This window comes from Asticcacaulis sp. W401b, from assembly GCF_046503825.1.
GTDB lineage: Bacteria > Pseudomonadota > Alphaproteobacteria > Caulobacterales > Caulobacteraceae > Asticcacaulis.
Map to the genome: position 1 here is coordinate 1 of NZ_JBKFEE010000007.1, position 115,343 is coordinate 115,343.

The 115,343-nt window shown below is 61.2% G+C and carries 87 protein-coding genes and 1 pseudogene (1 of these 88 running past the window's edge); 51 read left to right on the forward strand and 37 right to left on the reverse strand.

The window, feature by feature from the left end; all coding sequences use genetic code 11:
- Positions 1 to 58 precede the first annotated feature (58 nt).
- The 3 genes from ACK8OE_RS14580 to ACK8OE_RS14590 form a co-directional block, all read right to left on the reverse strand.
- On the reverse strand, positions 59 to 1,162 hold the full coding sequence (locus tag ACK8OE_RS14580; RefSeq protein WP_410273117.1) for a replication initiator protein A: 1,104 nt from the start codon (positions 1,160 to 1,162) through the stop codon (positions 59 to 61).
- Between the two features lie 286 nt (positions 1,163 to 1,448).
- On the reverse strand, positions 1,449 to 2,531 hold the full coding sequence (locus ACK8OE_RS14585) for a ParB/RepB/Spo0J family partition protein (RefSeq protein ID WP_410273118.1): 1,083 nt from the start codon (positions 2,529 to 2,531) through the stop codon (positions 1,449 to 1,451).
- Between the two features lie 9 nt (positions 2,532 to 2,540).
- The gene (locus tag ACK8OE_RS14590) at positions 2,541 to 3,776 is read right to left on the reverse strand and encodes an AAA family ATPase (protein WP_013481011.1); all 1,236 of its coding nucleotides are present in this window, start codon (positions 3,774 to 3,776) and stop codon (positions 2,541 to 2,543) included.
- 292 nt (positions 3,777 to 4,068) lie between these two features.
- Between ACK8OE_RS14590 and ACK8OE_RS14595 the strand changes: the two genes are divergently transcribed.
- From ACK8OE_RS14595 to ACK8OE_RS14615, 5 genes are all read left to right on the forward strand, one after another.
- Positions 4,069 to 5,754 (forward strand): methyl-accepting chemotaxis protein, encoded by a 1,686-nt coding sequence (locus ACK8OE_RS14595; protein ID WP_410273119.1) that lies wholly within the window; start codon positions 4,069 to 4,071, stop codon positions 5,752 to 5,754.
- A gap of 163 nt (positions 5,755 to 5,917) precedes the next feature.
- On the forward strand, positions 5,918 to 6,826 hold the full coding sequence (locus tag ACK8OE_RS14600; protein ID WP_410273120.1) for a LysR family transcriptional regulator: 909 nt from the start codon (positions 5,918 to 5,920) through the stop codon (positions 6,824 to 6,826).
- A 103-nt stretch (positions 6,827 to 6,929) separates the two neighbouring features.
- A complete protein-coding gene (locus ACK8OE_RS14605) occupies positions 6,930 to 7,940 on the forward strand; it encodes a zinc-binding alcohol dehydrogenase family protein (RefSeq protein WP_410273121.1) in 1,011 nt (336 codons plus the stop codon).
- 49 nt (positions 7,941 to 7,989) lie between these two features.
- On the forward strand, positions 7,990 to 8,958 hold the full coding sequence (locus tag ACK8OE_RS14610; RefSeq protein ID WP_410273122.1) for a 2-hydroxyacid dehydrogenase: 969 nt from the start codon (positions 7,990 to 7,992) through the stop codon (positions 8,956 to 8,958).
- Complete coding sequence (locus tag ACK8OE_RS14615) at positions 8,942 to 9,748, forward strand: kinase (RefSeq protein WP_410273123.1); 807 nt, start codon at positions 8,942 to 8,944, stop codon at positions 9,746 to 9,748. Before ACK8OE_RS14610 ends, ACK8OE_RS14615 begins: the two co-directional genes overlap by 17 nt.
- Here the strand turns inward: ACK8OE_RS14615 and ACK8OE_RS14620 are convergent.
- The 4 genes and pseudogenes from ACK8OE_RS14620 to ACK8OE_RS14635 form a co-directional block, all read right to left on the reverse strand.
- Entirely contained in the window at positions 9,737 to 10,123 is a 387-nt protein-coding gene (locus tag ACK8OE_RS14620; protein WP_410273124.1) for a DUF2442 domain-containing protein, read from the reverse strand. The two genes, ACK8OE_RS14615 and ACK8OE_RS14620, sit on opposite strands and share 12 nt — an antisense overlap.
- Positions 10,116 to 10,301: pseudogene (locus ACK8OE_RS14625) on the reverse strand (hypothetical protein); the annotation flags it as partial. The pseudogene ACK8OE_RS14625 and the gene ACK8OE_RS14620, both read right to left, overlap by 8 nt.
- 114 nt (positions 10,302 to 10,415) lie before the next feature.
- Positions 10,416 to 11,249, reverse strand: coding sequence for an alpha/beta fold hydrolase (locus ACK8OE_RS14630; RefSeq protein WP_410273125.1), 834 nt, complete (start codon positions 11,247 to 11,249; stop codon positions 10,416 to 10,418).
- A 292-nt stretch (positions 11,250 to 11,541) separates the two neighbouring features.
- Positions 11,542 to 12,384 carry a fumarylacetoacetate hydrolase family protein gene (locus ACK8OE_RS14635; protein WP_410273126.1) on the reverse strand — a complete coding sequence of 281 codons (843 nt, stop codon included), beginning with the start codon at positions 12,382 to 12,384 and terminating at the stop codon, positions 11,542 to 11,544.
- A gap of 571 nt (positions 12,385 to 12,955) precedes the next feature.
- Here ACK8OE_RS14635 and ACK8OE_RS14640 point away from each other — a divergent pair.
- The 6 genes from ACK8OE_RS14640 (at position 12,956) to ACK8OE_RS14665 (ending at position 20,815) form a co-directional block, all read left to right on the forward strand.
- Positions 12,956 to 13,707 (forward strand): IS5 family transposase gene (locus ACK8OE_RS14640; RefSeq protein ID WP_410271718.1). Its coding sequence is split into 2 segments (ribosomal slippage): positions 12,956 to 13,286 and positions 13,286 to 13,707, totalling 753 coding nucleotides; the frame shifts between segments, so codons are not numbered across the junction.
- Between the two features lie 137 nt (positions 13,708 to 13,844).
- Entirely contained in the window at positions 13,845 to 15,191 is a 1,347-nt protein-coding gene (locus tag ACK8OE_RS14645) for an IS1380 family transposase (RefSeq protein ID WP_410273127.1), read from the forward strand.
- A gap of 362 nt (positions 15,192 to 15,553) precedes the next feature.
- The gene (locus ACK8OE_RS14650; protein WP_410273128.1) at positions 15,554 to 17,716 is read left to right on the forward strand and encodes an exo-alpha-sialidase; all 2,163 of its coding nucleotides are present in this window, start codon (positions 15,554 to 15,556) and stop codon (positions 17,714 to 17,716) included.
- A gap of 349 nt (positions 17,717 to 18,065) precedes the next feature.
- Positions 18,066 to 18,869 carry an IclR family transcriptional regulator gene (locus ACK8OE_RS14655; RefSeq protein WP_410273129.1) on the forward strand — a complete coding sequence of 268 codons (804 nt, stop codon included), beginning with the start codon at positions 18,066 to 18,068 and terminating at the stop codon, positions 18,867 to 18,869.
- A 923-nt stretch (positions 18,870 to 19,792) separates the two neighbouring features.
- Entirely contained in the window at positions 19,793 to 20,104 is a 312-nt protein-coding gene (locus ACK8OE_RS14660) for a hypothetical protein (protein ID WP_410273130.1), read from the forward strand.
- A 144-nt stretch (positions 20,105 to 20,248) separates the two neighbouring features.
- A complete protein-coding gene (locus ACK8OE_RS14665; RefSeq protein ID WP_410273131.1) occupies positions 20,249 to 20,815 on the forward strand; it encodes a hypothetical protein in 567 nt (188 codons plus the stop codon).
- A gap of 377 nt (positions 20,816 to 21,192) precedes the next feature.
- Here the strand turns inward: ACK8OE_RS14665 and ACK8OE_RS14670 are convergent, their stop codons facing one another.
- Both ACK8OE_RS14670 and ACK8OE_RS14675 read right to left on the reverse strand, forming a co-directional pair.
- A complete protein-coding gene (locus ACK8OE_RS14670) occupies positions 21,193 to 24,177 on the reverse strand; it encodes a TonB-dependent receptor plug domain-containing protein (RefSeq protein ID WP_410273132.1) in 2,985 nt (994 codons plus the stop codon).
- Between the two features lie 398 nt (positions 24,178 to 24,575).
- Positions 24,576 to 26,561 (reverse strand): alpha/beta hydrolase family protein, encoded by a 1,986-nt coding sequence (locus tag ACK8OE_RS14675; RefSeq protein ID WP_013480998.1) that lies wholly within the window; start codon positions 26,559 to 26,561, stop codon positions 24,576 to 24,578.
- Between ACK8OE_RS14675 and ACK8OE_RS14680 the strand changes: the two genes are divergently transcribed.
- On the forward strand, positions 26,560 to 26,772 hold the full coding sequence (locus ACK8OE_RS14680) for a hypothetical protein (protein ID WP_410273133.1): 213 nt from the start codon (positions 26,560 to 26,562) through the stop codon (positions 26,770 to 26,772). The genes ACK8OE_RS14675 and ACK8OE_RS14680 overlap by 2 nt on opposite strands.
- Positions 26,773 to 27,237: 465 nt before the next feature.
- Positions 27,238 to 28,449: an energy transducer TonB gene (locus ACK8OE_RS14685; protein WP_410273134.1), complete on the forward strand. Its 1,212-nt coding sequence runs from the start codon at positions 27,238 to 27,240 to the stop codon at positions 28,447 to 28,449.
- Between the two features lie 98 nt (positions 28,450 to 28,547).
- Here the strand turns inward: ACK8OE_RS14685 and ACK8OE_RS14690 are convergent, their stop codons facing one another.
- Both ACK8OE_RS14690 and ACK8OE_RS14695 read right to left on the reverse strand, forming a co-directional pair.
- Positions 28,548 to 29,774 (reverse strand): alginate lyase family protein, encoded by a 1,227-nt coding sequence (locus ACK8OE_RS14690; RefSeq protein WP_410273135.1) that lies wholly within the window; start codon positions 29,772 to 29,774, stop codon positions 28,548 to 28,550.
- Entirely contained in the window at positions 29,767 to 31,089 is a 1,323-nt protein-coding gene (locus tag ACK8OE_RS14695) for an MFS transporter (RefSeq protein WP_410273136.1), read from the reverse strand. Before ACK8OE_RS14695 ends, ACK8OE_RS14690 begins: the two co-directional genes overlap by 8 nt.
- 410 nt (positions 31,090 to 31,499) lie before the next feature.
- Here ACK8OE_RS14695 and kduI point away from each other — a divergent pair, with 410 nt between their 5' ends.
- The 11 genes from kduI to ACK8OE_RS14750 all read left to right on the forward strand — a co-directional run bounded on the left by kduI (position 31,500) and on the right by ACK8OE_RS14750 (position 49,954).
- On the forward strand, positions 31,500 to 32,348 hold the full coding sequence (kduI, locus tag ACK8OE_RS14700) for a 5-dehydro-4-deoxy-D-glucuronate isomerase (protein ID WP_410273137.1): 849 nt from the start codon (positions 31,500 to 31,502) through the stop codon (positions 32,346 to 32,348).
- Positions 32,349 to 32,424: 76 nt separating this feature from the next.
- The gene (locus ACK8OE_RS14705; RefSeq protein WP_410273138.1) at positions 32,425 to 34,515 is read left to right on the forward strand and encodes a glycoside hydrolase family 88 protein; all 2,091 of its coding nucleotides are present in this window, start codon (positions 32,425 to 32,427) and stop codon (positions 34,513 to 34,515) included.
- A 24-nt stretch (positions 34,516 to 34,539) separates the two neighbouring features.
- Entirely contained in the window at positions 34,540 to 35,796 is a 1,257-nt protein-coding gene (locus tag ACK8OE_RS14710; protein ID WP_410273139.1) for a DUF2264 domain-containing protein, read from the forward strand.
- A gap of 523 nt (positions 35,797 to 36,319) precedes the next feature.
- Positions 36,320 to 39,178 (forward strand): TonB-dependent receptor, encoded by a 2,859-nt coding sequence (locus ACK8OE_RS14715; RefSeq protein ID WP_410273140.1) that lies wholly within the window; start codon positions 36,320 to 36,322, stop codon positions 39,176 to 39,178.
- A gap of 90 nt (positions 39,179 to 39,268) precedes the next feature.
- On the forward strand, positions 39,269 to 39,712 hold the full coding sequence (locus ACK8OE_RS14720; RefSeq protein WP_410273141.1) for a heme-binding protein: 444 nt from the start codon (positions 39,269 to 39,271) through the stop codon (positions 39,710 to 39,712).
- 161 nt (positions 39,713 to 39,873) lie between these two features.
- A complete protein-coding gene (locus tag ACK8OE_RS14725) occupies positions 39,874 to 40,467 on the forward strand; it encodes an RNA polymerase sigma factor (RefSeq protein WP_410273142.1) in 594 nt (197 codons plus the stop codon).
- A complete protein-coding gene (locus tag ACK8OE_RS14730; protein WP_410273143.1) occupies positions 40,454 to 41,407 on the forward strand; it encodes a FecR family protein in 954 nt (317 codons plus the stop codon). The genes ACK8OE_RS14725 and ACK8OE_RS14730 overlap by 14 nt, the downstream gene beginning before the upstream one ends.
- Before the next feature lie 83 nt (positions 41,408 to 41,490).
- Complete coding sequence (locus tag ACK8OE_RS14735; RefSeq protein WP_410273144.1) at positions 41,491 to 44,622, forward strand: TonB-dependent receptor; 3,132 nt, start codon at positions 41,491 to 41,493, stop codon at positions 44,620 to 44,622.
- A 143-nt stretch (positions 44,623 to 44,765) separates the two neighbouring features.
- Positions 44,766 to 47,711 (forward strand): TonB-dependent receptor, encoded by a 2,946-nt coding sequence (locus ACK8OE_RS14740; RefSeq protein WP_410273145.1) that lies wholly within the window; start codon positions 44,766 to 44,768, stop codon positions 47,709 to 47,711.
- 70 nt (positions 47,712 to 47,781) lie between these two features.
- Positions 47,782 to 49,098, forward strand: coding sequence for a BNR repeat-containing protein (locus tag ACK8OE_RS14745; RefSeq protein ID WP_410273146.1), 1,317 nt, complete (start codon positions 47,782 to 47,784; stop codon positions 49,096 to 49,098).
- A gap of 19 nt (positions 49,099 to 49,117) precedes the next feature.
- Positions 49,118 to 49,954 carry a DeoR/GlpR family DNA-binding transcription regulator gene (locus tag ACK8OE_RS14750; protein ID WP_410273147.1) on the forward strand — a complete coding sequence of 279 codons (837 nt, stop codon included), beginning with the start codon at positions 49,118 to 49,120 and terminating at the stop codon, positions 49,952 to 49,954.
- A gap of 23 nt (positions 49,955 to 49,977) precedes the next feature.
- On the opposite strand, the gene ACK8OE_RS14755 is transcribed toward ACK8OE_RS14750, so the two are convergent.
- Both ACK8OE_RS14755 and ACK8OE_RS14760 read right to left on the reverse strand, forming a co-directional pair.
- Complete coding sequence (locus tag ACK8OE_RS14755) at positions 49,978 to 50,832, reverse strand: hypothetical protein (RefSeq protein WP_410273148.1); 855 nt, start codon at positions 50,830 to 50,832, stop codon at positions 49,978 to 49,980.
- A 208-nt stretch (positions 50,833 to 51,040) separates the two neighbouring features.
- Positions 51,041 to 51,904, reverse strand: coding sequence for a LysR family transcriptional regulator (locus ACK8OE_RS14760; protein WP_410273149.1), 864 nt, complete (start codon positions 51,902 to 51,904; stop codon positions 51,041 to 51,043).
- 95 nt (positions 51,905 to 51,999) lie between these two features.
- Between ACK8OE_RS14760 and ACK8OE_RS14765 the strand changes: the two genes are divergently transcribed.
- Both ACK8OE_RS14765 and ACK8OE_RS14770 read left to right on the forward strand, forming a co-directional pair.
- The gene (locus ACK8OE_RS14765) at positions 52,000 to 53,466 is read left to right on the forward strand and encodes a proton-conducting transporter membrane subunit (RefSeq protein ID WP_410273150.1); all 1,467 of its coding nucleotides are present in this window, start codon (positions 52,000 to 52,002) and stop codon (positions 53,464 to 53,466) included.
- Positions 53,463 to 55,661 carry a putative inorganic carbon transporter subunit DabA gene (locus tag ACK8OE_RS14770; RefSeq protein ID WP_410273151.1) on the forward strand — a complete coding sequence of 733 codons (2,199 nt, stop codon included), beginning with the start codon at positions 53,463 to 53,465 and terminating at the stop codon, positions 55,659 to 55,661. Before ACK8OE_RS14765 ends, ACK8OE_RS14770 begins: the two co-directional genes overlap by 4 nt.
- Positions 55,662 to 55,663: 2 nt before the next feature.
- Here ACK8OE_RS14770 and ACK8OE_RS14775 read toward each other — a convergent pair whose 3' ends face one another.
- The 4 genes from ACK8OE_RS14775 to ACK8OE_RS14790 all read right to left on the reverse strand — a co-directional run bounded on the left by ACK8OE_RS14775 (position 55,664) and on the right by ACK8OE_RS14790 (position 63,724).
- Positions 55,664 to 57,490, reverse strand: a complete 1,827-nt coding sequence (locus ACK8OE_RS14775) for a methyl-accepting chemotaxis protein (protein ID WP_410273152.1) — start codon at positions 57,488 to 57,490, stop codon at positions 55,664 to 55,666.
- Between the two features lie 239 nt (positions 57,491 to 57,729).
- Complete coding sequence (locus ACK8OE_RS14780; protein ID WP_410273153.1) at positions 57,730 to 59,442, reverse strand: glycosyl hydrolase family 28-related protein; 1,713 nt, start codon at positions 59,440 to 59,442, stop codon at positions 57,730 to 57,732.
- 13 nt (positions 59,443 to 59,455) lie between these two features.
- Positions 59,456 to 60,550 carry a LacI family DNA-binding transcriptional regulator gene (locus ACK8OE_RS14785; protein WP_410273154.1) on the reverse strand — a complete coding sequence of 365 codons (1,095 nt, stop codon included), beginning with the start codon at positions 60,548 to 60,550 and terminating at the stop codon, positions 59,456 to 59,458.
- 15 nt (positions 60,551 to 60,565) lie between these two features.
- A complete protein-coding gene (locus ACK8OE_RS14790) occupies positions 60,566 to 63,724 on the reverse strand; it encodes a TonB-dependent receptor (RefSeq protein WP_410273155.1) in 3,159 nt (1,052 codons plus the stop codon).
- A 255-nt stretch (positions 63,725 to 63,979) separates the two neighbouring features.
- On the opposite strand from ACK8OE_RS14790, the gene ACK8OE_RS14795 reads away from it, so the two are divergent.
- Both ACK8OE_RS14795 and ACK8OE_RS14800 read left to right on the forward strand, forming a co-directional pair.
- Positions 63,980 to 65,977, forward strand: coding sequence for a sialate O-acetylesterase (locus ACK8OE_RS14795; protein ID WP_410273156.1), 1,998 nt, complete (start codon positions 63,980 to 63,982; stop codon positions 65,975 to 65,977).
- Between the two features lie 113 nt (positions 65,978 to 66,090).
- On the forward strand, positions 66,091 to 67,272 hold the full coding sequence (locus ACK8OE_RS14800; protein ID WP_410273157.1) for an MFS transporter: 1,182 nt from the start codon (positions 66,091 to 66,093) through the stop codon (positions 67,270 to 67,272).
- Between the two features lie 6 nt (positions 67,273 to 67,278).
- Here the strand turns inward: ACK8OE_RS14800 and ACK8OE_RS14805 are convergent, their stop codons facing one another.
- From ACK8OE_RS14805 to ACK8OE_RS14820, 4 genes are all read right to left on the reverse strand, one after another.
- Positions 67,279 to 67,689, reverse strand: a complete 411-nt coding sequence (locus ACK8OE_RS14805) for a hypothetical protein (RefSeq protein ID WP_410273158.1) — start codon at positions 67,687 to 67,689, stop codon at positions 67,279 to 67,281.
- Positions 67,690 to 67,776: 87 nt separating this feature from the next.
- Positions 67,777 to 69,036: an aminotransferase class V-fold PLP-dependent enzyme gene (locus ACK8OE_RS14810; protein WP_410273159.1), complete on the reverse strand. Its 1,260-nt coding sequence runs from the start codon at positions 69,034 to 69,036 to the stop codon at positions 67,777 to 67,779.
- A gap of 70 nt (positions 69,037 to 69,106) precedes the next feature.
- Positions 69,107 to 71,521 (reverse strand): TonB-dependent receptor plug domain-containing protein, encoded by a 2,415-nt coding sequence (locus ACK8OE_RS14815; protein WP_410273160.1) that lies wholly within the window; start codon positions 71,519 to 71,521, stop codon positions 69,107 to 69,109.
- Between the two features lie 170 nt (positions 71,522 to 71,691).
- Positions 71,692 to 72,978 (reverse strand): ABC1 kinase family protein, encoded by a 1,287-nt coding sequence (locus ACK8OE_RS14820; RefSeq protein WP_410273161.1) that lies wholly within the window; start codon positions 72,976 to 72,978, stop codon positions 71,692 to 71,694.
- 209 nt (positions 72,979 to 73,187) lie between these two features.
- On the opposite strand from ACK8OE_RS14820, the gene ACK8OE_RS14825 reads away from it, so the two are divergent.
- Positions 73,188 to 74,240, forward strand: a complete 1,053-nt coding sequence (locus ACK8OE_RS14825; protein ID WP_410273162.1) for a pyridoxine 5'-phosphate synthase — start codon at positions 73,188 to 73,190, stop codon at positions 74,238 to 74,240.
- 3 nt (positions 74,241 to 74,243) lie between these two features.
- Here the strand turns inward: ACK8OE_RS14825 and ACK8OE_RS14830 are convergent, their stop codons facing one another.
- From ACK8OE_RS14830 to ACK8OE_RS14840, 3 genes are read right to left on the reverse strand one after another with little or no spacing between them, the layout of a single operon-like run.
- On the reverse strand, positions 74,244 to 74,699 hold the full coding sequence (locus tag ACK8OE_RS14830; RefSeq protein ID WP_410273163.1) for a DUF3429 domain-containing protein: 456 nt from the start codon (positions 74,697 to 74,699) through the stop codon (positions 74,244 to 74,246).
- A gap of 15 nt (positions 74,700 to 74,714) precedes the next feature.
- The gene (locus tag ACK8OE_RS14835) at positions 74,715 to 75,887 is read right to left on the reverse strand and encodes an FAD-binding domain-containing protein (RefSeq protein ID WP_410273164.1); all 1,173 of its coding nucleotides are present in this window, start codon (positions 75,885 to 75,887) and stop codon (positions 74,715 to 74,717) included.
- On the reverse strand, positions 75,877 to 76,821 hold the full coding sequence (locus tag ACK8OE_RS14840; RefSeq protein WP_410273165.1) for an NAD(P)/FAD-dependent oxidoreductase: 945 nt from the start codon (positions 76,819 to 76,821) through the stop codon (positions 75,877 to 75,879). Before ACK8OE_RS14840 ends, ACK8OE_RS14835 begins: the two co-directional genes overlap by 11 nt.
- A gap of 186 nt (positions 76,822 to 77,007) precedes the next feature.
- Here ACK8OE_RS14840 and ACK8OE_RS14845 point away from each other — a divergent pair, with 186 nt between their 5' ends.
- The 4 genes from ACK8OE_RS14845 (at position 77,008) to ACK8OE_RS14860 (ending at position 80,281) form a co-directional block, all read left to right on the forward strand.
- A complete protein-coding gene (locus tag ACK8OE_RS14845; protein ID WP_410273166.1) occupies positions 77,008 to 77,448 on the forward strand; it encodes a hypothetical protein in 441 nt (146 codons plus the stop codon).
- A gap of 3 nt (positions 77,449 to 77,451) precedes the next feature.
- Positions 77,452 to 78,048: a helix-turn-helix domain-containing protein gene (locus ACK8OE_RS14850; protein WP_410273167.1), complete on the forward strand. Its 597-nt coding sequence runs from the start codon at positions 77,452 to 77,454 to the stop codon at positions 78,046 to 78,048.
- Between the two features lie 243 nt (positions 78,049 to 78,291).
- Positions 78,292 to 79,977, forward strand: coding sequence for a methyl-accepting chemotaxis protein (locus ACK8OE_RS14855; protein WP_410273168.1), 1,686 nt, complete (start codon positions 78,292 to 78,294; stop codon positions 79,975 to 79,977).
- A gap of 10 nt (positions 79,978 to 79,987) precedes the next feature.
- Positions 79,988 to 80,281, forward strand: coding sequence for a hypothetical protein (locus tag ACK8OE_RS14860; RefSeq protein WP_410273169.1), 294 nt, complete (start codon positions 79,988 to 79,990; stop codon positions 80,279 to 80,281).
- 4 nt (positions 80,282 to 80,285) lie between these two features.
- Here ACK8OE_RS14860 and ACK8OE_RS14865 read toward each other — a convergent pair whose 3' ends face one another.
- The 4 genes from ACK8OE_RS14865 to ACK8OE_RS14880 form a co-directional block, all read right to left on the reverse strand.
- Complete coding sequence (locus tag ACK8OE_RS14865) at positions 80,286 to 81,704, reverse strand: alkaline phosphatase (protein ID WP_290796688.1); 1,419 nt, start codon at positions 81,702 to 81,704, stop codon at positions 80,286 to 80,288.
- A 144-nt stretch (positions 81,705 to 81,848) separates the two neighbouring features.
- Positions 81,849 to 84,773 carry a TonB-dependent receptor gene (locus tag ACK8OE_RS14870; protein WP_290796685.1) on the reverse strand — a complete coding sequence of 975 codons (2,925 nt, stop codon included), beginning with the start codon at positions 84,771 to 84,773 and terminating at the stop codon, positions 81,849 to 81,851.
- A gap of 129 nt (positions 84,774 to 84,902) precedes the next feature.
- Positions 84,903 to 85,856: a FecR family protein gene (locus tag ACK8OE_RS14875; protein ID WP_290796678.1), complete on the reverse strand. Its 954-nt coding sequence runs from the start codon at positions 85,854 to 85,856 to the stop codon at positions 84,903 to 84,905.
- Entirely contained in the window at positions 85,846 to 86,364 is a 519-nt protein-coding gene (locus ACK8OE_RS14880; protein ID WP_410273170.1) for an RNA polymerase sigma factor, read from the reverse strand. Before ACK8OE_RS14880 ends, ACK8OE_RS14875 begins: the two co-directional genes overlap by 11 nt.
- Positions 86,365 to 86,580: 216 nt before the next feature.
- Here ACK8OE_RS14880 and ACK8OE_RS14885 point away from each other — a divergent pair, with 216 nt between their 5' ends.
- Together ACK8OE_RS14885 and ACK8OE_RS14890 are read left to right on the forward strand one after the other, a co-directional pair.
- Positions 86,581 to 87,693 carry a LacI family DNA-binding transcriptional regulator gene (locus tag ACK8OE_RS14885; protein WP_410273171.1) on the forward strand — a complete coding sequence of 371 codons (1,113 nt, stop codon included), beginning with the start codon at positions 86,581 to 86,583 and terminating at the stop codon, positions 87,691 to 87,693.
- A 94-nt stretch (positions 87,694 to 87,787) separates the two neighbouring features.
- Positions 87,788 to 88,840 carry an alpha/beta hydrolase gene (locus ACK8OE_RS14890; RefSeq protein WP_410273172.1) on the forward strand — a complete coding sequence of 351 codons (1,053 nt, stop codon included), beginning with the start codon at positions 87,788 to 87,790 and terminating at the stop codon, positions 88,838 to 88,840.
- Here the strand turns inward: ACK8OE_RS14890 and ACK8OE_RS14895 are convergent.
- From ACK8OE_RS14895 to ACK8OE_RS14920, 6 genes are read right to left on the reverse strand one after another with little or no spacing between them, the layout of a single operon-like run.
- Complete coding sequence (locus ACK8OE_RS14895; protein WP_410273173.1) at positions 88,837 to 89,469, reverse strand: NrsF family protein; 633 nt, start codon at positions 89,467 to 89,469, stop codon at positions 88,837 to 88,839. The two genes, ACK8OE_RS14890 and ACK8OE_RS14895, sit on opposite strands and share 4 nt — an antisense overlap.
- Positions 89,463 to 90,131, reverse strand: a complete 669-nt coding sequence (locus tag ACK8OE_RS14900; RefSeq protein ID WP_410273174.1) for an NrsF family protein — start codon at positions 90,129 to 90,131, stop codon at positions 89,463 to 89,465. Before ACK8OE_RS14900 ends, ACK8OE_RS14895 begins: the two co-directional genes overlap by 7 nt.
- On the reverse strand, positions 90,124 to 90,684 hold the full coding sequence (locus ACK8OE_RS14905) for a sigma-70 family RNA polymerase sigma factor (protein WP_410273175.1): 561 nt from the start codon (positions 90,682 to 90,684) through the stop codon (positions 90,124 to 90,126). The genes ACK8OE_RS14900 and ACK8OE_RS14905 overlap by 8 nt, the downstream gene beginning before the upstream one ends.
- The gene (locus ACK8OE_RS14910) at positions 90,681 to 91,427 is read right to left on the reverse strand and encodes a putative DNA-binding domain-containing protein (protein WP_410273176.1); all 747 of its coding nucleotides are present in this window, start codon (positions 91,425 to 91,427) and stop codon (positions 90,681 to 90,683) included. The genes ACK8OE_RS14905 and ACK8OE_RS14910 overlap by 4 nt, the downstream gene beginning before the upstream one ends.
- Positions 91,424 to 92,257, reverse strand: coding sequence for a DUF692 domain-containing protein (locus ACK8OE_RS14915; RefSeq protein ID WP_410273177.1), 834 nt, complete (start codon positions 92,255 to 92,257; stop codon positions 91,424 to 91,426). Before ACK8OE_RS14915 ends, ACK8OE_RS14910 begins: the two co-directional genes overlap by 4 nt.
- A 49-nt stretch (positions 92,258 to 92,306) precedes the next feature.
- Positions 92,307 to 92,591, reverse strand: a complete 285-nt coding sequence (locus ACK8OE_RS14920; protein ID WP_013481134.1) for a hypothetical protein — start codon at positions 92,589 to 92,591, stop codon at positions 92,307 to 92,309.
- A gap of 190 nt (positions 92,592 to 92,781) precedes the next feature.
- On the opposite strand from ACK8OE_RS14920, the gene ACK8OE_RS14925 reads away from it, so the two are divergent.
- The 5 genes from ACK8OE_RS14925 to ACK8OE_RS14945 all read left to right on the forward strand — a co-directional run bounded on the left by ACK8OE_RS14925 (position 92,782) and on the right by ACK8OE_RS14945 (position 98,109).
- Entirely contained in the window at positions 92,782 to 93,078 is a 297-nt protein-coding gene (locus ACK8OE_RS14925) for a DUF2282 domain-containing protein (protein WP_126424217.1), read from the forward strand.
- Position 93,079: 1 nt separating this feature from the next.
- Positions 93,080 to 93,910: a DUF692 domain-containing protein gene (locus ACK8OE_RS14930; RefSeq protein WP_410273178.1), complete on the forward strand. Its 831-nt coding sequence runs from the start codon at positions 93,080 to 93,082 to the stop codon at positions 93,908 to 93,910.
- Positions 93,907 to 94,662, forward strand: coding sequence for a putative DNA-binding domain-containing protein (locus ACK8OE_RS14935; protein WP_410273179.1), 756 nt, complete (start codon positions 93,907 to 93,909; stop codon positions 94,660 to 94,662). Before ACK8OE_RS14930 ends, ACK8OE_RS14935 begins: the two co-directional genes overlap by 4 nt.
- On the forward strand, positions 94,659 to 95,099 hold the full coding sequence (locus ACK8OE_RS14940) for a DoxX family protein (protein WP_410273180.1): 441 nt from the start codon (positions 94,659 to 94,661) through the stop codon (positions 95,097 to 95,099). Before ACK8OE_RS14935 ends, ACK8OE_RS14940 begins: the two co-directional genes overlap by 4 nt.
- Before the next feature lie 223 nt (positions 95,100 to 95,322).
- Positions 95,323 to 98,109 carry a TonB-dependent receptor gene (locus tag ACK8OE_RS14945; RefSeq protein ID WP_410273181.1) on the forward strand — a complete coding sequence of 929 codons (2,787 nt, stop codon included), beginning with the start codon at positions 95,323 to 95,325 and terminating at the stop codon, positions 98,107 to 98,109.
- A gap of 77 nt (positions 98,110 to 98,186) precedes the next feature.
- Here the strand turns inward: ACK8OE_RS14945 and ACK8OE_RS14950 are convergent, their stop codons facing one another.
- The gene (locus tag ACK8OE_RS14950; RefSeq protein ID WP_410273182.1) at positions 98,187 to 101,252 is read right to left on the reverse strand and encodes a TonB-dependent receptor; all 3,066 of its coding nucleotides are present in this window, start codon (positions 101,250 to 101,252) and stop codon (positions 98,187 to 98,189) included.
- Between the two features lie 224 nt (positions 101,253 to 101,476).
- Between ACK8OE_RS14950 and ACK8OE_RS14955 the strand changes: the two genes are divergently transcribed.
- From ACK8OE_RS14955 to ACK8OE_RS14975, 5 genes are all read left to right on the forward strand, one after another.
- Positions 101,477 to 102,022 (forward strand): RNA polymerase sigma factor, encoded by a 546-nt coding sequence (locus ACK8OE_RS14955; RefSeq protein WP_410273183.1) that lies wholly within the window; start codon positions 101,477 to 101,479, stop codon positions 102,020 to 102,022.
- Positions 102,007 to 102,930 carry a FecR family protein gene (locus tag ACK8OE_RS14960; protein ID WP_410273184.1) on the forward strand — a complete coding sequence of 308 codons (924 nt, stop codon included), beginning with the start codon at positions 102,007 to 102,009 and terminating at the stop codon, positions 102,928 to 102,930. The genes ACK8OE_RS14955 and ACK8OE_RS14960 overlap by 16 nt, the downstream gene beginning before the upstream one ends.
- A gap of 135 nt (positions 102,931 to 103,065) precedes the next feature.
- The gene (locus ACK8OE_RS14965; protein WP_410273185.1) at positions 103,066 to 103,719 is read left to right on the forward strand and encodes a DUF6766 family protein; all 654 of its coding nucleotides are present in this window, start codon (positions 103,066 to 103,068) and stop codon (positions 103,717 to 103,719) included.
- 21 nt (positions 103,720 to 103,740) lie between these two features.
- A complete protein-coding gene (locus tag ACK8OE_RS14970; RefSeq protein WP_410273186.1) occupies positions 103,741 to 103,926 on the forward strand; it encodes a hypothetical protein in 186 nt (61 codons plus the stop codon).
- Positions 103,927 to 104,029: 103 nt separating this feature from the next.
- Positions 104,030 to 104,551 carry a ferritin-like domain-containing protein gene (locus tag ACK8OE_RS14975; RefSeq protein WP_410273187.1) on the forward strand — a complete coding sequence of 174 codons (522 nt, stop codon included), beginning with the start codon at positions 104,030 to 104,032 and terminating at the stop codon, positions 104,549 to 104,551.
- A gap of 185 nt (positions 104,552 to 104,736) precedes the next feature.
- Here ACK8OE_RS14975 and ACK8OE_RS14980 read toward each other — a convergent pair whose 3' ends face one another.
- Positions 104,737 to 105,900: a glycosidase gene (locus ACK8OE_RS14980; RefSeq protein WP_410273188.1), complete on the reverse strand. Its 1,164-nt coding sequence runs from the start codon at positions 105,898 to 105,900 to the stop codon at positions 104,737 to 104,739.
- Positions 105,901 to 106,074: 174 nt separating this feature from the next.
- Between ACK8OE_RS14980 and ACK8OE_RS14985 the strand changes: the two genes are divergently transcribed.
- The 5 genes from ACK8OE_RS14985 (at position 106,075) to ACK8OE_RS15005 (ending at position 111,434) form a co-directional block, all read left to right on the forward strand.
- Entirely contained in the window at positions 106,075 to 106,821 is a 747-nt protein-coding gene (locus ACK8OE_RS14985; RefSeq protein WP_410273189.1) for an SDR family oxidoreductase, read from the forward strand.
- A complete protein-coding gene (locus tag ACK8OE_RS14990; protein ID WP_410273190.1) occupies positions 106,821 to 108,992 on the forward strand; it encodes a hypothetical protein in 2,172 nt (723 codons plus the stop codon). Before ACK8OE_RS14985 ends, ACK8OE_RS14990 begins: the two co-directional genes overlap by 1 nt.
- Before the next feature lie 81 nt (positions 108,993 to 109,073).
- Entirely contained in the window at positions 109,074 to 109,496 is a 423-nt protein-coding gene (locus ACK8OE_RS14995) for a DUF350 domain-containing protein (protein WP_410273191.1), read from the forward strand.
- Between the two features lie 15 nt (positions 109,497 to 109,511).
- Positions 109,512 to 110,219, forward strand: a complete 708-nt coding sequence (locus ACK8OE_RS15000; protein WP_410273192.1) for a DUF1190 domain-containing protein — start codon at positions 109,512 to 109,514, stop codon at positions 110,217 to 110,219.
- Positions 110,220 to 110,231: 12 nt separating this feature from the next.
- A complete protein-coding gene (locus ACK8OE_RS15005; RefSeq protein ID WP_410273193.1) occupies positions 110,232 to 111,434 on the forward strand; it encodes a glutathionylspermidine synthase family protein in 1,203 nt (400 codons plus the stop codon).
- A gap of 341 nt (positions 111,435 to 111,775) precedes the next feature.
- Here the strand turns inward: ACK8OE_RS15005 and ACK8OE_RS15010 are convergent, their stop codons facing one another.
- On the reverse strand, positions 111,776 to 112,693 hold the full coding sequence (locus ACK8OE_RS15010) for a LysR family transcriptional regulator (RefSeq protein WP_410273194.1): 918 nt from the start codon (positions 112,691 to 112,693) through the stop codon (positions 111,776 to 111,778).
- A 399-nt stretch (positions 112,694 to 113,092) separates the two neighbouring features.
- On the opposite strand from ACK8OE_RS15010, the gene ACK8OE_RS15015 reads away from it, so the two are divergent.
- On the forward strand, positions 113,093 to 115,343 hold the 5' portion of the coding sequence (locus ACK8OE_RS15015) for a TonB-dependent receptor (RefSeq protein ID WP_410273195.1). It continues 521 nt past the right edge of the window; 2,251 of the gene's 2,772 nt are visible here — the first part of the coding sequence; the start codon lies at positions 113,093 to 113,095; its stop codon lies beyond the right edge, outside the window.

The window sequence follows — 115,343 nt, forward strand, 5'->3', positions numbered from 1 at the left end:
TTGTTTTTTGTTGGGGGGGGGGGGTCCTTCCTGCCCCTGCCTCTTCTCTTCACAAAACTCACGCCCGCAACTGATGGCGGTTCTTTTCGTGATAGCGCTTCACGAAGCCAATAAAGGCGCTCTGGTAACGGTCGGGCGCGCGGTCCGCGCTTTCGCTCAGCCAGGCGCGGAAGTCGGCGTGCAGGGCGTGGAAGTCCCAGCCGCGATAGTGTTTGCGCAGGTGCTCCAGCGTGTCCTCGGTGATATAGCCGCGCGGTTCGTCATTGGCGCTGACGGGCTTGGGTTTGGCCGCCGGTTTGATCACTTCGACGGGTGCGGGGCTGACATCGCGGCGGACCATGTGCAGCAGCGGTTCACGCGAGGTGGCGGCTTCGGTCAGGCTGAGGTCGTAGCCCGGCAGGTCGTTGCGGCGCACGATGGCGGCGATTTCGAACTTGAAGCGGCGGTACTGACCTTCGGCACCGGACTTCTCAAACAGCGTCGGCAGGGCGATGGCGAAACCGCCCTCCCCTGCCCCGCCGGCGTGTTTGCGTGCGACCTTGTACAGCCAGCGCTCACGCCCGCCGGTGATGTCGAAATAGGCGCGGTCGATGGACAGGACGCCCCCATTCATCAGCACGCCCTCATAGAACCAGCTCGAGAGTGACAGGCTGAGCCCGCGTGAGCGGTCGGTCTTTTCATCGACCAACTGGCTCCAGTTGTCGAGCCAGGAGAAGGTGGCTTCGCGGCGCAGGTCCGAGCGGATATTGGTCTTGACCGTCGTCGATTGCAGCCGGTCGAGCGCCTGTCCCAATAGATCATAGGAGCGGCCCGAAATAGGACGACCGATGGAGCGCAACAGGTCATAGGGCATGATCTTCAGCGTGCGCGGGATGTCGTTGACGCGACGTTGCTTGAGGTCGTTCAGCACGCTGGCGCAATAGATCAGGATGTCGGCGTCCCAGATGGTCGCCATGCCGTAGTCAGGATTGGCCGAGACGTGCACCCACACCTTGCCGTCGGGCGAGGTGTAGTCGATGGGCTTGAGGCGTTTCGATTTGGCCAGACTGAAGAAGGGCCGCTCCATCATCTCGCGCTGATCGCGCAGGCTCAGATCGGCCAGATAGGGCAGGAAGAGATCAATCTGTTCGGACTTGTCTTCGGCCATGATCCTGTCAGCCATGTCTGCATTTTTGATGAGGAAGGATAGGTGAGACTCCGGGGTTTTCTTAGTGCGCTACCGCTTCGCTGCTTGAGCGCAAGGCCCGGACCCCGGAGAGTTTCTTTGAGGAAACTTTTTCATACGCCGATTCTCTCCAGTCGTTATGGGGTGTGGGGGCTCTTTTGTGCGCTACCGCTTCGCTGCTTGAGCGCCAGGCCCCACAATCTTAGGCGCAACCCTTAAGAAAAAGGACCTGAGGCCACAGGCCCCAAACCCCAAAACGAGAAAGTTTCCTCGAAGAAACTTTTTACCGCAGCCCCTTGCCCTGCTTGTCCAGCGCCTCAAGGGCTTTACGAAACAGCTCGGTCAGTTCGCGCGCCGAGGCGCCAGACCCGGCGTGCAGGCGCAGCGACACACCGTTGCGGTTGGACGACATGACGCTGAGGGCCGGGCGACCGGACGGGGCGGGGAGGGTGAGCAGGCTACGGTCTTCGGCAGCGGCCGGCGCATCGACGCTCATCAACTGACGCACCACCTCGGCGGCGGGAAGGCTGGGGCCACCCCGGAAGCTGGCCTGCAATTTCGCCAGCTCTTCGGCGGCGTATTTCATCAGCGGCAGAAGCTCGGTGTCATTGGCGGCTTCCAGCGACTGAATGCGTTGGGCCAGCGGGTAGCAGGTGGCGAGTTGGATATCAGCGGGGCTGGCGAAGGCCGCGACGGCCCAGTCGGGCAGGGCGCCGACGCTGAGCATTTTCGACAGCCAGCCCTTCGACAGACGCAGGCGTTCGGCCATCCGCACCTGCTTGCCGCCATAGTGCTGATCGAGCGCGGCCAGATAGGTGCGGGCGCGTTCAAAATCCGAGACGTCTTTGCGCGCCCGGTTTTCGATGTCAGAGATGCGGAAGGCGGACTCGTCGTCCAGCGCATAGACCTGCGCCAGGAACATCATGTCCGGATAGTTGTTGGCCCGCAGCCACGAAATCGCCCAGTGGCGACGCGAGCCCGCGATGACTTCGTAATCGTGCGCGGGGTCGTTATCGACGCGGCGAACGATGGCGGGAACCTTTTGGCCACCCTCGGCCAGAATGGCGTCGATCAGCTCGCGGCAATTGGCTTCGGTGAGCGATTCCTGATGCCGCGGATTGCCGGTCCAGATGCGCACACGCGACGGGTCGAGGAGCAACTGCGTGACCTGCTTCACCTCGCCATTGGCGACGCGGGCGAGGGCGGATTCGCGCGCCAGAAGCGTGGTGGCTGAGCGGACACTGGCCGGGGCAGGGGCGGTTGGAACAACCGGAGCCGGACGGGTGGGGGCCACCGGTCCGGGTGTGCTTTCAGACAGGGCGTCGTTGAGCAGGGCGGACAGATAGTCGGACTGACGTTTGGACATAAGACCTCCTTACAAGGCGGCGGCCAGTGCCGCGCCCTTCTCATTATCCACCCGTCCCCAACGTAGGCGGATAAGTTTTTCTATCTGACCCATCGCTTCGTCGATATTGCTGCGGCAGCGTTTGTGCGTTTTCGGTGTCCCCACAGGCTTTTCCAGCTCATAGACGGTCATCATGCGCAGCGCCGCATGACTGATCTCAGCGGACTCAAGTATGGGGATAGGTAGCAGGGCCGGACCGAAAGATTGTTCCATGATGCGCTGGATCATGGCGTGGCTGGGGTCGTTGGAATTGAACTTGGAACAGATCAGGCGGCAGAAGTCGTATTCGACCTGAATGCCGGCCTCCTGAAGCTGGGTGATGACCTGCGACATCATCGACAGGAACTGCACGGTCGAGCAGAAGTCGGGCGTGGTGGCCGCCAGCGGCACCAGCAGGGCATTGGCCGCCTGCATGACGGCCAGCGAAATCGTGCCGAGCGCCGGGGGTGGATCGAGCAGCACCACATCATAATCCTGTGCCAGCTCATTGAGCCCCTGTTTCAGCTTGCGAAAGCGCGAAGCCAGCGTCCCGCCGCCGCCGGAACCGGCCGCCGCCAGCTCGTATTCAACGTCGAACATCTGAAGATTGGAGGGGATCAGATCGACATTGGGCCAGATGGTCGATTTGACCGCATAGTGCAGGCTGTCCTCGGTCGGCTCGATCGACAGATAGGGGTAGAGCGTCTCTTCGCGGCGGATGGCAAAGTGCGGATTGAAGCCGAACAGGGTGGTGGTGGTCGCCTGACTGTCGCAATCGACGACCAGCACGCGATAGCCCTGAACGGCCAGATAGTGGGCCAGATGGGTGGTGACGGTCGATTTGCCGACGCCACCTTTGAAATTTTGTACCGTAATGATGGCGGGCGGGTCTTCGGGTGAGCGTCGCGGCGAGGCCCCCAGCACCTGACGCATATTGAGAAGCGCCGGGATGTCATAGCCCAGACGCCGCCCCGTATCGCTTTCAGGCGGCGGAGGCAGGCGGCCATCCTGCTCTGCCATGCGGATGCGGTTGGTGGAACAGCCCAGCAATTCCGCCGCTTCGGCGATGCCCAGACGCACATTCAGCGCCTTGGTCGCACCGGGCAGGAAGGCGGTGCGGCGCAAGCGCTCAACCATCTGCTCACCAGCCTGCGCCAGTTGGGTGATTCGCTCGGCTTCGGCGAGGTGGGAATGAAACCCCTCATTATTCCAATGATTTGCGTTCATTTTGACGCCTCCGATGGCCGATGAATGAAATTTCGCGGAAATGTACCCGTAAAGCTTCAATGAGGCCAAGCGGTAAATATTTTGTTAACCTTAAAGGACGGTGGCGCGCTGTGGATAAAAGGGATTTTTATGGGGGAAATAAGAATTTAAACGTTTTCAGAAAAGTTTTGCGCGTTAACCCCTAAGCAAGCCTTTCCCCTGAATATCAAATATCAATGATATGTGTATGGTTGCCGCGTTGTTAACCTCAAGCGTCGCTAAGACAAGCGTTAGATCCATAAGGGAGGAATAGATGAAAGGCACGCTTTCACTGAAGGCCATGCTGATCGGCGTTTTGGCCAGTCTCACTCTGCTCATGGTCGGTATCGGTGGCCTAGCCTATGTGCAACTGGGGCAAACCTATCAGAGCGTCAACAATCTCGGGGACAACTGGCTGCCCTCTGTTGATCGCGTCAATGCTATTAACACCAATACCTCTGACCTCCGGATCGCGGAGGGCACGCACGTCATGTCGATCAACGAAAGCGATATGAGCGGGGCCGAGGCGGCCTTTGACGCTACTCTTAAGGAGATGCAGGCCAATCAAGCCATCTACGAGCCGCTGATTTCCTCTGATGAAGAGCGAAAGACATACGAATCGTTCAAAAGCCATTTTGCCGAATATTTGAAACTGCATGATCAGTTGTTCATGTTGTCGCGTGCCAATCGTAATGTTGAGGCGGCCGATTTGTTTCGCGGAGAAATGAAGACACGGTATGATACCTTCTCGAACGAATTGCTCAGCCTGATCGACATTAACCGCAAGGGCGCAGCCCAGAGCCGGCAGTCCGCCGCAGAGGTAAACCAGGAAGCCACGACCCTGCTTATAACCGCTAAACTGGCGGCGCTGGGGCTGGCGGGCGCTGGTGTATGGCTTATACTGGCGCGCGTCACCGCGCCTCTATCGCAGATCACACGCATGATGCAGGTGGTTTCCGAAGGCAAGTTGGATAGTGAAATCCCGCATACTCAAACGCGTAATGAGATCGGTGCGCTGGCGCGCACGCTTCTAATCTTCCGTGACGGCTTAAGAGAAACGCAAAGGATACGCGAAGAGAGCGAGCTTATGCGGGTCCGCAACGAAGAAGAGCGCCGCCGCGCCATGCTGAAACTGGCCGATGATTTCGAAGCCTCGGTCGGTCAGATCGTCTCGATGGTATCATCAGCGGCCACCGAAATGCAGGCCTCGGCGGCGCAACTGACCGCCACGGCTCAGGAAACCGCGGCGCAGTCGGTGGCGGTATCATCTGCCGCCGAAGAGGCGGGCACCAATGTGACCTCCGTGGCCTCCGCGGCCGAAGAAATGGGCGCATCCGTCAGCGAAATCGGCCGTCAGGTGGCCTCATCGGCCCAGACCTCGCGGGCGGCGGTGGCGCAAGCCGACTCGGCGGCCGAAGTGGTCAACGAGCTGAGCGAAGTGGCCGCCTCCATCAACGGTATTGTCGATCTGATCGCGGGCCTGGCTGGGCAAACAAACCTGCTGGCGCTCAATGCCACAATCGAGTCGGCGCGCGCCGGCGAGGCCGGTAAGGGCTTTGCGGTCGTGGCCTCCGAGGTCAAGGCGCTGGCCGGCCAAACGGCCAAGGCCACGACCGACATCTCCGCTCGTATCGGACAGATTCAGGAGGCCACGTCCAAGGCGGCGACCGCCTTCCGCACCATTACCTCGACCATCCAGAATATCGACAACACCAACGCCATGATTTCTGCCGCCGTTGAGCAGCAATCCGCCGCCACGCAGGAGATCATTCAGGCGGTCAATCAGGCCTCTCTGGGCACGCAGGAGGTGACGCTGAACATCACTGGTGTGGCCCAGGCCTCGGGTCAGACGGGCGATGCCGCGGCGCAGGTGCTGAGTTCTTCGGGTGAACTGGCGCAACAGGCCGAGTGCCTGCGTCGGGAAATGGATCAGTTCCTGAGCACGGTACGCGCGGCGTAACCCCCTCTACAGGCTTCAGTCGCGTTGCGTGAGTAGGGCGTGATTGCAGAGAGACGGCGTGGCAGGCCCCCACAGGCTGCGCCGTCTCTTCCTTTTTGGGCGGGCTTGTGTTTCCGGCCGATACCACTAACCTCCATTCATTGTTTCAGATTTGAGGTTATCCGTGGCCGCTTCTATTCAAAATCGACTGGATATGGCGCAAAACCTGTCGTGGGACGATCTGCGGCTGGTGTTGGCCATCCATCGCGAAGGCACGCTGTCGGCGGCGGGTAAGACGCTGAATCTCAGTCAGCCGACCATGGGGCGGCGTCTGGAGGCGGCGGAGGAGGCCTTTGGCGAGCGCCTGTTTCAGCGCACAACGCGCGGTCTGGTGGCGACGGGGCTGGGGCTGGCGGTGGCCGAGCACGCCCGCGCTATGGAGGACGAGGTGCTGGCACTGTCGCGGCGTCTCAGTGGCGCGCAGCAGGCCCTGTCGGGCGTGATCCGCGTGTCGTCTTCCGAGTGGTTTTTCAATCACGTTTTGATGCCGGTGTTTGAAGGTTTCATGGCTGCCCACCCGCAGGTGGTGATCGAGGCCGTGGTGGATACGCGCGCGCTTGATCTCGACCGCAGGGAGGCCGATCTGGTGTTCCGTTTTGGCGGCTTTGCCGAGGGCAATGCCGTGCAGCGTAAGCTGACCCGCATCGATTATGGCCTTTATGCCTCGGCCAGCTATCTCAATCGCCATGGCTTGCCGGAAGCGGGTGAGGGGGGGAATCATCAGTTGATTCTGATGGACGAAGCGCTGGGCCATCTCAGCGATGTCGTTTGGTTACAACGGCTTTTGCCACAGGCGCGACCGGTCTTTCGCTCCAATAGCCGCGATCTTCAGGCCATGGCCGCCGCCGCCGGGCGCGGTCTGGCGGTGCTGCCCACATTGATAGCGCGCCCTTTGGGACTGGTGCCGGTCGATCTGGGCGAAGATGCCCCCGGTCGCGAGGTGTTTGTCGGCTATCATGCCGATCTCAAACCCATGGCACGCCTGCGCGCCCTGATCGACCATGTGACGGAGAGCGTGCCCTCGCATATATGATTCATTCAATTATGAATGAAAATTATACAGAATTGGCCATTCTGTATCTTTGTGAATGGATTAGATAGCGGTCATCGTCCCTTTGCCGAATAAGGAGGCTGTGATGAAGGCCATAGGCTATCGTGAAACCGGACCCGCCAGCGTGCTGGGTGATCTGGACCTGCCCAGACCCATTGCCGGGCCGCGCGATCTGATCGTTAGGGTCGAAGCGGTGTCGGTTAACCCCGCCGACACCAAGTTGAGGCGCTTCGCCACCCCGTCGGACGATCAGCCGCGCGTGCTGGGATTCGATGCGGCGGGGATCGTAGAGTCGGAGGGTTCGGAAGTGACCCTGTTCCGTCCCGGCGATGCGGTCTTTTACGCCGGCGACATCACACGGCCGGGCACAAACGCCCAGTTTCACGCCGTCGATGAGCGTCTTGTCGGCCCCAAACCGCAGACCCTGAGCTCTGCCGAAGCGGCCGCCCTTCCGCTGACGACCATCACGGCCTGGGAGATTTTGTTTGAGCGTTTGAAGGTGTCAGGCGACGCCTCGGCGGCCCCGCAAACCCTGCTGGTCATCGGTGGCGCCGGGGGCGTTGGATCAATATTGATTCAGTTGGCGCGACGCCTGACAAATCTAACTGTGATCGCCACCGCGTCACGCCCTGAAACGGTCCAATGGGTTGAAAATATGGGGGCTAATGCGGTTATCAATCATGGACTCCCGTTGGCCGACGAGCTGCGGCGCATAGGACTCACCGAGGTTGATTTTATTGCCAGTCTGACCGCCAGCGACCGGCATTATGAGGCCCTCAAAACCCTCATCAAACCGCAAGGCCACATTGTGCTGATCGACGATCCGGAGCACTTCGATATCGTACCGTTCAAGCGCAAAAGCGTGACGCTGAGCTGGGAATTTATGTTCACGCGCGCCGCCTTTCAGACGCCGGACATGATCGAACAGCACCAGTTGCTGGCCGCCGTGTCGGCTCTGGTCGATCGCGGTGAGATTCGCACCACAATGACGCAGGATGCCGGACCGATCACGGCGGCCAACCTGATCCGCGTACACGAACAGATAGAGACGGGTTCCAGCATCGGCAAAACCGTCCTGAGCGGTTTTCCCGATTGATTTCAGGGCAGGGGAGGGGGACAAGAGGGACTCCCGCCAAGGAGTCCTCATGCCCCGTCCTCGCATTCTGCTGACCCGTTCATGGCCCGATGGGGCCTTCGCCTATCTGAAAGACCGTTATGAGGTGACGGTCAATGAGACGGGTGTGCCTTTGACGCAGGCGCAACTGATCGCCGCCATGAACGATTACGACGCCCTGTGCCCGACCGTGACGGATAAACTCACCAAAGAGATTTTGCGGCCTAGCACGCGGGTGCGCATGATCGCTAATTTCGGCGCGGGGTTTGAACATATCGACCTTGACGCGGCGAAGGCGGCGGGAATCCGCGTCTCCAACACGCCCGATGTGCTGACCGAAGCGACGGCCGAGATCGCTCTGTTGCTGATGCTGATGACCAGTCGGCGGGCGTCAGAGGCCGAACGCGGTTTGCGTGACGGGCGCTGGAACGGCTGGAAGCCGACGCAGTTTTTGGGGCAGGGCTTAAAGGGCAAGACGCTGGGCCTTGTCGGTTTTGGGCGGATCGGTCAGGCGACGGCCTGTAAGGCGAAAACAGCGTTGGGGATGCAGATTGCCTATCACAGCCGCCAGCGCGTCGCGCCAGAGATCGAGGCACGGCTTGGGGCGCGTTATGTGAACTCGCTTGAGGCTTTGTCCGCCGAAGCCGATGTGCTGTCGTTGCATACGCCGGGCGGTGAGGCGACGCGGCATCTGGTCGATGCGCGCTTGCTGGGCCTGATGAAGCCCTCGGCCATTCTGATCAACACGGCGCGCGGTTCGGTCGTGCATGAGGCCGACCTGGCGGCAGCGCTGAAGGCCGGGACGATCTGGGCCGCCGGGCTGGATGTCTATGAGCGCGAACCGCAGGTGCATCCGGACCTGCTGCCGCTCGATAATGTCGTCCTCTTGCCGCATCTCGGCTCGGCGACGCGCGAAACCCGCGATGAGATGGGTCTGCGGGCCGCCTATAATCTCGATCGCTTCTTTGCCGGGGAGCCGCTGATTGACCCCCTTGCCTGATCTCCCGGCGGCCCGTCTGGTCGTGGACGCTATCGACGGCTGGTGCAGGGAAGGGGTGCGGCTGATCGGCCTGTGCGGGGCGCAGGGCTGTGGAAAATCAACCATTGCCGAGGCGGTGCGCCAAGACTTTACCGAGCGGGGCCTGAGCGTCGCCGTCCTATCGCTGGATGACCTGTATTTGCCGCCAGACAAGCGGCCCGTTTCGGTCCATCCCTTGTTTGCCACGCGCGGTGTGCCGGGTACGCACGATGTGGCTCTGGGGATGTCTGTGCTTGAGGCGCTGAAAGCCGGGGACAGGGCCGCCTTGCCACGCTTTGACAAGGCGACCGATCATCCTGTGCCGCGTCACGACTGGCCGTATATCGCCGCGCCGGATGTTATTTTGTTCGAAGGCTGGTGCGTCGGCGCGCGCCCTCAAAGCGAAAGCGCCTTACACACGCCGGTCAACGCGCTGGAGCGTGACGAAGACCCGGATGGGGTGTGGCGGGCCTATGTGAATCAACAGTTGGGCGGACCCTATGCCGACCTCTTTGCGAGGATAGACCGATTGATCCTGCTGGCCGCGCCCGGTTTCGAGGTGGTGCAAGACTGGCGCACTCAGCAGGAAGACGCCCTCCGCCAAAGATTACAGGCCGAAGGCCGCGACACTTCCGGCCTGATGGACGCGGCGGCGCTGAGGCGCTTTATCGCGCACTATGAACGCCTGACGCGGCATATCCTTGAGGACATGCCGCGTTATGCGAATATGAATATCTGGTTGGATTCAGGCCGAAACGCTCTACAAAGATGAAATGTTCGCCTTGGGTCGGCCGCCCTTGGCACCGTTGGCCCGGCTGGCCGTGGCGCGGCGTTCGGCTCGGCTCATGGTGTGAGAGCCCAGTACATCTAGAAATAGCCGTGACACCGAAATATCGGCATCAAGCGAGGGAATGTGCAGGCCATACCCGCGTCCTTGCACCTCAATGGCGGTCAGGTCCTGTGGCGTGGCGTCCTCAAGTCCTGCAATGGCCCTGAGCGGAAAGCCGACTGAGGCCCCGTTGGTCAGTTGCACGACAAGCTGGGCGCTTTGGGCATCGTAACGCGCACTTTCGGCGCGAAACGTGGTTTGCGGTTTGCGCCGGGTCTGTTCGAATTGTCGCACCGTGACCGGTTTAAACTCAGCCATGAATTTCACTCCACTTCACACAGATCGCTTCGAGATTATGGGCAACCAGGCCGCCGATCTCGTTCAGTTCGCTCAGCTTGAATCCTTCGTGGTCCCAAAGTTCCACAGGACCTTGCGGGCAATTTAGCCGAAACCGCGCCTCCGCCTCATTGCCTTTCAGGGCATGGACACGAGGCGCCGGGTGATCATTCGGTTAGATGGCAATGCGGATGTTCCGCAGGGTGAGCACCGTCGGCATGACTCTGTATAGCACTAACCTAGAATGCAGTCTAGGTTAGTGCTTTCAGGCCGCTTACGCTTCGATAAAGGCCAGCATATCGGCATTCAGCAGGTCGGCATTGATGGTCAGCATACCGTGCGACAGGCCGGGATAGATTTTCAGCGTGCCGTTCTTCACCAGCTTGATGGCTTCGAGCGCCGAGGCCTTGACCGGGACGATCTGGTCGTCGTCGCCGTGCAGGATCAGCACGGGCGCGTCGATGGCCTTCAGGTCTTCGCTGAGGTCGGTTTCCGAAAAGGCCTTGATGCCTTCGTAATGGGCCTTGGCCGAGCCCATCATGCCCTGACGCCACCAGTTGTCGATCACGGCATCAATCGGGGCGACGCCGTCACGGTTGAAGCCATAGAAGGGGATGGGCAGCTCTTTGAAAAACTGCGTGCGGCTGGCGGCTGTCTGGGCGCGCAGACCGTCAAACACCTCAATCGGCAGGCCGCCGGGGAAGGCTTCGGTCTTCAGCATGATCGGTGTAATGGCGCTGACCAGAATGGCTTTGGCGACGCGGCCATTGCCGCCGTAGCGCGCCACATAGCGGGCGACTTCGCCGCCGCCGGTCGAGTGACCGATGTGGATGGCGTTTTTGAGGTCAAGATACTCAGCTACCGCGTGGGCATCGGCGGCATAGGTGTCGATATTGTGCCCTTCGCTGACCTGTTCGGAGCGACCGTGGCCGCGGCGGTCATGGGCCACCACGCGGTAGCCCTTGGCAAGGAAGTAGAGCATCTGCGTATCCCAGTCATCAGACGACAGGGGCCAGCCATGGTGGAAGACGACGGGTTGGGCGGACTTGGGGCCCCAATCCTTGAAGAAGATCTGGGTACCATCGGCGGCGGTGACAAAGTTGGTCATGGTGTAGCTCCGTTCGGGTAAGGCTCCGCCGGTCACGGCAAGAGGCCATTTTCAAAAAAGATCTGAAATTTGAGAGAGTTCGGTTCTGTGCGGGACGCTTACATTCGACGCATGAAGAGATAACGCGATCGCCGTCGTTACAGAAGCCGGAACTTTTGGAATAAAGCGTTGTTAAATACGCAACACTGGGGCGGTGTGGTGACCCGGCGGTATTGTAAACTTTTACGCGAAAAACAAAAGCGCCGATCCGCTAAAGCGGACCGACGCTTCTTCGTTAAATATTGGCTTAGACTCAGGCCGCAATGACCGTCTGCTTTTGGGTGCCGAGGCCTTCGATGCCCAGCTCCATCACGTCACCAACCTCCAGATAGACCGGCGGCTTTTGCCCCAGACCGACGCCCGGCGGCGTACCGGTCGAAATGACATCGCCCGGATGCAGGCTCATGAACTGAGACACATAAGAAACGATAAAGGCTGGCTTGAAGATCATGGTGGCGGTCGAACCGTCCTGATAGGTCTTGCCGTTGACGCTCAGCCACATTTTGAGATTGGTCGGGTCGGCCACCTCGTCGCGCGTCACCAGCCACGGGCCGATGGGGCCGAAGGTGTCGCAGCCCTTGCCCTTGTCCCAGGTGCCGCCGCGTTCCAGTTGAAAGGCGCGCTCAGAGACGTCATTGATGGTGCAGTAGCCGGCGATGCAGGCTTCGGCCTCGGCTTCGGTCGCGTAAGAAGCCGTCTTGCCGATCACGATGCCGAGTTCGACTTCCCAGTCGAGCTTGGTCGAACCGCGCGGTTTCTTCACCTCATCATTGGGCCCGATAATGCACGAGGTCGTCTTGGAAAACAGGACCGGCTCTTCCGGGATGGGCAGGTTCGATTCGGCGGCGTGGTCGGCATAGTTAAGGCCGATGCACAGGAATTTACCCACACCCGCTACGCAAGGGCCATAGCGCACGCCTTCGGCGACCAGCGGCAGGGAGGCCGGATCGATGGCCTTCAGCTTGGCCAACGCCTCATCTGACAAGGTGGCACCGGTGATGTCGGCGACAACGCCGCTCAGGTCGCGGATACGGCCTTCGCTATCCAGTAGGCCGGGCTTTTCCTGACCGGGCTCACCAAAACGCAAAAGTTTCATAGGGTTTCCTTATCTGTTCAGAGGCAATGGGTCAGGGATAGCGGGTTTGCGCTCCCAGGCAAAGAGTGGAAATGCTTTCGCCAGCAGAATTTCTTTCTTATATAAAATTGTCTTGAGGCCCCTACCGCTTATGGGAATCATTTTGAGTTTGGTACGGTGGCTGCGAGATAGATCATAGCCTTGAAGCTGTTGTCGGTTTTGTCTGCTCACATGGCGATGCGTTTGAACTCTTTGAGTTTACAGTAGAAGTCCGCGACGAAGTGTTGCCATTTGTAGATTTCTTTGTCGATCTCCAAAGGCTTTGAACGCCGTGGATGTTGGGAGATGACGATCTTCGCTCCGCGTTCATTGAGAGTATCGATGATCGAGTTGCTGTTAAAAGGGCACGCTGCCAAAACTTAGAGCGAAATGATTTTGAGTGGAATCGTCATTTCACTCTAAGTTTATGTTTTGTCGCGATGTTTTTGCGGAAAACCGCTCACACTTTTGGCTTCGCCGAACTCCGTTTCCGCACATCGCTCTAGGGTTTGTGGGGATTCACAGATGGATCGAATTGTGATTCATACTGTTAATGGACCGCAATATTCTGACAGATGCCCAATGGGCCAAGATCGAACCGCACTGTTTGGGGAAGCGCACTGACCCCGGACGCAGCGGCGGAGATAACCGGCGCTTTATGGAGGCCGTGCTTTGGATTGCTCGTACCGGCAGTCCTTGGCGCGACCTTCCGGCGCATTACGGCAACTGGAGCACAGCGTTTCGCCGCTTCAGTGACTGGCGCAAAGCCGATGTTTTTAAACGGATATTTGATGCCTGCTCGGATGATCCAGATATGGAATACGCGATGGTCGACGCCACGATAGTCAAGGTCCACCGTCATGGCCAGGGCGCTAAAGGGGGACTCAGAGCCAGGCCATAGGCCGCTCAAAGGGCGGCATGACCACTAAAATCCTCGCCTTGACAGATGCCTTTGGCAATCTCGTGCGCTTTGAACTGTTGCCGGGGCATCGGTTCGATACGGTGGGCGTTGAACCGCTTCTGACAGGCATCAGCTTCGGAGCCTTGTTGGCCGACAAGGCTTTTGACAGCAACTCGATCGTCGATAATCTCAATGAACGCGGGGCGAAGATCGTCATTTCCCAACATCCACGGCGTTCAAAGCCTTTGGACATCGACAAAGAAATCTACAAATGGCGACACTTGGTTGAGAACTTCTTTTGCAAACTCAAAGAGTTCAAACGCATCGCCATGAGAGCAGACAAAACCGATAACAGCTTCAAGGCCATGATCTATCTCGCAGCCGCCGTCATAAACTCAAAATGAATCCCCACAAACCCTAGCCTGGATTATTCACAGCGGGCGCAAAAAGGTGCAGCGGGTGTAGCGTAAAGCGTTGTTTTGGAATAGATTCTGGTTACCACACCTGACCTAAACCCAAGACACGCGGAGCCACACCCGCCATGGACCAGGATACCGATCTTCCATTCGATTTGCCAAGCGTTTCCCGCAAGAAAATCACGGCCGCCTTTGATGGCGGACGCATCAGTTCGGACGGCGGCGTGATGCTGTTGTCTGCCGTGGAACGCCGGATCGGGATCATTGATCGGCTTTGGCGGCTGATACCGGATCGACGCAATCCGTTCCTGGTGACGCACTCGGTGGCTTCGATCCTGAAGGCCCGCATCTTCGCCATCGCCTGCGGTTATGAGGATGGCAACGATCTGGCTTTCCTGCGCACCGATCCGGCCTTCAAGCTGGCATGTGGACGACTGCCTGAAGGCGGCAAGGACCTGTGCTCACAACCGACCCTGTCGCGCCTTGAGAATGCGCCGGACCTGCGTAGCTCGATCAGGCTGACCTACGGTCTTATCGACCAGTACTGCGCCAGTTTCGGGTCGGCTGTTCCAATGGCCATAACCCTCGATATCGATGACACGGTCGACGTGGTTTACGGCCGACAACAGTTGTCGCTCTTCAATGCTCATGAAGGGGAATACGTCTTTAAGCCCATCCACGTCTACGACGTGGCCACGGGCCGACCGGTTGTCGTTATCCTGCGGCCAGGCAAAACACCGTCAGGCAAGGAGGTGCGCGGCTGGGTCCGCAGGATGGTGCGCCAGATCCGCAAACACTGGCCCACAACCCACATTACCCTGCGCGGTGACGGCCACTATGCCCGACCCGAAGTCATGGCCTGGGCTGAGCGCAAGGGCGTTGACTATATCTTCGGGCTCGCCGGCTCAAAGCCTTTGCATGCTAAGGCCGAAGCCTTTGCTGACCACATCCGTGTCGTTCGGGCCGAACAGGACGCCGCGGCCGTGCGCGGCTACACCGAAGTCCGTCATGGAGCCAAATCCTGGGGCTGTGAGCGCCGCGTTATCGCCCGCATTGAAGCCACACCGCTCGGCCTCGACAGTCGCTTCGTCGTGACATCCCTGACCGATCCCGATCCGGAAACCCTCTACGCCAAACTCTATTGCGCCAGAGGCCATGCTGAAAATCTGATCAAGCTCCACAAGACCCAGCTTAAAAGCGATCGCACCTCTTGCCGCTGTCCTCTGGCCAACCAGATGCGCCTGATCCTTCACACCGCCGCCTATTGGCTGATGCTGGCTGTCCGCGATCAGATCCCCAGGGCCCATAAGCTGGCGACCGCTGAGTTCAATACCATCCGCTTGCGCCTTCTGAAGATCGGGGCACGGATCAAAGAGACCGCCCATCGCGTAAGGATTGCCTTCGCCGCGGCTTGCCCGGAGGCTTCGCTCTTGCGCCATTTAATGGCGTCCCTCAAACCCGCGCCCGCATGAACGACGGGGCTATGCCCCCGAAACCGCCGCCATCACCATCAACCCCATCGGAGAAAAATCAAACCCAGCGCGTGGCGGAAAACACGACGCCAACAATCGCGTCCGCGAAAAAGCCGACCTAACTGAAAACCCGAACAACGTTACGATGAATGATCCGGGCTAGCTGTACGAAGAGGTCCTCTCTACTGAAGCGGATGAATGCGGCTTCAGCCAGCCCTGCAGAGGGGGGCAAAAATAGAAGCACTATGAAAATCCAAAGCAAAATGATCTGTGCGCCTTGCAAACTCGCTGTCCACCCCTAAGATCGAGTTGAAAAAAATCGCAAAAAGCAGATCGCTGTTATGATCTTAGGGGAGTCCGCATTGAATCGTCGTGAGGTTATGCTTGCTTCTGGAGCGCTGCTCCTAAGCTCCGGACCGGTTTGCGCTGCAGACAGCCGTACCTACAGTTGGTCGACGGTTCCGTTCGGTGGCGGAGGTTATGTCGATGGCTTTTTATATCACCCAAAGGTCCCGGACATCCTCTATGCCCGTACAGACATAGGCGGAATGTACCGCTTTGAGTTTGCCGATAAGAGCTGGGTTCCGTTACTTGACCATCTGGGGCGCGAAGACGCCGACCTCATGGGCGTTCTGAGTATGGCCCTCGACCCCTCTAATCCGGACAAGGTCTATGCTGCCTGTGGGCTTTACCTGGCGGAGTGGGCACGCAAGGGGGCAATTATGGCCTCATCAGACCGCGGGCGCACCTGGCGAAAGACCGAGTTGCCCATCCGTGTCGGCGGGAACGCAGACGGAAGAGGAACCGGGGATCGGCTGGTCGTTGACCCGAAAAACAGCGATGTGTTGTGGTATGGATCAAACCAGGACGGACTTTGGCAGAGCAAGGACGCGGCCGCGTCCTTTGCCAAGGTTGCCGGACCGGGTTCGCACCTGAGCCTCGTCCTGGTTGATCCCTCTTCAGGCGTTCTCTATGTGGGTGTCGGGGATGCCCAGTCGGGCCTCTATGTCAGCCCGGATGCCGGCGCAACTTGGCAACGTGTAGAGGCGACACCGAACCAGGTGCCTCAGCACGCCGCCTTTGCTGCCGATGGGACGCTCTACGTCACCTTCGCGCGGGCAGACACTCCCTCTCAAACGATCAACCCCAGCTTTGCGACCGGGGGAAGCGTCTGGAGACGCGACGTCAAGAGCGGTAAATGGCGGGATATCTCTCCGGTCAAGCCGGAAGGTGGTGCCCGTTTCGGCTTCTCTGGCGTAGATGTCGGGCCTCACGGTCGGGTCGTGGTCTCCACATTGAACCGATGGTGGCCAGGTGACGACATATTCGTGTCAGATGATGAAGGGCAATCCTGGGTCGCGCTGGGCGAAAGATCAAAACATGACGCCACGCCTTACCCCTGGCTTTCAAACTATTTGAGAGGCGAGGACAAGATGGGGCACTGGATCAGCGATCTTAAGATCAATCCATTCAAGCCCGACGAACTCATCTACGGGACGGGATATGGCCTCTGGATGAGCGAGAACCTCACAAAACTGGGTCAAGAACCTGTTCGCTTTGCCTTTAATGTCAAAAACCTCGAAGAGACCGCAACAATCCAGATGACGTCTCCGACGGGGGGGGCCACGCTTCTGGTGGCGATGGGCGATGTCGGAGGGGCCGCCTGGGACGACCTGACCAAAACCCCTAAGAACGGATTGTTCTTGCCCGCAAGCGAGACGAACTGGTCGGTGGACTACGCAGGGCTTGCCCCAGATGTTGTTGTGAGAACGACCAATGGCGGACACTTTGCGATGCTCTCGGAAGAGGGTGGCGCGAGTTGGTCAGCACTCCCGACTACCCCCTACAGACGGCCAGCGGAGGGTCAAGGCTGGAAAGGCCCCGGCACAATCGCCATCTCGGCCAAGGCGACCTCCCTGCTGTGGGTTCCTGAGCGCGAGGGGGCGTATGTCTCTTACGACAGGGGGCAGAGCTGGAAAGAGAGCGAGGGCTGGCCTTCAGGGCGGGACCAGGCGCTCGTACCCATTTCGGATAAGGTGGCTGACGGGGTCTATTATGTCCTTGACCGGTTTAGCGGAAGCATACTGATCAGCGTTGACGGCGGGGCCACATTTAAACCCATTATTCGGGGCTTGCCAAAAATTGAGAGCTGGCAAAGTGCCCAGCTTGCTGTGGTGCCTACGCGTATGCGCGATCTCTGGGTCGCCTTACCAGATGGCCTTTTGCATTCACGCGATGCCGGTAGTTCGATGGCGTCCGTCAGAGGCGTTGAAGCGGCCTGGTGCATTGGGTTCGGGGCCTCCAAGGCTCAGGGTGGTTATCCGGCTGCCTATTTGTGGGGTAAGGTAAAGGGCCGCGAAGGTTTGTGGCGATCAGATGACGAGGGCCTTAATTGGACGCGAATCAATGACGATGCCCATCAATTCGGCGCGTTCCGAGCGATAACGGGTGACCCGCTGGAATGGGGCACGATTTATGTGGCGCCCCATGGCCGAGGCGTCTTGGTGGGTAAGTCCCCTGCCTGAGTAATCCCCGTACCACTCAACTGAAGCACAATTATCTGATTATATTTATATAATTCATAGGGTTGGCTTGGCTCCATTCCCGGAACGGTCCCGTTTTCGTGAAAAATTTCAGGGGTCTTTGTTTTGGGTTTCAAAGAATTGTTACACTTGGATTTGTTGTCATTTTCAGAGAGTTAATGAAAATTTTGCGTTCCGGCTCCAGACCCGACGTACAATCCCTTTGCGTCCCGCTTTGTGAAGCTGCCGTTTCAAAAACGCTTCACAGGAACAGCAATGCCCTTTAGATTACGCTGATGTTTGTCGGTGGCCGGAGATGCCTGAGTTGGCGCGAGTAAAAGCAGTGGAAAATATGGCTTTGGTGGCTGATGTCGAAGACTTGGCCGAAGCGGGCGCCGAAAAGGAAAAGGGAATCGCCGGGGCCCTGACCCTGATGCGTGGTCTGGACGTGCTGGGCCGGGTGGCCAAGGGTGACAACACCCTGCCGAAAATCTCGCGGTCTCTGGGGCTCAACAAATCGACCGTGCACCGTCTGGCCTCGACGCTGGTCGATTACGGCTTCCTGTCGTTTACGCAGCGCGAGGGCTATGCACTGGGGACACGGCTTCTGGAGCTGGGCCATGCGGCGTCGCAGCAGATCACCCTGACCCGCGTGTCACACGATCATCTGGTGAGGTTGGCGGCCGATACGGGCGATACGGTCAATCTGGGGGTGCTCGACGGCCACCAGGTACACTATATCGATAAGATCCCCGGCACCCGCCGCATTGAGGTGCGCTGCGTGATCGGCGAGCGGCAATATCTGCGCCCGACGGGATTGGGTAAGGCGCTGTTGCTCGACGCTGATGAAGACAAGCTGCGCGAGGTCTATAACCGCGAAGCGCGCGAATTTCCTAATTATCGCTACGACCTCAAAGGCTGGCTCGATATCATGAAAGCCTACCGCGAAGGTGGTTATGCGCTCGATATGGATGAGAACGAAGATCGCATCCGGTGCGTCTCCGCGCCCATCCGCGACCTGTCGGGCAAGATTGTCGCTGCCGTCTCTATCTCCAGCGCCGCCCAGTATATGGACGATGGAAGGCTTGAAACTCTAAAGGGCTACGTAAAGGAAGTCACCTTGACGATAAGCCGTGAGTTAGGTTGCAAAGGGTAGCGTATTGCCGCATACGCTGGCGGCCGGTCGGTCCGTCCAGCCTACCTCATGGCTGTCAGGCTCATAACCTGAAGGTCGTCAGTTCAAATCTGGCTCCCGATATTGGGCAAAAAGACAATAATATCAATAGTATAATGAACTTTTTGCGTTTGAACCACAGGGTGCGAGGTTTGCTAGCTTGCGGTGAACCCCGTATTAACCTTTGATCTTATTGCCAAAGAAGTTAAGCACAAATCGCAGCTAAAAACCTGACGGTCGTAGATGTTTCTCGTTCGTCCAACCATGCTGTGGAGTTTGATTGCCATTTCATCATAGCCGACGTTTCTCTTGGGTTTTAGGTCCGCGGTGAACTAGGCGCGGTTCACATTCACACTGACGCTGGACCACCAGATCAAATAGACCGCACTTCCCGCTCCAACAAGTTACAACCCCTACGAAGCAACGGTTTGCAACAGCTGACCACCGCGATTTGCTGCGGGATGCAACAGCTTGCGACACCGCAAATCCGCGAAAATCGAGCATGATTGGTCAGTCCCTGATGGCCCCGGTTCGATGGATTCTCGCATGTCTCTCTTCGCCCACAGAGCTGTTCCAAGCGCCGGCCTGGTCGCCGCGGGGGCCCATTGCGTGTTGGCTGCGTCGCGGGCCTTAAGCCTGCGGTGCTTGTGCGCAAGGCGGCCCGTGACCGGAGCCGCTACCGCGATGCGCAGAGTTATTCATCCTGTGCCGTCCTGATGCGGCCTGACGACCCGCGCGCTCTTCCGACAGGCTGCAAAGCGGACGCCGGTTTACCCCTCCCAGCAAGGATTAAGCCCGACTGACCTGGCCAAGGGGTGCCACACGATTAAAGCGAAATCCTAGAAGACCTTGTGTTGCCTTGAGTTCCTCCTGACGTCTTTTTCCTCCACACAAAGGATAATCCCATGCGTAAAACCCATCTGCTATCGGCATGCGCCCTCTTTACCCTCATGCTGGCCGCTGGCGCCGCCCATGCCCTGCCGCCGGGATACAACCGCAACTTGGCGCGCCAACAATTGGCTAACATGGCGCAGGTTGCCCATGCCAAGAAAGTAGTCACCCTTCAGGAAGCCCAGTCGTTGGGCGTGCGTCTGGCGACCAGCGACCGCTTCGTCGACGACCATGTTAACGAAATGCAGCAAGTCGGCGTGGACCTAGGCACTCCTCTCCTCGGAACAAGCGGAGCCAAGGTTCTGGACGCCATCATCGCAGCGTAGGCCGCTGTCAGCGCAAAACGTGGCGGTGTCTCGACGACCGTAACTCCCGGAGTTACTGGCCCGACCCAACGCGCCGACGCCCAGTCCACGGTGACCGAGGCTCAGAGCACGTTGACTGGGTCTCGCAACGTAAACGCACCTGCCTTGACCTCGGTCACCGAACGGACGCGTACCCCCGGGCGCGACAACTCGATGATTTCCGATGTCGATAATCCCGGCATCTGGGACTGGTTGACGAAGTCCGATGCCGACATGCAGGCCGAATGGGACAAAAAGTATGGCTCTAAGCCGTCTTGCGGCGATGATGGCGACGTCATGTGTGGTTACAGATTCACCGGTGGCGGAGCCAGCCGGCCGAACCCCGAAGGCGACCCGCGCCGGGCGCTGCCGTCCGACTTGAGCGCCAGTGACTTAAAAAATCCGCGCAACGGCAGCCATGTCACGAACCCAGCGCCGGATGATGGTACGGGTGTAACAGGGGGCATGGACCGAACCGCTCCGATCCCGACCCTCCCTGGTGGCGGCCTAGTCAATCCTGGAGGTCCTGAGAATGTTCGCACGCCGATCAAGATCGATGGCAAGGTGCCGGTCATCGACAACACCAATGTCATTAATCCAGACCGCTCAAACGGCAACCCGACCGAACCCGGCCAAGCCGGCGGTGGCGCTCAGGGCAATGTCGGGACTCCGGGCGGCAAAAAGAACGAGTAGGTCGTGAGGGGGTGGCTCACGGTCGGGATGTCTACTATCTCGGCGTGGGTCTTTTACATAGACGGGGAGTTAAGCCGTGTGTGTTCATTTTCGCCTTAGCTTGAGTCTGCATGTTTGCCGCGGAATGACCCAAGCCTACCGTTATCGCGTAACGGGTTTATCTCTCAAATGATGGTCACGGTGAGATGAAAATTTCGATCCTAAAGGGGTCATTTTCTGGCGGAACTCAACACACACTCTATTCAACCTCCCTCAGACTCGTCCGGGAGGATGCCGAGTTCAAGGGGACCGGCGCACCGCATTTCACTCTTGCGCCCATTTTTGACAAAAAAAGAGCGGCAGTTGACTGCCGCTCTCTCTTATCACTCCCGGTGGGATCAGAAGCTCTTGGAGAGCTTGAGATAGAACTGACGCCCCAGGTAGCCTTCGAAATACTGGCTGGACAGGGGGTAGTTACCGAGACGGGTGATCGTGCTGCCGTTGCCTATGACCGTGGGCTTTTCGTCGGTCAGGTTCGAAAACGCCGCGGTCGCGTACCAATCCTTGCCACGATATTGCACGCTCAGATCATGCGTGATGAAGGCCTCGACGTCAGTGCGATATGTGGCGTTGGGGATGATCGATGTCGGGCTGGTCTTACCCTCCTCACCAAAGCGGCCGAGGTTTTCGGTGTCGCCCGTGTAGTTGAGAGTCCACACCATGCGCCAGTCGTCCTTCTTGAACGAGGTCTGGACGTTACCCACCCAAGCCGGCTGACCCGCAATGCCTTGATAGTCGTAGACTACGTCGCCGGGGAAGAGCTGGGAGAGATACTCTTCGGTGTGGGTCGCCTGCAGATCAATCAGGAGGTTGCCGAAATTGAAGTCCTTTTCGTAACTGGCGACGATGTCCACACCCTTGGTTGTTTCCGTCGGGATGTTGCGATAGCTGGCGTCGATGACGTCGATGCCGTCGTCGCTGGCGCGGCGGCTGAACAGAGTACAGAACTTGTTGGTCGCGAAGTCCACGGCGTTGTAGCACGCCCCCACGACGCCCGCACCTGTCGAAGAGATCTGATCGCGGACTTCGATTTTCCAGAAATCGACCGCTAGGCGGAGTCCGGTTTCCGGTGGCGTCAGAACGATTCCGTAGGTCGTCGCCGTCGAGGTTTCAGGCTTCAGGTCAAGCCCGCCACCGGTCTTCACGATCGCCGACGAACCGCCACCGGCAAAATCCGCCGGAAGTCCGGCTGCGGCGCAGTTGGCGCGGACGCGGTCATTACGCACGAAGCCGCCGTCTTCTCCGACCCGACCGTAGTTGATGCACGGATCGACTGAGGCCTGCTGCAGGAAGCCGGTCTGGTCCTTCAGGTACAGTTCGTAAAGCGCCGGTGCGCGGAACGAGGTGCCATGGGTCGCCCGCAGACGCAGAACATCGTTCAGGGCCCAGTTCAGACCCAGCTTATAGGTCGTGTCGTCGCCGACGCTGTCGTAGTTCGAATAGCGACCCGATGCGTTCAGTTTGAGGTCCTTCACGAGGAAGACATTGTTGACCAGAGGCACCTCGAATTCGGCATAGACTTCCGAAAGCGTGTCCGTGCCCTTGGTAACCCCGGCCGTGGTGCGGCCCCAGATATTCTTTGTCAGCGATAGCTCACCCGGCTGATCGTTGATCTTGTCACGACGGAAGCTGACACCGAAGGCGCTGCCGACCGGACCAGCCGGAAGCGTGATAAGGTCGCCCGTGACAGAACCTTCGAGGATAGTCTGCGTGTACTTGGTGGAGCCGTTGTCGCGCGTGAAGTACCAGTCGCGAACCGCTTTCGAATAGTTGCCGTCTTCAAGACCGGCTTTCGAGAAGAGTTCTGTGAACGGGATACAACCCGTCGGTGCACCCGCACCACAGGCATTGCCCGGCATCAGTTCGAGCGTGTCCTGGTTGGTGCCGGTACCCCAGTTCAGGCGATCCAGAATGATCGCATCGTTGGAATAGGTGCCGTTGCTGACAGAGTGCGACAGATAAACGTCCCACGCCCAGCTGTTCCATTCACCGCGAGCCCCGCTCAGTGCACGCAGGGTGCGCACTTCCTGCTCGGAGGATTGACGGTAAAGGCTGATCGGGTTGGCGCCCATGCCGGGATAGCCGAGTTGGGCGAGCGTCGCATTGACCGGAAAGCTGGGAATGATGGAGCGGATAGGCACCGTACCGGTACGGAACGGATTGATGGTGGACTGTTCGTGCACATAGGGGAAGAATTGTGCGTAAGCCACCTGCTCGGAATTACGCAGGGTGAACATAAGTTCGCTGTAAAGTTCGCCTCCGCCCAGCCAGTCCGGACGGTACTCGCCCTGCATGAAGAAGGACAGACGCTTCACCGGCGATATGATCGTGGCGTCGTGCGACTTCGGATCGTTGAAGCTGCGCTCGGCATAGGGGGTAAAGGCCCAGCCGGTGACCCCTTCCGTAGGCGTGCTGCCCGGCGAAATCTTGCGGCTACCCCAGTAGCTGCTCAGACCAAAGGCGTCGAACGGCGCGTAGACGCCAACATAGCCTTCGATGCCGTGCGTATAGCACTTGATATTGCCTGTCGTCGGGTCGATCAGGTCGGCGCGCGAGCCGTCAGCCTTGTAATAGTTATCCTGCGGGCAGAGGAAGGCGTCACGATCACCGATCGTGAGCGCATCCTGCTTGAAGCCTTCGAGCGAAAGGGCCAAGTGCCCCTTGTCGAATGACTTGCCCCAGATGGCGCTGAGGTTAGCGGTGCCGCCACCGCCGTCCTGCGTGCGGTTCGTCTGGGCCTCAAGGGTCAGGCCTTCAAAGTTCGAGCGGGTGATGACGTTGACCACGCCCGCAACGGCATCAGAACCGTAGATCGAGGAGGCCCCGTCTTTCAGGATTTCATAGCGCGAAACGAAGGCGGAAGGGATGGTGTTGAGATCGACCGGACCGACCGTGCCGCCGACACCGGCGGGGGGCATGCGACGACCGTTTATCAGAACCAGCGAGCGCTGGGCACCCAGACCGCGCAGGGAGATGGTGTTGATACCATCACCGCCACCGACGATATAACCTGTGAACGTATTGTTGATCTGACCCGACGAGGCGGCCGTGGTCGAACTTTGCAGAATTTCGGTCGCCGAGATCAGACCGGCGGCCGAGGAGCGTTCCGCCGTGATAACCGTTACCGGCGACGCCGACGTATACTCCTTGCCTTTAATACGCGAGCCGGTGATCACGACTTCGGTCGTTTCGTCGGCCGCAGGCTCATCGGTCTTTGCTGGCTGAGCGTCTTGCGCGTTGGCAGCTGCCACGCCGAACAGAACGCCGGTTAAAACCGTACCAGCCAGAAGCCATTTACGAGTCAGGTGAGAGGGTTTGGTCAATGCCGCCTCCGGGATTTGTATTACGGGGATGCCCTGCGCATATTACGAAAGGCGAATTTACAACAGTCTGACACTAACTCGTCACATTTGAGACGCAATGCAAAAATCGTTGGCGACGTAACAAACCCTGGTCCTGTGGTAAGTTTGCCTCAAATACTTGGGATAACTGACACAAATCATTAAAATACCAACGTTATACATTAAACTTATTTAATACTTCGAAGAATGAAAAAACGTTTTCTGAAAAAGCCAGTCTTAAATTAACGCAGTCTTTTTTTAAAAATCCGCAATAAAACAAAACTTTAAGGCGAGCCCCTATGCGCGCCATGTCGAGTGCGAACACAAAAAAACCCCGCCAAGTATGGCGGGGGAAAGCTAAAGCCCTTTTCAGCGCCGATTTACAGCAACCCGCACTTATCGGACTTAAGGTAGTTTTCGATCAGGGTCAGGCTTTGCGTATGCCACTCCGGACGCCACGGCAGAGTGTGCCACATGTCCTTGATTTCAACATATTGGACATCCTTTCCGGCGGCCTTCATCGCCTTGAAGAACATGCGTGAGTGATCCGTATCGGCCTGACGGTCGCGGTCACCGTGATAGAGCAATATAGGGATATTCGCGTTGCCGACATTTTTCAGGGGATCCATGCCCTTAACCGTGTGCCCCTGAACGTCACGCTGTATGTGGTTGCCGCCCCAGAAACTTCCGAGCCGCTCCAGACTGGAAACCCCGGCACCGGCAATGGCGCAACGATACGGGCTGTTGGGACGCACGCTGGCCGCTATGGCTGCGAAGCCGCCGTAGGAGTAGCCGAAGATCGCCGTTCGCTTGGGATCGGCAACCCCCTTGGTCACCATAAAGGCGGCAGCGTCGTCATTGTCATCTGACATCTTCTGACCCCACTCGCGGTCACCCGCCTTCCACAACTTGTCACCCCACCCTTCAGAGCCCCGGTACTGGGGCTGAATCACTGCGATACCGCGGGTCGCCAGGAATTGCGGCCAGCCCGACCCATCCCAACTCATTTCATCCCGAGCCCACGGGCCGCCATGCGGCAGAACTACCAGCGGCACTGGCCCCTTGGCGGGCGTCCATTCCGGCGGATAGGTGACAATCGCCGGGATATCCAGCCCGTCTCTCGCCTTATAGGTGACAAACTCGCCTTTCCCCAAGGATTTGGGGTCGATCCAGGGCCGCTCGTTACCCATCTTTGTCAGGGCACCGTTCTGATAGATATAGTAGTCGGTCGGATAATCGACGGCATCGACGGCAACTACGGCCTTGTCGTCGCCGCGGTTTACGCGAAAGGTGACGTTCTTGCCTGGAAAGGCCGCCTTGACCTGCTTTTGCACGGCGGCCCATTTTTCATCCAGAAATACCTGGATTTCCGCAGGGCCACCCAGGTAGATCGCAGACACGGAGTCTAGCTTCTTCTCGGCATAGTTCTGCTTCAGGCCGATGGCCATGATATTGTACTTGTCATTGGCAAAGAGCGGCTCTTCAGAGAACGCCTTGGCCGTGATGTCGTAGCTGTAGATCGCGCTTTTGTCGCGACCGCGATTGGTCCGCACAAACAGCTTGTTGGTATCCGTATCGTAACCCAGTATGGCCAGATCGACCCGTTCTTCGAGAACATAGCCCAGTTGCGGGTGATCGACCCACATTCCGGTGGCCGGATTCTTGATCTGGGTGATGAGGTAGAACTTACCCCCTTCCCGCACATCGACCGCCTGCCGGATCAGAGGCTCAGCCGTGGTGAGGTTGACGCCAGCTGCGACAAATTCCCACTTCTCGCTGTCCTTAGCGACAAGGCGAGTAGCCCCTGTTTTGCGGCTCAGCTCGTAGTATTCCCACGCCCCTTCGCCGGGCTTGCGGATAATCACCTTGTCCTCGTCATAGAGGTTGCTGAGCCAGACCGAGGCGGCATCACCGACCGTATTGGCCTCGCTGCGACCGCCTGTCTTGAACGGCTCGATGATGTTCTTACCGTCGATATCGGCCATGTAGGTTTTGACGGTAAAGCTCAGACGGCCATCCCCGCGTGTGATCTCCTGTTCGGCGCGGAACAGAATCTTGTCATTGCCGAAAAAGCCGACACCGGTGATGCGATTGGTTGCTGATGGGATCCACACTGGCGGCTTGGCCAGATCAGATGCATCCCATACCGAAATGACTGGCCACTTCTGATTCGGCGCTGACACGATCGCCGCGACGTGCTTTCCGTCGGGCGAAATGGTAACATTGTTAATCGCCTCGAACTTCGCGAAGGATTCTATAGGTACCGGCGCGGCCATCACAGGCGTAATGGCAGCGGCAACAGCCAGACTTGCCGCAAAGGCGAGTAACGCACCGGTGCGACGGCGGGCGAAGGGAAGGCCAGTCATGGGAAGCTCCGTAACGTCCTTTGGAAAAGTATCTTATGAGCCTTTTTTGGGGCTTTCCGTCAAGCTGCGCAACTCAAAAACGCACGTTATTAGCAACCGTTTTAAAAGTCTTGGCGGTCCAGATGCTTTATCCGCAAGTGATATCTGCAAACTCCTCCTTCTGGATCAAATGAGAGCAAAGATTTTAAGCGACAGTATTCTTTTTGAATGACCGCGTTATTTGAAATGATATCTTCGCACGACTTTCGGGCCAGGTGAGGTCCGCCTAAACTTTGGACTGATGTGGTAGGGTAGTCCCCGTGAGAGCGGACGCAATTATGACGCGTGTACCAGACTGACATACATTTTCGAGCGGAAGAGACTTTGCCGCGTGGCTCGACCTTGTGGCGCGATAGCGTTCGACTTGGGGAAAAATCCTTCTTGGCGGTGTGCGTGCGGATGCTCCCCAGATCCCGATCTGGGCCTGGTCGCGGGTCTAGAAGACAGCCATTTACGCGGCTCTTTATTTTCGGCGCGAGTTAACAGCCCAGTCCCAAGTCGCTCATAAGCTGCGGTTTTGAATTTTGAATACAACTGCCTTTTGCGGTACGTCATTACAATTTCACTTTGCGTGCAGGCCTATTTGCCGTATCAATTGAGTGACGGGCGCAAAGCCGAACACAGGCAGGGGGATTTCATGAAACACACTGTGGCTGCCATTACGGCGCTGGCGTTTTTGGCCGCGGGCGTGTCCGCGCAGGCGCAGATCACCTATCAGCCTGCGCCGGTAACTAAGACGCAGGTCTTTACGCTTGAGGCCCGTGACGGGGTAACCTGCGCCAATGGCACGCTGAATTGGCCTGCGGCCTTCATCTTTCCAGCCGGTTTGATGGCGCAAATACAAGCCATAAAGAACAGTGAGGCCATCACGTTCAATAGTTCGGACCCGGCCTCGCGCAAGGGTTACTCTCTGGCCTTCGACGTGCTGACGAATGGCCGGATGACCAATATCCGTCCGGCGGGCGGGGATTTTGGGGTGACCAGAAACGTATTCCTGCCGGCCTGGGCAGCGGGCTGGAACCTGGGGCCGCAGGCAAAGCCGCTCACCGGCTGTAAGATGACGTGGGACGTAAAGACGGACTTTTCACCGGAGATGGCCAGCGCCCTGACCTATGAGGCCAGGCATTTGCGCAACTATGCCAGCGGTCTAAAGCTGCCTGATCCGCGTACGGAGGATTGCAAAGCCGCCGACCGTCGCATCCGCCTGAAAGCCTATCCGGAGGCCAGCCGTCTGAGCCGCACGCCGGGCCGTCCGCAATGGCTGGTCGCGGGATATGATATTCTGGCTAATGGCAAGGTCAAAACCGGCCCCCGTCTGCGTGCTTCGGGCGAGACGACGAATCTTGACGCGATTGAAAAGGCCCTTGGCCAGCGCGCCTTCTATCCCGGTGAGGCGGTGGCACAGTGCCTGACCAGCTTCGCTATTCCCGCCGCCGATCTGCCTGTGGAACCGGGCATAGGCGAGCTTATGACACTCAACAACACAAAGTCCGGATCGGACGGCGACTCTGACGAGCAAAAGACCTGTCCGGCGGAGGCGCGCAGCAAAGCGATGACCTTTACTTACCGTCCGGAATATTATCCAGCTCAGGCGGCACGTCTCGGGATCGAAGGCGTTGCCATGTTGAGTTTCGACGTTGCGCCGTGGGGGCAGGTGCGGCTGAAATCAAGCTGGAGCCACCCTCTGCCGGAATTTGGGCAGGCGGCTTCGCGTATGCTCACGCAATCGACCTTCAGGGCGTCTGAGCGTGGACTGAGTGGGTGCCGTCTGCTGGTGCGTTTTGTCCGCGAAAAGGACGGTTCGGCTGAAAACGAAGTGCCCGGCGGTTTGGAAGACTCAGCGTCCTAGAGCGGATTTCGTTCAGGTTGAATCGAAATCCCGCTCTAATGCTTTGTTTTGTCGCGCATTTGATTCCGAAAACCGTTGCACACTTTTCGGAATGCGCTCTAAAACGCCGGGCCATCTCTGAGCACAAAACGCTCTGAGCTGTGTTCGGCAGCGTAGGTCTGGGCCTTGGCTGCCAGTGTTGCATCCTCCGTCGCGGCGGCGGCCTTGAGCAGCATCTGATAGACCATTTCCGGTTCGGGCGAGATTTCCTTCCACGCCCACGGCTTGCCGTCGCCCGCGAAAGCCGCGTGGAAATCGACGGCGGTGCGCAGGGATTGCCCTTGCGGTCCCTTGTGCGCCCATAGATCGACCCCGACGCAGCGCGACAGGGCAGCGATATCGAGCATGGCCGACAGGTTGGTGTAGCTGTAGTGCTGAGAGCGCGTGCGTTCCAGCTCCTTCGGCTGGCGGCCGTCGGCGGCGATCTGCGCGTCGATGCGCTTCGTGAAGCCTTCTGCCACCTGCCGCGCGAGGTCGGCGCGCCCGGCAAACAGGGCAAAGGTGATCAGCTCATGATCATAATGGACGGCGTGGTTATTCAGCGCCGCGGCTTCTTCCTTGCCCAGTGGATCGGTGACGAACCAGTCGGCCATGTCCGAAAACCACTGTTGCAGGCCCGCCGTGTCCTTGGCCGTCAAAGCCCCTGACGGGGCCAGAAGCCCGACGCCTTCGACCACCCCGATCAGATTTTCCATGTCGATCAGGCCTTCGGCCCGGCCCCTGGTACGGCCGGGTACGCCCTGACCGAAGTTGACATTGGGGTTCATGCGGGTGGCGGGATCGAGGAACCACACGCGCAGGATCAGAGCCGCGCGTTCGGCATAGGCGCGCTTGCCGGTGAAATAGTAGGCGAGCGACAGCGCCTCCACCGCATCGGCCATGCGGGTGATGGCTGTGCGGTCGAAGGCGTCGGTGGCGCGCTCCGGATTGACCTGCCCGTCGCGTCGGACATAGGGTTCGCCGCCCGGCACGGCCGGATCGGGCCACCAGTAGGGCCCCAGACTCATATAGTCGTGTTTGTCCCCTGACGGCGGTGTGCGCGTCTTGTTCGTCACGCTCCACGGCCCGGCGGTCAGGGCCTTGTCAGCGTCTTTAATGACCTTGGCCACAGCGGGGGCCTTCGGGTCCTTGGTCCGGAAGCTCTCAAGCCGCGCCGGCGACCAGCCGAAGGTGCGCCGGCCGTCAAAGGTCGCGCTGTAACCTTTGGTGCCTTCGCATACCGGCGCGGCCGCGACCGCAGAGGCCCCAAGCGACAGGATCAGGCTTAGCGCGATGAGATTACGCATCCGTCTTCGCCTTCAAAATCTTCTCTTCGGGGACCTTTTCGAGCCGGGGCGTCAGGGTGTGGATGACGAGGATGGCGATCAGATAGGCTGAGCCCGCGACGATAAAGATCGGCTGGTACGATTTGAACAGCTCAAGGATATAGCCGTTATAGGTGGTCATCAGCATACCGCCGATGGCCCCGGCCATGCCGCCGATGCCGATGACCGAGGCCACGGCCTGCTTGGGGAAGAGGTCCGACGGCAGGGTCATCAGATTGGCCGACCACGCCTGGTGCGAGGCGGCGGCGAGGCCAATAATGGCGACGGCGGCCCACAGATTATCGACAAACTGCGCGGCGATGATGGGGGTAACGAGCAGCGCGCACATCAGCATGGTCGATTTGCGCGCCGCATTGGGGGTGCGCCCGGCCTTCAGTTGCTTGGACGACGCCCAGCCGCCGAAGATCGACCCGAAATCGGCCAGCAGATAGATGGCGATCAGCGGCGGTCCAAAGGTCTTCAGATCAAGGCCGTGCCGCTTGTGCAGGAAGTCCGGCAGCCAGAACAGATAGAGCCACCAGATGGGGTCGGTTAGGAACTTACCCAGCGCATAGGCCCAGGTCTGGCGGAAGGTCAGCAGCTTGAACCACGAGATCTTGGCCGTAGGCGCGGCGGCCTCAGTAGCGCTCGTGTCGTCGGACTGGATGTGCGCCAGCTCGGCTGCGGAGACGCGCGGATGCTCCTGCGGGCGACGGTACATGACCACCCACGCCACCAGCCACAGGGCTGTTACGATGCCGATGGAGATGAAGGCGGCGCGCCAGCCAAAGGCCAGCGTAATGGCCGGGACGAGCAGGGGCGTGATGATCGGCCCCATGGCCGTGCCGGCGTTGAAGATGCCGACGGCCTGCGCGCGCTCCTTCTGCGGGAACCATTCCGATACGGCTTTCAGCGAGGCGGGGAAGGCCCCGGCTTCCCCAAAGCCCAGAACCGAGCGGGCAATGGCGAACTGCGTCACCGTGTGGATCAGGCCGTGACCGATCGAGGCGATGGTCCAGATGGTAAAGGCCACGGCATAGCCGATGCGCACACCGACGGCGTCGATAACGCGCCCGAAGGTGAGGAAGCCCACCGCATAGAAGCACTGAAACCAGAACACGATGTTGGCATAGTCGGTTTCGCTCCACTGAAGCTCGCCCTGAAGGGTGGGCTTCAAAATGCCGATCATCTGGCGGTCGATATAGTTGATGCCGATGGCGATGAACAACAGCGCGCAGATCACCCAGCGATAGCGGGTGACCGGGCCCGTCGCGGCCGGTGAGGCGGAGGCGGTCATGCAGAACTCCCTGTGCAGCCGTAAAAGGGCTGGAGTTTCATTTATGGAGATAATTGTTTCTTATATAGAAACAAATCTGGCCGGGTTTCAACCCGCTTTTTTGCGATACACGTTTATGAGAGTGGCCAAAACCTGTTGCTATAACGCTTTGTAACCGCGCACCCCGCGTTGCGCAGGGCTTTATTCATGGCCTGACCCGTTTGAAGGTCTGTTCATCAAGCATACGCGTTCGGGCGAAGGGATCAATGCGTTTTTGAGGGCGCACCAACCGGCGGTGTCCAAGGTAGAGATTATTCGTCACGATATATGGACTGCGCCATCATAAAATGATACGCGTTATTTGTAAGATAAAAATCGGGTGCAGGGCCCGAAACCGTAGTCCCAGAGACCCTATTCCCAGAGACCTTTCCGTGTACGAGCGAACCTTTTACGCCACCCATCCTGATGAACTGATGGGGGCTTCGGCGGATGATCTGCGCGAACGCTATCTTATTGATGGCCTGTTTGTCGCCGATGACATCCGCTTGAACTATGTCCATCAGGAGCGGCTGGTGATCGGTGGCGTCGTGCCGGTTAGCGGTTCTGTCGCGCTGCCGGTCATGTCCGAACCGGCGTCTCTGGCTGGTCAGGCCTTTCTGTCGAACCGCGAAATGGCGGCGGTAAATATCGGTCCGGGTGTGGGGACGGTCTGCGTCAACGGCGTGGATTATACGCTGGCTGTGCACGACGCCCTCTATCTGCCCAGAGGGATAGACAGCGTCGTTTTTTGTTCCCTGACGCCGCAAAGCCCGGCCCGCTTTTATCTGGCCTCCACGCCGGCGCATAAGGCCTTTGAGGTCAGGCATTTGTCGATAGCGGATGCCCATCCGCTGCATCGCGGGGCGCTGGAAACCGCCAATGCCCGCACGATTTATCAGCTTGTCGTGCCGGGTGTGTGCGAATCGGCGCAGCTTCTGGTCGGACTGACCCTCCTTCAGCCGGGCAGCGTGTGGAACACCATGCCGCCGCACACTCATGACCGGCGTTCCGAGGTCTATTTCTATTTTGACCTGGGCGCAGACGATGCGGTGTTTCACTTTATGGGTCGCCCGGATCAGATGCGACATATGGTGGTGCGCAATGAACAGGCCGTCATCTGCCCGCCCTGGTCCGTACATACGGGTGCGGGCACGTCGCGCTATGCCTTTATCTGGTCGATGGGCGGCGAAAACCTCGACTATAACGATATGGTTCCACTCGATATCTGCCAGTTGTCCTGAGACGATGGAAAAGAGGAAGCTCACGCCCATGACCCATCCCGCAGCGTCTGAAATTAAAACTACAGAGAGAACGCCCATGAAAACGTTTCTGTTTGCCACCGTCGCACTTGCGGCCTGTGTAACGGTGGGTCTGCCCTTAAACGCTGTCTCGGCGACGCCTCAAGCCGCACAAAAGGCAACGACCCAGACGGAGGCAGCCATTCCCTACCGTCCGGCGGAGGTCATGGCGCTGGCCGACAAGGTGGCGGCATACCAACTGGCTAATCTGGCGGGCGGGGCCATTCCGGCCAATGCCTCAGCCGATACGCCGCACAAGACCGGCTGGGTGCAAGGCGCCCTGTTTGTCGGCCTGACCGAGATGGCCAAACACTCCGGCAATCCGATCTATAAACAAACCATCCTCGCCCGTGGTCAGGCCAATAAGTGGCAACTGGGCCCCACGCCCTACCACGCCGATGATCATGTGATCGGTCAGTCCTATCTGTGGGCCTCGCAAAATGGAGCGGGTCCGGAGGCCATTGCGCCTTTGAAACAGCGGTTTGATACGATCCTGGCCTTCCCACCCGAGGTGGGCCTGAAGCACCGGGAATATTCCGATCCGCGCGGCGTCGATTGCGATGAGCGCTGGTGCTGGGTCGATGCGCTGTTCATGGCCCCGCCGGCGTGGTTCGAGCTGTCGCGTGTCACCGGCGATCCGAAGTATGCGGATTACGCCAAGAAGGAGTTTCTGGCGACGACCGACTATCTTTATGATCCGCAGGAGCGCCTGTATTTCCGTGATTCGCGCTTTTTTGATCGCCGCGGACCCAATGGGGAAAAGGTGTTCTGGAGCCGGGGCGATGGCTGGGCCTTTGCCGGGCTGGCGCGCATGATCCCGCTTCTGCCCAAGGGCGACCCCGTGCGGGGACGCATGGAGAGCATCTTCAAGGAAATGGCGGGCAAGCTGAAAACGATTCAGAAGCCGGATGGCTACTGGTCGCCGTCGCTGTTGTCCGACCCCACCAAGTCGCTGCCGGAATCGAGCGGTACGGCCTTCTTCACCTATGGGTTTGCCTGGGGCATCAAGGCGGGTCTGCTGGACGCGCGTGAGTATGAGCCCACCCTGCGCAAGGGCTGGACGGCGCTTGTGCGCGCCGTGCATCCGGATGGCAAGTTTGGCTGGGTGCAACCGGTTTCCGACCGTCCGGAAAACGTCTCCTATGACGACACGCAGTTCTATGGTGTCGGGGCGTTTTTGCTGGCGGCCACGGCGGTGGCTGATCTTGATCTGAAGCCGGGTAAGGATTTGACGGTGCAAAGCGCGCCGGTTCCGGTGCAGGCGGTGTTGAACGTTCAGGACGGCGGCACGCTGATCAACAATGTGCTGAGCGGCGGTGTCTTCCATCTGCGCAAGGATTACACCGTGCCGGAGTCGCATTTCATCCACGATGGCCTGCTGGCCTTCGAGGGGATCGGCTGGGAGTCGGACCTTGCGGCCTATCGCATGTATCTTGATGAGCGTCTGGCCATCGACATCTTCGGCAAGAAGACGCCGGGCCCCATCCTGCACACGATCGGGCAGGGCGTTGACAACTATCATGCCATGGCGCCGTGGGGCATGGACATCTTCAAGGTCGGTGACACGGTCGGGATCGGCGGTGTCGGGGTGCTGCGCAACAACCGCGCGACCCAACTGGGCAAGTCGGCCATCACGGCGAAGATCATCGAAAACGGTCCGGCGGCAGCGGTCATCGAAGTGGGCAATACGGGCTTTGACGGGGCCGCGTCGCGTCTGACGACGCGGCTGGAGATCCGCAAAGGTTCGGCCCTGACCCATGTCAGCGCCAGAGGCGAAGGGGGCCAGTCCCCGCTGCTGACGGGCTTTGTCAAACATCCGGGCGTCACGCTTGTGCGGGGGGAGGCCGATGCGTCGGGCTGGGCCTATATCGCCTCGTGGGGTGTGCAGTCTCTGGCCAATGACGCGCTGGGCCTCGTAGTGTTTTACCGGCCGGAGGCCATTGATGGTGGCGTTCGCGATGACGGCAACTCCGTCTTTGTCACCTTCCGCGATGCGCAGAACGTCCGCTACGCCTTTGGCACGGCGTGGAGTCAGGATCAGCAAGGCGTCAAGAGCCTTGACGCCTTCCGGACGTGGCTGGATGCGCGTCGCGCGGAACTGAAGAAATAAAAAAGCCAACAGGGAGGCGATACCATGCAAAGACGGGATTTTCTGACTGCGGCTGTGGCGGGCACGGCGGCGCTGGGGGCCGGGGCCGCGTCGGCGGCCAAGCCCAAGGCCGCTGCGCCTGAGACGGATCGGGCCTATATGGCCGGGTTGTTGCAAAAGATAGCCGAACCGGTGCTGTCGAACATGGCTAAGGGCCAGTTGAAAGCCCGGTTTCAACTTGAGGTCAGCCCCACCTGGGACGGGCGTAATCGCGATGTCGCCTATATGGAAGCCTTCGCGCGCCTGATCGCCGGGGTGGCACCGTGGCTGACCCTGCCGGAGGATGACACGGCCGAAGGCCGCGTTCGCCGCGCGCTGACGCAACAGGCCTTACAGGCCTATGTCCATTCCGTTGATCCGCAGAGCCCTGACTATCTGCTGTGGCGTGGTCACGGTCAGGCGCTGGTCGATTCCGCCTATTTCACCAATGCCCTGATGCGCGCGCCCAAGTCGCTCTGGGAGCCGCTCGATGCGACGACCAAATCGCGGATCGTGACCGAGATCAAGCAGCTTCGCCGCGTGTCGCCGCCCTATACCAACTGGTTGCTATTTGCCGCCATGAACGAGGTCTTCCTGCTGATGATCGGCGAAGACTGGGACCCGATGCGCGTCGATCTGACGATCAAGAAGATGGAAGAATGGTACGCGGGCGATGGCTGGGTCGCGGACGGCACGCGGCTGCACTTTGATTACTACAATTCCTACGTCATCTATCCTATGCTGGTTGAAATCCTTGAGGTGCTGGTGCGGTTGAAGCCCAGCTTCAACAACCTCAAGCCTGAGGTCGAACTGCCCAAGTGGCAGAAGCGTATGCAGCGCTACGGCGAGCATCTGGAGCGCTTCGTGTCGCCGACCGGCACCTATCCGCCCATTGGCCGCTCATTGACCTATCGCACGGCGGCATTTCAGCCTCTGGCGCTTCTGGCCCTGCGTAAGGCCCTGCCGGCGAAACTTTCGGAAGGTCAGGTGCGCGGGGCCCTGACCGCTGTGCACCGCGCGGTGTTCAGCGCGCCGTCGAACTTTACGTCTGAGGGGTATCTGACCATCGGTTTTGTCGGACATCATCCCGAACTGGGCGACTGGTATTCGAACAACGGCAGTATGTACATCACCTCCGAGAGCTTTCTAGCGCTCGGCTTGCCGGCCAATGACAGCTTCTGGACCGCGCCCGCCGAGGACTGGACCCAGAAGAAGGCCTTTGCCGGTCAGGGCTTCCCGAAAGATTACCCGGTCGATTACTGAGTCGGTGAGGATAGAAGGCGGCCTTTTCCACGCGGTATGTCCTTACGGCGGCGCAATATATGTCGTTCCGATATATGAATGTCGCGTCCCATATGATGCAACGACGCCACAGGGCGATCTTAAAATGTGAGATATGCGCCTTTCGTCATACAATATCGTCCCGATATATATTGCAGCGTCTCATTTTGTGTTATGACTACGTTCAGAGCGTGGAAGCGCTATAGCGGAATGATTTCTAATGGAATCATTCCGCTTAAGCCGCCATTGAAGCGGCGGCCAAGGTGGCGAAGCCACCGCCCGGCGAGGGGCTAAACAAAAATCCAGATCATTATGTTTCCACCAGAAATCATAATGATCTAGTGAACGGGGTAGAAAATATGAAATCGACTTCAAGGTGGGAACCGGCTTCCGGCTAAAGGACCGCCACACCTCAATGATCACAACAACAAGCGACTTTGTCGCAACGCGTCGTGCCAGACGCGAAGGATTTGTGCGGCCGCGCGCCGACACGGGGAGCATCGCCATGACTAAACAGTCTCTTTTACTGACGACCATCCTGACTATGGGGTTCGGCGTCACATCAGCCGTCTGGGCTCAGGAAGCGCCGTCATCGGCCACAGCCTCTAACGAGGTCACCGAGGTCATCGTTACCGGGTTTCGCTCATCGCTGCAAAAATCACTGAACCTCAAGAAGCAAGCCATTGTGACGCGCGACTCGATCGTCGCAGAAGATATCGGCAAGTTTCCGGAAGCCAATGTGGCCGAAGCGCTGCAACGGATACCGGGTGTCTATCTGCAACGCGACGGGGCGTCCAACGAAGGCCAGCGCATTTCGATCCGCGGTCTGGGTTCCGAATATGCCGTGACGACGATTAATGGCGCGCCGGTGCGCACCACCTCCTCATCGAGCGCCGGCGGTTCCTCCCGCTCTTTCAACTACGATGTGTTCGCCTCGGAACTGTTTGGCCGCGTGGATTTTTACAAGACACCGCTGGCCGAACTGGAAGAGGGGGGGATTGGCGGCGTGGTCGATCTGCAAACGCCGCGTCCCTTCGACAATGGCGGGCGCCGCAATCTGCGCTATTCGGCTATTGCGTCGTACAACACCGCCTCGCAGCACCTCGATCCCAATGTGTTTGGCCTCTATTCACAAACCTGGGGCGACTGGGGCTTTCTGTTGGGTGTGGCGCATTCTAACAGCGTCAATATGAAGTCGGGGTTCGAGGCCACGGGCGGCTATAACTCCAACTATCGGGCGAATAACCCGTTCAACTATGGCGGCACGCTGGGTTCGATGAACGGGCCTTTCACCTTTGGTCTGGACTGGGATGACCCGCGCGCGGCGGCCATGCTTCCCAACCGCACAGTCATCGACAATGGCTATTTGCCGCGCTTTTACCGCTACTACGGCGCGCAGAATGACCGCTCGCGTACCGGCTTCGTGTCTTCGGTGCAGTACAAGCGCGACAAACTGGACCTCAGCCTCGACTTCCTCTTTTCCCACCTGACGGACGAGCGCGACGAGTTCACCTTCGGCCTGCCTATCCGCAATACCCGCACCACCAATATGCCCGCGCGTCCGGGAACGAGCGGGCATAACGGACTGGTGCCGATCAATGTGACGCTCGATAAGGGCAGCAACCTGCTCGAAGGCACGTTTGGCAACACCTCCTATCTGGGGGAAAGCTATTTCTATGATTCCGAAACCAAGTTCGGCTATGTCTCGCTGAATGGCAAATACGATGTCAGCGACACCCTGAAGCTGACCGGTCAGATTGGCACGTCGCGCAGCGGTGCCCGTTACGACAACAAACGCATCGTCTCCAATATTTATGGCGTGACCACCACCATCACCTATGGCGGCGACCATGTGTATCCGGGGCTGAGTGCGCCGGGCACCGACTTTACCAACCCCGCCAATTTTGAGGACTTCTCCACCGCGCTCGACTGGAACCGCGAAGTGGACAAGGAACTGAACGGGCGTCTGATTGCGGATTGGGATTACAAGCTGCCGGCCGGCTGGACGGGTCACCTGAAGGGGGGGCTGGTATATACGCGCACCACCAAGCAGAAAACCAAGCGCAATGGCACGGCGCTGGCGACGGCGCGTCTCAATGCGGTGGGTGCGGCCGGTTTGCGCGCGGCCATGCTGCGCTCGGTGCCGCTCGACAATCTCGTCATCGGTGACAATTATCCGAACGCCTGGGCGACCTTCTCGCGCGGCTACACGGTGGGAATACTCAACCCCATCGGCGCGGCTCTGGACTCGCCGATTGATCTCTCGACCAGCTTCACGGCTGAAGAGGCGATCACCTCCGCCTTCCTGCAATCCGATTTCGAAGGACAGGTCTTTGAGCGCACGCTGCGCGTCAATGCCGGTGTGCGCTATTCCCAGACGGATACCACGATCGACAATTACAAGAAGACGGGTGCCAATAATACCTACCTGCCCAATCAGGAAACCAGCAGCTATGACAACACCACGCCCTCGGTCAGCTTCGCCTATGATCTGAGCGACAAGCTGATCTGGCGCGGCTCGTGGGGCAAGACCATCACCCGCGCCTCGCTCTCCCTGATCGCCGCGCAAACGGTCATCCCCAATATCTACAATACCTACGCCACCTCGGGGAATCCGGGCCTTAAGCCGCAGATTTCGACCAACTGGGATACGGGTCTGGAATGGTATTTTGGTCGCGGCAGCCTCGTCAGCGCGGGCTTCTTCAAAAAGAAGCTGGTGGACACCACGGTTTCGCAGACGACTCAGGTGACGTTTGGCAGTCTGGGCCTGCCCGACACATCGCTGGCCAATATCTATTACGACGCCAATGGCAAGGTGGACCCCAATCTGCTGATTACGCTGGCGACCTATTACAATGCGGGCACCATCGAGCTGGATGGCTATGAACTGGCCTACCAGCAAAGCTTCAACTTCCTGCCCGCCCCGTGGGACGGGTTGGGGGCGCTGGCCAGCTACACCCACGTCAATTCCAGCGGCTATGACTACCGCACGACGGATGGCCGCACGCTGAACGTCAACACCATCCCTGAGTATTCCTACAGCCTCACCGGCTATTACGAGCAGGGTCCGCTGGGGATCCGCCTGACCTACAATTACAAGGACCGTAACATCATTGAAACCGGTCCGAATGGATCGGACCTCCAACGCTGGCACGCCGGTGCCGGCTATCTTGACGGTAATATCAGCTACAAGATCAGCGAAAATCTCGAAGTGCGGCTTGATGTTCTCAACCTGTCTGACACACTTGGCTATGACTATTTCGAAGACGTGTCGGGCCGCTTCGGCGATGGCAAGGATACGCGGCTGGACTATGCCAAGTATGATGGCCGTACGGTGAAGCTCGGTATACGCGGCAAGTTTTAAGGAGAGGGGCAGGGCCCGGCGTCTTCTACGGCGGGCTCTGCCTTTTGTGTGTGCTTTTGTCCCGTTGCGTCACGCCTGAGTGAGACTCTCATGATTGTTTTTGCGCTCCTGAGTTCGTCAGCAGTTGTGCCTGACCTGCCCCTGTCCCGGTCTATGGATCTGGCCAGGGCTGCCCTAGGGGCCTGCGAGTCCCGCGGGGCGGCGGTGAGCGCAGCGGTTGTCGATGCGCAGGGCGTTCCCGTTGTCATCCTGCGCGCCGACGGTTCACCAAAGGCCCCCGTGGCGGCCCCGCGCAAGGCGGCGACGGCGGTAAAATACGCCGCCTCCGGAGCCGAGCTGGAACAGCGCGAAAAAACCGACAGCGATTTTGCGGCCTTTATCGCCGCCCATGCGGACCAGTATAATGCGCATGGCGGTTCCCTGCCGCTGTACAAGGGCGGTCGGCTGGTCGGCGGTCTGGCCGTTGCCGATACCGATCATGGGCTGGCCGACACCTGCGCGCGGGCCGCCGTGGCCGCGGTGCCCCTTGAGTAGGCGGGGGTATTATGTCACCATTCCCAATGCGGTTGCGTTTACGCCGCAGACCTGCCGTTTTACCCTGCGGCCTGAGCGGGACGTGAAAATAATGGGGGCGTGTGCGGATTTGACGGCGGAAATATTTACCCCGCCCGTTGGACATCACAGGAGCCACCGCTATGCGCGGGGCTGACCCGGAAATCGTCTCCTGGGTGAGTTCCGAGATTCTCCCCTATGAGGCCGAGCTGCGGACCAAGGTCCGACGCTTCTGCCGCAGTGCGGAGGATCTGGACGACCTTATTCAGGACGTCTATTTTCGTTTGCTGAAACTGACGTCAACCGACCATATCCATGACCCGCGCGGCTATCTGTTCCAGACCGCGCGCAACCTCATTATCGACCAGGTCCGCCGCGACCAGATTGTAAAGATTGGCGCGATGCCCAATATGGACGAACTGATCGCCGACACGCAGCCCGGACCCGAGCGGGTGACCGCCCTGCGGTCTGAATTGCGCTGGGCGCTGGGGGTTATCGCCAGCCTGCCGGGTCGCTGTCAGGACGTATTCCGTCTGCGAAAAGTGCAGGGCCTGTCGCAGGCCGAAACGGCGGCGCGTCTGGGCCTGTCGGAGAACATCGTCGAAAAGGAAACCATGAAGGGGATGCGGATGATTTCCGCTCTGGTGGCGCAGGGACCTGACGCTCGCCCCGGACTGTCAGCAAGCGCCAGCGGGCAACCGTCTGACCCTGAGACCGCCGACCATGTCCCGTATTGACGAACAGGCCCTCGACTGGGTGGTGCGACAGGCGTCGGGTCCGCTGAACGACGAGCTTCAGCAGGCGTTTAACGACTGGTACGACCGGGGTCCGCGCGAACAGGGGGCGTATTTGCGCGCACAGGCCCTGTGGCAGCGACTGGATCAGGCCGCGACGGACACCGACCTCACGCCACCGATGGTCTTACCGGTCGCAGCGAAACGAAGCGGCTGGCGTCCCGATCGGCGTCTGGTCATGGGCGGGGCGATCGCCGCCTGTGCGGCGGCGGCCTTTGTCGGATTGCGGGCATTCCAGACACCGGTGGCAACGCTTGTTCTTGAGACCGGTCTGGGCGAAATCAGCAACCATCCGCTCGAAGACCGCTCGCTGGTCAGTCTGAACAGCGACAGCCGCATAGAGGTGAGGATGACGCCAGAGCGGCGTCAGGTGACGCTGGTGAAGGGGGAGGCGCTGTTTCAGGTCGCCAAAAACCCTCAACGCCCGTTTGTCGTCACTGCCGGTTCCGTCTCCGTGCGTGCGGTCGGCACAGCCTTCAGCGTCCGCTTGCGCGGCGAGGGGGCGGAGGTGCTCGTCACCGAGGGGGTGGTGGAAGTCACCGAGAACGGCACGTCCACAAGGCTGAGGGCGGGCGAGGCGGGGCACATCGCTCAGAACGCCGTGTCCGTGCGCTCAGACCCGTCTGAGGTGTCGCGCAAGCTGGCGTGGCGCGACGGCCGTATCGTTCTGGCCAATCAGTCGCTGGCCGAGGCGGCAGAGGAATTCAATCGCTATAACCGCACCAAGATCTATATTGCCGACCCGGCCCTGTCGTCGCGCAAGCTGGTGGGTCAGTATGGGCTCAGCCAACCGGAAAAGTTTGCTGAAAACGTGCATGAGTTGATGGGGGTGCCCGTCAGCGTATCGGCGGACCGCATCGATATTGGCCGCCGTCCGGATTAGACACCTCTCCCGGATTGTGGAAAAACGACCGGTGCTCTATCGTTGCGGCCATAATAACAAACGACGGGTGAGGGCACCGCAGGATGGTCCCCTTTTGCAAATCGGGAGTGTCGGCCAGTCTTCTGTGGCTGGGCGTCAGCGTGTCCGCGGTGCAGGCCCAGGTTCAGGCTCAGGAAAAGCCTTTTGATATACCGGCGGGGCCGGCGCCTGAGTCCGTCATGCGCTTTGCCCGGCAGTCTGGCTGGCAAATTCTGGCCAATAGCAGCGACCTTGACGGGATCGAAACCCCCGCTGTGCGCGGCAAAATGGCCCCCGAAACGGCGCTGGCGCGCCTGTTGGCCGGGACGCCGCTCACCCTGCGGCGCAAGGGCAGCGAGACGGCTCTGATCGTGCGGCAGGCGATTTCAGCGCCCGTGCCGGAGCCCGTTGTCGAGACGCCCCCTGCCCTGATCGTGGTCACCGGCTTCCGGCGCAGCTATGCCGACGCCGTGCAGATCAAGCGCACGGCGGTGGGTGTTTCGGATGCCATCTCGTCGGACGGTCTGGGGCGGTTTCCCGATCTCAATATTGGTGAGGCGGCGCAGAGGATCACCGGCGTGCAGATCAATCGCGAGGCCGATGCGCGATCGGCAACGATCAATCTGCGGGGGCTGCCCGGCACCTATGCCCGCATCACCATTAACGGGCAGGCCTTTGCCGATCCTGTGCTGGACAGTTCGACCCCGCTGGGGGCCTTTCATTCCGACATTTTTACGTCGATCAGGGTCGTAAAAACCCTGGGGCCGGGCGATGCCTCCGGCGGCCTGAGCGGAAATATGGATCTGGAGATTCAGCCCGCACTCAGCCGCAAGCCCGGCGGACAGGCCCGGGTATCGTGGGAATATAACGATCTCGGCAAAAGCCTGACACCGGCGTTCAGTCTTGGCTATAATGCCCGCCTGAGCGAGGCTTTGGGGCTTTACGCCACTCTGGCCTATAAGCGCGAACGCTTCCGGCGCGATTCCATCGTCTTTCAGTACACGCCCTTAAGCGAAAACACCGCCGATTTTGCCGGTCTTTACGCAGACTACTACGCGCCCTATGCCGCCGATGGCACCTGTCGCTCAGGACACGTGTGCAGTCAGGTCGGCACGGGCCGTCTCGGGCAATCCGGCGTGCTGTTTCCGTCGGATATCCGGCAGGTCACGCGCTACAACAGCGGCCGGCTGTTTTCGACGGCGCTGGGGGCGCAATACCGGCGCGGTCGCCTGACCTTCGGGATCAGCGGTTTTTTTACGCAGCGCCGCCTTGACGAAAATCATCTGGAGCTGGTCGAAATCGACCTGCGGCCCAAGGGCGGTCAGGTCGTGCCTCAGGTGGGCGTCGCGCGGTTGCCCGGTGGCACGGCCTATGTCGATCAGTTCAGCTTCGCCACGCCGCAGGTCAATCTTTCCTCGCGCTCTGAACCGGCCCGGCAACAGGCGTGGAGCGTGGACAGCCGTGTGGCATGGGCTTCGCAACGCACGACCCTGACGGGGACGCTGGTCACCTCACGCGGCCGCAATGTCTATGAGCAGACGCAGATCGACTGGCGCACCGCGGCGCGGCCTGACAACGGGTTGCGCGGCACGCTTCAGTCGGGTGGCCCCGATATCGCCGATTACCGCCTGTCGCTAAACAGTGCGGCGATCGTCGTAACGCCGGGTCCGTGGCAATGGCTTGGCCCCGCCAATGCCTCCTTTCACCAGAACGCGCAGGGTGATCAGATCGTGGTGTCGGGCAGCTCCGGCTACGCTGATAACCGTCTCGATGCCGTGCAGTTCGATGCGCGGCAGCGGATCGGTGTTGCCGGGCTGGAAGCCCTCAGCGGCGGCGTGCGCTTTGAACGCACGGTGTTTGCCTCCGAAGGCTACCGCACAAGCGCCAAGGGCATTCGTGTGGACGCGATTGACGACAGCCTGCTGGGCGACAGCGGCATCAGCGACTTCTTCGGTGGCGTGGCCCCCGGCCATCTCACCGGCTTTCGTCAGGTGGACTTTGCCCACACGGCCGCGCGACTGCGGCCACTGCAAGTGTCACCCGCAGATCAGCTCAATCCCACCGGCTGGATCAACGATCCCTACAACACCTACTACGCCTCGAACAATTTCACCGTCGCCACCGAGACGCGGGCGGTCTTTATTCAGGGTGAGTTCCAGAGCCGCGTATCTGCCCTGCCGCTGACCCTGTTGTGGGGCACGCGCCATGAGGCAACGCAGCAGGTCATCATGACGCTCAATCGTCAGGAGCGCCGAACCGGTGAGGTGGGCTATCAGCCCGCCACCTTTACCCAGACTCACAGCCAGTGGCTGCCCTCCGTACAGGTTCGCGCCGGGTTGCGCGACGATCTGGTGCTGCGTCTTGCGGCCTATAAGACGTTTTCGCGGCCGCAGCCCCGAAATCTCAGCCCGGCCACCAGTGTTTCGGCGACGTCCAATGGCTATGCGATCGTCTATGGCGGCTATGACCTCAGACCCTATACGTCCGACGCGCAGGACCTGTCGCTGGAATGGTATAACAGGCCCGGCAGTCTGGTCTCGCTGGCCCTGTTTCGCAAACGGATCACCAATCTGATCGCGCCGGAATGGCGGCTGGAGCGCCTGTGTCCGGCGGATGCCACCGCCTTTGGTCTGGGGCATCTGCGCATTGAAGGGGGGCAATGCCTGAGTGATCAGTTCGTGAACGGACAGCCCGCCGTCATAACCGCCAGCGGCAATTTCAATCAGGACAGCCCGCTCACCGTCGATGGTCTTGAACTGAGCGTGCAGCAAACCTTCGACTTCCTGCCGGGCGCGTGGCGGTATTTGGGGGGTGTGGCCAATCTGGCCTATACGCGCGTGGCCGGTCGCGTCGCCGATGGCACTCGTTCGGTGCTGCCCGGCGTTTCCGAACGGACCTACAATCTGATCGGCTATTATGAAACGCCGCGATTTGGGGTGCGCGTCGTCTATAATTATCGCGACGAATATACCCTTGCCGGGGTCAACACCTTTTTCGGCTCGTCCAGCCGTGTCAAGTCGCGCGGGCAGGTCGATGCCTCGGCCTCCTATCGCCTGAAGTCTGGTTTTACCGTTTCACTTGATGCCTTTAATCTGAGCGATGCGCGGCGGTCACAGTTTCAGAGCGATCCGCGCCTGCCGCGCGTCAATGATTATGACGGGCGCACCCTCAGCCTGAATGTGCGCGCGCCGTTTTAAACCTTTTTGGTCAGGCCTTTTTACTTTCTGTCATTTTTGTCAAAAATTTTTGGCGGAATTTTTAGAGCCACTCGTTGGGACAGTCAGAAAGGGGACCCGTGCCTCTTTTTCAGACAATTTATAACCCAGACGAGGAAATACTCATGAAAAAGGTCAGCCCCCGGGCGGGCGCGGCGCTGTGCGCCTCGGTCAGCCTGTTCGCCCTGGTGACAGCCCCGGCATTTGCGCAGGAGGCAACATCCCCGACGGCCTCTGCCCCCAAGGATCAGACGGAAACGGTCGTGGTCACGGGCTTTCGCAAGAGCTATGCCGACGCGCTGCGTATGAAGCGCTCGGCGGTCGGGGTTTCGGACAGTATTTCGTCAGACGGTCTGGGCCGTTTCCCGGATCTCAACGTCGGTGAAGCCCTGCAACGTATCCCCGGCATTCAGGTCAATCGCGAAGAGGATTCGCGCAATGCCTCGATCAACCTGCGTGGCCTGCCAGGCAGCTATGCCAAGATTACGCTGAACGGGATGAATTTTGCCTCGCCGGTGCTGGGCGGGGCCGCGCCTCTGGGGGCGTTCAACTCGGATATTTTCAGCGCCATCTCGGTTATCAAGTCGGTGTCGGCGGCGGACCAGTCGGGCGGCATCAGCGGCAATATCGACCTTCAGATCCAACCGGCGCTCAGCCGTAAGGACGGCGCCTTTGCCAAGGTGAGCACCGAATACAACACGCTCGGCGACTATGTGACGCCGTCGGTCACGCTGGGGGGCACGCAGCATTTCCTCAATGACCGCCTCGCTGTGTTCGGCACCATCGCCTATCGCAAGGAAAACTTCCGCCGCGACTCTCTCCATTTCCCGCAATATACGACGCTTTCGGCGACCACGACGCCGGGCTTTGCCAGCCGTTTCGCCGACTACTACGCGCCGTTTGAAGCCAACGGATCGTGCGCGGCCGGTAATGTCTGTGCCGCAGGCGGCACGGGCGCCAAGTCGAAAACCGGCGTCCTTCTGCCCTCGGATATCCGTCAGGGTGTCAAATACAACGAAGGTGAGCTTCTCACCGGCGTCATCGGCGGCGAATACAAGGTCAATGACAATCTGCGCGTCAACGGCACCTATTTCTACAGCAACCGCGACATGCCGCTGACCGGCACCGACATTCTCGATATCGACTTCCGGGACGCCAATACCATTATCGACCCGACCATCACGCCGTATCAGCAGGCAGACGGACGTTACTATGTTGATCAGTACAAGTTTACCAATCCGCGCGTTTACGCCTCCTATCGCAAGGAATCGTTCAAGCAGATGACCAACGGGGTGCATCTGTCGGCGGAGTTCCGCAACAAGACGTGGCGCATCAACGGGGCCTTCGGCTATTCGGAGGCGGAAAACTTTGCGTACCAAAGCCAGCTGGACGTGCGCAACCCGGCCAAGCCGCTGGGGACGTCAGGGGTGGGTAACGGCCTGACAGGCAGCCTGTTCAGCGGCGGCGCCGACATCGAAGCCTTCCGCCTGGCCTTCAACCAGACCACCCCTCTGGTCACCGATACGTCCGGTCCGTGGGCCAGCCCCAATACGCCGCCTTCCGGTCCGGAACTGGTCAACGGCAATCTGAACCGCTTCATTGTGGCCGGCAGCGATTCCGCCGCCAAGAACTCGGTCCGCACGGTTCAGGCCGATATCGAGCGCTTTGTGGAGTCGTCCTGGCTGTCCAGCGTGCAGTTCGGTTTGCGTTCGGAAGCCAGCGAATACTCATCGACCGGCTACCGCGCCAGCGCCGTCGGCGTGCAGAGCCAGAATATCGACAGCCGCTTTGTGGTCCGCAGCGCCTTTGCCGATGACTTTTTCGGCGGCAAGGCCGATGGCTATCTGAAGAACTGGCAGACGGTCGATTTCGACTATGCCGTGTCGCGCCTGCAACCGGTGACCCTGCTGCCGGGTCAGCGCCTGACCAATGGTGGCTGGGTCAATGACCCGGCGGATGGCAATTTCACGGGCAATAACTTCACCAAGTCGGATGATGTCAATGTGGCCTATCTGATGGGTAAGGTCGATACCGAGGTGCTCGGCATCCGCCTGCGCGGCCATGTGGGCGTGCGTCAGGAGAACACCAAGCAGAAGATCACCTCGCTGGATCGGACCGGCAGCGGCCTGACGGCGACCTTCAAGCTGAACGAGCGGGAAACGGAATATAGCAATACGCTGCCGTCCCTGCTTCTGGCCGCTGATGTCGCTGAAAACTTTGTGGTGCGCCTGGGCGCTTACAAAACCTTTGTGCGCCCCAATCCCCGTGACATTTCCCCCATTTCAACGACGGTCACGCCGACGGTCGATGGTTATAATATCGCCCTTGGGCGCGTGGAGATCGAACCCTATACCTCCAACTCCTACGACGTGTCCTTTGAATGGTATAATCGCCGCAATGGTCTGATCGGGCTCGCCCTCTACAAGAAGGAGATTAAGGGTCAGATTCAGGCCGAAACCCGCGATGCCTTCCTCTGCCCGGCGGATGGCTATGGTCTGGGGCTGGGCACGTGGTCGGTGAATGGCGACCTCTGCTACAGCTCGCTGAACACCCCGGCGGGTACGCGGGCGCAGATCAATGTCGATGGAGCGATCAACTCACCGACGCCGCTGGAAGTGACCGGGGCCGAACTGACCATTCAGCAAAACCTCGACTTCCTGCCGGCCCCGTTTGACAAGCTGGGCGGCGCGTTCAACTATTCCTACGCCGACGTCAATGGCAAGACGGTCAATGGCGCTTCGGCCGTCCTGCCGGGTGTGTCGCGAAACGCCGCCAACCTGATCGTTTTCTATGAGACGGATCAGTTTGGTGTGCGCGCCGTCTATAACTACCGCGATGTCTATGATCTGGCGGCCGGCGGCACCTTTGCCGGTGCGGCCCGCTCGGTCAAGGCGCGCGGACAGTTTGACCTGTCGGCCTCCTATAACCTCAGCAGCCGTATCACCGTCGGTCTGGATGCTTTCAACCTGACCGACGAAAAACGCACAGAGTTTGAGGGCGATGAGCGTAAGGTGCGTCGCGTCGATTATGACGGGCGGACCTTCCAGGTCAGCGTACGGGCTACTTTTTAACCCAAGTGACGGGGCCGTCTCAGGGCGGCCCCGTTCCTGATACAGCCTTCACACACAGGACCGTTGCCTTATGCGTGCCTTATCCACCCTTCTCCTGAGTGCTTTGCTCGCGACGACGGCGATCGCCCAGACGCCGCCTTCGGCCCCGCCCGAAGCGATTGATCGCGTCTGGTCGGGCCATAGCGCGCGCTTTGCCATGGCGGTGTCGAAGACGCATCTGTACGTCGCCTATTACGACGCCAACCGGCAACTGACCGTGGCGCAGCGCCCGCTGAACAACCCGGCGCACTGGGTCTATCATAAGGTGGATACCTGGCTCGGCTGGGACAGCCATAACTATATCGCCATGGCGCTCGACCCCGCAGGGGCGCTGCACGTGGCGGGCAATATGCACGTCGATCCCCTGACCTATTTTCGCAGCGACCCCTCTGGCGATGTGCGCACCCTGAAACGCGTGCCGGTCATGGTAGAGGCGACGCGCGAAGCTCACATGACCTATCCCATCTTCCTGCACGATGGCGACGGGCGGCTGGTCTATAAATACCGCGATGGCTCCAGCGGCCGCGGCAACGAAGTCTATAATGTCTATGATGCCGCCGCCGGGCGCTGGTCGGCCCTGACCTCGGCCCCGCTGGTCGATGGTGAAGGGCAGCGCAACGCCTATTTCGTTGGCCCGGTGTCAGGGCCCGACGGCTGGTTTCACATCACCTGGGTGTGGCGCGACTCGCCGATGGCCGAGACCAATCACGACCTGTCCTATGCGTGTAGCCGCGACCTGATCCACTGGGAAAAGGCCGATGGGTCGCCGCTGCCGCTGCCGATCCGGCTGAAGGACGCGGAAATCGTCGATCCGGTGCCGGTCAAAGGCGGCATGATCAACAACAACACCGTGATCGGCTTCGATGCCGACAAGCGCGTGACCATCACCTACCATAAATACGACGCCGCCGGGAACACGCAGATCTGGCTGGCGCGCCGCGAAGGCAAGACGTGGAACCGCCAACAGATCAGCGCCTGGACCAACTACCGCTGGGACTTCAAAGGCGGGGGCTCGCTGAACAGCGAACTGTTTGTCGAAGGCGCGCGCCCCGGCCCCAAGGGTCAACTGATCGTGCCGGTGACGCGGTTGGGGCAGGCGCTGGCGTTTGTGGTCGATGCGGCGACCCTGAAGCTGATCGAGGAGCGCAAGGTCGAAAGCCTCAATGCCCGCGCGGCGGCGCGGATCGGGGTCACGGATGTCACCCGCGTGCAGACGGCCCATACGACCGGCCCGGACGGGCGCGTCTATACGCTGGTCTGGCAGGCTTTGCCGCCCAATCGCGACCTGCCGCAAGCGCGTATTCCGGAGCCGTCCGACCTGATCCTGCTGACCGACACGCAGCCTTAGATTCATAAGGGGGTTGAGGATGTATGCGATTGACCGGCGGCGCGCTATTGCCGCCCTGCTGCGGCCCAGTCGTATCACGACCATAGAGGAACTGGCGAGCCATCTGGCCGTGTCCCGGACGACGATCCACCGCGACCTGATGGAGCTGCACAATGCGGGTCATCTGATGCGCGTGAAGGGAGGGGCCGTGCCCCGCCGCCTGGCTCAGGCCGCCCCGGACCCTGAGCGCCATCCGCCGATAAACCTCGCCGCGCGCCGCGCCATCGCTCAGGTGGCTCTGGCATTCATTGAACCGCATGACCGTATTATCCTCGCCGGCGGGGCGACCGTCGCGCTTATGGCCGAACAGATGGGGGACAGGCCGTGTCAGGTGCTGACCGCTTCGATCCCGGTCCTGCTGAGCCTGTTTGACAAGTCGCAGGTCCGGGTGCGGCTGGCGGGCGGCGAGGTTTTCCGCGAACAACAGGTCATGCTGACACCTTATGAGACCGATGGCCGCACAGGCCTGCCGCCTCCCGCTGAGGATGCGCCCCCTTTCTCAACGCGGTTTGGTGCCAGCACGCTGTTTCTGGGGTGTCAGGCCCTGTCGCGTAAGGGCGTGATGCAGACCGATCCCTTGCGGGTGCAATCCGACCGCCGGCTTGTGGCGCAGGCTGAAACCGTCATTCTTCTGGCGGAGTCTGCCAAAATTGACCGCAGCGGCGTACTGGCGGTGTGTCCTCTTTGCGATATCGACGTCGTTATCACCGATGATCAGGTCTCTGATCAGGCCGTGGCCTGGCTCAATGCAGAGGCTATCCGTGTGATCAGGGCCCCGCTGGCGTCGGGTCCGGAACCGATCGGTCCCAGACCCTGACGCTTTCTCATCAAACGCTTTCCTCAGAACACAGCGCGCAGTTTCAGTGTTACCGGCACCACAAGACGATTGCCTTCCTCATTAATCGAAGCGAGACCCAGACCGCCTATGGCGCTGTCGTTACCGTCCAGCTTGCCGTAATAGCGCAGGCCCGTTTCCGCGATCAGGGAGACGTTTTCTGACATCTTGTAGCTAATGCCCGCCTCAACGCCGGCGGTCAGGATCGTCGTGTCGTCATAAAAGGGGACATTGCGCAGAGACTGATTGATGGTCAGGTCCGGGATGGTGAAGGTGGCGCGGATTTCGTCGATCTTGCTGACGCCAATGCGTCCGGCAATAAAGGGTTCAAATGTGCCGCCTTCATTGAACCACTGGCGCGCGCCGACCGAGACGCCCATGCCCTTGTATTCGCCAAAGCGGCCATAGACCGGTACTTCGGCCACGGTGTTTGAGCCATTGACCACGGCGGCGGTGCCGACCTGGGTCGAGCCTTCATCGGCCTTTACATAGTCGAAGCTGCCGAACAACTCGCGGCCATCACCTATACCATAGGTGGCTTCGAAACTCAGCGCAGTGGCGTTGTCATAGATATCATCGAAACCGCGCGACTGAATGCGCAGTTGACCGGCATTGCCGGTGGCGGTCAGGGCGGCAGGCAGGGCCGGGGCACCGGGATCGCGCAGTGAGGCAATGGTGGCCAGCGGGATCTGACCCGTGGTCGTGCCGCCGTGGACATCGCCGGAAACCGGAACTTCGGTCCCGATGCTGCCGTTAACGGCCCAGCGGCCGGACTCTACGGGCCCGGCATGGGCCACAGATGCCAGAGACAAGGACGCAAGTGCGGGCGCGCAAAGCAGGGTGAGTGCAAGCGTTTTCATAAGAATTCCATAAGGTTAGAGGTCTATCCAAAACGCACGTTCAATCATCGCGATGTGCCCTTGGTACGTCGCGACTTAAGTTTCGGATTTTAGGAAGCGCGGCTTGAGGCGGCGGCCAAGGTGGCGGAGCCCGTACCCGGCGGGGGGCAAAACAAAAGCTGGATCATTATGTTTCTACCAGAAATCATAATGATCCAGGCGGGCAAACCTATAGCAGGGCGGCCAGCAACGGGTTGGGGAAACGGCGTTCAATGGTTACCGCATAAAAGGTTTCGCGCAGGTCGGGCAGGGCGGCAAATTCGGCCAGAAGACCGCTCTGTAATTCATCGCGCACGACGATGGGCGGAACGATGGCCAGCCCGAACCCTTCGCGGGCCAGAAGGCGCATCATGGCCATGTCGTCGATTTCGGCGGCAATCACCGGACGCAGACTCAGCCGGTTGATCATGGCGTCGAAACCGGCGCGGATGCTGCTCGAATGGCCGGGCAGGATCAGCGGGGCTTCGCTTAGGTACGCGCGCAGGTCCGCCCCGTCGCGCATCCGTTGCGGCGCGCCTATCAGGCTCACCGTCTGGTCAGCGATACGGTGCGATATCAACGGGTTAAGATGATCGCGTGCGGGGGCCATATTGGCCAGAACCACGTCGAGTTCCAGCGCCTGAAGCCCCTCCAGAAGCTCGCTCAGAGCCCCTGACCGCAGCACGATATCGACATCGGTGCGCGCCATCAGGGGTTTCAGAAACTGCATCTGAAAATTGCGTGACAGCGTGGCCAGCGCGCCGATGCGTAGCACTTGCCGCGCCCGCCCACGGTTTTCCAGTGTGCCGATCAGTTCATCACCGGCCGCGAAAATCGTGTCGGCATAGTCGAGCGCCACGCGCCCGGCCTCGGTCAGGATCATCTGCCGCCCGCGCCGTTCAAACAGGGCGTGCCCCAGTTGCGCCTCCAGTGCCTGAATCTGAACCGACAGGGCCGATTGCGACACATTGCAGGCCTCGGCGGCGCGCGTCAGATGCCCTTCGTGAGCCACGGCCCAGAAATAGCGCAGATGTTTGAAATTCAGGCTGGCCATGGGTTCGTTCTAATTAATCGAACAAAATAATTCAATCTTTGAATTTTTTATATTGATTTTGAACCCGTATCAGCAAGCGAACGGGAGTTTTCACCATGTCGGTTGCGCTACTTGCCGGGCTCTGTCTCGGTCTTTGTGTTGGTCTTGCTCTGTTCCATGTGGCCATAGGGGCTGTGGGCGTGCGGGTTGTTGGCCTGCGAAACCTGCGCCGTCTGTCCACCGGCCTGTCTCTGGCCGGGTTCGCGGTCGGTCTGATCGCCCTTGTTTATCTGGTTATCGTGTGGATCAGCGGTGCTGCTCCTCCGGAGACCCAGTGGCTCGGCCTGCGGTTCGACGCCACGGGCGCGGCACTGGTGGCCATGGTGACGCTGGTCGGCGGGGCGGTGCTGCGCTTTTCGCAGAACTATCTCGATGGCGATGCGCGGCAGGGCGCCTTTCTTGGCGGGCTGCACCTGACGCTCGCTACCGTGATCCTCTTTGTGCTGTCGGCGAACCTCCTGACCTTCGCGCTCGGCTGGGTGGCGATGTCGCTCACCCTGCATAAGCTGCTGGTCTTCTATCCCGATCGCCCGGCGGCCAGGCTGGCGGCCCACAAGAAGTTCCTTCTGGCCCGTCTCAGCGACGCGGCTCTGTTGCTCGCCTTCCTCTGCCTCTACCGCATAACGGGCAGCCTCGACATGGCCGACATCGCCGCGCGTCTGCCCGCTGCGGCCCCCTTTGATGTCACGTTGGTTGCGCTGCTGCTGGTCGTCGCGGCCGTTCTAAAATCGGCGCAGTTCCCGGTGCACGGCTGGCTGATCGAGGTGATGGAAACGCCGACGCCGGTCTCGGCCCTTCTGCACGCCGGTGTGGTCAATGCCGGCGGCGTCCTCCTCCTGCGCTTTTCGGACGTGCTGATGCAGAGCCCCCTCGCGCAAGGGCTTCTGGTCCTTCTGGCTCTGGGCTCGATCATCGTGGGTTCGCTGGCCATGATGGCGCAAAACAGCGTCAAGGCCGCACTGGCCTGGTCCACCGTAGCGCAGATGGGCTTTATGCTGCTGCAATGCGCGCTGGGGGCCTTCGGAGCGGCCCTGTTCCACATCCTTGCCCATGCCGCCTACAAGGCCAATGCCTTCCTCAGCGCCGGCACGCTCAGTGACAAAAAGCCGGTTCAGGAGCGTTCGGTCGCCGCCCTTTTCCCGTTGGCCGCCCTTGCGGGCCTTAGCCTGACGCTTCTGGCCACTGGCACCCTGTCGGCCAGCCTGCTGGTTACGCTTCTGGCTGCCATGGGGGTGGTCACCGTGCTTGAAGTGCGCCGCCCGCTGATCCTGACCGTCGTCACGGCGGGCATGGTGGCGCTGGCCCTCTTGGGTCACGGCGTGATCGAGCGGCTGCTGGGTGAGACATCCCTCAGTGTTTCGCCGCTGCTGGCCACGGTGACCGTCGCGGGCATGGTGATCCTGTGCATCGGGCAGTGGCTGGCCTTGAGCGCGCCGCGCTGGCCGCCGGTGATGGCCCTCTATGTCCATCTGAAAAACGGCTTCTACATCAATACCTGGCTTAACCGGAGTGCTCAGCCATGAACGCTTTTACGTCGCTCTTTCCTACGACAGAACAGGCACTGGACACGCGGTTAAAGGCGATTGTGCGCCGCGTGTCACCGCAATGGCCGCTGAGAAGCTTTGTCGCGGTCAACCCCTTCATGGCCCGCAGCGGCGTCGATTTTGCGCAGGCCGCGCTTGACGTCGCCCGCAGCCACGGCGCGCACCTGCTGCCCGATGCCGCCCTGCCGTCGCCGGTCGAGACGCTCAGCGATGCCTTCGGCAAGGCGCTGCAGAAACCGCTGAGCGACTTCGTGACGGGGCGGATTTCGCAGTGGACGGCGGGCTTCTACGATCAGGGGCAGGCCGTCTGGGGCAATCCGTGGCAGGGTGAAACGCCCTTTGCCGCCTGGCGGGCCGAAGCCCTGCACGACCGCGCCCCTGAAATCTTTGGCCTCAAAGGGTTCCGCGCGCAGGTCGCGGCCCTGCCGACGGACGCCGTGGTGGCGGCCGAAGTCCTGCTGAGCGCCCTGAATTTGCCCGCTGAGGCCGAGACCACATATCTGGAACGGCTGATCTGCACGGTCGGCGGCTGGGCCGCGTGGGTGCGACACCGTGACTGGGAGGCCCAGCTTGACGGGCACATGGATGAGGGCCTGCGCGATCTGCTGGTTATCCGGCTGGCGTGGGATGTGCTGGCGGCAAGGTCGTTCAAGGATGAGACGACGCTCATGAACTGGCGGCGCGCGTTGTGCGCTCCACGTGCGGACGTTTTGCCCGACGTGTCGCCGCTGGAGGCGCGGGAAACCCGCTGGCGGGAGGGTCTGTTCGACAGCCTGCGCCGCGCCGCTGCGCCTGCCCCGGCGCCACTGGCGCAGGCCGTCTTCTGCATCGACGTGCGTTCGGAACTGTACCGCCATGCGTTGGAACAGGCCGGGCCGCGCATTGAGACCCTGGGCTTTGCCGGTTTTTTCGGTCTGCCCATCGCCGTTGAAATGACCGATGGCCGCCGCCAGCCCGCCTGCCCGCCGCTCCTGCGGCCCGGTGCGCTGGTCTGCGAAGCCGTGCCCTCTGAGACGGTTAGAGAGTCCGCGCTCAAAACGGCCGTCGAGGGTCTGAAACGCACCGGCGCGTCGGCCTTTGGCTATGTCGAAAGTTTCGGACTGGCCTCAACGCAGTCTCTGGCCGCGACCCTGTTTGCCAAAGAACCGCAAGCCCGGCGGGCGGCCACCGAGATCACCCTGTCTATGCCCCTCGCTCAGCAGGCGGACATGGCGGCGGGTCTGCTGAAAGGGGCAGGGTTGACCCAACCGAACGCCAATCTGGTCGTGCTGGTCGGGCACGAAGGCGAGTCGCTGAACAATCCGCACGCGGCGGGCCTGCACTGTGGGGCCTGTGGCGGCCGCAGCGGCGCGGTCAATGCGCGCGCCGCCGCCCTGATGCTCAATCACCCGGAGGTGCGGCGTCTGTTGAAAACCGAAAAAGCTATCGAGCTTAGCCCCGATGTCTGGTTTGCCGGGGCGGTCCACAACACCACGACCGATGAGCTGTGCCTGCTTGATGAGGGCCTGATCCCGGCGCACCTCAGCGCGGAAGTCGAGGCGTTCAAGGCCGCCACGCTGCGGGCGGGCGAGAGGATGCGGCAGGTGCGCGCGCCGACCCTGAACGAGGCCCCGACCCTGAAGGCTTTTCGCCGCCGGGCCGCTGATCCGTCTCAGGTGCGGCCGGAATGGGCCCTGGCCGGTTGTGCCGGTTTCATCGCCGCGCCGCGTCAGCTAACGCGCGGCAAGGATCTCGGTGGACGGGTGTTTCTGCATTCCTACGATTGGCGAAACGACGAAGGGTTTGCCGTATTAGAGCAGATACTGACCGCGCCGGTGATTGTCGCAAGCTGGATCAACCTGCAATATTTTGCCTCGACCGTGGCGCCGGAGGTGTTCGGGGCAGGCAATAAGGTGCTGCACAATGTGGTAGGCGGCAATCTGGGCGTGCTGGAAGGCAATGGCGGTGATCTGAGACTGGGTCTGCCGCTGCAATCCGTCTTCGATGGTCAGACCTTCCGCCACGAGGCGTTGCGTTTGTCGGTCGTCATCGCCGCCCCGACCGAGGCGATTGATGGCGTCCTGAGCCGCCACGCCGCCCTGCGCGATCTGGTCGAAAACGGCTGGATTCACCTGTTCGCCACGGACGACGAAGCTCAGACGGTGCAACATCGTACCGCGGCAGGATGGGAGTGATTTCAGGCGGCAGCCAGTGCGCGCACAAAAGACTGGAATTCTGAATCGAGGGTTTCGGCTTGCTGAGTGAGGTGCTGAGCGAGGCCCAGGAGTTGTACAGACGCGGCGCCGGTAGATTCTGCGGCGCGTTCAACGCCAAATATGTTCTCGGTTACTGACAGGGTGCGCGTGGCGGCCTCATGCGTGTTGGAAGCGATTTCCTGTGTGGCCATGCCCTGCTGCTCGACCGCAGCCGCAACCGCACCTGTGCGGTCGGCCACGTCGTCAATGCGCGCCGCGATTTCAGTAATGGCGTTCAGGCAGGCGTTGGTCGCCGCCTGTATCCCTTCTATGCGTCGTGAAATGTCATCCGTGGCCATTGCCGTCTGATTGGCGAGCGCCTTTACCTCGGTCGCCACCACGGCAAAGCCTTTGCCGGCGTCTCCGGCGCGCGCCGATTCTATGGTGGCATTGAGCGCCAGAAGATTGGTTTGACTGGCGATGTTGCTGATCAGGCTGACGACCTCACCAATGCCCGCCGCGGCGGTAGCCAGTGCGCGTATCTCTGCCTGACTGTTCTGCGCGATCGTGGCAGCGTCTTTCGAGGCGGAGGTGGTCTGACGGACCTGACCCGAAATTTCCATAACGGCGGCGCTCATCTCTTCGGTTGCCGCCGCCACGGTCTGCACATTGCCGGAGGCGCTGCAGGCCGCTTCATTGACGGCTGAGGCCTGACGGGTGGTCTCTTCGGCTGAGGCTGAAAGCGTCTGGGCCGCCGCTGACATTTCTTCGGAAGAACGCACCAGATCGCTGGCCATTACTGCCATCTTGGTGCGGAACCCGTCGATCAGTTCGCGTTCAAAGTCGAGGCGCGCCTGACGCGCCGCGCGTGCGGCCTCCTGCTCGCTCTGCAAGGCTCTGCGCTCGATCATCACCTGCTTGAAAGCGAGGATCGCGCGGGCCATGGTGCCGACTTCGTCTTTCTGTGCGGTGGCAGTGACGTCAGAGGTAAGGTTATCCTCCGCCAGCTGGCCCATGACCCGTGACAGCGCCACCAGTTGCGAAGACATCAGCCGGGCAACATAGATGGCCAGACCTACGGAGAGCAGGACCACCACGCCTGCAAGGCTCAGCATGGCAATGAGCTCATTCATCAACGATTGTATGCGTGCCAGCAGAAGGCGCTCAAGCTCACTGGCCGTGACCTGCCAAAGCTGCGTAACCGCCTCACGAAACCGGGCCTGAGCTTCGCTGAACTGCGCCATTTGTGACGGCTCAACGGGCAGGCCCAGACGCAGGCGCCCGGATATGGCCTGACGGGCAGAGGACAGGGTGCGGGTTGCGTCTTCAAGACGCTGACGCGGAGCCATCAGGGCGGGCGCCAGTTGATCGCTTTTGGTTCCGGACACTGCCGATGACAGGTTAAAGACTGCCGCCTCATTCGCGGCATCCAGCTTTGCGCCAGCGATTTCAAAAGCAATCAGGTCTGAGGTATTCGGAGGCGTGGTGAGGCGGTTTACCGCCTGCGAGAGATCGTCACTTAGGGCTATCATCTCCGGCAGGACAAAGGTGGCATTCGACTGGAGATAGTAGGTGTCAACTTCGGGATCGAGGGTCAGATTGCTCGCATCGGCTGCACGCGTAATGAGGGTGGAAACCAGGTGCGGATCGGGCTGTGTGGCTGATTTCAGTTTTGTGCGTGCGGCTTCAAAATCAGCCGTCAGTGTGAAGGCTGGCGCCTCCTCCAGGCTCAGGCCCTTGCCCTCTGTATGGGCTGCCCAGAGGGGGCGGATATAGCTCAGGCCTTTAATTTCTGATTTTGTGAATTCAATCATAGACTTTTCGCTCATCACGAAAAGACCTGTCATAAGTGATAGCGGTATCGCCATAGCAATCACAATAAGCGAAAACTTCCCTGCCAGAGGCAGGTTGGCAAGACGCTGGCGCATGTTCACCCCGGTTACTCATTAGGTGCAATAATTGAATAACAAGATTCGCAAAACGTTGTTAACAAACTTATAAATTGTATAGGTTGTAGGGGTAAATTTGTGACCGGTATCAAAAATTCGCTTTTGGCGTGCTCTGTGGCTCAGCGTTTGCGCAAGGCCTGTCGCTGCGCCAGTTGATGATCGTATAGGGAGGGGGCAGAGTCGATGCAGACATTGACGCCCTCAATCCGCGCGGCGTCGGGATAGATCACGCTCAGGCGGCGGTTGCCATAGACGCCGATGACGTTTTCGCCGATTCCCTGTTTGAGGCCGCGTAAGGTGACTTCGGCGTCCCAGGGTGCGCCGCCTTCGATCACCACTTCGAGGTTCCACGTCGTGTTGTGCAGGCCGTGATTGGGCTGCCAGTAGGGGGCACCGCCGCCGGCCCAGGTGTCATGCACCCACATCCCGCTCCCTTGGCCGCCCTCCTTTTTAGGGCGGATGTGCAGACGCACGGCGTCAAACAGGTTCTCATGGTTGGCGCCGGCGTGCTGATCGATCAGGCCGCGCGTCAGGACGACGGCGCGCGAATAGACGGCGCGCGTCGCCTGTGTATTGACGCTCAAGGGGTGGACGACCGGATTGGCGACCAGAACGTCCTTCACCAGCACATTGTGGGCATTGCCGACGTGCACCGAATAGTGGGCTTCGCGCGCCCCGGTCGTCGCTATGCCGCTGAGGGTCAGGCTGGCGCTGTCATAGGTCAGGATGCCGGAATCGGCATTATGGATGGTGACGTCGCGCACCCAGCCGTCAAACATCTCATTGAGCGCGATGGCATTATAGCCTTCTTCCAGATGGTGGCCGAAGGCGGGCGCGTCGGGAAATTCGATGCGCAGGCCCTGAATGCCGACATCGGTCAGAAAGGCCTTGCGCACAAGGCGCGCCGGTTGCGCCGCCGAGACGGCGTGCAATAGCGGATCGCCCAGCTCCAGCCGCGTGCCCTTGACCGAGACGACGCGGGTGGTCTGGCTGATCAGGGCGCGCGCCGGATTGTCGTAGTGGCGCTGCCCCAGGGTGCGCGTGGTGTTGCCATAGAGCGAGCGCAGGATGGCGCTGTCGCGGCCCTTGTCGGCATACCACTGGATTTGAATAATCTGACCGGGGGTGATGCCCGAAGCGTCGGCCACCTCCAGGTGTCGCGTCCATTTGCTGCCCGAAACCCCGGCCGTCACGATGTCCGGCGGCGTGTCGTATTCGGGCAGGTACTCGGCGTAGCGCACGCCGGGAATGCCCACCCGGATAAAGCCTTCGCTCCAGCTATATTCGCTGAACCAGTAGTCGATATTGCGGTCCTTTTCGACCTGCCGCTTGTTTTCCTTGCGGATATATTCGCGCAGTTCTTTCAGGGTCTGGGTTTCGTCCACGAGACGCAGCGGGCGCGGAAAGTAGAGGGTGGTGCCTTGATCGTCGTGCCCGGCGCCTTCAAAGACAAAATCGCTGCGTTCGATGCGCAGCACCTCGGTCAGGACGAAGCGTCCGGCCGGAAAGCGCAGCGTCACCTTGCCTTCGACCTTGTGTGCGGCTGCCAGCGCCTCACGCACGGCGCGCGAATCGTCGGTCTCACCGTCGCCCTTCGCGCCGAAGCTTTTGACGTCGATGACCGTGCCCGGCTCAGATGGGATCGCCGCCACGCCGAAGCCGTAACCCGCGTAGGAATAGTCGGGCAGCCCCTTCAGAGAGGGCAGGGTGTGGGTACGCGTAAATGGCGTCCGTGACAGGGCCTCACCCGACAGCCCCATGCCCGTCAGGCCCGCCACCGCAAGGACAGACAGATGGCGCAGCGTGTCGCGGCGGGAGGGCGTGTCAGGCATGGCGGTATTCCTTTCATCGGACGGGTGCGTCCAGAGATTCTCGCCGGATCAGTGACGAGGCGACCATGGAGGGCAGGGCCGCGGGGTCTTCGCCCGCCGGCAGGGTTTCGGGGACCAGCTTGTGCACGGCCAGCACACCCATCTCGATCACGGGCCAGTGGACCGTGGTCAGGGAGGGCCAGAGCTGCACAGCGACCGGTCCATCGTCAAAGCCGACAATCGACAGGTCGTGCGGCAACCTCAGCCCTTTTTCATGCGCCGCCCGCACCACGCCGGCGGCCATGGAATCATTGCTGGCGAAAATCACGCTGGGCGGTTGTGGCAGGCTGAGCAGGGCCTGACCGGCGGCAAGGCCAGAGTCGAACGTGTAGCGTCCGTCGGCAAACAGCGTCTCATCCGGCGTGAGCCCGGCGGAGACGAGTGCCTGACGAAAGCCCGCTTCGCGCTCCCGCGCCGACAAAAAGCCTTTGGGGCCGCGCACAAAGCCGATGCGCGTGTGACCGAGGGCCACGATATCGCGCACCGCGCCCATCACCGCCTCGCGGTCGTTCGACCAGACGCTGCGCGACATCATATCGAGCTGAGCCGAGCCGACGCGCACATATTTGACGTTCAGCCTCTGGCACATCTCACCGATATCGTCGCGCTCGGACAGGGGCGGCAGGAAGATGGCCCCCATTGGCTTCTGACGCGCCAGAAAGGTCTCGATCTCGCTCAGAAGCTCCGGCGACTCGCGGTTGACCGGCCGCACCGCCAGAGCCAGCTCGCTGTCGCCAATGGCCGACAGGACGCCGCGCTGAAACGTCATGGCCATGGGCGAGGTCGAGTCGTGGATGAACAATACGATCACAAAATTCTTGCGAAAGGCCAGCGCGCGGGCCTGCGCATTGGGCACAAAGCCCAGGGTCTCGATCGCGGCCTCGACCTTCGCCCGCGTGGTGGCCTTCATCGGTTCGCGATTGAGCACGCGGCTGACCGTCTTTTTCGAGACTCCGGCAAATTCGGCGACATCGGTAATGGTCAGGGCTGACCCCGGCTTGCGCACAGAGGGGCCAAGGGGGGCCGCGTTGCGGTCCTTGGGGGCCGGGGTCCGTTTGGTGTCGTCCACGCTGGTTACGCCTGTTTAGAATTTCTTTGTTACGCTGAGGGAATAGGTGATGCCGTCGTAATCTGCAACGCGGTTAAAGGCCTCCACCCCTTCGTACTCCTCGCGCCGCGAATTGGTGATGTTATAGACCTCAAGGCGCACCTCGGTCGTGCCGTTGGGCGTATAGGCACCGGAGAAGTCGAGCTGACCACGCGGGCGCACGCGGCTGGAGGAGCCGGTAAAGGTCGAGCCGCCTTCGAGCAGGATATCAGAGGCGTAGTTATAGGCCAGACGCGCCTGCCACTTGTCGTCTTCGTAATAGCCGATCAGGTTATAGGTGCTGTCGGCCACACCGTAGAGTTTGGAGCCATTGGCTCCGCTGGAGGTGACCTTGGTGGCGTTGAACACCATGCCGAAATTCTTCCAGAGACCGGGCAGGAACGAGAAGTCCTGCTGAACCTGGAACTCAAAGCCTTCGACCGTGATGGCGTTGGGGTCATTGATGGTGCGGTTAATGGTGATGCGCTGATTGCCGAGGTCGGTTGTGGCCCCCTGCTGAATGCGGCAGAAGCCCGTGCCATCGACATAGAGCGGCCCGAAGGTCTGACCCTCCGCGCTGAAGCTCTGCCCCACCGGGCAATAGTTGTTCTGCAGGACGATGTTGTTTTCAATCTTTTTGTGGAAGTAGCCGAGCGCCACCACATTGCCACGGCGATTATACCACGACAGGCCCAGATCAAACGCCTTGGAGCTGCGCGGTTTCAGGTCAAAGCGGTTCATATCGATGCGGATGGAGCTGAGCGACTCGCCCGTATCCGGATCGACATTTTCCAGCACGCGGGTGGGGGCGGGCGAAAACTCCACCATATCAAAGGCTTCAAACGTCTCGTAATAGGCGGCGCGCGCCACCAGCTTGGGCGTCAGATCGACGATCAGGTTCATCGACGGCAAAAGCGCATCATAGCTGCCGCCCGCCGGTTCCGGCGGCAGGAAGTAGCCGGGGCGGAAGTCGGCGCTGGTAAAGCCCAGAGCCTGATAGAAGTTCAGCGCCTGATCCTCGATCAGCCCCGACAGATCGGCCTTGACGTAGCGCAGGCCCAGATTACCACGCACCTTCAGGTCCATCACTTCGGAGAAATCAAAGCGCGTCAGGGCGAAGGCTTCGAGGTTTTCGCGCGAGGCGCGGAAGTTCTGACCGGCCACGCGGTTGAGCGGGAAGCGCTGGATCATGCCCGACAGTTCATTGCGCGGGGCCAGCTCAAGGATTTTCGCATAGGTGATGCGGTTGCGCGCCGCCGGGGTGAGCTCCGGGAAGAAGGTGGCCAGTTGCGCCGCCGTCATGGTGAAACCGACATTGGTCGGCACGGTGTTGAGCACCGGGAAGATCTGCTGCTGGATCAGGCGGTAATCGACCGACCAGAAGTTATTGATCTCGGCATGGGGCGCGCCTGAGCCAAAGAAGTTGCCACCCTTGGTCACCGCATCGTTCAGCTTGAAGATGTCGTTGGTCAGATTATTGAGCTGAAGACCCAGATTGGCGTTTTCCTGATAGATTTGCCGGGCCTTTTCTTTCGAATAATAGACGCCGAATTCGACACTGGTGATGGGGCCGAAATCGAGTTCGCGCGCCGCCTTCAGGTCCAGCGCATAGAGGTTGCGGCGCACGCGGTGATTGGCCCCGCTGGCAGTAAAGACGACGTTTTCCGGGCGCAGGCCATTGCGCGCCTGAATGGCGTTGCCGGCACTGACCGTATAGGGGCCCACGACGTTCAGCAGGCGCGAGGGCAGGTTGAGATCAAGGCGGTAGTTTTTGTAATCGCCAAGTCCGGTATCAAGCACGGCAGTGATGCCATTGGTCGTATCGTCGATGCCGTCGCCATTGGTATCGGTGCGGCCCGTCGTCGGCTGAACGCGCTGTTCATAGAGGTATTCATCGCGCGTGCCCAGGGCTTCGGAAAGCGTGCCGATGGCGTCAATGCGCCAGGCCCCGGTGCGGAAATTGATCTGCGGATAGAGGGCAAAGCTTTCGTCAACCGACGGCATCCCGCGGTTGCCGATGGGCAGTTGCACGTCGCTGGCCTGAACCTTATTGACGACATAGACGTTTTCGATGGTGCCGTCGGAACCGCGGTCGAATTGCCCGACCTTCACCGGATTGCTGAGCGGCGTGACAATGCCGGTCGTGTCCGAAGCAAAGGCCGTCAGGATGTCGAGATTGGCCTCATCCAGATCGCGGCGCGTGGCAATGGCATCGAGGCGCACGTTCAGGGCGTCATTGACGCGCCATTCAAAGCCTGCGGCCCCCGACAGGCGATAACCGTCGGAGGTGCGCGAATACTGACGCACTTCGGAGGGATAGACGACCTGATTGGCGACGCCGTCCGTGGTGGCCGGGATGGCAAAGGCGGGGTTACCCGCCGCCAACTGCGTCAGGCGCGCCTGCGTATAGGCCGTGTAGGCATTGATGCGGATGGTGTCGCGGCGGAACAGTTGCCGCGAATAGGACAGGGTGCCGTAGATGCCAAGGTCCGGAGACAGCTTCTTGGAGCCGGTGACGAAGAAGGCCGGGTTGAGCTTGGCCGTCGTCTCTTCCCACTGGGCCTCGGCGCGGAAGACGCCGCCTTCTTTACGCGACAGGGCCGGGCGGATGCGCAAATTGACGACCGAGCCCAGCCCCCCCGCCGGCATGTCGGCCGAGAAGGATTTGACCACATCGGCCCCGCCGAAGATCGACGCATCATAGATGCCGAACGGATTGCCCGACCCGCGCGTCCCCAGAGTTGGCGCAGCGATGCTTTGCCCCATCACGGTCGTCTTGGTGTATTCGCTGGGCAGGCCGCGCACGCTGATCGTCGCGTCACGCCGGTCGTCGGAGCGGTTGATCTGCACGCCGGGGATGCGTTGCAGCGCCTCCCCCAGATTGAGGTCGGGCGTCGAACCGATGTCATCGGCGGAGATGCCATCGAGGATGACATCCGATTTGCGGCGGATTTCCATCGCGTCATTGAGAGAGCCGCGAATGCCGCGCACCACGACGACTTCGACGCCGTCGTTAGCGGCGACGGGCTCTGCGGCCGGGGTGGTCTGGGCCATGGCGGGGCTCAGTCCGGTCAGAAGGGTGAGGGCGGAAGCGGCGACGGTTGACAGGCAGGCCGCCTTGAAGGGCCGGTGGCCCGTCAGGAAAGATGGCATCATGGGTGTTCCTCCGCGGGCGTTATTTTATCTTCGCCCGGCTATGGGTATGGCGTAAATCAAATTCGATACCGGTGTCAAGTTTGAATCTGACGCTCAATCCTTTGTCTTTAAACATAGCCATTCGACTTAGGTCGTAGATGCGGGATTAAAATAGACACCGGTATCTTTTTTTGATTACCTCGCGGCATAACTCTGGGCAAACCTCCGCGCCTGTGCGCAGATGGGCAAAACAAGAGTGAACACAGGAAGACACGCATGATCAGGAAGACCGCCCGACGGGCTGCGGTCATCGGGGCGGGCCTTATGGCGCTGACCTCCGCCGCCAGCGCCCAAACCCCCCAAGCCTCACAGACCCCGCAAACCGCGCTCAGAATCGACCCTTTGTTCGGCGATCATATGGTGCTTCAGCGCGGTAAGCCGGTCAGCCTGCGCGGCGATGCGCCTGCCGGGGCGACCATCACGGTGCGCTTTGGGGCCGCCTCGGCCACAGCGAAAGCGGGCGGCGACGGCCAATGGCGCGTCACCCTGCCGCCGGTTGCTGACGGGACCAGCGGCACTCTGGAGATCAGTGCATCGGATGGCAGCCGCCTCGCGCTTAAAGACGTGGTGGCGGGGGATGTCTTCCTCTGTTCGGGTCAGTCGAATATGGACCTGTCGGTTGGTGATACCTCCTACCCCAAACGCACGGCTGAAGAGGGTCAGGGCAAGCCCATTCGCCTGTTCAAGGTCAAGCGTACAGCCAGCCCGCGCGCCGAGCGCTTTGTGACGCCGGAACAGGCATGGGCGCTGGCCGGGCCGGAGGCCTTGCCGGGCTTTTCCGCCGCCTGCTGGCATATGGCGCGCACCATGGCCGCCGCCAATACCGGCGCTCCCATTGGTCTGGTGCAGGCCTCGTGGGGCGGCACCTCGATCGAAGACTGGATGGCCCCGGCGGTTCTGGGCCAACGCCCCGACTATGCCGCCGATATCAAGCGCCTTAATGCCTTCGCGGCTGATCCGAAGGCCGCAACGGCGGACCTGATAGCGGCGACGGACGCCTGGGCCAAAAGCGCCGATGCGACGGCCGCTAACTGGCACACCCCGGCTTTTGATGACCGTCAGTGGCCGCAGATGCCGCTGCCCGGCACATGGGAGCGCTCCGGCATCGCCGCCTTGCGCGCCTTTGATGGCCTGATGTGGTATCGCCATAGTGTCGAACTGACGGCGGAACAGGCGGGCAAACCCGCCATCCTGCGGCTGGGGCGCATTGATGAGCGCGATCAGGTGTGGGTCAATGGTCAGGTGGTCGGCGCAACGCTGCTGGGCAGCGAATCGCGCGCCTACACCCTGCCGGCTGGTCTTCTCAAGGCCGGGCGTAATCTTATCGCCATCCGCGTGGTGGATGAGCGGGGGGCCGGGGGCCTGATGGGCAAGGCGGGGGAGTTGCGCCTTGAGCTGAGCGGGGCCCCGACGCTCGATCTGTCCGGCCCGTGGCGCTATCAGACCGGGGCGGAGCGTCGCAACTGGAAGACGCCGCCGCCCTTCGTGCCGTGGGCCGCACCGCGCGGCGTGAGCATGTTGTGGAACGGCATGATCGCCCCGCTCGACGGTTTGGCGCTAAAAGGCATCGCCTGGTATCAGGGTGAAACTAATACAGCCGCGGCGGCGACCTATGCCGGGCTGCTGGACGGCTGGGCGGCCTCGTGGCGGTCGTTTTTCCACGATCCGGCCCTGCCGGTGATCATCGCGCAACTGCCGGGCTATGGGCCGCGTAGCGCTGTGCCGAGCGATAATGACTGGGCAAAACTGCGGGAAGCGCAGCGCCTGACCGTGGCGAAGGACCCGCATATGGGCCTTGCTGTACTGATCGACCTCGGCGTCTCCTATGACATCCACCCGGCGCATAAGGACGAAGTCGGGGCGCGTCTGGGTACTGAGATGCTGCGCGTGGCCTATGGCCGTCCGCTGTTGCGCGCGCCGTCGCCGGTTAAGGCTGAAGCCACCGCCGATGGTATCCGTGTGCGCTTTACCGATACGGGTGGCAGCCTGATCGCCTACGGCTCGCACGAGGCGGCGACCTTTGAGCTGTGTGACGCCGCGGGTAAGTGCCGCTTCGTTCCGGCGCAGGTCGAGGGCGACACCGTGCGCCTGCCCGCTGATGCGTCCGCGCGTCAGGTGCGCTACGCCTGGCAGGGCTCACCGCCGGTCAATCTCTATGGCAAGAGCGGCCTGCCGGTCGTGCCTTTCACCCTGTCTTTGTCGCCCGGCTCATAAGCGGTGGCGTGCCCGTGCGTGACAAGGCCCCGTCTTTGGCCCATGATCAGGCAAACAAAAGACGGGACAGTGAAACGATGGAAACGGGCGCGCGGCGCGGACTCTGGCGGGTCGTGGGCCTTATCTTTGTGGCCTCCTGCCTGACCTATATGGACCGTCAGATGTTTGGCCTGCTCAAGCCGATGATGCAGGCCGAACTGGGCTGGTCGGAAATCGACTATTCCGGCGTGGTGATTGCTTTTCACGCGGCCTTTGTGGTGGGGTTTCTGACCTTCGGGCCACTGATGGACCGCGTCGGCGCGCGGCTGGGCTATGCCGGGGCCTTTACCCTGTGGGCAGCGGCGCACACATTGCTGGGGCTCGCCACCACAACCGCGCAGTTTGGCCTGATCCGCTTTCTGCTGGGGGTGGGTGAATCCGGCACCTTTCCGGCGCGTCTGAAGGCGATTTCCGAAGGGTTCCGCCCGCAGGAGCGTGCGCTGGCCATCGGTCTGTTCAACGCCGGCTCGGCCTCCGGGGCCCTGCTCACTCTGGCGCTCGTACCGTGGCTCACAGAAAGCTATGGCTGGCGCGGGGCGTTTCTGATTACGGGCCTCGTCAGCTTCCTATGGCTGATCCTGTGGTTCAGAATTTACAAGCGACCACAGGCGGCGGAGGCCCCTCGACCCTTAGCGCCGCCCAGTTGGTCCACCCTTGCGCAGGTGCTGCGGACGCGGCGCGCCTGGGTCTATATTGTGGTGAAGTTTCTCACCGTGCCCGTGTGGTGGCTCTATCTGTTCTGGCTGCCGGACTTTCTTTATCGCTCCCACAGTCTGGATCTGCGGCAGTTTGGCGTGCCGTTATTGCTGATCTTTCTGCTGGCCGATTTGGGCAGCATCATCGGCGGCTGGGCCTCGGCGCGGCTGATGGCGCGAGGCCTCAGCGTCGGATCGGCGCGCAGCCGCGTAATGCTCGCCTGCGCGCTGGTTATCCTGCCTCTGGTCGCTGTGCCGCTCAGTCCGTGGCTGTGGCTGTCCGTCATGATCGTAGCCGTAGCGGCAGCCGCGCATCAGGCCTTTTCGGCCAATCTGCTGGCCGTGCCGTCGGACCTCTTCCCGCCGGAGGTGGTCGGCAGCGTCGTCGGCCTTGGCGGGGCGGCGGGGGCCGTGGGGGCTATGCTGATGGCGCTGTTTTCAGGCGTGGTGCTGGAATATACCGGCTCCTACAGCCTGATATTCTTTGTCGCCGGTACGGTCTATCTGGCGGCGGTCGGTGTTTTGCATCTGTCGCGGGTCTATGCTCAACCCCAAGCGTAAATCGTCTCAGCCCTTGGCGGCCGCCTTGGCCTGCGCTCTGGCCAGATCAATGTGACGACCCATGGCCTTGATGAAGGGGTGACGCGCCAGTAGGCGGCGGCCCACAATGGCCACGATAACGAATCCGGCCCATACCTCCGGGCGGTTCCATTCCGGATGCAGGTCATAGATGAAGAATTTGAAGCCAATCGACAGCACCAGATAGGGCAGCAGGATCGCCCCCCAGCGCACGCATTCGTCCTTCAGGAAACCGCGCGGCCCCTCCGGATGATAGCGCCACGCCTTATAGCTGACGCCCCAGCGGATCAGCACGATCAGACTAACCACGATCAGCGAGATCACGCTTGAGATCATCGCCATGGTCAGCGGGTGGGCGTGCTGCCAGGCAGCGGCGGCGGTGTGCGGATCGGGCCCCATTTTGATCCCCTCGATCGTGCAATCGTTCGCAGGATTAGGCCTCAAGCGTATCCGTCTGTCCACTGAAACTTGCGGGCAGGAAGCGGCTCACACGGATCTCAGTGCCCCCAGCAACCGCGCCATATCGGCTGGGGTCGAGCTATAGCCCGGCGTGACGCGCAGGCAGGCCCCGCCGTCAAGTCCTGTCCGCGTCACGGTGAACAGGACGTGCGCGTCCAGAAGGCGTTTGGCCAGTGCCGCGTGTGCTTCGGGCGACGGATCGGCCTTAAGGCGCAGGGAGGTGATGCCGATATGCAGGCGCGGATCGACAGGCGTCAGAATGTCGATCGTCTTCAGATCGCGCGCCGGTTCAGCCCACAGGTCGCGCAGATAACGCAGACGGGCTTCAACCGCCGCGGAGCCCAGTTTTGTGTGCAGTTCCAGTGCGTCTATGGCCGCCATTTGCGCGGCGAAATTGGCCGTGCCCGTATGAACACGGGCGGAAACCGGATCGCGCGGATTGACGCTTTCGCCCATATAGGGGTCGATGGCCTCCACCCGGTCCTTGCGGATAAAGAGGGCACCGACGCCGACGGGTGCACCGATCCATTTGTGCAGGTTGAAGCCTGCAAATTCAAAGCCTTCGGCGCGCACATCGACCGGGCTTTGCCCCCAGGCATGGGCGCTATCGACGATCGCATCGACACCGCGCGCTTTCGCCATGGCGATGATCTCGCGCACGGGCAGGCGCAGACCGCTGCGGTGACCGACAGGGGTGAGCAGCATCATTCGGATCGCGGGGTTGGCCTTCAAAGCCTGTTCGTAAGCGTCGATCAGGTTTTGATACGTGGCCGGATGCGGAAGGGCCAAGCGCACCACCTCGACCCCGCGCCGCGTTTTCAGCCACTGCATGGCCGTCTGCATGCTGTCGTAATCGTGGTCGGCCATCAAAACCGCATCACCGGGCTTCAGGCGGTTGTAACCGCTGATCAGGGCCTGAAGCGCCTCGGTGGCGTTGCGCGTCAGAGCGATTTCGGACGCATCGGCGTTCAGGGCTGTGGCTATCGTCTGACGCAGTTTCAGATAGTAGGGGACAAAGCCCCGCCGCGTGAAGGCCGCCCCCTCCTGATTAACCTGCGCCGTATAACGCGCAAAGGCCGCCTCGACAGCGCGTGGCATCTGACCAAAGGCCCCGTATTCCAGATTGATCAACCCCTGCGGTCGTGCCGGAAAGGCCTCAGCCACGCGCGCCCAGCCCGCCTCGTCCTGCGGCCCCAAGGGTGGTGTCAGCGCAGGGGGTGCTGATTGCGCGGCAGCGACGGCGGGCAGCAGCGCTCCGACGGCGCTCAGAAGGTGGCGGCGATGCATGGCGGGTTCCCGAAAAACAGAAAAGGGGGCAGGCTTTCACACCTGCCCCCAAAGGGTAGTTTAGCCTAAATCAAAATTTGGCGTTCAGGCGCACATAGTACTGACCGCCATAGGTATCGTAAGGCGCATTACGCGAATATTCGATACCGCGCGACGCCTGGAAGACGGCCTTTTCCGGATACTGGTCGAACAGGTTTTCCCCCGAAACCTTCAGTGACAGCTTGTCGGTCATGTCCCACAGTACCGAGGCATCGACGAAGTTCATCGCGCCGAAGCGTTGGAAGATGTCGCCGGTGGAATTGCCGGTCGAGTCGGTCCAGCCGCCGTAGTGACGCGCACGCACCTGATACTCAAACGCCCCTTTGCGGAAGGTGCCGGTGAAGGTGGCGTTGTTCTGCGGCAGGCCTTCTTCGAAGACGCGCTTGGTGGTCGGGTTGGCGTTGAGCGTCCCGCCGGTGATCAGGGTCTTGTTGTTGTTATAGGCGAACGTCAGGTTCAGACGGCCATCCCACAGCGGGCGCACATAGGTGGTCACCACGTCGATACCCTTGGTGCGGGTATTGTAGTCGTTGGTGTACCAATAGACCGAGGTGAAGCTGGCCGCCGCCGGATAGCCCTGAGCGACCAGAGCGTTCTTTTCGGCCGTCGTCAGGGTGATCGAGGACGACTGTCCCAGACGGTTATCGACCTCAATCTGATACATGTCGAACGAGCCCGACAGGCCGAAATCGGTGCGCCAGACGAAACCGGCGCTCTTGTTGGTCGACTCTTCCGGTTGCAAGGGCTTCGCACCCTTGCTGACGGCGATCGGGTTCAGCGGCGACAGGCGGCCATTGGTGAACACTTGCAGCGTCACCGTATCCAGACCCTGTGAGACGGAAACCGAATTGATCTGACCCGGTGTCGGTGCGCGGAAGCCGGTGGACCACGAGCCGCGCGCCGCGAAGAAGGGCGTGAACTCGTAACGGGTCGAGACCTTTCCATTGGTGGTGCTGCCGAAGCTGTCAAAGTCTTCGTAGCGCACCGCACCGCCCAGCGTCCATTCCGGCGTCAGCCTGGCTTCGACATCGACATAGGCGGCGTCGCTGTCCTGCGACCACTCACCGGCCTGCAGGTCGGAGAAGCCTGGGAAGCCGTTGGAGCCGACGGCGAGTCCGTCCTTGGCGCCGGCACCGACAGCGTAGGAGGCCTTGTCACCGGCACCGACCTTATAGGTTTCCTTGCGGTGTTCGGCCCCAAAGGCGATATTGACCGGCTCGCTCAGGCCCAGATCGAGGCGATAGACGCCATCGGCATTGACGGTGACTTCGCGCTGGGTCTGGGTGCCGAGGAAGAAGTCGAACGGTGAAGACGGGCCCAGCGAAGCGTTGATCGAGTTATAGAGGTAGAATTTGGTCTCGTTTTCACCGACCGAGGCCGACAGGTCCCAACTGAAGACGTCGCCGGTGTGGCGCACGCCACCCACGGCCTGATAGTCCTGATACTTGGCCTGTTCGCGCGGCGTGAAGCCCAGCGGATAGACCGATTTCAGATCCCAGCCGGGGAAGCTGGGTACGGTCTTATAGACGCTGGCGTTCGACGTGGCCGAGGGGATGCGCCAGTTGATATCGTTGATGCCTTCGCCCTTGGCCGCCGTGGCGAAGCCATAGGCTTCGGCAAAGCCCAGATTGAACGCGCCGTTGAGTGCCAGATTATAGCTCTTGCTGTCCGGCGCGCCCCAGTGCTGCACGGGGTCGGGCAGAACGACGCCCGGATTGGCCTTCATATAGTCGAGCGCGTCCTGACGCTGATGGCTGCGTGAGGTCATTTTGGCGTCGGCCCATTCGACCGAGGCGGTCAAAAAGCCCTGATCGAAGCGCGTTCCGGCCTTCAGACCGGCGCGCACGGTTTCGCCGTCGCCTTCGTAATATTGCGAACCTTGCACATAGGCGTTGACGCCCGGACGCTCATCCAGCTGGATATTGATGACCCCGGCGATGGCGTCCGAACCGTACTGGGCCGAAGCCCCGTCGCGCAGCACTTCGACGCGACCGACGCTCAAGGACGAAATCTTGTTCAGATCGGCCCCCTGCGCCCCGCGCTGGCCCAGAAAGGCCGAACGGTGGAAGCGCTTGCCATTGACCAGAACGAGCGTCTGATCCGACGACAGGCCGCGCAGACGCGCCGGGCGGATAAATTGCAGACCGTCCGACGACGGCAGTTTCAGCACCTGAAGCGACGGGATGACCTGCGCCAGATTGTCGGCCAGTTCCGCCGACGCGCCGTCCTGAACCGCCTTCGCCGAGATGACATCGACGGGGGTCAGGCTCTCGTATTTGGTGCGACCCTTTTCACGGGTGCCGGTGACGATGACTTCCTGCGTCTCTTGGGCAACAGGCTGAGGCTGTGCGTGTGCCGCAACCGCCGGAGCCAGCAGGAGCGCGGTGGGCAGGAGTGGCCACAAGGAGGCGGTGGCGCGCAGCGAACGCAGATGGAAGGCGAACATGTCTTTGTCCCCAAAACATGAATGGAATGGGGTCTGACTAGGGACGCTGTACGACGCTTACGTGATGGGTGAATGAAGTTTTAAATATGATATAAAATCACAGGCTGCGTACCTTGGGTTATCTCGCCAGGCGTGCGGCATTAAAATACCCGCTCAGAAAGGGGCATTTCTCAGGCTATAGCCTGCGCGACCATAGCTCTCAGAGGGATAGTCGCACGCATGCGCACCCCCAGAAGCGCCATGCCGCTGAGCTTGCGCTGCACGAACAGGGTATCCGCCGGCGGGCTTTGCCAGGTCGTCTGATCCATGGCGATTTCGTGCGCCTTTTCACGGATCAGCGGTACGAAACGGCGATCCGCCAGATCGAGAAGCGGCCGCCGCAGGTGCTCGATCATGATGTCGAGCATGGCGTTCAGGCGCGCGCGGTGGGCGGTCAGGACGGGCTCATTGACCGCCCCGATCTCGCTTAAGCCGACGATTAGCCCTTCGCGGTCTTCGTTGAGGCCCGCCTGCATCAGGGTGCGATAGGCCTCGACAGTAGTCTCAGGGACAGTGCGCGTGGCACCGAAATCAAGAAGCACCACCTGTCCCGTTTGTGGCCGCCATTTGAAATTGGCGAAGTTGGGGTCGGTCTGCATCAGCCTGAGGTCAAACAGCTCGCGCAGCACCAGACCAAACAGCGTCTCCATCACCTGATTGCGTGTGGCGGCGGGGGCGTGTGTGAGCGTCTCGACCGGCTCGCCCTCGACGAAATCCATCGGCAGGATGTTGGGACGCAGAAGCGGCGCATGAGTACGCGGCACCACAAAGGTCGGATCGTCGGACAGGGCGTCGGCATAGCGTGCCATGTGCGCGGCTTCACGCAGGTAATCCGCCTCTTCGTGCAACTGTACGCGCGCCGTCTCGATCAGGTCCGGCAGGTCCTTCACCTTCTGCGCCACGCCCAGCAGTTTCAGCAGCCCGGCAATATTGGCGACGTCGGAATCTATGGTTTTCGTTACGTTCGGGAACTGCACCTTGATGGCCAGCACTTCGCCGCTTTTCAGTTGCGCGCGGTGCACCTGACCAATCGAGGCCGCCGCAAAGGGCGTCAGGTCAAAACGCACGAAATGCTGACGCCAGTCATCGCCCCACGCGCTGCGCAAGACGCGCTCCAGTTGGTCGCGCGGCATGAAGTGGGCCTCCTGTTGCAGACGACTGAGCGCCTGAGTGAAGGCGGGCGGCAGGATGTCGCCGCTGTCCATAGAGAGAATCTGCCCCACCTTCATGGCCGCGCCGCGCATCCGCGCCAGTTGGTCCGCCATGCGCAGGCCGTTGGTTTCATCAAACAACAGGCTGGCGAGGTCGGGCTTTTGTCCGCGCGACATTTGTCTGGCGCTTTCTTTGACCACGTGGCCAAGGCCGGACGCCGCCAGACCCCCCAGCGCGAACAGGCGCGAGGCAGGTCCGGCCGGCATGGCGGAGGGTCTGAGGTGGGGTGGTTTTGCGGACATCAACGGGCACCGGTTTCAGGTGGTCTACGTTTCACAGGTGGTGATGGATGCGCAAGGCGCGCAAGAAGGCCTCCGTGCCCTGCGACATTTTGGCCGTCATCGGACCCCTGCACCCAGACGTAAACCAGTTGAGTTGCAACGGGTTGCGTGGTGCGTGGTGTACGGAGGTTTTGATGTTGGGACCTAAGACTGGCCCCCGACTGGTCGTCAGTCTTGAAAGTGCGGCGCTTCTACCGGGGCTCGGCATCGGCGAAACCGTTGATCTGTCGCACTTGGCCGACCGCGTGATCGAAGGCGGGGCCGAAGGGGTGATGATTCACCTGACCTCCGATCATGGCCTGATCTCGGAGGACGATCTGGCGCGCGTGGCGGACGTTTGTGGCGAACGGCAGAGAGACTTCTGCTTGCGGGTGACGACGGCGTTCGATCACGTGGAGCGCGCGCGTCGCCTTAAGGCCGACCGTATCTATTTGGGGCGTGAAGCGAAGGTCGCGCAATGGACGAGCACCAGCCTCTTCCTCAAATCCCATATAGGCCATATCCAGAAGGTTCAGAAGACGCTGAAGGACAGCGACTGTGCGCTGTTTGTCACGCTGGAGCCGACGCTTGAGGCTGCGGAGCAGGCCCTGCGCTACGGCTTGTTTACCGTGGAGCTGGATATGTCGCATCTGGCGGCCAGCCTGCGCAGTCCCGATATCGACCGGGCCTTTGATGCCTTATCGCACGTGCTCAGTCTGGGGCGCTATCTCAATCGTCACGGTGTTGAGGTGCATCTGGGGGGCGGGCTGCGGCCTGCTGACCTTAGGGTGCTGGCGCGATCGGGCAGTTTCCGGCAGTTCAATATCGGACGGCGGCTGATGCCAGAGGCCCTGAATGAGGGGCTGTCTGCGGCTGTCAAAACCTTGCGCGAACGCATGTCCGGGGCAGGCAGAGGAGAAGATACCCCGGCCGAGAGACACAGACGCCTTACTGAGCGTGTCGCTGGTATGGGGGACATTCGGCTAAAAGAGGGGCTGGAGCGGTTTTGTCGTGAGGCCCTGCCTCGCCTTGAAGACCCTCAGCTTTATGCGGCAGAACGTCTGCTGGCCGGGCCGTTGGTGCGTCTTGAGGCGCTGGTGTTCGCGGCGAACCTGCCCGCCAGTTTTGCGGGGATTATGCTCATCAAATATCTGCGTCAGACTCAGGCCCCGGGCCGCTCCGGCCCCCCCTTACGGCGCGCGGGCTGAGGCTCAGGTGAGGGCGGCGACCCCAATTAAACACGCAACGACCACACAGGTAATGACCACGCGCAGCCGGAAGAAGGCCGCCGACAGCCAACCCCGGCGCATCAGGACATGATCGACCGCCAGCAAACTTAGGAAGACGGCGATCAGAACGCCTAATGCGGCCTGTGGCCACCCGGACAGGGCCAAAAGCGCACCTGCCCATGCCAAAAGGCAAAGGACGTTACTCAGGATCAGAAGCCACGTCGCCTGAGCCCGCCCCCCCAGCACAAGGCCCCAGTGCAGCCCGCAGAGAAAGGACGCAATCACTGCCCCATAGGTGATGGCGATGTCCGGTCCGCCAAGGCCTAGCACGCGCAAATGAAGCGCCGTCATCAAGGCTGCGGCCATAAAAGGCAGGCCTACGGCAAGGGTAAGCGCGATCACCCAACGGGTGTTCAGTTTCGACAGAGTCGCGTCCATAGTTCGGTCTCCCGCTTAGGGCTTATCCTGAAACCCGCCGGGGTCCGTCAGCGCCATAAGGTGCCCAATCACCGGCCGGAAGGCAAAAAAGCCTCTGGCGGCGGCGGGCCAGGCCACGGCGTCCCAAAGGCGGGTGCGTTCAAAAAGGTGGATGGGTTCGCCGGTGTCGTTCAACACGGCGTTCAGCTCTGCCCGCGTCAGGCCGACCGGCAGGCGGCTGGTGAGCAGGGTGCGCGTCCCGAATGCCGTCAAAGCGCTTTCCAGTTCCGCACGCGAGCTAAAGAGGCGGATCTCGGTTCCGATCTGCCGCGCCAGTGTTTGCGCCACCGAGGCCGTAGCCGCCGCGACCGGGGCCTTGCCCGTCACCAGTGCGGCCACACCGACAACTGGCTGTTCCGCCAATCGAAACCCGTCCGCGCCGAGGTCTTCCGACGTCACCAGCAGGACCGAAGGGGCGCGCGGGACCGGTTGGGCGGCCGGCAACGCCACCACAGGGGGCGGTGGCTCCATCATGACCGGGGCTGGGTTTTGCGCCAGTCCGGTCGGTCGAAACCGCCCGGCGGAGCAGGTGGCAATCGCCTCCGTTGACGCCAGATAGACCTTGCCCGGCGTATGTAGCCCGGCGACCCAGCGCCACGACAGGGTATTGGCCGCTTCGTCGCCATCGAGCAGATGCTCAAGGAAAAAGGCCGCGCCCAGCTGCCCCGGCAGGCGCAGCGTATGCACCCAGATACTGGCAAACGACATGCGGGCGTGATTATGCAGATAACCGGTCGTGATCAGCTCAGAGACCCAGACGTCGAAGGCATCGATACCTGTGCGCCCCTCAATCGCCGCGCGGTAAGTCTCCCCGATGCGCGCGGTTTCGGCCTCATCGCTGAGGAGGTAATCCATATAGCGCGCCCAGATCGCCGGCCGCATCTCCAGATAGCCGCGCCAGTAGGCCCGCCAGCATACCTCATCGATAAACTTGCTGGCGGCAGCACCGTGTGCTTTTTCCGCGGCGCGGGCCAGTTCCCATTCACCGATCAGACGATGGCGCACATAGGGAGAGAGTCGTGATACGTGCCCGGTTTCCTTGGGGTCGGGGTCGATATTGCGCTCACGGGCGTAGGCGCTTCCGGCGCGCGGTAGGAAGGCGCTCAGCCGCTCATGTGCCTGCGCACGGGTCAGCGCTTCAGGCCGCAAGGAGGGCCTCCGCCAGTTCAAGACCTGACAGCCACGCCGCTTCGACGCGCGGCCCTTTCAGCCAGTCGCCGCAGACGCCGAGACCCAGTGTTTTGTCGTAAAGTCGCCCTTTCACGCCTTCGCCCGTGCGGGCATAGCGCCACAGGTGCGCCTTGAGTAGGACGGGTTGCGGCAGGGGCCGACTCATCAGCGCCTGCCACGCCGCGAACATCGGGGCGGCGGCGTCTTCGCGGCTCAGGTCAATATAGGCGGCCGTCCAGTCGGGCGTCGCCTGTAGCACCCAGGCGCTGGTTTTCGCGCGGCCCGACTTGGCGGCATTATTAGCGACCCACGCCAGCACGGGCCCCGTAACGCGCATCACGGGCGCAAGGTCGGGCGGGTCTTCCGAGAACGACACCATCGTGGTCCAGCACGGTTGCGACAGGTGAGAGCGGGCTGTCTGCGCAAAGTCCGGCACCCACGGAGAGAGCAGATCAGCCGCCTGTTCAGCGGGGATGGCGACAATCACCTGCGCATAGGGGCCGAAGGTGTCGTTTTCGGTTGCGAGGTGCCACGCGCCGGGTGCTCCGGTGATGCGCTCAATGCGCGTGGCAAATCGCACGCCAAAACGTTCACACAGATGCGCCAGAGGCGAACACATCATGGGCGTGCCGACAAAGGCGTCCGGTCCGGCGTCTGGCCAGCGGGCGGCCAGCCCGTGCTGTACCCAATGCTCGACCTGAGACACAAAGCGCGGATCACGAACGGTAAAATACTGCGCACCGTGGTCGAACAGGTGCGCCGTATCGTTGATCCGCTCGCGCCGCGTAGACATACGCCCGCCGGGGCCGCGCCCCTTATCAAACAGATCGACCGCGTGGCCGGCCGCGATAAGCCGCTGCGCCGCCGACAGACCGCTGATCCCGGCCCCGATGATCCCGATACGTTGTGACATGACCCCATTACGCTCAGGCAAAGGACACGGATCAGATGGGGGTGTGGCGGCTCTGTGACATAAGGTTAAATATATATTATACACCCCTTGCCTTGGTTCGCGGTATCCGTGTATGCAGCGCGGAAAACGATTTCAGGAGGGCTGTAGGTCTTTTCGCAAGGCCGTGATCAAGCATGGGGAAGCTGCGTGCCCGCCAAAACATCTGTCCTGTCGTCGAGCCATATCCTGTCTCTGATCGAGGAAAAATTCAGTATCGCGTGGATTGTGTTTCCCTCGGACGGGGGTGACTGGACCGGTTCCCGATCGTTGGATTATTTCATCGGTTACGACTCAAGCACCGACCCCTTGCGTGCCCGTTTTCTGAAAACCGTTCACCCGGATGACCGGACCGATTTGCTTCTTGATCTGTCCTTTTTGACCAAGCGCACCCTCCCGTGCCGCCGAAGTGTGCGCCTGCAGGTGGCCGGGCGCACGGAGCGGCAGGTTCAGATCGAATTCCGCCATGTGGAGGGGCCGGGTTTTGACACTCTTAATCTGCTGCTTTTGAAGGATGTGTCTCAGGAAGATTACAGTATCCAGAAGCTGGCGCAGTTTGAGCGGCGTCTGGAGCAGGCGATGCGTACCTAGCAGATGAAGGCCCTGTGGTGGGCGGACACCCAATACAATATGATCGACTATGTCGGGCGCGATGAACTGATTTTCGACCGCGAGCTTCTGGGGACGCAATATATGGACATCGTGCCCAAAGAAGATCAGGGTGAACTGATGCTCGACCTTATGAAGACAGGGCAGGCCGAGAAGCCCTTCTGCCTGCCGGTGCGTATTGTCGGGGTGGATGGCGTGACCCGCGCCTATCAGGTGCGCGGTGCCCCCTACAGGGTAGAGGGTGAGATTGCGGGCTGGACTGGTTATGTCAGCCCGTCACCGCTCACCGTCATGCCGCGTTCTTCCGCGGTAACGGATGGCGAGCTGATGAATCATCTGAGTGCGGCTCTGCTGAGAGCGGGCTGCGCGGCGCTGGGCTGGAGCTATGGGGAATTAGCCGCCCGCGCCAAGGTTTCGGCCTCGACGGTCAATCGTATTCTCGGCACCTCCGGCCCGCTGATCGAAGCCTTCCGCCTGAGCAGTCTTACGGCGCTGGTGGAGGCTCTGGACGGGGCCGGGGTCACCTTTCAGCTTGAGGCGCAAGGCGGCGTTTCTTTACGCCTGTCGCCGGTGCATAATTAATACCCACCCGCAGCCGGTTACCGCTACGAATGAGGGTTTGAGTGTTTTTCGCGCACGAACGAACGCTTTCGATAGAAAAATGACAGTCACGCTGTCAATTTGCGTCGCAAATGTGTCTTTCTGTCGCAAACAGACACAGAGTTTTGTTTACCGACTACCCCGACCCTCAACCCTGAGATCCAAAGGGGGCCGGGCGTTTCGCAGAGCGTGACATGCCGGTCCCCGCAACGGCGGAGGTTTTGGATGAAATTGTCGGATATAAAAGTTGGTTTCAAGATTCTGGGCATTATCGGTGTCTTTGGTCTGACCTGCGTGTCCTTGTCCCTGTGGCAAAATGCGGTGATGGATGACGCGCAAAAAAAGTACAGCGCCATGATCGAAAAGGCCGACCCGGCCCTGTTGTCGGCGGCGCGGATGCGGCAAAATCTCTTTTCGCTTCAGGCGGCCAGCTATGGCCTGATCGCGCAGGATTGCCCCAGTGAGGCCTGCGAAACCTTTTCGAAACAGATGGCTACCTCTGCCGAGCGCTTTCAGCAGCGCTATGATACGGCGGTGGAACTGGAGCCTGCCTATCAGGACGAGTTGCAGCCGTTGAAGGCGCGCTTTGACGACATCTTCGCGACCCTCAAAAAAGACATCACTCCGCGCGCCAAAGCCAATGATGCCGCGGCCAGCGGTTTGATGGCCGAACTGGATACGACTATTGAAAAGCTTTCGGATGATATTTCCGCGGCCATAGATACAAAGGTCAAGGAAAACGAGGCCAAGGGCGCTGAGCTGCGAAAGGCCATTGCGGCAAAGGGGCAGTTCGGTCTGATCGTGTCGGTGCTGGTCACCCTGCTGATCACCGGCCTCGCCTCCTTGCTGGCCTTTGGCGATATTGCGCGCGGCATGAAGCGTCTGACGACGCAGATGCTGGCCGTTTCAGACGGGCGTTTGGATCAGGTTATCGACGGGCAGAAACGCAAGGACGAGATGGGCGTCATGGCCCAGACCCTGGCAGTCTTCCGTGATCGTCTGATCGAAGCGGAAACCTTGCGCCTCGAAGCGGCCCGACTGAAAGAATTGCAGGAGGCTGAACAGCGCAAGATCATGCTGGCTCTGGCGGATGATTTCGAAAAATCCGTCGGCGGCATCGTGACGCTGGTGTCCAGTGCCGCTACCGAAATGCAGGCCGCTTCGGCCCAGCTCAGCGCCACGGCGCAGGAAGCTTCGGCGCAGTCCGTTGCCGTATCCGCCGCTGCCGAACAGGCCGGGGCCAATGTCAATGCGGTGGCATCGTCGGCCGAAGAACTGGGTGCCTCGGTATCCGAGATCAGCCGTCAGGTCGAAACCTCGGCCGAGATCGCGCGGGCAGCAGTAGGCGAGGCCACGGCCGCCGGGCAGATCGTCACTGAACTGAACGAGACAGCGGCCTCTATCGGTGGAGTGGTTGATCTGATCGCGGGTCTGGCCAGCCAGACCAATCTGCTGGCGCTGAATGCCACCATCGAGTCGGCGCGGGCCGGTGAGGCAGGCAAGGGCTTTGCCGTAGTGGCCGCAGAGGTCAAGGCGCTGGCGGCACAGACGGCCAGAGCCACGACCGAAATTTCCAGCAAGGTGGCACAGATTCAGGAGGCGACCACGCGCGCGGCCTCGGCCATGCACAACATCACCGGCACCATTAACAGCATCAGCCAGTCGAGCGTGACCATCGCTTCTGCGGTCGATCAGCAGGAGGCGGCGACACAGGAAATCGTGCGCGCCGTCACTCAGGCGTCGCAGGGCACGCAAGAAGTGACGCACAATATCGGTGGGGTCGCCCTTGCGGCGGAACAGACGGGCGAAGCGGCGGTTCAGGTGCAAAGCTCATCCGGCGAACTGGCCGAGCAGGCCCAGAAGCTGCATCAGGAAATGGACCGCTTCCTGGCTACGGTCCGCGCGGCATAGGGATAGACACATGTCCAACCCGTTGAAACTCAGCGATGAACCGGAATCGCGGGTCATCTATCTCGATGATGTGCCGTCGCTGCCGCCCGAAGCCAACGCCACTCTGGAAAAGCTGGTGGCCGACATGTCGCGGCAACTGGCCGGCGTTTACGACCAGTGCCTCGCCATGAAGCTGAAAAACGGTGTGACCAGCGAGGTCGAATTGCTGACCATCAGTCACGCCCTCGCCCAGTTCCGTTCCGGCTTCCGCGATCTGCTGCTGCGCTGCCTGACGGTGGAGGGCGAAGGCGGGAAAGCGGAATAGCGCCTCAGGGCTTGCCCGCAGCGTAGCGCATCACCTGATAGAGGAAGGTCGATTCCACCGTCCCTGTCAGGAGGTGCGCAAACGGGCCAGAGGCATAGACGGGCACATCTTCGCCCGCGTGCTGGGCGCTCGACATGGGCGTCAGGGCCAATTGATGGAAGTCGGGCGATAGCGCCTCCTCTTCCGTCAGCGGCGGGCTGCCTGCGGGGCGCGCGCCGGGGCCGGTCGCATAGTTCAGCGTCAGGCGCGGCTGGCCGTTTTTGTCCGGCTCATTGACGCCGTTCTTGCGCGCCAGCCCCAGGATCGGCTCATTGCGCGTCGATCCGGCGCTGAGCGTCAGGCCGTGGCTGTGGTCGGCGGTGATGATGATCAGCGTCTCGCTGGCGTCGGTCATCTCCAGCGCCGCCTTCACCGCCTTATCCAGCTCATCGACGTCGGTCAGGGCGCGGTAGGCGTTGTTTTCGTGGTGCCATTTGTCGATGGAGGCGGATTCGACCAGCAGGAAGAAGCCGTCCTTGTTGTGCGACAAGACCGAGATGGCTTTGCGTGTCATCTCTTCCAGAGTGGGTGTCGGGCCCTGACCCTTGTGATCGACGACCGAGGGCAGGTCACCATCGGCAAACAGGCCGAGCAGGGTCTTTGTGGTCTTCGTATTGACGGCGGCCAGCCCCGCCTTGTCGGTGACCACCACGGCACCGGGCAGGTTGCGCCAGTCGGCCGTGAGGTCGCGATCCTGACGCTTACCGCCCTGTGCGGACGTGACAAAGCGCGCGCGGTCACCGCCGAGTGCCACATCAAGGCGCATGGCCTTCGGCGCTTCGATCATCTGGCGGGCGAGGTCGATACAGCCGGCCTGTTTCGCCTCGGTGGGCAGTTCGGCATCCGAGCGCCAGCCGCGCGTCGGCACGTGGCCATAGGCGCCGGCCGGCGTGGCGTCGGTGAGGCCCGCCGTGGTGACGATACCCGTGGCCTTGCCTTGCGCTTTGAGGGTTTCGGCGATGGTCGGGATGCGGCCTTTCAGCGATGAGGCGCAGTCATTGCTTTTGACCGTCGCATCGACGCCGATGGCGGCATTGATCGTCTTGACGCCCGTGGTGATGGCCGAAATGCCGTTGGCGGAGTCGGTGACAAACTTGTCCGCCGAATAGGTCTTGGACAGACCCGTATAGGGCAGGCCTTCAAAGGTCAGGCGATAGGAGGCCCCGTCCGCGCCGCGCGTCTGCCCGGCCAGAATACGCCCGGCGGTGACCGAGCTGATGCCCATGCCGTCGCCGATGAACAGGATGATATTGCGCGCTTTTTTCGTATTGGGCGTGCGGGCCAGTGCGGCCCGCAGCTCCGGCGACAGCGGGGCCGGGGCCTCGGCCATAGCCGGGGCGACGCAGAGAACGGACAGGGACAGGCAGACGAACAGGGACTTCATGGAGCCTCCATAGATAAAGGAAGCCCCGCCGGCTCTGGAGAGGGACCGGCAGGGCCAGAGCTTCATACCCAAAAGTTGAATACACTTTTGGGCATGAGGCGAAAATCGGCGGGTTCAGATACGCGATCCCGCTGGATTGTTCAGTTAAAATTTACCGCGCACGCCCACCGAGACACTGCGGCCATTGAAGGTGTAGCCGCCGAACTGGCCGTTCTGCGTGAACTGCCACTGGGCCTCGTTGGTCAGGTTCTGCGCTTCGATGACCAGCGTGAACTGATCGTCGATCTTGTAGCTGAAATTGCCGTCCAGCGAACCATAGGCCTTGTCATTCAGGCTGGCCAGACCGCCGGTGCCGACCGAGGCCAGCACATCATCCACCCAGGCATAGGACAGACGCGCCCCCAGACGGTCCTTCTCGTAATAGACCGTCAGGTTGTAGCTGTTCTGGGCCACGTTCTGCATCTTGTCGGTGAGGGTGGCCGAATAGGCCGCCTCTGAATCGGTGCGCGTATAGCTGGCCAGAGCGCCCAGACCGTCCCACGGTGCGGGCAGGTCACGGAAGTTCTGCTGCCACGCCAGTTCCATGCCCTTCACCCAGGCATTGCCGCCATTGACCGGGGCGGTCAGGGTGTAGTTCTGACCGTCGATAGTAATGGTGGTGTTCTGGTTATACACAAAGGTGGTGATGTCCTTATAGAACAGGCCACCGATCAGGGCCGAACCCGGCGCGAAATACCACTCCGCCGTCAGATCGTACTGATTGGCTTCGAACGGATCGAGCAGCGGGTTGCCACCGACGGCAGTGAACACGGTCCCCGATGAGTTGAGCGTCAGGCGCGGCGACAGATCGGCCAGAGACGGACGGGTGATGACCTTGGCCGCAGCGGCGTGGACCTGCACGCGATCCGTCACCTCATAGACGAGGTTGAGGCTTGGCAGGGTGTCACGATAGGTCTTTTCAAAACGCACCGGCAGGGCGGCCGTGCCCGTATCGGCGTGGCCTTGCGACACCTGCTCGGTTTCGGCGTAACGCACGCCCACTTCGCCGCGCAGGGTGCGTCCGAACAGTTGCGTGTCGATATCCGCCGCTGTGTAGGCCGCCGAAATCTTTTCCGACACATAGTAGGAGTTGCGCAGGTCGCCGCGCGCCGGCGCCGTATTGGCGATGGCCGACATATCGAGGATGGCCATGAACTTATCACGGTTCGGGCTCAGCCACGTCTTGGGCAGGGTGGCGCCCACTTCGCCCAGGAAGTTATCGACGGCAATGGTGTCGTAATAGTCACGGCCGAACAGGGTGTTGTTGCCGCCGATCGTCTTGCCGTTCAGATCGCGGGTAAAGTTGATGTCGCGGCGGTTATAGCGGCGCGACCGGTCGCGGACCTTCACGCCGGCCGAAATCTGGCTGAAGGGGCCGAAGCTCAACTCACGTTTGGCGTCAAACTGCACGGCGTTTTCTTCATCCAGCGAGTCGTTGACACGCCATTCCAGACGGCGGAAAGGCAGGATCGGGTCGCTGAGGCTGCGTGTCAGGAAGGTCAGGGTCGGCACGCCGTCACCCACCTGCGGCAGGGAGAAGTCGAGCCCGCCGGACGCGCCCAGCACGCGGGTGCGGGTGATCGGCTGGTCGGTATTGGAATAGGCGCGCGCCACATAGAGGCTGCCGCTCAAATCCCACGCCCCGAGCTTCTGCTTGATGCTCAGATCGGTCAGTTGGTTGTCGTGAACCAGATAGTCGATTTCACGCCCGATCTGGGTGCTGGTCGAGGTGGTGCGACCGCCGACCAGCGCGCCATCGCGGACCTGACCCGTGTTGGCAACGAGGCTGGAGAGGACGAAGTCCGCCGAATAGGTCAGCTCGTCATAGAAGTCGTCGAGGTGCGAATAGAGGTGCGACAGCGAGATTTCGGTGCCTTCGCGCGGCTTCCACTGCACGGCGGCCGTGACGCCCCAGCGTTCGCGGCGCTCGGTTTCCAGCGTCGGGCGCACGGCGCTCGGCACGTAGGTGGTGTCGGTCACACCGTCGCCATTGACATCAACCTTGCCCGTCGTCCAGCTCACGCCCGTGATGCGGTCCGAGCGCAGGCTGCGGATGCCGTAATTGGCCGACACGAGCACGCCCAGCGTGCGGTCTTCATTATTCCAGCTCCACAGGCCCGACATTTTGGGATCGGTCTTTTTGGCCAGTTCGACATAGGTCGAGGTCAGGCTGATGGCCGAGGTCGGGCGTTTGAAGTCGAGCGGTTTGAAGGTACGCAGATTGACCGTCCCGCCAATGGCGCCTTCGTCCATAGCGGCCAGGGGCGATTTGATGACTTCAACGCCGGAGACCATTTCGGTGGCCAGGGTATCGAAGCGGAACTGACGGCCCGATTGCCCGGAATCACGCACGTTTTCGTTCACGGCGGCGCTGCGGCCATCAATGGTCACGTTCTGGAAATTGGGGCCAAGGCCGCGCACGCGCACGAACAGGCCTTCGCCGCGGTCGCGCGTGATGGAGATACCCGGTACGCGCTGAAGCGCTTCGGCGATATTGTTGGCGGGAAATTTGCCGATGTCTTCGGCATTGATGACGTCAACGACATTGGTGGCGCGGCGCTTTTCGTTGAGCGCCTTCGACAGCGAGTTACGGAAGCTGGTGACGACGACCTCTTCGACGGGCTCGTCCCGGACGGGGGCTTCAGCACTGGCGGCCGGGGCACTGGCCGCCGCCGTGCGCGCGACAGGGGCCGAGGTCTGCACCTGACCGGCGCGGATCACCACGACCTCACCCTTCATCGTATAGGCCAGAGATTGACCGCGCAGAAGACGGGTCAGGGCCTGATCAAGGCTGAGGCGGCCACTGAGGGCGGCGGTGCGTTTGCCGCTGGTCAGGGTCGGATCGGCGACGATCTGCACACCGGTTACGCGCGACAACTGCACCAGGGCGGTATCAAGCGCGCCCGCCTTGATATCGATGTCTATGGTGCGCGAGGCTACGGTCTGCGCCTGCGCGATGTGCGGCGCGAAGCCGCCGAGGGTGAGGGCTGTCAGAGAGGCCGACAGGCAAAGAAGTCGAGTGAAGGTCACGGTCTTATCCCCATTTGGCCGGTGCGCGGGCCCATCCCCGCTGGCGGCTCTGGGAAAGGGACGGAAAATGTCGGGGCAGACCGGACACGGTTTTTGGTGAAATATTTATGACGGGGGCAGGTCGCGGCCTCAGCGCAGCGTAATGACCTCGCCCTGCCGTTCGACCGTAAAGCCGTGCACCAGCGCCAGTGCCTCCAGCTGCGCTTCGGGGGCATCGAGGCGGATGCGCCCCACAATCGGCTTTTGTTTCAGGGCCTCGTCGGCAAAGCGGATGCTCAGTCCCGATTGCCGGCTGAGCGCCTGTACGACGCGCTCCAGCGGCCAGTGGTCGGGCTCGATCCAGCCGCGACGCCAGTCGTCGCCTTGCGGATCGAAGCGGCTCAGGGGTTTGACATGACCGCTTTCGAGACTGGCGCGCATGCCGCGCGTGAAATCGCCATAGCGGCGCTCATCGCCAGTGAGGCGCACCTTGCCCTCATAGACGTCCAGTTCGACACCGTTCGGCAGATAGCTGAGGTTAAATTCCGTGCCGAGCACGCGCACCTTGCCGCCGCTAAGCCCGACATAGAAGGGGCGCGAGGCGTCGTGGGCCACGTCAAAATAGGCCTCACCGCTTTTGAGCGCCACGTGGCGGCGGTAACCCGTCAGACGCGTTTCCAGCCGCGACCCACCGTTCAGCGTGACCTGGCTGCCGTCGGCGAGCGTCAGTTCGCGCACCTCGCCGGGCCTTGTGCTGTAGACAGACACTGGTGTCGTCCAGTCGGCGATGACAGGCGGTAGGAGAAACAGGCTCAGGCACGCCGCCAGAGCCAGACCCGCCCCGCCCCAGACAACCGGCCTTTGCCACAGGGCACGGCGGGACACGAGGTGATCAGACGCCTCCTGATCAAACTGCGTCAGGGCATCATGCAGGGCGCGGTCCTGAGCGATCCGCAGCAGGCGCTGATAGGCAGCCTCATGCCGCGGGTCGGAGCGCCGCCAGTAGAGCCCTTCGTCGGTTTCCCCCTGTGTCAGGGTTTGATCGGCATAACGGGCGGCGGTGTTCCACAGAAGATCGTCGGTGTCCGCACCCTCAGGCGTCATAGCGTTTTCTTTTCTTCTCAGCCCTGGCAAGCGTCTCGTGCAATTGCCGCAGGCCGCGCGTTATGTGTTTTTCGACGGCGTCCACCGACAGGTTCAGACTCCGGGCAATATCACTGCAGGTTTCGCCATGCAATCGCCGCCGGATCAGAACCTCGCGACGTAGCGGCGGCATGTCCTTCAGGGCTTCGGTGAAGGCTTCGAGACGCTGTTTGTGCATCAGAACCTGCTCCGGCAAGGGGTTGTCGCAGGCCAGAGTGTCTTCGATGGCCTCGGTGGGACGCAAACGCTCGGCTCTGAAATGGTCGCTGATCAGGTTGAGCGCGATGCGTCGCGCCAGTGCGGCGATATTGTCCACCTTGTGGTCGCGCACATAGGCGACCAGTCGCGCCAGCGTTTCCTGCACCACGTCCTCGCAAAGGCCATGGTCGCGCACCCTACCCGCGACGAAGCGCGACAGGCGCTGACGCTCATCGGCAATCCACAGGAAGGGCAAAGGGGCGGGCGACATGATACTTCTGCGGGGAGCCTTATGCCGAAAGGGGAGGGTGTTATGTGGTGGCCTTGCTGGCCGTCTCCTGCTCTAGTCGGCAAATGTGACAGATTTTTATAAACAGCCTCTGCAAAATGGCTAGGGTGACGCGAATCCGGCGGGTGTGGCTTTGTGGTTGGCTATTCGCCCCTCCGGTAGCGCCTGAGGCGATAGTCCCCGCGGATACAATTGCGTGTGGCGGGGATTTCTGCTGTAAAAGCCGTGGTATCCTGGGTGTCGGGCCCGGCGGTGACCGCAGAGGCGGCGGTGAAAAAAGCAAAACCAACCATCGACGATGTCGCGGCCTTGTCGGGCGTGGGGCGCACCACGGTGTCGCGGGTGCTCAACAATGGCCCCAATGTCCGCCCGGAGGTGCGCCTGCGCGTCCTGCAGGCGGTTGAAGCCCTGCACTACAAGGTCAATACACAGGCCCGCTCTCTGGCGGGCGGCCGGTCGCAGACTCTGGCTTTGATTCATGCCTCTGATCCCGATGCGGAACCCAACTCCTACTATTTTTCGGGTCTGGAGCTGGGGGCGCTCAGGGCCTGCGCCCCCGAAGGCTTCCGGCTTCTGATGCACGGCCTCAACCAGCACGCCCTTAACCGCATTGAGGCCATTTTCGATTTCGTGCGGACGCATCACTGTGACGGCGTCATCCTGACGCCGCCCTTTTCCGATGACCGCGAACTGCATCAGGCCCTGCTCACGCAGCAGATCGCCCACGTCGCCGTCTCGCCGGGAGAGGCCGTGCGGCGGCAGGTGGCGGGTGTCGGCATGGACGATGAGGCGGCGGGCTATGAGCTGACCCGCTATCTTCTGGGGCTCGGTCATCAGCGTTTCGCCTTTATACAGGGGCTGGAAAACCATGCCTCGGCCGAAAGCCGCTATGCCGGATATGGCCGTGCCCTCAGCGAGGCGGGGCTGTCCCCGTTGTCCATGGCCACCACGCGCGGCAATTTCACCTTTCGCGCCAGGGCGGATCAGGCGGTCAGGCTGCTCAACGTCCCGCAGCGCCCCACGGCGCTGATCTGCGCCAATGATGACATGGCGACGGGGGCGCTGTTTGCGGCGCACCGCATGGGGCTGCGTTTGCCCGCCGACCTTTCCGTCGTCGGCTTTGATGATACCCCCGTCTCCGAAGTGGTATGGCCGCCGCTGACCACCATCCATCAGCCGATCAAGCAGATTGGCGCCCGCGCCGTGGAACGGCTGATTGACCTTCTCAACGGGGCCGAGAGCGCAGACGCAGGCTTTGAGGCGGTGCCCCACCGTCTGGTCGTGCGTGAGTCCGCGGCCCGGTTCGAATGAGCGCCTTCCTTTTTCCACGCCAAGCTTTAGAAGCAGAAATAAATCGCCCGCTGTACGTCAGGGGCTAAACCAAACAAGCCTTCAGGGGGTCACCGTGTCACTCATTTTGCGTTTTCGTCTATGCGCCGTATTAATAGCGGTGTGTGTCGGTCTGTCGCCGCTGATGGCGGTGGCCCAGTCGGGGGCGCGCTTCGAAAAGATCCGGGTGCACGCCCAGGCGCTCGAAGGCAATCTGGCCGGTGAGTCAGAGGATCGCGACGTGATCGTCTATCTGCCGGCCGACTATGCGACGAACCCTGACCGGCGCTACCCGGTTGTCTATGGCCTGCATGGCTATGCCATGGATGCCGAAAGCTTTGCCGGCCTGTTGCAAACGCCGAAGTCGCTCGATGCGGCGCGGGCGCAGGGCCTGCCCGGTGTGATCCTCGTCCTGCCGGACAGCCGCACCCTGCATAACGGGTCGATGTATTCCAGCTCGATCACCATTGGCGACTGGGAAGGCTTTATCACCCGCGATCTGGTGGCCTATATCGACGCCCATTATCGCACTCTGCCTGAGCGTCGCAGCCGCGGCCTAATGGGCCATTCGATGGGCGGGTATGGCGCCGTGCGTCTGGGGATGAAGTACCCTGATGTTTTCGGTGCCCTCTACATCATGAGCCCCTGCTGCCTGTCGGCGCGCGAAGCCCCGCCGGCCCCGGTCGCCGCTGAGGTCGAAAATACCCGCACCCGCGAAGCGGCGGTGAAGCTCGACTTCCTGCAACGCGCCACCTTTGCCGTTGCGGCGGCCTGGTCTCCCAATCCGCACAAGCCGCCCTTCTTTGTTGATTTGCCGACGAACAAGGGCGCGGTGGACAAGGAGGTGCTGGCGCGCTGGGCCGCCAATGCGCCGCTGGCCATGCTCGATCAGTACGTATTCAATCTGCGGCGCTATCCGGCCATCGCCATGGATGTCGGAGACGAGGATGGCTTTCGCATCGACGCAGCGGAACTGCACCGCCGCCTGACCGACTCCGGGGTCAACAGCCGCTTCGCCATCTATCCCGGCGATCATGGCAACCGCATCGGCCAGCGCTTTGAAACCCACGTCCTGCCCTTTTTTGCCGAGACTCTGGACTTCGGTCCTGAGCCCGGCAGGAAGCCCTAGGATTCAATCAGCAAAATCATGCCAATAGCCGGCAGGTAAACGCACAGGGTGTAAAGCGGCTGATCCATCGGGCAATGCAGGGCATAGGCGGCCGCTGCCAGCCCGGCAAAGCCCAGCGCCGCACACAGACGCAGCAGACGGGGCTGGGACGAGGCGGTACGGCTCAGCCACAGGGGCGTTACCAGCCGCATCGCCACCCACGCGCTGAGGATGATGGTCAGACCGCACAGGGCCGCGCCGCCAAAGCCGCCTGCCGTGGCCGCCTCCCAGCCTGCATGGCTGACCTCCCACCACAGGGCGAGGCCGTGGCTCAACAGGATGACGGGCAGCGGGGCGAGGTCGCTCCAGTGACAGCGGCCTTCGGGGCGTGACAGGGCGTTGGCGGCGTGCAGGGCCGACAGACCGGCCCAGCCCCACAGCAGGGGTTTGAGCAGGGCGAAACGCGCCTGTGCCAGCGCCCGTTCGAGATCGCTGAGTTCCGGGCGCATCCCATAGAGGCCCACTACCCAGATCAGGCTCACGGCGGCGAAGACGAGGGCAAGGCCAAGAAGCCGCCCGGCGCTCAGCGGTTTGACGGGTCGCAGGTCTTCGCTCAGCCGCTCGATCAGGTCGTGCGGCGGCCTTACCATCGGAACAGCCAGCTCCCGACGGCGCTGCCGATCAGGGCCGCCACCAGATTGGGCGCCAGATAGATCAGCAGCAGATAGGCCGGGGCATCGTGGTCGCAATGCAGCGTATAGGCGACCGTCATCAGGGCCGAGGCAGCAAAGGCGCTGAGCGCCCCAAAAAGCGCCGGATTGCCGGGCGCGGTATGCCGCAGCCACAGGGCCCAGCCGCCCCCCAGCCCGGCCATGCCGCCGATCAAAATGGTCAGGAAGCACATGCCCGCGCCGTCTGACAGGCCGGTCATCGCTGAGGGCAGACTGCTCAATGCGATATCGACCCCGGTCAGGGTGGTCAGGGCAATGACCGCCAGTCCCAAAAGCCCGGTCTGTACGCGATTGAGCGCGCCTTCCGGTCGCGCCGTGGCCTGCACCTGCCAGACGGCCAGCGCGGCCAGAGCGATGAAAAAGCCCGTCTTGGCATAGGCCGACAGGTTATCCGCCACACGCCCTTCGCTGAACAGCAGGCGCATTTCGGGCCGCGCGCCGTAAGCCGTCAGAACAAAGGAGATGCCCGCCAGCAGGCTTAAGCCCACCCACAGCCACAGGCCACGGCGGCCCAGCGGGGCCACCGGGGGGACGGACTGGCTTAAGGTCTCGATCAGGTCGGGGGTATTCTTCTTACTCATCTTCGTACACTTTCCGGGGCACGCCGACGCTGTCCCGTAACTTTTTCAATCCTCTGTGGACGATGACCTTGACGGCGGCCACCGATTTGCCGGTCAGACGCGACACGTCCTCCAGACTCAGTTCTTCGACCTTGTGCAGGCGAATGACGCGCGCCTGATCGACGGGCAGTTGCGACAACAGCACCTGAACGTCGCGCCGGGCGATGGTGGCTGGCAGGCCCAGAGAGGCCTCGTCCACTGGCTCGTTCAGTTCGTTCAGTTCGACATGTACGTAGCGGCCGTATTTTCGGACGTGGTCGATCAGCTTGTGCCGCGCCACGGCGGCGATCCACGGCATGAAGGGGGCCGTCGGGTCATAGGTGTGGCGCTTTTCATGCACAGCGACGAGCGTGATCTGGGTCAGGTCTTCGGTATCGGGCGATTGCAGGCGACGGCGAAAATAGGCCGAAAGCCACGGGCGCAGGGCGGTGAGGAGGGCGCGATAGGCCTCCGCATCGCCGCATTGGGCGGCGTGCATCTGCTGCCGCCACAGGTCGGGTTGGCTGAGGCTCATGCGGTTGTCTCTGTCGTGTCAAGGCCGGTGATCAGGCCTTCGGCCAGCCACTGACCCAGCCACGCGCCGATCTGCGCCGTGAGGTCTCGGTCGGGGGCGTCGCGCATCAGGGTTTCGCAAGCCGCCGCAAAGCCCTGACCGGCGGCCAGCGCACAGATCAGGGCGTATTCGTCGGCCTCCAGCGTGCGAAAGCGCGAAGCGAGTGCGGTCTTCCACACGCATAGACCACTCATCGCCTCGAAATAGAGCACCTCCGGCGGCGTCTCGTTTTTGGAGAGGGCGCGCCACAGGGCCGGGGCATTGGAACGGATAGCGCGGTGACGCAGGGCCGGATTGAGGACAAAACGCACCGTCTCCCAGTCGCTGACCTGCGTCAGGGCCGTCCCGTCGAGCAGGTCTGCATCTTTGGCGGCAAAGGCCTGCCGCAGGGCAGCATCCAGCCACGCCAGTTCGGTGATTTCGGGATCATCCGGGAAACGCTGCGCTAAAAAGGCCGCAAAGTCCTGCCCATAATCGTCCAGCGACCACTGGGTGGAGGGATGGGCTTCGATGTAGGCGCGCGCCTCAGCATGAAACGTCTCATCGCCCAGCCACGCCCAGACCTGCGCATAGGTTTCGGCCATCGCGCCCGCCAGCCGCGCGCGATAGGCGTGGTGATAAACGCGCATCCCTTCGCTCACCGTGGGAGCCGCAGGGGCCAGAATCTGACCCAGAAAATCCAGTTGGGTGTCGGCCAGTCTCATACGCACACCACAGGGGAGGCGAGGCGGCGGGCCGTGTCGAGTTCGCTCAGAAGCTCAGGCAGGGGCGGAATCTCGTCGTCGCGTTCGATCATCACGGCGGCGTGGCTAAGGCGCGGAGCCACTTCGGCCCACAGCGCCCACACGCCATCCGGGACGGGGGCGTCATGGGTGTCGATCAGCAGGGTTTCGCCCTCAGAATGACCGGCCAGATGCACCTGACGCACGCGATCCAGCGGCAGGCCGTTCAGATAGGTTTGGGCGGAAAAACCGTGATTGTGGGCGCTGACGAAGACATTGTTGAGGTCCAGCAGCAGGTAGCAGCCCGTGCGACGGCATAGCTCCGTCAAAAAGCCCCATTCGGTGTAGGTATCTTCGGCAAAGGTGATGTAGGTCGAGGGGTTTTCGATCAGCAGCGGGCGTTGCAGAAAGGTTTGCACGCGGTCGATATGGCGGCAGACGGTCGTCATCGCCTCTTCGTTCAGGGGCAGGGGCAGAAGGTCGTGGCTGTTATGACCATTGACACCGGTCCAGCACAGATGATCTGAGACCCATAAGGGGTCCACGCGCGTCATCAGGGCGTGTAGCCGCCTCAGATAGTCGGGCCCCGGTCCGTCGGGTGACCCCAGCGACATCGAGACGCCGTGCATCGCCACGGGATAGTCGGCCCGCACGCGATCAAGCACATGCAGGGGCCGCCCGCCGTCGATCATGAAGTTTTCCGAGATGATCTCGAAAAAATCCACCGGTTGCGGCGCGGCCAGTATGGCTTCGTAATGGGGCGGTCTGAGGCCGAGGCCAAAGCCTGAGAAGGGGGCAAGGGAAGGGGGCATGGACGGGTCCGGAGAAGGGCCGGTGCGACACCGGCCCCGCAGGGCATACTTAACCGATATCGCCGATCACGCCACCCTGAGCCAGGCATTCCTTGGCCTTGACGGCCTTGAACCCATGACCCTTGCAGACGTTCTGGCCCTTGCATTCGTGCGTCGTGGTGGCGCAGTCGGCCGTGCCCTTACAGGTATTGATGCCATAGCAGTGGACGATGTCGTCAGCGGCCACGGCGGCACCCTTGCTGCCCGCAGGGGCGGTGGCGGCGGTGGCGAAGCTGGCGGCGGCCATAAGGGCGGCGGCGGACGCGATGATGGCGCCGGTTTTCACAGTGATCATGGTGGGCTCTCTCAAAATAGGTGCGGTGCCGATGTGGCATGGGGGAGTACGCGGCGTTTTGGGATGAGGTTACACAGCCACCCATTTATTTTTTTCTTATGTTTTGCTCTGCCCCTTTTGTAACCTTTGCGTGGGGCCCTGCGTACCTCCTGCCAGACGCGATGAGGCGTCATCTCGCAAGGAGAACCCCATGTCTGTTTCCCGTTCCGGTCTGGCTATCGCCGCCGCCCTGTCTCTGGCCTCGTCACTGGCCGCGGGTGTCGCCGCCGCCGACACCAAAAAGCCCGCCAAGGCCCCCGCGGCCAAGGAAGCCTGCTACGGCATCGCAAAGGCGGGGCAAAACGACTGCAAGGCCGGTCCGGGCACGAGCTGCGCCGGCAGTTCCAAGGTCGATTACGATGGCAAGGCTTTCAAGCTGGTCGATAAAGGCACCTGCGTCACCATCAAGACACCCAAGGGCAATGGCTCGCTGACGCCGAAGGCCTGATATGACCATCGGGGCGGGGCTGGGCTTGAAGCCGCAACATTATGCAGAGGCGACGGGCGACCGCCGCCCCGGCCTGTGGTTTGAGGTTCACCCCGAAAACTATATGGTTGAGGGTGGTCCGCGACTGACCGCCCTTGAGCGGGTGCGCGCTGAGCATCCTCTGTCCCTGCACGGGGTGGGGCTGTCTCTGGGCGGCCCCGACCCGCTGGATCAGGCGCATCTGAAGCGCTTTCGCGCCCTGATCGACCGCTTTGCGCCCTTTGCGGTGTCCGAGCATCTGGCCTGGTCGCGTTTTGAGGGCCGCAGCGTGCCGGAGCTGCTGCCCGTTCTGCGCACCTCGTCGGAATTGCAGCGGATTGCCGAGCGCATCGACGCCACTCAAACGGCTCTGGGGCGGGCTCTGCTGATCGAAAACCCCAGCCATTATCTGAACCTGCGCGGCCAGGACTATGATGAGACCGATTTTTTGAGCGAACTGGTCCAGCGTACCGGCTGCGGCCTGCTGGTCGATCTCAACAATGTCTTCGTCAGCGCGCGCAATATCGGCATCGACCCACTGATCTGGCTGCACGCTATCCCCGCGCAGGCTGTGGGCGAGATTCACGTCGCCGGGCACAGCGAAGACCCGGTGCGTGGTGCGCAGCTTCTGATCGACAGCCATGATCGCCCGGTCGCAGAGGGCGTTTGGGCGCTGCTGGACGCCGCGCTCGACCTGTGGGGGCCACGCCCGGTCCTGATCGAACGCGACGGTGAGGTGCCCGCCTATGCCGAGCTGATCGCTGAACGTGAGCGGGCTCAGGCGCGTTTGCAAAAGGGGAGGGTTGCCGCATGAGCGCCTTTCATCAGGCTTTTGCGGGGGCGCTGACGGGCGACACAGAGGCGCTGGCGACGTGGGTGGCAACGCCCGCCCGGCCGACCGTGGCCGTCTATCGCAACACGATTATGTCGGCTCTGGTCGAAGCGCTTGAAACGGCCTTTCCGGCTGTAGTGGCGGCGCTGGGGTCAGACAATTTCCATCAGGTGACGGCGGCCTTTGCGCGCGACCATTACCCGGCCCATCCGATGCTGCACGATTATGGGGGCGGGTTTGCCGACTGGCTGGCAGCGCAAACTGTCCTGTCGGAGATGGACTGGCTACCTGATCTGGCGCGGCTCGACCACCTGCGGCTCAGCGTGCTGAACGCGGCGGATACGGCGGCCACACCTGCCGAGGGGTTTGCCAGCCTGTCGCCCGAAGCCCTCAGCCACACCCGCCCGCGCCTGATTCCGGCCGCGCGACTGATCCGTTTTGACACCACGCTTCTGAGCGTCTGGGAGGCGCTTCTGGCGGGCGAAGGCGAGGGGCTGGAGCGTCGGCCTGAGCCGGAAACCCTGCTGGTGCGCCGGGTGGGCGAAGGCGTCGAAGTGCGTCGCCTAAATCCCGATGCCGCGGCTTTTCTCAGCGTCTGCGCTGAAGGCGGCACGCTGGCCGAAGCGGCGGAGGCGACCCTGATCTGCGACCCCACGACCGATCTTACGGCCCTGTTCAGCCATGTGCTGGGCCTCTCCTGTCTTCACCTCTCAACCGAAAGAGACCCCCTATGACCCGCAAACTCACCGACTGGATCAATGCGCCCGCGCAACTTATGGCCAAGCTGCCCGAAGACGTCATCGCGCTCATCACCCGTTTCGGCGTGGCGGCCATCTTCTTCAGCTCGGCGCGCACCAAGGTCGATGGCCTGTTCCACATCAGTGATGGCACCTATGTGCTGTTTGAGCAGGAATACGCCCTGCCGCTGATCCCGCCGCACACCGCCGCCGTGGCGGCGACCGTCTCCGAACACCTGTTTTCGATCCTGCTGGTGCTGGGCCTGTTCACCCGCTATTCGGCGCTGGCCTTTCTGGGCATGACGGCGGTTATTGAAATCTTCGTCTATCCCGATGCCTGGCCGACGCATCTGAGTTGGGCCGGGCTTCTGATCTATCTGATCGGGCGCGGCGGCGGGGCCTACAGCCTCGATCGGCGGCTGGGGCTGATTTAGAGCGAAATGACTTTGAGTGGAATCGTTATTTCGCTCTAAATTTTTGTTTTATCGCGATGTTTTTGCGGAAAACCGCTCACACTTTTGGCTTCGCCGAACTTCGTTTCCGCACATCGCTCTCATTTGTGAAGTTTTCATTAAGTTTCAGCGTGTCTCCCGCGGGGCAGCGTCCCTAGGCTTGAGAGGGCGTGCTGTATGCCCTCAGCCTTTAGGGGATACTGGCATGAAACTTTCCACCCAACTGATGGTCATGGCTTCGGCCATGAGCCTGAGCCTCGGACTGGCGGCGAACGCCGTGCAGGCCGAAGAGGTCGCGGCCAAGGACGCTACCGCCAAGGACAGCGGCAATGTGACCGAAGTGGTCATCTATGCCAACCGTTCGACGGCCACCTCGGCCCAGATGAAAAGCGCCAACACCATCAGCGTGATGTCGGCCGAAGACCTTGAGCACACCGCTGTGCACAACGTCGCCGAAGCTCTGGCCCTGCTGCCGGGCGTCACCGTGACCAATACCGGTAACTCCTTCTTCGGCGGCGTGGACGGGGCCTCGCGCGGGGAAGGCATGTTCGTCGGCGTACGCGGCATGAACACCGAATTCACCCTTGCCCTGATCAACGGCGTCAATGTCGCGCAGGGCATGCCTTATTCTCGTCAGGTGCAACTCAGCCTGCTGCCGCCGTCGGGTCTGAAGACCATCGTGGTCAACAAAAACTCGACCGCCGAAATGGACGGCGATGCCATCGGCGGCACGGTCGATTTCCGCACGCCCTCGGCCTTCGGCTTCAAGGATGGTTTCATGTCTGTGGCCGTGTCGGGCCGCGTCGAGAGCCGTGCGCGTGACTATGGCGAAGACGGTCTCGGTGGCGGCGTCAGCGCCGAATACGCCCGCCGCTTTGGCGCCAACAAGCAGTTCGGCTTCTATGGCAGCGCCTTCTACGACAAGCGCAACTACGCCAACTCGATGATCGCCGGCATCATGACGGCGCAGCAGGACGGTAGCTGGGGTTATCTGCATGCCGTGAAAGATGCCAGCGGTAACTTCCAGAACCCGACCGGCTACGACAAGGAGGCCAACCTTGCCCAGACCGGCCTGAACATCGGCGTTTCGACGGGCTTCACCGAGCGTTACGGCGGTAACTTCTCGGCCGACTGGCGCGTGGACGACACGCTGGACCTGTATCTGCGCGGCTCCTATGCTTTCGCCGAAACGCACCAGAACTCCACCCTGGCGCAGTTCGTCAACAGCAAGGTCTATGTCGAAAACGCCGCCACGCCGGGTCTGTTCGACCTGACCGGCGTCACCAATTCGTCGGTGCGCGCCTGGTACGAAACCAACCCCGAACAGGCCGATCTCGGCACCTTGAGCCTGGGCGCGGTCAAGCGCGTCGGTAACTGGACCCTGTCGCCGTCGGTCTTCTATTCGGAAGGCGATAATGACCGTCCGAACCACATCGAAGCCTCGATGCGCAACAACCAGTCGGATGATTACAACAAGGGGCCTCTGGCCGGTCAGACTGTGCCCTATGCCGGTATGTTCATCGCCTATAACAGCGACGGCTATCCAATCCCGATGCTCAATGCTACGCAGCAGACCCAGATCAACAACGCCTCGACCACGCTTCTGGCGCGGCGCGCCGGGCAGTTGACGCAGCAGTTTTCGGGTCAGGAAAAGGCAGGCCTGAAGTTTGATGCGCAGTACGATTTTGATGGTGGCAACCTCGCCTATATCAAGACCGGCCTGAAATATGTCGCCAGCCACCGCCGTGTGATCAACCGTGACTGGACCAATAACCATCTGGCCAATGTGATGCAAAAGGCCGGGGTGAAGTGGGCCGATGTCGGTCTGGCCACCGACTATTTCGACTCCATCTATCCGGGCCTCTACACGATCCGCGCCCCGAAGGTGAATCAGGACCGCCTGTTTGAAATCTTCTACACCTACTTCCCGATGGCGACCGCTCAGGCGGACCCCGAATATATGAACGGCAATACGCTGAAGGGCGATGAAAACGTCAGCGCCGCCTACGTCACCGGCAAGTACGATTTCGGTGCGCTGGAGGTCATTCCGGGCCTTCGTTTTGAGCATACGGACATCAAGAACACCTACTGGAACAGCACCAAAAAGACCTTTGAGTCCAATTCGACCGATTACAACGAATGGCTGCCCAGCCTGTTCGTCAACTATCGTCCGGAAACCGGCGGCGTTTACCGTGCGTCCTTGACGCGCGCCTATATGCGTCCGGCCATGGTGCAGCTTGGCAACAAGACGACCACCCGTGAAGGCGACAACAACAGCCTGACGATCAGCCAGGGCAATCCGGACCTCAAGCCTCTGAAGTCGTGGAACCTCGATCTGTCGGGGGAATGGTCGAACGCCGAAGGTGGCTATGCCATGATCGGTGCCTACTACAAGAAGCTGTCGGACTATATGTACGACAACGGCTCGACGCAGGTGAATACCGGGGAAACCCCGACCAACCTCCTGACCTATAACGGCAAGACCTATGACCGCGTCAGCCTCTCGCACCCGACCAATGGCGGCGAAGGCACGGTGAAGGGTCTGGAAGTCCAGCTTTATCAGAAGTTCGGTATGCTGCCGGGCTGGCTGTCGGGCTTTGGGGCCGGTGCCAACTTCACCCGCCAGTGGACCGAGGTCGATATCGGCAAGGGCGAAAAGCACCCGATCCAGAACGCCCCGGAATATCTGGCCAATGTGAAGGTCAACTACGCCTGGAAGGGCCTGACCGTGGACCTGACCCACAACTATACTGGCGAAGCGGTCATTGCCTACAACGATGTCGCAGGTCTCGAACTGTGGACCCGTCCGGTCAAGCGCACCGACCTGCACGCCGGTTATGACTTCGGCAAGGGCGTCAAGCTCGACCTGTCGGTGTCCAACCTGTTCAAGGACTATTCCTACTGGGCGCACGTTGGCAAGAACAGCCTAGCGATCAATGACATCGTGGACTCCGGTTCGACGACGCTGCTGACGCTGAAGTACACCTACTAAAATCCCTCAGGCGTTCTCCAGACGCCTGAGACCTGACCTCCGGCAGCCGCAGGGCTTCCGGAGGTTTTTTTATGTGATCAGTAAGCGTATGTCAGGCTGAGCGACAGGCGCTGCCCGGAGTCGATGATGTCCGACAGGGCCAGACTGTCGCGTCCCACATGCGCCCAGTAGCTGTAGGCCCCGGTCAGGTTGGTCGCCGACAGCGATAACCGCAGGCGCGGCCGGACCTGCCAGTCGGCGGCGAGGTCGAGCCGGGTGGCGGGTCTGACCCACATATTGTCCCAGTCGCCGGGTGCCGCCAACGCATTATAGCTTGAGAGATAGGCCCCCGTATGCTGGGCGCTCAGTGTGACTGTGGCGCGTTTGTAGCGGTAGGTGGCGGTAAGATTGGCCAGCCAGTCCGGCGCGTTCTGCATGGCGATGTGGCGGCCCAGTTCGTCGCTGCCCAGATCAACGTGCGTCCATTGCCGGCTAAGCGTGCCGCCTGCGGTCAGGGTGCCGCCCGCCAGCGCCCAGTCGTGGCGCGCTTCGGCCTCAAGCCCCTGCACCCCGCCGCGTCCGCCATTGTGCGGGGTCAGGAGCCGCAGGTCCGTGCGGCCAAACAGGACATCGCCCCCGCTGCCGCCGCTGTCGAAAAGATAGTGTTTCAGCCGCTTGGCATAGGCCCCAAAGCTGTAGCGCGTGCCGCCATGGGTGCGGCCTTCGACCGACAGATCGAGATTGAGCGCCGTGACGGGCTTCAGCGACGGATTGCCCTGCCGCAGCAGAGGCGTCCCGTCCTCGTCGGGCTGATAACGCACCGCACTGCCCAGCAGCATAAAGGCCGGGCGCGTATAGCCGCGCCACAGGGCCAGCCGCCAGACGTGATCCTCATCGGGGCGATAGTTGAGGCGAAGGCTCGGCAGGCCGACGCCATAGGTGGTGCGGCTTTGCCCCCAATGACCCGGCACTTCGCTCACACCCGTCGGCGGTGCGGGGATGACCCAGAAGCGGTTGTCGATGCGCGTCTGCTCATAGCGCAGGCCGGGCGCGATCTCCAGCCGCCCTATGACCCAGCGCGCGCTCAGATAGGCGGCGGCCACCGTTTCGCGCCCATGCTGACGGTTGCAGTTGTCGTTGTTGACCGCCAGCGTCGCGCACGTATCAAAGCTCTGCGGCGTCACATAGCGATGGAAATAGTCGGCCAGCCGCTCATGATCGACCCTGGGCAGGCGCCAGTCAAAACGCCCCGGAAAGGCCTGATCATAATAGCCGCGAACGAGACCCAGTTCTTGCCAAGTCACGCCGCCACGCCCCAGAAGATCGGCGAAATAGGCATTGGTCCAGTTACGGTCGGTGACTTCGCGCACGCTGTCGGTCCATTTGACGCCAAAGGCCAGTTGCCGCAGCGCGCGGTCATAGGCGGTATATTCGGCATCGAAGCGCGCGCCCTGCCGGTATTGACGGCTGGTCTGCACCGTGAACTGCCCGGCGCGGCGGGCCAGCAGGCGCTCACCGACCGAATCCAGATCGGCGCGCAGGTCCGGCGTCAGTTGCGGCGTCGGAAAGCCGTCCGTATAGCCGATTAGCAGCCCTGAAAAAGGACGTCTTTGGGCGCTGTTGTAGGTGTCCATCTGGTCGATGCGCGCAGAAGCCTCGATGCGTTCCGGCCGGTCGCTGCGCCCCTGACTGAAGAACAGGGACGGGGTGAGGGTCCAGGCTCCCGCCTGACGGCGCGCGCCAACACTGACCGCCGACAGGCTGGCCACATCGGGATTGGTTTCGTACCACAGGCGGGATGAAACGCTGCCGACCGACAGGTGATAACGCCCGCTGCCGTTGTCGGCCCAGCTCAGATTGCGTCCGACCACCTGACTGAGGGTCGAATTTTGCTCCGTACGGTTATGGGCGGCTGTGGCGCGCAACCAACCGTCCCAGTGCTCATTAAAACGCCCGGTCAGGGTCAGCACGTCATAGCGGGCGCGGCTCTCGCCCGTTGAAACGCCGACATTGAGCGCCGTAGCGGTCAAAAGGCTTTGCGGATCGGTTCCTGCGGGCAGGGTGCCCTTGGCTGAGTCCGACCACAGATAGGCCCAGCCCGCATCGTTTTGCGCCGACATGATGCCCGCGATTTCGGAATTGGCGTAGCGCCGGCGGTCTTCAAAATGGCTGAAATAGAGGCCGAAGCGCTCATCATCCCCAAAACGCCGGGCATATTCAACGCCGACACCGCCGCCGAGGCCGGATACGCCATAGGTTTCGGCGCGGCGGTTGTCATAGGCCGAAACGCTCAGCGACAGGTGCTGACGCGCGCGAAAATCGTTCGCCGTCGGGGTGCGGAAGTCGATGGCGGCGCTGATGACGTCGCCGTCCATATCGGGTGTTGGCACCTTGCTCAGGACGATCGACTGAAACCCCGTCGGCGGCAGCAGATTCAGTTGCACACCGCGCGAATGGGGCAGGCCCTGCGCCAGCGACACACCGTCGATCATGTTGAGATTGAATTCGGTGTTCAGGCCGCGGAAGGCGCTGAACAGCCCTTCGGCGCGTGAGGCGGAATCGACCCCGCCGCTGAAAGAACGGCCGGTATTGAGCACGGTCACACCCGGCAGGACGCCCAGCGCTTCGGTGACATTGCGCGCGGCGGTGCGTTCCAGATCGCTGCGCGACAGGATGGCGGTCGCCTGCGGCGCGCTAAGGCTGCCGTCAAAGCGGTCTGTGTCCTGACGCGGGTTCAGGATCGTGCGCTGCGCCACCACCACGACCTCGCGCACGGGCTCGGCTGTGTCCACGGCGCGCGGTGTGGGTACGGGGCGCGCGACCAAACGCGGCGCAGGCGGCGAGACGACGATAAACGTGCGCGCGTCGATCTGACGGATCGACAGGCCAGAGCGCGACAGGACGCGGCGAAAGGCGGCTTCGGCTTCCAGCGTACCGGAAACGGCGGCACCGTTGTGGGCGCGCACCTGATCGCCGGAAAAGAGGATCTGCACCTGCCCCTGCTCGGCCACGCGCCGCAAGGCCTGCTCCAGCGGCAGGGCCGGCACGTCGAACCGCCGGGGCGCGGCCTGCGCCGCCGGGGCCCAGAGCGTCGCGGTCATAACGCTTGCGGTCAAAACGCTGATCAGGCGTGGCAGATAGACCTTGGGCAGGGGCCCGCTCATCCAAAAATGCCTTCATTCACATCCCCACGGGCTTGATAGTCAGGCGGCGTGATAGATTTATGACGTTTCACCGAACACCGGTCGGGTGTGCTCATGTCATCAGCCTGTCATCAAAAGCCTGTTTGACAGTTTTTTGGCGGTTGTGGCGCGCGTGAGCGTTAAAAGCTTTGGGGGCGCGTGTTCACAACCGGCGGACCATGTACGGTATCTATGACAGGTGGACGATGAGGCCGGACCCCGAAGCCTTACGGGCGGGTAACGCCGCTGCGCAGGTGAGCGGGCTGATCGAGCGGCTGGATGGTCGCTTGCGCCGTTATCTGGGGCGGGCGCTGCGGCCGGACGATGCGGACGACGCCCTTCAGGATATCTATGCGCGGCTGGTGCGACTGGCGCAGCGCGAACCGCCGCCGGAGTTCAATATTACCTATGTGTTCAAGACCGCCGACAGCGTTATCCGCGACCTCTATCGTCACCGCCGCCGCCGCGAAGGCGATCAGCACGTTGAACTTACGGATAACCTGCCTGAAGACGCACCGACGCCGTTCGATGAACTGCGCTGGCGTCAGAATGCGGATCTGCTGCGTCAGGCCATCCGCAAACTCAATGCACAGGAACGGCTGGTGCTGATGCTGCACCGGGTCGAAGGCCTGAAACTCACCGAAATTTCGCAAAAACAGGGCATCCCCCTGCGCAGCGTGCAACGCCTGCTCGCCGACGCTCTGGCCAAATGCCGACATAATCTCAAGGACAGCGGATGGTACGAACAGTAATCCCGTTTCAGGGAAAGGGGACACCGCCTCAGAAGGCCGAGGCACTGCGTCTGGTCGAGGCGATGACTGATGCCGAAGAGGGCACGGCGAACCCGAACGGGTCGGCAGGCGATGCGTGGACGCAGCGCGAGCTGGAGGCCGTGTGGGACGCCGTCGGTCTGCTCGATGCCGCGGATTTCGCGGAGACACGCCCGCAGCGCGCCTGGTGGCCTATGGCTGCGGGCATGGCGGCGGCGGTCGTGCTGGGGCTCAGCGTGTGGTTTATCGCGCAGCGCCCGGTTATTTACGAAACCAGGGTGGGCCAGCGTCAGGCGGTTGTTCTGGCGGACGGCTCGCGCGTCACGCTGAATACAGGCAGCCGCGTCGAGGTGCGCGGGCGCAAGGTCGATCTGATGCGTGGCGAGGCCTTGTTCGAGGTGGCGCATAAGCCTGACGCCCGCCCCTTTGATGTGCGTACCGATCTGGCGCAGGTCCGCGTGACCGGCACGCGCTTTACGGTGCGCCGCGAAGAGACCGGCACCGATGTCAAACTGATCGAGGGCCATGTCGAGGTGCGCGGCCAGAGGTCGGACGCACAGCTTGTGAAGCTTCAGGCTGGTCAGGCGGTGGCGGTGGACCGTACCGGTCATTTGGGCCCGGTGCATCCGGCGGATACAGCGGGCGTGAGCGACTGGCTGCAAGGGCGCCTGACCTTCAGCCGCACCCCGCTGAAAGAAGCGGTGGCCGAGATGAACCGCTATAGCGACCGCAAGCTAATTGTCTCTGATGAGCGGTTATCGACCTTGCGCATCGACGGTGAATTCGAGGCGGGCAATACCGAGGCCCTCGCTCAGGCCCTGCACGCCCTCTATGGCGTGGACGCGCAGGCGAGCGAGGACGGCATCCGGCTGCGGGCAGGCCGCGACTGACGTCATGTGGCTATTCTGACACAAAATCCACCCCCATTCATCCATGCAGACTGTAAGAGGCGGACAAAACGGCATGGCATTTTTAGAGCGCGCCGCGTTTGAATGGCGGCTCCTGATGCCCGACGAGGTATGCCGATGCGACCTTCCTTTCTGCGGCGAAATGGCCTGTCGATCTTTGTGCTTGGCTTCTTCCTCCTGTTCTGGGCGGCGCAGGCCCTCACCGGCTGGGGCGTCTATAATGAGATGCGAACCGAGGAAGGGGCGACGCCCATCAGTCTGGCCGCCTATCTGACGACCGGCAACTTTATCGAAGTGACGTTTGAAAACTGGGAGAGCGAGTTTTTCCAGATGGGCGTCTATGTGCTGGCCACCGTGTGGCTGCGTCAGCAGGGCTCATCGGAGTCGAAACCTTTGGAAGGCGACAGCGACGTCGATAAGGCCCCGCAACCCCACCCGCGGGCACCGTGGCCGGTGCGCAAAGGCGGCTGGGTGCTGGGGCTCTATAAATACTCGCTCAGCCTCACCTTTTTCGCTCTGTTCCTGCTGTCCTTTTCGCTGCACCTCTATGGCAGCTACCGCAACCAGGTCGAGGAGAGCGTGCTGAAAGGCCAGCCCGCAGAGGGGGTCGCCGCCTTTCTGGCCGGCGCGACCTTCTGGTTTGAGTCCTTCCAGAACTGGCAGAGCGAGTTTCTGGCCATCGGCGCCATTGTCCTGCTGTCGATCTGGCTGCGGCAATATGGCTCCCCGGAATCAAAGCCGGTGGATATGCCGCACGACGAAAATCCCTGAATGTTCAAACCGGAGTCCCCCATGAACCCGACCGACAAAGACCTCAAAGACCCCAAGGGCGGCGGCAATGAAGCCGACAACGCCAATGTGCACGTCGATATCAAGCCCGGCTGGAAGAAGCGCCCCGAACAGTATCCGCAGGCGGGAGAGCAACTGGGCCCGCACGACCGCGGCGAAAAACAAGAGGCGAATAAAGCGCCCGATTGACCGCATCCTGATGGGCAGGGGAGGGGGGCGTATTTGTTCTTTCGCTGGCCGTCCCTAAGGTGGCCTCGTCAACCGACATTCCCCAAATATTCCGGAGCCCGATATGCCGAAGATCAAGACGCTTGAAGACGCCTTTATCCATGAACTGTCCGATATCTACAGCGCCGAAAAGCAACTGACCAAGGCGCTACCCAAGCTGGCGCGCGCCGCCACCCATCCGCAGCTGGCCGAAGGCTTCACCCAGCATCTGGAGGAAACACAAGGCCAGATCGAGCGCATTGACCAGATCGTCGAAGCGCAGGGCCTCAAGCTCAAGCGCGTCAAGTGTCTGGCCATGGAAGGGCTGGTCGCCGAGGGCGGCGAAACCATTGAAGAGATCGAAAAGGGTCCGGTGCGCGATGTCATGCTGATCGTTGGCGCGCAAAAGGTCGAACACTATGAGATCGCCGCCTATGGCAGCCTGATCACGCTGGCCGATCAGTTGGGTTATACCGACGCCTCGCGCCTGCTCAAAGAGACCTTGCAGGAAGAAAAGGCGACCGACGAAAAGCTCAACGGGCTGGCCACGTCAGAGGTCAACCGTCAGGCGCTGGAAGCCGCCGCCGAGGTCGAACCGGCGCAGTAGCTCCCGGTTACTGATCCACTCAAAACGCCTCGGCCAGAATGATGACCCGTTCATTATTCTGGCTTTTTTAGTACCCGTCGCCGCAGGATGATCAATAAAGCTGGATTTATAGATCAGAAACGGCTGTCCTTTTGATGGATAAATGAGGCGGTATTGATCATGCAAATGAACAGGCGCGCTCGTTCCTACTCAAATACGAAAACACTCTTGGGGATATGGGTGATGCGGCAGGCAAGATCCGCCTCACCCGACGCTACGATATAGTGGTCGCCGTAGTCCAGTATCCCCGTCGTGAAGACGACATCGCGCAGATACATCTGGTGTTCGATGGGCCGCGTCAGTTCGGCATTGGCCTCCAGCACCGGGGTTGCTTCGGTGTGCAGGACACGGCTGGGGTCATGAGTGTCGAGCACTGACCAGTAGGTGCGGTAGATGCCGACCACCTCATGCGGTTCGACCCCGTGCCACAGGGTCAGCCAGCCCTGAGGGGTCAGGATCGGCGGGGTGCCGCCGCCCATGCGCTCCATGATCAGCGTGCCCGACGGCGGGCGCAGGCCCGGCCGCTCAAACGGCTTCCAGAACAGGGCGTCTTTGGAGACCGCCAGATTGATCGACGGCCCGGCGCGCCAGTCGCTGCCCGGCGGATAGGCGAAATAAAGCGCCCCCAGGGGCCGCGTCTGCGCCCAGTAATAGCCATCAATCAACCCCTCAAAGATCAGCATATCCTTGTTTTGGTGATCGAGAACGATTCCTTCAAAGGTCCAGTCGAGGCCATTGTCGGAGCTATAGAGGGTGGTCGAATGGCGCTCCGGGCTCACCGAACAGGTGGTCATCAGCCAGCGGTCCCCGACGCGGCTGATGCGGGCATCTTCCACCCCATAGCATTGAAAACTATAGGCCGGTGCGATGGCGCGGTCATAGTGCAGCGTGAGAACACGTGTGCCGTCCGGGCTCAGCTCGACGGGCAACAGCCACGACAGGGAGGTCAGGGCCATCACCTTCCACTGCCCGCCGGCGAGGGTGAATTTGCGCGGATCGGCCGTATTGGCCTGATCGAGCGGCCAGGCATCGAGCCTGTAGGTCTGCGTCTCCTCGTCCCAGCGGATGGCGTGGACATGGCCATCGACAATGGGCTCGCGCAGGGCTTCGGCGACGCGGACCATCATCAGCAGATTGCCGCTCGGCAGGCGCAGGAGGCCGGGATTAAACGCCCCCAGCACGAAGGTTTCCGCCTTCAGGTGCCCGGCCAGCGGCGAGCGCGACAGGTCGATATCATCGGGCGTCAGGACAAGCTTATCAACGGGGTAGGGCATATCGCTCAACGGATGGAACATATAGGGCGTGGACATAGCATGACCTCAGGCCCGGACCATCGGATATTCGCGGTAAGCGCGATATGGGCCACCAACGGTGCGGCGTAAGCAATCGGCAAAGTTGCGCCAAGGCCGAGCGATCCGCATTTTCTTTTGATGCCTGCAACCGCAGTCTGTCCAGCAGCTTCCTTACAACAGATGGAGACGGTGATGGCTGTCGAGACGACTTCGCTTGCGGGCAAACGGGTTCTGGTGACCGGCGGCACGACCGGCATCGGGCGGGCCACGGTGGCGCTGCTGGCCGAACAGGGGGCGCGTGTCGTCACCTTCGGGCGGCATCAGCCGGAGCTGGAGGACGCACTGGCCCATGCGCGGGAGGTCAATCCACAGGCCGAAGTCTTCGGCCTGACCGCCGACGTCTCTACCCGTGACGGCGTGGCCCGCGTCTTTGCGGCGGTGGACGACCATCTGGGTGGGCTTGATATCCTGATCAACAATGCCGGTCTGGCCGTTGGTGGGGCGCAGGATGAGACCGATGAGGACTGGCGGCTGGCGGCGGAGACCAACTTTCTCGGCTATATCGCCTGCGCCCGTGAAGCCATCGCGCGCCTGAAAGACAGCGGGGCCGGGCATCTGGTGTTTGTAGGCTCGATCAGTGCCGAGTTCAAAGGGGCGGGCAGCAGCGTCTATGCGGCGACCAAGGCCGGGATTGAGACCTACGCCAAGACCCTGCGCAAGGAGGTGATGGACTTCAATATCAAGGTCACCCTGGTCGAACCCGGTTCGGTCGGGGCCGACATGCAGGAAAAGAGCCCTGAAGAACAGCGTGAGGCCATCGCGCGCAACGAAATGCTCTATGCCGAAGAACTGGCCGACACCATCGGCTTTGCCCTGACGCGCTCGGTACGCACGGACGTCTCGGTTTTGCGCGTCGAACCGCTGCTGGAACGTTCGTGATGGCACGCAAAACGGCGGCCGTGACGCCCGAAACCCTGCGCGTGCGGGCCGATTTGCATGGCAGCCAGACCGCCGAAGCGGCGTTGCGCATGGGCGAACTGACGCTGGAGGTCAGGGCGGGGCGGGATACGCCGTGGCTGAAGATTTCGCGACCTGAGCGCGGCGGTCTGGCCCTGCGCCTGATCTTCAACGCCGGTCCCTATCGGATGGAGGGGCTTGAGACGACCGCGGCGGGCCTAAGTTTCCGCGCGGAAACCGAGGCGGGCGAATGGACGGTGGAGGTGAGCCTGAAGGGCGAAACGCTGTTGAATGTCCGCAGCGCCCTGCGGCCCGCCTTCGACCTGCTCCTGCCCTTCTGGCCGCGCGATCTCTATGTGCTCGATGTGCAGGACGATCCGCTGACCACGAAGGGCCGCGTCGAGGCGGCGCAACGCGGCCACAATACCGGCCTGTGTTATTTCTGCGTCGAGGAACCGGCGTTTGGGTGCGCCCTCTATGTGCAGAACCTGACGGCGCTCAATCCCTATTTTCAGGCCACCGCCACCAAGCCCGACGGCGTGGTGGGCGGTGAGTGGCCGGAGCTGGGCTATCAGCCACCTGCCGCGCCCAATGGGCACTCACCGCCCACCGCGCCGCTGAAGGCCGGGCAGACCTATGTCATTTCTGACGCCTATCTGGGCCTGCGGACAGAGTGCGCCCGTAATGAGACCGAAGAGGCGCGCCTGTTTATCGACATGATCGGTGACATCTATCCGCATCTGGACCGCCCGGAACCGCGCTTTCACGACTGGACGAAGCGGGCTGAACAGACCCTGCACGACCTGAAGACCGCCCCCGAAGCGACCGTCAGCCATTACGGGCAGGTCTATCTGCACCCGTACACCGCCTCAGAATGTCCCGATTCCATGGTGCAGATGAGCGTTGCCTCGGCCATCGACGAGTATCAGACCCTTTTTGGCAAGGCGGAGCCCTTCCGCGACGTGCTGATGGCCGGGATGGGGCGCTTTTTCGATAAGGAACTGCGGGTCATCCGCCGCTACCTGCCCAATGTCGGGGAAGACAAGAACGCCAATGCGGTCGATTCCTGGTACCTCTACCACCCGCTGATGAATCTGGGGCGGCTGGCTCTGCGCGGTGATAAGCGGGCGCGAAAGCTGTTTCTCGGTTCGCTCGACTATGCGGTCAAATCAGCGCGTCATTTCAAGTATCTGTGGCCCATCCAGTACGATGTGCGCGACTTTTCGGTGATTACCGAGACGCGCGGCGATGGCTATGGCCAGACCGATGTGGCCGGCCTCTACGCCTATGTCATGCTTCAGGCGCATCAGCTGACCGGCGACGACCTCTATGTCAACGAAGCCAGAGCGGCCCTGCACGCGGCCGAGGGGATGCGTTTCGAACTGGTCTATCAGGCCAATCTGACGGCGTGGGGTATTGCCGCGTGCATCAGGCTGTGGCGCATGGACGGCGATGAGCGCTACCTTGCGCAGGCGGAGGTGTTTCTGGCCAGCTTTATGCACAATGCCATTCTGTGGGAATCGCGGATTGAAAACGCCACGGCCTATAGCAACTTCTTCGGCGTCACCTGTTTGCACGACGCGCCCTATATGGCGGCCTATGAGTGCTTTGAGTCCTTTTCCGCCTTTGACGAAGTGCTGCAACTGGCCGGGGAGCAGTTGCCGCCTAAGGTCAAGCTGCTGCTGTCCGAATATCGCCGCTTCGCCTTTGATCGAAGCTGGTCCTACTATCCTGATGCCCTGCCGAAAGAGGCGCTGGCGACCACCATCCGCAACGGCCATATCGACCGTGAGCTGTCCTTTCCGCTGGAAGACCTGTACGCCGACGGGCAGCCGGCGGGACAGGTCGGGCAGGAGATTTACGGCAGTGGCGGAGCCTTTATCATCGCGGCGCGGGGCTTTTACGGGGTCGATCTGCCCTTCTGGCTGTTTGCCGACTATCCCTATGCGGTGACGCGCAATGAGAAGGGGCTGATGCTGGTCCTGAAAGGCCCAACCGGTCAGACGGCCTCTGTGCGCGTTTTTGCCAAAACGCATCAGGCCTTGCCGGACATAGGCCTGAGCGCGAACGCAGTCGATGTGCCGCTGAAATGGAAGGAGAACACCCTTCTGGCGCAGGTGCCCGCCGATGCCACGCTGTTTTTAGGCTGGTAAACTCACAGGACCGGAAAAGAGCGTTTGCCATACGCCCATCTGCCCCTATGATCTCAGCTAACACTCAACAGGGGGACGCAATTGATCAACGTCGAATCACTGGAAAACCTGCCGGCCTATCTCATGTTTCTGGGCACAGGCGTGCTTGTCTGGCTGGTGGGCATAACCGTTTATCTGTGGGTGACGCCCATTCGCGAACTGGCGGAAATCCGCAAGGGCAATATCGCGGTGGCGATCCATTTTCTGGCGGTCAGTCTGGCTCTGGCCCTGCCGATCCAGTCGGTTGGCCATTCGACCTTCAATGCCGGGGATATGATCCTGTGGGGCGGTATTGGCATCGTGTCGCAGATCGTTTTGCACCTGCTGGTCCGCCTGTTCGGCAAGAGCTTCTATACCCGTCTGACCGAGCCGGGGAATGAGAAGGGCTGCATCGCCGCGGCTCTGGCGCTGTCGGCGCTCAGTCTGGTCGTTGGTATGCTGAACGCCTCGGCCCTGTCATACTGAGGCAGGTGCAAAACCATGACCCGCTATAATTCCACCAAGGCCTACAGGGCCGATTATCTGGCCCGCCTCAACCGGCGCAAGGCGCGCTGGGTGGCGGCGCTGGCGACGACGGTTTCGGCGGTCGCCATGCTGACGGGCTGCGATGAACCGCAGGCCACACAGGCCCCGCCGGTTGCGCAGACCGAGCAGATGCGCGTCTATAAGACGCTGGACGAATGCAAGGCGGCGCAGGACGACGATAAGCTGTGCGAAACCGCTTTTGCCGAAGCCTGGGAGTGGCAGAACCAGCAACCGGGCTATAGCGCCAAGCAACAGTGCGAGGCGGAATACGGCGTGGGTAACTGCGAAAGCCGCGCCAATCCGTCTGGCGGCAACTGGTTTGTACCGTTGATGGCGGGCATGATGATGTCCAATGCCATGAGCCGCATGTCGCAGGACCAGTATCTGCGGGAAAAAGAGCGTGAGCGCGGGGGCGGTGCCTATCCCGTCTATGTCAACAGCCGTGGTCAGGTGTCGAGCTACGGCGCCGGGGGCCTGCGCCCAATGGGATACCGGGTGACGCCCGGTGGCGCGGTGCCGACCTATATGGACGTTGAACGCGACCCCTCTGGGCGTGGCTACGCGGCGCGCGGCACCTATTCAAAAGCGGAAACGGGCTATCGGGCGTCGTCGCGCGGCGGGTTTGGCAAATCCTCATCCTTCCGCGGCAGTTGCTGCGGTTAAAGAGATAAATGCATGGAACGCTGTCTCGTGCCGGTGCGCGACAACTGGAAGGCGCGCGTCGAAGCGGAGGGGATGCTGTGGCACAGCGCCCCCGGCCTGACCTACTGGCATGAAGGCGTGGTCTATCGCTTCACCGATGCGGAGATCGAGGCCATCCATGACGCCACTGAGGCCTGTCATCAGATGGCCCTTGCCGCCGCCGGGGCGATTATCGAAGGCGGTGAACTGGCAAACTATGGTTATGGGGCCGACGCCATAAAGCTGATTGAGCGTAGCTGGCACACCCGTGAGCGCGACATCTATGGCCGCATTGATTTCGCCTTTGACGGGGTCAATCCGCCCAAAGTGCTGGAATACAATGCCGATACCCCGACCAGCCTGCTGGAAGGCGCGGTTATACAGTGGTCGTGGCTCACCGATACGTCAGGGGCTGAGGCCACGAACCAGTATAACGACATCCACCGCGCCCTGGTTGAGCGGATGCGGGGTTTGAAGGCGGAACGTGACGCTGGTTTGCTGGGTGTGCGCCAAAGCGGGGCCCCGTTGCATGTGGCCTGCGTCTTTCCGCACGATGAAGACACCGGGACCGTGGCCTATATCGAAAGCGTGGCGCGTGAAGCCGGGCTTGAGGTCTGTTTCGTCCCGATGGATCAGATCGGTTTCAGCGAGGTCGAAGGCGGCACATTCCTTGACCAGAACGACGTGCCCATCCGGCTATTGTTCAAGCTCTACCCGTGGGACTGGCTGCTGGCCGATGACTATGGCCCGCGTCTGACGCAGGCCGTGTTGACACACACGATCCGCCTGTTTGAACCGGCGTGGAAGATGCTGCTGGCCAACAAGCTGCTGATGACGAAGATGTGGGAGATGTATCCGGACAGCCCCTATCTGCTGGAGACGCGCCGCAGTGATGAGGCGTTTCGCGCGTCTGGTCGTGGGTTTGTGCGCAAACCGGCGCTCGGTCGTGAGGGACAGAATGTGTCGGTTTTCGCGGCCGGTGACCGGGCGCACACAGCACAAACCGACGGTAATTACGCCGACAATGACTTCGTCTATCAGGCCTTTGCCGATCTGTTCCGTGACCCGGCATCCGGAGCCTATGCCCTGATCGGCAGTTGGGTCATCGGCGGGGAGGCGGTGGGCATGGGCATCCGCGAAAGCGACCATCTGATCACCGATGATCGCTCACGCTTTGTGCCGCACCTGTTTCGCTGACACCTGTTTTTCGACCCGTTCGCACCACAAGAAGCCGTGGTCAGTGGAAGGACACAAAAAAAGGCGGCCCGCACGCTTACGGACCGCCTGATGTTGATTATCACCGAGAACTGACCCCCGGGTCAGTTCTCGGCGGAAATCGACAGTCGGGCTATAAGAACCATCTATAATAGTCAGGATGTTTCGTATTATCGGAGTTTTCTGGCCTGTAGTAACACTGAGAATGCCAAGGGTGTTGATTCCGTCAGCGCATTCATTGGCAAACATCCCCGTTTCGGTACTCCCCGTTGTCAGTCAACCTCCGGAACGCACCTGGCAAGGCGCGTAAGCGCCTGTCCTTTTTACAGAGATGTGTTTTCAAGATTGTAGGCCTTGGCGGCCCGGCTACGGATGTCTTCTATGAGATTCGTGAGTTGGGGATCGCTGCTGCGTTCTTTGAGTGAATAAACACCCATTTGCACAGGGTCGGGTGCCTCACCCGGTATCAGTTCCACTTGCTTTAACCCTGACTTTGCGAATTCGTCGGCCAGCAGATTTCCATGCTGAAGAACCGCGTCCGTGCCCTTGGCGTAGTCGATGCAGGCTTGCAGCGAATTGGACGTGAAGGCTTTGCCCACCGTGCCTCCGGTAAAAACCGAACTCGACAGGCGTTGTTGATGGCTCTCTCTTGGAAAGGCTATAGTGGAGGGGTAGGCCTTTATCTCGGCGTGAGTCCGGGGCGCAGCCAGCAGGGGATGGTCTTCGCGCACGAAGAATCCATCCTGTAAGCGGCCGACAGGGGCGAAGGTTGTGCCTAGATTGGGGTCAAGGTCGGGCACCTTGTAGCCTACGAACATCATTATATCGCCTGCCAGAAGCTGATCCATCAGGCGCAGAACATTGCTTAGACTGATGTTAATTGACACGTGTGGGTGAGTCTCTCGATAATCGAAAACGAGATCGCGCAGAAAGGCTTTCCAGGCCGTATAGCCTGATCCAATGCTGATCCCGTACTCAAGATCATTCTTCTGACGTTCGATCGAAGCCATGGCGTTGTCGTGCAGACGCTTCATAATCAGCGCATGTTCATACAGGGTTTGGCCATAGGGCGTCAGGCGCATCCCGCGTGAGGTTCGCGAAAACAAGCTGACCCCCAGCGTGCGCTCCAGCTTTTTGAGATTGAAGGTGAGGGTGGGTTGAGTGACATGCAGCCGTTCTGCGGCGGTACTGATGGAGCCCGCTTCGGCCACAGACAGAAATTGCAGGAGCACACGATCCATCGCTTACCTCGATATAGATTAATTCTATATAACGCGCGGAATTTCGTATTATTCAACGCTCATCCGACATGTTATTTTTTTGACATAAACGCAGGAAAATTCCGGAGATCAAGAGTTAATAAATATATACAAGGCTTAGCTTCCGTAAAAAATGAAAACATTCAAATTTGAATGAACTTGACTCACTAAAGTGAAGTCAAGTTATTCGCGTTTTAATAATAATTTACAATTATAAACATATTTACATTCAAAAGTGGTGTGAATTTGTCTCACCGTGTTCAAAACTGGTTAAATTGTACTTGAGTGAATAAAAATCATCATATACGATCAAATTCAATCACCATCGTTATTGTGTGATCGAGCTGCGGCTTGCCAGATAAAAAACAAGGGAGCATCCTTATGAAAAATGTCAGATGGCGCAGTCATGCGTCCGTTTTTGCAGTTGCTGTGGCGATCGGTGGCCTGTGCGGCGCCGCCAGTGCGCAGGAGGCTTCGGCGTCCGCGACCGCTGCGGAGCCGGAGGTCGTCGTCGTGCGGGGTATCCGCAGTTCGTTACGGTCTTCCATGAATGTCAAACGGGATGCCGTTCAGGTGGTGGATGCCATCACGGCCGAAGACATTGGTCAGTTTCCGGACAAAAACCTCGGCGAAGCCCTGCAACGCGTGACGGGTGTTCAGATCAGCCGTCAGGATGGCGAAGGCCGGGGCGTGTCCATTCGCGGCGGCGATCCCAACCAGACGCGCGTCGAAGTCAATGGCTCGACAGCGATGTCGCTGACCGTCGGCGCAGGCGACCGGGCGGTTGATTTCCGCGACCTGCCTGTCGAATTTATCTCGCGTCTGGAAGTCGTGAAGTCGGCCACTCCGGACATGAGCGAAGGCGGTGTCGGTGGTACGGTCCGGATTGTCACGCGACGCCCGTTCGACAGCCGTAAGCCCTTCTTTGCGGCGTCCGCCCAGGGAGTCTACTCCAACATTGCGGAGAGCTGGGACCCGAAGTTGGCGATCATCGGTTCGCGTCTGTTTGCCGGCGATAAGTTGGGTGTGCTGGTGAGCGCCACCTACGAGGATCGTCATCTCTTTTCAAATAATGCGCGCACGACCGGTTGGATTCGCCGCACGGACGCGCGCACCCGCGCCGTTGGGGCTACGGGACGCGATTCCGATCTCAATGGTGATGGCGTCAAAGACTGGATCCCCGAAATTCCCCGCCTGATCATGGATCGTCGCGACACCAAGCGGGCGGCCCTGTCGAGCGTCGTCGAATGGCGTCCTAACGACTACACCAACCTGTTTGCGGAACTTACCTATGCCCGCGCCAAAGAAGAGGTGTATAGCCAGTTCCTGCAACTGAGCGGTTCGTCTGGCGAAATCGACTACGCCAATTCACGCGTCGGGGCTGATAATACTGCATCGCATGTCGAACTGGTCTCAACGACCGCCTTCCCCATTGATCTGACCTACCGCAACATTCTCGGCAGCCTGACCCGCACTCAATATACCTCGGCCATCGGCGGTAAATGGACGGTAGGGGAATGGCTGTTTGACGGCCGCGTATCCTACTCAAAGGGTGACGTTCATAATGATGAAATCAACTCGACCGCCGTCGTGTTTGGCGTACCGCGGGCGGTCATCGACTATACGGGCTCACAAGGGTCGCCGCAGTTCAGCTTCCCTGGTCTGGATGTAAAAACGGGGCAGGGTGTTAATCAGCTTGATGCCGTCTATAACCCGCGTGACAATGTCGCCGACGAGCTGGCGGCGCGTTTTAATGCCGCATGGACGCCGTCGGACTCGTTGTGGATCACCAGCGTCAAGTTCGGCGTCTCGCGCACAGAGGTGAGCAATGAAAGCCTCCTCTATCAGCGCACCATCCGGCTAGCCAACCGCACGCCCATGCCCACCAGTTCCGGCGCAGCTGTCGTCTATTCGGTGCCGGCAGCGACCCTGCAATCCATAGTCAACGTCAATTCGCGCGTTAACGACATTCCCTTCTTCAAGACGGGCGACCTCGGCTATTCCGGCGGTGTGCGTCAGTGGGTCGATAATACCTACGCGACCTACTGGGCGACGATTGCCGCCAGCGGCACGACGATGGATGTTCATGCGACGAACCCGAACGCCAACACCATGGGCAGCTATCAGGCCTTTCTTGACACTTGGACCGTCGAGGAAAACACCAACGCCGCCTATGTGCAACTAGGGTTCCGCTTCGACAATGACTTCCCTTTCCCGGTGGACGGGGTCATTGGCGGTCGCCTGATTGATACGGATACCAAATCCAGCGGTTATAACCGCGTGCAGGGCACCGGCGGTGCCGTGACCTTCGTGCCCGGTGTCCGCGAAGGCGGCTATTCCGAGTTCCTGCCGTCCTTCAACATGCGCCTGAAGTTTGTGCCGAACAAATGGGTTGGCCGCTTTACCGCCAGCAAGGTCATGTCGCGCCCGGCCCCCAGCCAATTGGCGTTACGCCGTTCGACCGATATTGTCGGACTGACCGGTTCGCGCGGCAATCCGGATCTTCTGCCCTTTTCGGCGGCTCAGTTCGATCTGGGGCTGGAACATTATCTGAATGCCGACAGCTTCTGGTCGGTGACGCTGTTCCGCAAGGACATTTCACGCTTCATCGTTAATCAGTCCTCGCCCGAAG

Coding starts and splice junctions, on each gene's coding strand:
- ACK8OE_RS14580 (WP_410273117.1), bottom strand. CDS start 1,162: ATGGCTGACAGGATCATGGCCGAAGACAAGTCCGAACAGATTGATCTC.
- ACK8OE_RS14585 (WP_410273118.1), bottom strand. CDS start 2,531: ATGTCCAAACGTCAGTCCGACTATCTGTCCGCCCTGCTCAACGACGCC.
- ACK8OE_RS14590 (WP_013481011.1), bottom strand. CDS start 3,776: ATGAACGCAAATCATTGGAATAATGAGGGGTTTCATTCCCACCTCGCC.
- ACK8OE_RS14595 (WP_410273119.1), top strand. CDS start 4,069: ATGAAAGGCACGCTTTCACTGAAGGCCATGCTGATCGGCGTTTTGGCC.
- ACK8OE_RS14605 (WP_410273121.1), top strand. CDS start 6,930: ATGAAGGCCATAGGCTATCGTGAAACCGGACCCGCCAGCGTGCTGGGT.
- ACK8OE_RS14610 (WP_410273122.1), top strand. CDS start 7,990: ATGCCCCGTCCTCGCATTCTGCTGACCCGTTCATGGCCCGATGGGGCC.
- ACK8OE_RS14620 (WP_410273124.1), bottom strand. CDS start 10,123: ATGGCTGAGTTTAAACCGGTCACGGTGCGACAATTCGAACAGACCCGG.
- ACK8OE_RS14630 (WP_410273125.1), bottom strand. CDS start 11,249: ATGACCAACTTTGTCACCGCCGCCGATGGTACCCAGATCTTCTTCAAG.
- ACK8OE_RS14635 (WP_410273126.1), bottom strand. CDS start 12,384: ATGAAACTTTTGCGTTTTGGTGAGCCCGGTCAGGAAAAGCCCGGCCTA.
- ACK8OE_RS14645 (WP_410273127.1), top strand. CDS start 13,845: ATGGACCAGGATACCGATCTTCCATTCGATTTGCCAAGCGTTTCCCGC.
- ACK8OE_RS14655 (WP_410273129.1), top strand. CDS start 18,066: ATGGCTTTGGTGGCTGATGTCGAAGACTTGGCCGAAGCGGGCGCCGAA.
- ACK8OE_RS14660 (WP_410273130.1), top strand. CDS start 19,793: ATGCGTAAAACCCATCTGCTATCGGCATGCGCCCTCTTTACCCTCATG.
- ACK8OE_RS14680 (WP_410273133.1), top strand. CDS start 26,560: ATGGGAAGCTCCGTAACGTCCTTTGGAAAAGTATCTTATGAGCCTTTT.
- ACK8OE_RS14675 (WP_013480998.1), bottom strand. CDS start 26,561: ATGACTGGCCTTCCCTTCGCCCGCCGTCGCACCGGTGCGTTACTCGCC.
- ACK8OE_RS14685 (WP_410273134.1), top strand. CDS start 27,238: ATGAAACACACTGTGGCTGCCATTACGGCGCTGGCGTTTTTGGCCGCG.
- ACK8OE_RS14690 (WP_410273135.1), bottom strand. CDS start 29,774: ATGCGTAATCTCATCGCGCTAAGCCTGATCCTGTCGCTTGGGGCCTCT.
- ACK8OE_RS14695 (WP_410273136.1), bottom strand. CDS start 31,089: ATGACCGCCTCCGCCTCACCGGCCGCGACGGGCCCGGTCACCCGCTAT.
- ACK8OE_RS14705 (WP_410273138.1), top strand. CDS start 32,425: ATGAAAACGTTTCTGTTTGCCACCGTCGCACTTGCGGCCTGTGTAACG.
- ACK8OE_RS14710 (WP_410273139.1), top strand. CDS start 34,540: ATGCAAAGACGGGATTTTCTGACTGCGGCTGTGGCGGGCACGGCGGCG.
- ACK8OE_RS14715 (WP_410273140.1), top strand. CDS start 36,320: ATGACTAAACAGTCTCTTTTACTGACGACCATCCTGACTATGGGGTTC.
- ACK8OE_RS14720 (WP_410273141.1), top strand. CDS start 39,269: ATGATTGTTTTTGCGCTCCTGAGTTCGTCAGCAGTTGTGCCTGACCTG.
- ACK8OE_RS14725 (WP_410273142.1), top strand. CDS start 39,874: ATGCGCGGGGCTGACCCGGAAATCGTCTCCTGGGTGAGTTCCGAGATT.
- ACK8OE_RS14730 (WP_410273143.1), top strand. CDS start 40,454: ATGTCCCGTATTGACGAACAGGCCCTCGACTGGGTGGTGCGACAGGCG.
- ACK8OE_RS14735 (WP_410273144.1), top strand. CDS start 41,491: ATGGTCCCCTTTTGCAAATCGGGAGTGTCGGCCAGTCTTCTGTGGCTG.
- ACK8OE_RS14740 (WP_410273145.1), top strand. CDS start 44,766: ATGAAAAAGGTCAGCCCCCGGGCGGGCGCGGCGCTGTGCGCCTCGGTC.
- ACK8OE_RS14745 (WP_410273146.1), top strand. CDS start 47,782: ATGCGTGCCTTATCCACCCTTCTCCTGAGTGCTTTGCTCGCGACGACG.
- ACK8OE_RS14750 (WP_410273147.1), top strand. CDS start 49,118: ATGTATGCGATTGACCGGCGGCGCGCTATTGCCGCCCTGCTGCGGCCC.
- ACK8OE_RS14755 (WP_410273148.1), bottom strand. CDS start 50,832: ATGAAAACGCTTGCACTCACCCTGCTTTGCGCGCCCGCACTTGCGTCC.
- ACK8OE_RS14760 (WP_410273149.1), bottom strand. CDS start 51,904: ATGGCCAGCCTGAATTTCAAACATCTGCGCTATTTCTGGGCCGTGGCT.
- ACK8OE_RS14765 (WP_410273150.1), top strand. CDS start 52,000: ATGTCGGTTGCGCTACTTGCCGGGCTCTGTCTCGGTCTTTGTGTTGGT.
- ACK8OE_RS14770 (WP_410273151.1), top strand. CDS start 53,463: ATGAACGCTTTTACGTCGCTCTTTCCTACGACAGAACAGGCACTGGAC.
- ACK8OE_RS14775 (WP_410273152.1), bottom strand. CDS start 57,490: ATGAGCGAAAAGTCTATGATTGAATTCACAAAATCAGAAATTAAAGGC.
- ACK8OE_RS14780 (WP_410273153.1), bottom strand. CDS start 59,442: ATGCCTGACACGCCCTCCCGCCGCGACACGCTGCGCCATCTGTCTGTC.
- ACK8OE_RS14790 (WP_410273155.1), bottom strand. CDS start 63,724: ATGATGCCATCTTTCCTGACGGGCCACCGGCCCTTCAAGGCGGCCTGC.
- ACK8OE_RS14795 (WP_410273156.1), top strand. CDS start 63,980: ATGATCAGGAAGACCGCCCGACGGGCTGCGGTCATCGGGGCGGGCCTT.
- ACK8OE_RS14805 (WP_410273158.1), bottom strand. CDS start 67,689: ATGGGGCCCGATCCGCACACCGCCGCCGCTGCCTGGCAGCACGCCCAC.
- ACK8OE_RS14810 (WP_410273159.1), bottom strand. CDS start 69,036: ATGCATCGCCGCCACCTTCTGAGCGCCGTCGGAGCGCTGCTGCCCGCC.
- ACK8OE_RS14815 (WP_410273160.1), bottom strand. CDS start 71,521: ATGTTCGCCTTCCATCTGCGTTCGCTGCGCGCCACCGCCTCCTTGTGG.
- ACK8OE_RS14820 (WP_410273161.1), bottom strand. CDS start 72,978: ATGCCGGCCGGACCTGCCTCGCGCCTGTTCGCGCTGGGGGGTCTGGCG.
- ACK8OE_RS14825 (WP_410273162.1), top strand. CDS start 73,188: ATGTTGGGACCTAAGACTGGCCCCCGACTGGTCGTCAGTCTTGAAAGT.
- ACK8OE_RS14830 (WP_410273163.1), bottom strand. CDS start 74,699: ATGGACGCGACTCTGTCGAAACTGAACACCCGTTGGGTGATCGCGCTT.
- ACK8OE_RS14840 (WP_410273165.1), bottom strand. CDS start 76,821: ATGTCACAACGTATCGGGATCATCGGGGCCGGGATCAGCGGTCTGTCG.
- ACK8OE_RS14850 (WP_410273167.1), top strand. CDS start 77,452: ATGAAGGCCCTGTGGTGGGCGGACACCCAATACAATATGATCGACTAT.
- ACK8OE_RS14855 (WP_410273168.1), top strand. CDS start 78,292: ATGAAATTGTCGGATATAAAAGTTGGTTTCAAGATTCTGGGCATTATC.
- ACK8OE_RS14860 (WP_410273169.1), top strand. CDS start 79,988: ATGTCCAACCCGTTGAAACTCAGCGATGAACCGGAATCGCGGGTCATC.
- ACK8OE_RS14865 (WP_290796688.1), bottom strand. CDS start 81,704: ATGAAGTCCCTGTTCGTCTGCCTGTCCCTGTCCGTTCTCTGCGTCGCC.
- ACK8OE_RS14875 (WP_290796678.1), bottom strand. CDS start 85,856: ATGACGCCTGAGGGTGCGGACACCGACGATCTTCTGTGGAACACCGCC.
- ACK8OE_RS14880 (WP_410273170.1), bottom strand. CDS start 86,364: ATGTCGCCCGCCCCTTTGCCCTTCCTGTGGATTGCCGATGAGCGTCAG.
- ACK8OE_RS14895 (WP_410273173.1), bottom strand. CDS start 89,469: ATGGTAAGGCCGCCGCACGACCTGATCGAGCGGCTGAGCGAAGACCTG.
- ACK8OE_RS14900 (WP_410273174.1), bottom strand. CDS start 90,131: ATGAGTAAGAAGAATACCCCCGACCTGATCGAGACCTTAAGCCAGTCC.
- ACK8OE_RS14905 (WP_410273175.1), bottom strand. CDS start 90,684: ATGAGCCTCAGCCAACCCGACCTGTGGCGGCAGCAGATGCACGCCGCC.
- ACK8OE_RS14910 (WP_410273176.1), bottom strand. CDS start 91,427: ATGAGACTGGCCGACACCCAACTGGATTTTCTGGGTCAGATTCTGGCC.
- ACK8OE_RS14915 (WP_410273177.1), bottom strand. CDS start 92,257: ATGCCCCCTTCCCTTGCCCCCTTCTCAGGCTTTGGCCTCGGCCTCAGA.
- ACK8OE_RS14920 (WP_013481134.1), bottom strand. CDS start 92,591: ATGATCACTGTGAAAACCGGCGCCATCATCGCGTCCGCCGCCGCCCTT.
- ACK8OE_RS14925 (WP_126424217.1), top strand. CDS start 92,782: ATGTCTGTTTCCCGTTCCGGTCTGGCTATCGCCGCCGCCCTGTCTCTG.
- ACK8OE_RS14930 (WP_410273178.1), top strand. CDS start 93,080: ATGACCATCGGGGCGGGGCTGGGCTTGAAGCCGCAACATTATGCAGAG.
- ACK8OE_RS14935 (WP_410273179.1), top strand. CDS start 93,907: ATGAGCGCCTTTCATCAGGCTTTTGCGGGGGCGCTGACGGGCGACACA.
- ACK8OE_RS14940 (WP_410273180.1), top strand. CDS start 94,659: ATGACCCGCAAACTCACCGACTGGATCAATGCGCCCGCGCAACTTATG.
- ACK8OE_RS14945 (WP_410273181.1), top strand. CDS start 95,323: ATGAAACTTTCCACCCAACTGATGGTCATGGCTTCGGCCATGAGCCTG.
- ACK8OE_RS14950 (WP_410273182.1), bottom strand. CDS start 101,252: ATGAGCGGGCCCCTGCCCAAGGTCTATCTGCCACGCCTGATCAGCGTT.
- ACK8OE_RS14955 (WP_410273183.1), top strand. CDS start 101,477: ATGAGGCCGGACCCCGAAGCCTTACGGGCGGGTAACGCCGCTGCGCAG.
- ACK8OE_RS14960 (WP_410273184.1), top strand. CDS start 102,007: ATGGTACGAACAGTAATCCCGTTTCAGGGAAAGGGGACACCGCCTCAG.
- ACK8OE_RS14965 (WP_410273185.1), top strand. CDS start 103,066: ATGCGACCTTCCTTTCTGCGGCGAAATGGCCTGTCGATCTTTGTGCTT.
- ACK8OE_RS14970 (WP_410273186.1), top strand. CDS start 103,741: ATGAACCCGACCGACAAAGACCTCAAAGACCCCAAGGGCGGCGGCAAT.
- ACK8OE_RS14975 (WP_410273187.1), top strand. CDS start 104,030: ATGCCGAAGATCAAGACGCTTGAAGACGCCTTTATCCATGAACTGTCC.
- ACK8OE_RS14980 (WP_410273188.1), bottom strand. CDS start 105,900: ATGTCCACGCCCTATATGTTCCATCCGTTGAGCGATATGCCCTACCCC.
- ACK8OE_RS14985 (WP_410273189.1), top strand. CDS start 106,075: ATGGCTGTCGAGACGACTTCGCTTGCGGGCAAACGGGTTCTGGTGACC.
- ACK8OE_RS14990 (WP_410273190.1), top strand. CDS start 106,821: ATGGCACGCAAAACGGCGGCCGTGACGCCCGAAACCCTGCGCGTGCGG.
- ACK8OE_RS15000 (WP_410273192.1), top strand. CDS start 109,512: ATGACCCGCTATAATTCCACCAAGGCCTACAGGGCCGATTATCTGGCC.
- ACK8OE_RS15005 (WP_410273193.1), top strand. CDS start 110,232: ATGGAACGCTGTCTCGTGCCGGTGCGCGACAACTGGAAGGCGCGCGTC.
- ACK8OE_RS15010 (WP_410273194.1), bottom strand. CDS start 112,693: ATGGATCGTGTGCTCCTGCAATTTCTGTCTGTGGCCGAAGCGGGCTCC.